This window comes from uncultured Maribacter sp. (assembly GCF_963975365.1).
Lineage (GTDB): Bacteria > Bacteroidota > Bacteroidia > Flavobacteriales > Flavobacteriaceae > Maribacter.
The window spans coordinates 115,343-211,061 of sequence record NZ_CAXBGF010000005.1 but is presented as its reverse complement, the minus strand read 5'-3'; the positions used below and the strand labels follow the sequence as shown (position 1 = coordinate 211,061).

The 95,719-nt window shown below is 33.4% G+C and carries 100 protein-coding genes and 2 pseudogenes (1 of these 102 only partly in view); 52 read left to right on the top strand and 50 right to left on the bottom strand.

Annotated features, from left to right (window positions below):
* Positions 1-155: 155 nt before the first annotated feature.
* From raiA to AACZ49_RS08555, 10 genes are all read right to left on the bottom strand, one after another.
* On the bottom strand, positions 156-458 hold the full coding sequence (raiA, locus tag AACZ49_RS08600; RefSeq protein ID WP_091627327.1) for a ribosome-associated translation inhibitor RaiA: 303 nt from the start codon (positions 456-458) through the stop codon (positions 156-158).
* 41 nt (positions 459-499) lie between these two features.
* Positions 500-1,393: a tyrosine-type recombinase/integrase gene (locus AACZ49_RS08595; RefSeq protein WP_339653477.1), complete on the bottom strand. Its 894-nt coding sequence runs from the start codon at positions 1,391-1,393 to the stop codon at positions 500-502.
* Positions 1,394-1,485: 92 nt separating this feature from the next.
* Complete coding sequence (gene rpsU, locus AACZ49_RS08590; protein WP_027067859.1) at positions 1,486-1,680, bottom strand: 30S ribosomal protein S21; 195 nt, start codon at positions 1,678-1,680, stop codon at positions 1,486-1,488.
* A gap of 100 nt (positions 1,681-1,780) precedes the next feature.
* On the bottom strand, positions 1,781-2,950 hold the full coding sequence (locus AACZ49_RS08585; RefSeq protein ID WP_339653471.1) for an acyl-CoA dehydrogenase family protein: 1,170 nt from the start codon (positions 2,948-2,950) through the stop codon (positions 1,781-1,783).
* Positions 2,951-2,960: 10 nt separating this feature from the next.
* Positions 2,961-3,839, bottom strand: a complete 879-nt coding sequence (locus AACZ49_RS08580; protein WP_339653466.1) for a helix-hairpin-helix domain-containing protein — start codon at positions 3,837-3,839, stop codon at positions 2,961-2,963.
* A 10-nt stretch (positions 3,840-3,849) separates the two neighbouring features.
* Positions 3,850-5,460: an alanine/glycine:cation symporter family protein gene (locus AACZ49_RS08575; protein WP_339653464.1), complete on the bottom strand. Its 1,611-nt coding sequence runs from the start codon at positions 5,458-5,460 to the stop codon at positions 3,850-3,852.
* 89 nt (positions 5,461-5,549) lie between these two features.
* Complete coding sequence (locus AACZ49_RS08570; RefSeq protein WP_339653462.1) at positions 5,550-6,557, bottom strand: potassium channel protein; 1,008 nt, start codon at positions 6,555-6,557, stop codon at positions 5,550-5,552.
* 3 nt (positions 6,558-6,560) lie between these two features.
* On the bottom strand, positions 6,561-6,788 hold the full coding sequence (locus AACZ49_RS08565; protein ID WP_339653460.1) for a PspC domain-containing protein: 228 nt from the start codon (positions 6,786-6,788) through the stop codon (positions 6,561-6,563).
* 11 nt (positions 6,789-6,799) lie between these two features.
* Positions 6,800-8,077 (bottom strand): DUF2851 family protein, encoded by a 1,278-nt coding sequence (locus AACZ49_RS08560; protein ID WP_339653457.1) that lies wholly within the window; start codon positions 8,075-8,077, stop codon positions 6,800-6,802.
* Between the two features lie 57 nt (positions 8,078-8,134).
* Entirely contained in the window at positions 8,135-8,443 is a 309-nt protein-coding gene (locus tag AACZ49_RS08555; protein WP_339653454.1) for a rhodanese-like domain-containing protein, read from the bottom strand.
* A gap of 140 nt (positions 8,444-8,583) precedes the next feature.
* Between AACZ49_RS08555 and AACZ49_RS08550 the strand changes: the two genes are divergently transcribed.
* The 12 genes from AACZ49_RS08550 (at position 8,584) to AACZ49_RS08495 (ending at position 18,981) form a co-directional block, all read left to right on the top strand.
* On the top strand, positions 8,584-9,030 hold the full coding sequence (locus AACZ49_RS08550) for a MarR family transcriptional regulator (protein WP_339653451.1): 447 nt from the start codon (positions 8,584-8,586) through the stop codon (positions 9,028-9,030).
* Positions 9,031-9,036: 6 nt separating this feature from the next.
* Entirely contained in the window at positions 9,037-9,669 is a 633-nt protein-coding gene (locus AACZ49_RS08545) for an NAD(P)H-dependent oxidoreductase (RefSeq protein WP_339653448.1), read from the top strand.
* A 29-nt stretch (positions 9,670-9,698) separates the two neighbouring features.
* A complete protein-coding gene (locus tag AACZ49_RS08540) occupies positions 9,699-10,280 on the top strand; it encodes a YceI family protein (RefSeq protein ID WP_339653445.1) in 582 nt (193 codons plus the stop codon).
* A gap of 265 nt (positions 10,281-10,545) precedes the next feature.
* A complete protein-coding gene (locus tag AACZ49_RS08535) occupies positions 10,546-11,943 on the top strand; it encodes an anthranilate synthase component I family protein (protein WP_339653442.1) in 1,398 nt (465 codons plus the stop codon).
* 1 nt (position 11,944) lies between these two features.
* Positions 11,945-12,508: an aminodeoxychorismate/anthranilate synthase component II gene (locus AACZ49_RS08530; protein WP_339653439.1), complete on the top strand. Its 564-nt coding sequence runs from the start codon at positions 11,945-11,947 to the stop codon at positions 12,506-12,508.
* A gap of 34 nt (positions 12,509-12,542) precedes the next feature.
* Positions 12,543-13,538: an anthranilate phosphoribosyltransferase gene (gene trpD, locus AACZ49_RS08525; protein WP_339653436.1), complete on the top strand. Its 996-nt coding sequence runs from the start codon at positions 12,543-12,545 to the stop codon at positions 13,536-13,538.
* A 31-nt stretch (positions 13,539-13,569) separates the two neighbouring features.
* Complete coding sequence (gene trpC, locus AACZ49_RS08520) at positions 13,570-14,355, top strand: indole-3-glycerol phosphate synthase TrpC (protein WP_339653510.1); 786 nt, start codon at positions 13,570-13,572, stop codon at positions 14,353-14,355.
* Positions 14,356-14,375: 20 nt separating this feature from the next.
* A complete protein-coding gene (locus tag AACZ49_RS08515; RefSeq protein ID WP_339653434.1) occupies positions 14,376-14,981 on the top strand; it encodes a phosphoribosylanthranilate isomerase in 606 nt (201 codons plus the stop codon).
* A complete protein-coding gene (trpB, locus tag AACZ49_RS08510; RefSeq protein WP_339653431.1) occupies positions 14,978-16,162 on the top strand; it encodes a tryptophan synthase subunit beta in 1,185 nt (394 codons plus the stop codon). Before AACZ49_RS08515 ends, trpB begins: the two co-directional genes overlap by 4 nt.
* A 7-nt stretch (positions 16,163-16,169) precedes the next feature.
* Positions 16,170-16,934: a tryptophan synthase subunit alpha gene (gene trpA / locus AACZ49_RS08505; protein ID WP_339653429.1), complete on the top strand. Its 765-nt coding sequence runs from the start codon at positions 16,170-16,172 to the stop codon at positions 16,932-16,934.
* Position 16,935: 1 nt separating this feature from the next.
* Complete coding sequence (locus tag AACZ49_RS08500; protein ID WP_339653427.1) at positions 16,936-17,172, top strand: hypothetical protein; 237 nt, start codon at positions 16,936-16,938, stop codon at positions 17,170-17,172.
* Positions 17,173-17,487: 315 nt separating this feature from the next.
* A complete protein-coding gene (locus AACZ49_RS08495) occupies positions 17,488-18,981 on the top strand; it encodes a M20/M25/M40 family metallo-hydrolase (RefSeq protein ID WP_339653424.1) in 1,494 nt (497 codons plus the stop codon).
* A gap of 31 nt (positions 18,982-19,012) precedes the next feature.
* Here AACZ49_RS08495 and AACZ49_RS08490 read toward each other — a convergent pair whose 3' ends face one another.
* The 7 genes from AACZ49_RS08490 to AACZ49_RS08460 all read right to left on the bottom strand — a co-directional run bounded on the left by AACZ49_RS08490 (position 19,013) and on the right by AACZ49_RS08460 (position 26,349).
* Positions 19,013-19,669: a TonB-dependent receptor plug domain-containing protein gene (locus AACZ49_RS08490; protein WP_339653422.1), complete on the bottom strand. Its 657-nt coding sequence runs from the start codon at positions 19,667-19,669 to the stop codon at positions 19,013-19,015.
* A gap of 67 nt (positions 19,670-19,736) precedes the next feature.
* Positions 19,737-22,283: a phosphoenolpyruvate carboxylase gene (locus AACZ49_RS08485; protein WP_339653420.1), complete on the bottom strand. Its 2,547-nt coding sequence runs from the start codon at positions 22,281-22,283 to the stop codon at positions 19,737-19,739.
* Between the two features lie 295 nt (positions 22,284-22,578).
* Entirely contained in the window at positions 22,579-23,247 is a 669-nt protein-coding gene (locus tag AACZ49_RS08480; RefSeq protein WP_339653417.1) for a uracil-DNA glycosylase family protein, read from the bottom strand.
* Positions 23,248-23,461: 214 nt separating this feature from the next.
* Positions 23,462-23,827, bottom strand: a complete 366-nt coding sequence (locus AACZ49_RS08475) for a hypothetical protein (RefSeq protein WP_339653414.1) — start codon at positions 23,825-23,827, stop codon at positions 23,462-23,464.
* A gap of 47 nt (positions 23,828-23,874) precedes the next feature.
* Complete coding sequence (gene yaaA / locus AACZ49_RS08470; RefSeq protein WP_339653411.1) at positions 23,875-24,636, bottom strand: peroxide stress protein YaaA; 762 nt, start codon at positions 24,634-24,636, stop codon at positions 23,875-23,877.
* A 93-nt stretch (positions 24,637-24,729) separates the two neighbouring features.
* Positions 24,730-25,758, bottom strand: coding sequence for an RluA family pseudouridine synthase (locus AACZ49_RS08465; protein ID WP_339653408.1), 1,029 nt, complete (start codon positions 25,756-25,758; stop codon positions 24,730-24,732).
* Entirely contained in the window at positions 25,759-26,349 is a 591-nt protein-coding gene (locus tag AACZ49_RS08460) for a PASTA domain-containing protein (RefSeq protein ID WP_339653405.1), read from the bottom strand.
* 173 nt (positions 26,350-26,522) lie between these two features.
* On the opposite strand from AACZ49_RS08460, the gene AACZ49_RS08455 reads away from it, so the two are divergent.
* From AACZ49_RS08455 to AACZ49_RS08425, 7 genes are all read left to right on the top strand, one after another.
* Positions 26,523-27,497, top strand: coding sequence for a D-alanine--D-alanine ligase (locus tag AACZ49_RS08455; RefSeq protein ID WP_339653403.1), 975 nt, complete (start codon positions 26,523-26,525; stop codon positions 27,495-27,497).
* A gap of 31 nt (positions 27,498-27,528) precedes the next feature.
* On the top strand, positions 27,529-27,981 hold the full coding sequence (gene coaD / locus AACZ49_RS08450; protein WP_339653400.1) for a pantetheine-phosphate adenylyltransferase: 453 nt from the start codon (positions 27,529-27,531) through the stop codon (positions 27,979-27,981).
* 98 nt (positions 27,982-28,079) lie between these two features.
* A complete protein-coding gene (locus AACZ49_RS08445; RefSeq protein ID WP_339653398.1) occupies positions 28,080-28,718 on the top strand; it encodes a PAS domain-containing protein in 639 nt (212 codons plus the stop codon).
* Positions 28,719-29,115: 397 nt separating this feature from the next.
* Positions 29,116-29,322 carry a hypothetical protein gene (locus AACZ49_RS08440; protein ID WP_339653395.1) on the top strand — a complete coding sequence of 69 codons (207 nt, stop codon included), beginning with the start codon at positions 29,116-29,118 and terminating at the stop codon, positions 29,320-29,322.
* Positions 29,323-29,873: 551 nt separating this feature from the next.
* A complete protein-coding gene (locus tag AACZ49_RS08435; protein ID WP_339653393.1) occupies positions 29,874-31,727 on the top strand; it encodes a PAS domain-containing protein in 1,854 nt (617 codons plus the stop codon).
* Positions 31,714-32,118: a response regulator gene (locus tag AACZ49_RS08430; RefSeq protein WP_339653392.1), complete on the top strand. Its 405-nt coding sequence runs from the start codon at positions 31,714-31,716 to the stop codon at positions 32,116-32,118. The genes AACZ49_RS08435 and AACZ49_RS08430 overlap by 14 nt, the downstream gene beginning before the upstream one ends.
* Positions 32,119-32,185: 67 nt before the next feature.
* Positions 32,186-33,934, top strand: coding sequence for a M14 family metallopeptidase (locus tag AACZ49_RS08425; protein WP_339653391.1), 1,749 nt, complete (start codon positions 32,186-32,188; stop codon positions 33,932-33,934).
* On the opposite strand, the gene AACZ49_RS08420 is transcribed toward AACZ49_RS08425, so the two are convergent.
* Positions 33,931-34,521, bottom strand: a complete 591-nt coding sequence (locus AACZ49_RS08420; protein ID WP_339653388.1) for an NUDIX domain-containing protein — start codon at positions 34,519-34,521, stop codon at positions 33,931-33,933. The genes AACZ49_RS08425 and AACZ49_RS08420 overlap by 4 nt on opposite strands.
* A gap of 7 nt (positions 34,522-34,528) precedes the next feature.
* Between AACZ49_RS08420 and pyrE the strand changes: the two genes are divergently transcribed.
* Both pyrE and AACZ49_RS08410 read left to right on the top strand, forming a co-directional pair.
* Entirely contained in the window at positions 34,529-35,173 is a 645-nt protein-coding gene (pyrE, locus tag AACZ49_RS08415; RefSeq protein WP_339653385.1) for an orotate phosphoribosyltransferase, read from the top strand.
* A gap of 2 nt (positions 35,174-35,175) precedes the next feature.
* Positions 35,176-35,568: an SRPBCC family protein gene (locus tag AACZ49_RS08410; protein ID WP_339653507.1), complete on the top strand. Its 393-nt coding sequence runs from the start codon at positions 35,176-35,178 to the stop codon at positions 35,566-35,568.
* On the opposite strand, the gene AACZ49_RS08405 is transcribed toward AACZ49_RS08410, so the two are convergent.
* Positions 35,565-36,296, bottom strand: coding sequence for a biotin--[acetyl-CoA-carboxylase] ligase (locus AACZ49_RS08405; protein ID WP_339653382.1), 732 nt, complete (start codon positions 36,294-36,296; stop codon positions 35,565-35,567). The two genes, AACZ49_RS08410 and AACZ49_RS08405, sit on opposite strands and share 4 nt — an antisense overlap.
* Positions 36,297-36,389: 93 nt before the next feature.
* On the opposite strand from AACZ49_RS08405, the gene rsfS reads away from it, so the two are divergent.
* Genes rsfS through AACZ49_RS08375 form a run of 6 tightly spaced genes read left to right on the top strand, consistent with a single transcriptional unit; the run spans position 36,390 to position 41,152 of the window.
* On the top strand, positions 36,390-36,767 hold the full coding sequence (gene rsfS, locus AACZ49_RS08400) for a ribosome silencing factor (RefSeq protein WP_339653379.1): 378 nt from the start codon (positions 36,390-36,392) through the stop codon (positions 36,765-36,767).
* A 9-nt stretch (positions 36,768-36,776) separates the two neighbouring features.
* Positions 36,777-38,783 carry an ATP-dependent zinc metalloprotease FtsH gene (gene ftsH, locus AACZ49_RS08395; RefSeq protein WP_339653377.1) on the top strand — a complete coding sequence of 669 codons (2,007 nt, stop codon included), beginning with the start codon at positions 36,777-36,779 and terminating at the stop codon, positions 38,781-38,783.
* A 41-nt stretch (positions 38,784-38,824) separates the two neighbouring features.
* Positions 38,825-39,436, top strand: a complete 612-nt coding sequence (locus AACZ49_RS08390) for an LUD domain-containing protein (RefSeq protein WP_339653374.1) — start codon at positions 38,825-38,827, stop codon at positions 39,434-39,436.
* Position 39,437: 1 nt separating this feature from the next.
* Positions 39,438-40,241 (top strand): phosphatidate cytidylyltransferase, encoded by an 804-nt coding sequence (locus tag AACZ49_RS08385; protein ID WP_339653371.1) that lies wholly within the window; start codon positions 39,438-39,440, stop codon positions 40,239-40,241.
* Positions 40,231-40,914 (top strand): phosphatidylserine decarboxylase family protein, encoded by a 684-nt coding sequence (locus AACZ49_RS08380; RefSeq protein ID WP_339653368.1) that lies wholly within the window; start codon positions 40,231-40,233, stop codon positions 40,912-40,914. The genes AACZ49_RS08385 and AACZ49_RS08380 overlap by 11 nt, the downstream gene beginning before the upstream one ends.
* Complete coding sequence (locus AACZ49_RS08375; protein ID WP_339653365.1) at positions 40,889-41,152, top strand: acyl-CoA-binding protein; 264 nt, start codon at positions 40,889-40,891, stop codon at positions 41,150-41,152. The genes AACZ49_RS08380 and AACZ49_RS08375 overlap by 26 nt, the downstream gene beginning before the upstream one ends.
* A gap of 19 nt (positions 41,153-41,171) precedes the next feature.
* Here AACZ49_RS08375 and AACZ49_RS08370 read toward each other — a convergent pair whose 3' ends face one another.
* Positions 41,172-41,867 (bottom strand): response regulator transcription factor, encoded by a 696-nt coding sequence (locus AACZ49_RS08370; protein ID WP_339653362.1) that lies wholly within the window; start codon positions 41,865-41,867, stop codon positions 41,172-41,174.
* Complete coding sequence (locus AACZ49_RS08365) at positions 41,860-43,131, bottom strand: HAMP domain-containing sensor histidine kinase (RefSeq protein WP_339653361.1); 1,272 nt, start codon at positions 43,129-43,131, stop codon at positions 41,860-41,862. Before AACZ49_RS08365 ends, AACZ49_RS08370 begins: the two co-directional genes overlap by 8 nt.
* 390 nt (positions 43,132-43,521) lie before the next feature.
* Here AACZ49_RS08365 and AACZ49_RS08360 point away from each other — a divergent pair, with 390 nt between their 5' ends.
* The gene (locus AACZ49_RS08360; RefSeq protein WP_339653360.1) at positions 43,522-44,502 is read left to right on the top strand and encodes a hypothetical protein; all 981 of its coding nucleotides are present in this window, start codon (positions 43,522-43,524) and stop codon (positions 44,500-44,502) included.
* Positions 44,503-44,511: 9 nt separating this feature from the next.
* A complete protein-coding gene (locus AACZ49_RS08355; RefSeq protein ID WP_339653358.1) occupies positions 44,512-44,964 on the top strand; it encodes a doxx family protein in 453 nt (150 codons plus the stop codon).
* A 34-nt stretch (positions 44,965-44,998) separates the two neighbouring features.
* Here AACZ49_RS08355 and AACZ49_RS08350 read toward each other — a convergent pair whose 3' ends face one another.
* From AACZ49_RS08350 to AACZ49_RS08335, 4 genes and pseudogenes are all read right to left on the bottom strand, one after another.
* Positions 44,999-45,763 (bottom strand): creatininase family protein, encoded by a 765-nt coding sequence (locus AACZ49_RS08350; protein ID WP_339653356.1) that lies wholly within the window; start codon positions 45,761-45,763, stop codon positions 44,999-45,001.
* A 203-nt stretch (positions 45,764-45,966) separates the two neighbouring features.
* Positions 45,967-46,103, bottom strand: a pseudogene (locus AACZ49_RS08345) (lmo0937 family membrane protein).
* Between the two features lie 164 nt (positions 46,104-46,267).
* The gene (locus AACZ49_RS08340; RefSeq protein ID WP_339653354.1) at positions 46,268-47,152 is read right to left on the bottom strand and encodes a dienelactone hydrolase family protein; all 885 of its coding nucleotides are present in this window, start codon (positions 47,150-47,152) and stop codon (positions 46,268-46,270) included.
* Positions 47,153-47,280: 128 nt separating this feature from the next.
* The gene (locus AACZ49_RS08335) at positions 47,281-49,911 is read right to left on the bottom strand and encodes a valine--tRNA ligase (RefSeq protein ID WP_339653352.1); all 2,631 of its coding nucleotides are present in this window, start codon (positions 49,909-49,911) and stop codon (positions 47,281-47,283) included.
* Positions 49,912-50,107: 196 nt separating this feature from the next.
* Between AACZ49_RS08335 and AACZ49_RS08330 the strand changes: the two genes are divergently transcribed.
* Entirely contained in the window at positions 50,108-50,494 is a 387-nt protein-coding gene (locus AACZ49_RS08330) for a DUF1573 domain-containing protein (protein WP_339653350.1), read from the top strand.
* 59 nt (positions 50,495-50,553) lie between these two features.
* Here AACZ49_RS08330 and AACZ49_RS08325 read toward each other — a convergent pair whose 3' ends face one another.
* Positions 50,554-51,885, bottom strand: a complete 1,332-nt coding sequence (locus AACZ49_RS08325; RefSeq protein ID WP_339653348.1) for an aspartyl protease family protein — start codon at positions 51,883-51,885, stop codon at positions 50,554-50,556.
* A gap of 147 nt (positions 51,886-52,032) precedes the next feature.
* On the opposite strand from AACZ49_RS08325, the gene AACZ49_RS08320 reads away from it, so the two are divergent.
* The 9 genes from AACZ49_RS08320 to AACZ49_RS08280 all read left to right on the top strand — a co-directional run bounded on the left by AACZ49_RS08320 (position 52,033) and on the right by AACZ49_RS08280 (position 60,956).
* Positions 52,033-53,223 (top strand): pyridoxal phosphate-dependent aminotransferase, encoded by a 1,191-nt coding sequence (locus tag AACZ49_RS08320; protein WP_339653347.1) that lies wholly within the window; start codon positions 52,033-52,035, stop codon positions 53,221-53,223.
* Positions 53,223-54,239: a UDP-N-acetylmuramate dehydrogenase gene (gene murB, locus AACZ49_RS08315; RefSeq protein WP_339653345.1), complete on the top strand. Its 1,017-nt coding sequence runs from the start codon at positions 53,223-53,225 to the stop codon at positions 54,237-54,239. The genes AACZ49_RS08320 and murB overlap by 1 nt, the downstream gene beginning before the upstream one ends.
* Positions 54,240-54,444: 205 nt before the next feature.
* On the top strand, positions 54,445-55,008 hold the full coding sequence (locus AACZ49_RS08310) for a sigma-70 family RNA polymerase sigma factor (protein WP_339653342.1): 564 nt from the start codon (positions 54,445-54,447) through the stop codon (positions 55,006-55,008).
* On the top strand, positions 55,005-55,763 hold the full coding sequence (locus tag AACZ49_RS08305; protein ID WP_339653339.1) for an anti-sigma factor: 759 nt from the start codon (positions 55,005-55,007) through the stop codon (positions 55,761-55,763). The genes AACZ49_RS08310 and AACZ49_RS08305 overlap by 4 nt, the downstream gene beginning before the upstream one ends.
* Before the next feature lie 72 nt (positions 55,764-55,835).
* Complete coding sequence (locus AACZ49_RS08300; protein WP_339653336.1) at positions 55,836-56,039, top strand: membrane or secreted protein; 204 nt, start codon at positions 55,836-55,838, stop codon at positions 56,037-56,039.
* 44 nt (positions 56,040-56,083) lie between these two features.
* The gene (locus tag AACZ49_RS08295) at positions 56,084-56,641 is read left to right on the top strand and encodes a sigma-70 family RNA polymerase sigma factor (protein ID WP_339653333.1); all 558 of its coding nucleotides are present in this window, start codon (positions 56,084-56,086) and stop codon (positions 56,639-56,641) included.
* Positions 56,642-56,750: 109 nt separating this feature from the next.
* Positions 56,751-57,626: a lipoyl synthase gene (gene lipA, locus AACZ49_RS08290; protein ID WP_339653331.1), complete on the top strand. Its 876-nt coding sequence runs from the start codon at positions 56,751-56,753 to the stop codon at positions 57,624-57,626.
* Between the two features lie 103 nt (positions 57,627-57,729).
* Positions 57,730-58,740: a type I glyceraldehyde-3-phosphate dehydrogenase gene (gene gap / locus AACZ49_RS08285; protein ID WP_339653330.1), complete on the top strand. Its 1,011-nt coding sequence runs from the start codon at positions 57,730-57,732 to the stop codon at positions 58,738-58,740.
* The gene (locus AACZ49_RS08280) at positions 58,737-60,956 is read left to right on the top strand and encodes an ATP-binding protein (protein ID WP_339653328.1); all 2,220 of its coding nucleotides are present in this window, start codon (positions 58,737-58,739) and stop codon (positions 60,954-60,956) included. Before gap ends, AACZ49_RS08280 begins: the two co-directional genes overlap by 4 nt.
* Here the strand turns inward: AACZ49_RS08280 and lpxK are convergent.
* Positions 60,937-61,938 (bottom strand): tetraacyldisaccharide 4'-kinase, encoded by a 1,002-nt coding sequence (gene lpxK / locus AACZ49_RS08275; protein WP_339653326.1) that lies wholly within the window; start codon positions 61,936-61,938, stop codon positions 60,937-60,939. The two genes, AACZ49_RS08280 and lpxK, sit on opposite strands and share 20 nt — an antisense overlap.
* A gap of 50 nt (positions 61,939-61,988) precedes the next feature.
* Between lpxK and AACZ49_RS08270 the strand changes: the two genes are divergently transcribed.
* Positions 61,989-63,083, top strand: a complete 1,095-nt coding sequence (locus tag AACZ49_RS08270) for a Nif3-like dinuclear metal center hexameric protein (RefSeq protein ID WP_339653504.1) — start codon at positions 61,989-61,991, stop codon at positions 63,081-63,083.
* Position 63,084: 1 nt separating this feature from the next.
* The gene (locus AACZ49_RS08265) at positions 63,085-63,864 is read left to right on the top strand and encodes a C4-type zinc ribbon domain-containing protein (RefSeq protein WP_339653324.1); all 780 of its coding nucleotides are present in this window, start codon (positions 63,085-63,087) and stop codon (positions 63,862-63,864) included.
* 468 nt (positions 63,865-64,332) lie between these two features.
* On the opposite strand, the gene AACZ49_RS08260 is transcribed toward AACZ49_RS08265, so the two are convergent.
* From AACZ49_RS08260 to AACZ49_RS08240, 5 genes are all read right to left on the bottom strand, one after another.
* Positions 64,333-65,676: an NAD(P)/FAD-dependent oxidoreductase gene (locus AACZ49_RS08260; protein ID WP_339653322.1), complete on the bottom strand. Its 1,344-nt coding sequence runs from the start codon at positions 65,674-65,676 to the stop codon at positions 64,333-64,335.
* A gap of 630 nt (positions 65,677-66,306) precedes the next feature.
* Positions 66,307-66,855: an ATP-dependent Clp protease proteolytic subunit gene (locus AACZ49_RS08255; protein WP_339653319.1), complete on the bottom strand. Its 549-nt coding sequence runs from the start codon at positions 66,853-66,855 to the stop codon at positions 66,307-66,309.
* Positions 66,856-66,973: 118 nt separating this feature from the next.
* Positions 66,974-67,807 (bottom strand): mechanosensitive ion channel domain-containing protein, encoded by an 834-nt coding sequence (locus AACZ49_RS08250; protein WP_339653316.1) that lies wholly within the window; start codon positions 67,805-67,807, stop codon positions 66,974-66,976.
* A 20-nt stretch (positions 67,808-67,827) separates the two neighbouring features.
* Complete coding sequence (locus AACZ49_RS08245) at positions 67,828-68,007, bottom strand: hypothetical protein (RefSeq protein ID WP_339653313.1); 180 nt, start codon at positions 68,005-68,007, stop codon at positions 67,828-67,830.
* On the bottom strand, positions 68,007-68,633 hold the full coding sequence (locus tag AACZ49_RS08240) for a sigma-70 family RNA polymerase sigma factor (protein WP_339653310.1): 627 nt from the start codon (positions 68,631-68,633) through the stop codon (positions 68,007-68,009). Before AACZ49_RS08240 ends, AACZ49_RS08245 begins: the two co-directional genes overlap by 1 nt.
* Before the next feature lie 78 nt (positions 68,634-68,711).
* Between AACZ49_RS08240 and AACZ49_RS08235 the strand changes: the two genes are divergently transcribed.
* On the top strand, positions 68,712-69,392 hold the full coding sequence (locus tag AACZ49_RS08235; protein ID WP_339653308.1) for a hypothetical protein: 681 nt from the start codon (positions 68,712-68,714) through the stop codon (positions 69,390-69,392).
* Between the two features lie 43 nt (positions 69,393-69,435).
* A complete protein-coding gene (locus AACZ49_RS08230; protein WP_339653305.1) occupies positions 69,436-70,602 on the top strand; it encodes a hypothetical protein in 1,167 nt (388 codons plus the stop codon).
* A gap of 16 nt (positions 70,603-70,618) precedes the next feature.
* Here the strand turns inward: AACZ49_RS08230 and AACZ49_RS08225 are convergent, their stop codons facing one another.
* The 3 genes from AACZ49_RS08225 to AACZ49_RS08215 all read right to left on the bottom strand — a co-directional run bounded on the left by AACZ49_RS08225 (position 70,619) and on the right by AACZ49_RS08215 (position 73,610).
* Positions 70,619-71,767, bottom strand: coding sequence for an MFS transporter (locus AACZ49_RS08225; RefSeq protein ID WP_339653304.1), 1,149 nt, complete (start codon positions 71,765-71,767; stop codon positions 70,619-70,621).
* Positions 71,768-71,802: 35 nt separating this feature from the next.
* Entirely contained in the window at positions 71,803-73,071 is a 1,269-nt protein-coding gene (gene kynU / locus AACZ49_RS08220; protein ID WP_339653303.1) for a kynureninase, read from the bottom strand.
* A gap of 62 nt (positions 73,072-73,133) precedes the next feature.
* Positions 73,134-73,610: a GNAT family N-acetyltransferase gene (locus tag AACZ49_RS08215; protein ID WP_339653302.1), complete on the bottom strand. Its 477-nt coding sequence runs from the start codon at positions 73,608-73,610 to the stop codon at positions 73,134-73,136.
* 60 nt (positions 73,611-73,670) lie between these two features.
* Here AACZ49_RS08215 and AACZ49_RS08210 point away from each other — a divergent pair, with 60 nt between their 5' ends.
* Positions 73,671-74,312, top strand: a complete 642-nt coding sequence (locus tag AACZ49_RS08210) for an O-methyltransferase (protein WP_339653301.1) — start codon at positions 73,671-73,673, stop codon at positions 74,310-74,312.
* Here AACZ49_RS08210 and AACZ49_RS08205 read toward each other — a convergent pair.
* The 6 genes from AACZ49_RS08205 to AACZ49_RS08180 form a co-directional block, all read right to left on the bottom strand.
* Positions 74,275-74,850 (bottom strand): phosphatase PAP2 family protein, encoded by a 576-nt coding sequence (locus AACZ49_RS08205; RefSeq protein WP_339653299.1) that lies wholly within the window; start codon positions 74,848-74,850, stop codon positions 74,275-74,277. The two genes, AACZ49_RS08210 and AACZ49_RS08205, sit on opposite strands and share 38 nt — an antisense overlap.
* A gap of 6 nt (positions 74,851-74,856) precedes the next feature.
* Positions 74,857-75,186: a twin-arginine translocase TatA/TatE family subunit gene (locus AACZ49_RS08200; protein ID WP_339653501.1), complete on the bottom strand. Its 330-nt coding sequence runs from the start codon at positions 75,184-75,186 to the stop codon at positions 74,857-74,859.
* A gap of 92 nt (positions 75,187-75,278) precedes the next feature.
* Complete coding sequence (locus tag AACZ49_RS08195) at positions 75,279-77,549, bottom strand: M1 family metallopeptidase (RefSeq protein ID WP_339653298.1); 2,271 nt, start codon at positions 77,547-77,549, stop codon at positions 75,279-75,281.
* 57 nt (positions 77,550-77,606) lie between these two features.
* Positions 77,607-78,113, bottom strand: a complete 507-nt coding sequence (locus tag AACZ49_RS08190; RefSeq protein WP_339653297.1) for a DUF6702 family protein — start codon at positions 78,111-78,113, stop codon at positions 77,607-77,609.
* Positions 78,114-78,162: 49 nt separating this feature from the next.
* Positions 78,163-78,936 (bottom strand): hypothetical protein, encoded by a 774-nt coding sequence (locus tag AACZ49_RS08185; protein WP_339653296.1) that lies wholly within the window; start codon positions 78,934-78,936, stop codon positions 78,163-78,165.
* Entirely contained in the window at positions 78,926-79,669 is a 744-nt protein-coding gene (locus tag AACZ49_RS08180; protein WP_339653295.1) for a hypothetical protein, read from the bottom strand. Before AACZ49_RS08180 ends, AACZ49_RS08185 begins: the two co-directional genes overlap by 11 nt.
* 293 nt (positions 79,670-79,962) lie before the next feature.
* Between AACZ49_RS08180 and AACZ49_RS08175 the strand changes: the two genes are divergently transcribed.
* The 5 genes and pseudogenes from AACZ49_RS08175 to AACZ49_RS08155 all read left to right on the top strand — a co-directional run bounded on the left by AACZ49_RS08175 (position 79,963) and on the right by AACZ49_RS08155 (position 85,418).
* Entirely contained in the window at positions 79,963-82,497 is a 2,535-nt protein-coding gene (locus tag AACZ49_RS08175; RefSeq protein ID WP_339653294.1) for a hypothetical protein, read from the top strand.
* Positions 82,497-83,660: a gliding motility-associated C-terminal domain-containing protein gene (locus AACZ49_RS08170; RefSeq protein ID WP_339653293.1), complete on the top strand. Its 1,164-nt coding sequence runs from the start codon at positions 82,497-82,499 to the stop codon at positions 83,658-83,660. Before AACZ49_RS08175 ends, AACZ49_RS08170 begins: the two co-directional genes overlap by 1 nt.
* Before the next feature lie 86 nt (positions 83,661-83,746).
* On the top strand, positions 83,747-84,484 hold the full coding sequence (locus AACZ49_RS08165) for a M15 family metallopeptidase (protein WP_339653292.1): 738 nt from the start codon (positions 83,747-83,749) through the stop codon (positions 84,482-84,484).
* A 34-nt stretch (positions 84,485-84,518) separates the two neighbouring features.
* Positions 84,519-85,142, top strand: a pseudogene (locus tag AACZ49_RS08160) (M48 family metalloprotease).
* A 108-nt stretch (positions 85,143-85,250) separates the two neighbouring features.
* Positions 85,251-85,418 (top strand): DUF6747 family protein, encoded by a 168-nt coding sequence (locus AACZ49_RS08155; RefSeq protein WP_339653290.1) that lies wholly within the window; start codon positions 85,251-85,253, stop codon positions 85,416-85,418.
* A 248-nt stretch (positions 85,419-85,666) separates the two neighbouring features.
* Here AACZ49_RS08155 and AACZ49_RS08150 read toward each other — a convergent pair whose 3' ends face one another.
* The gene (locus AACZ49_RS08150; RefSeq protein WP_339653498.1) at positions 85,667-85,864 is read right to left on the bottom strand and encodes an ankyrin repeat domain-containing protein; all 198 of its coding nucleotides are present in this window, start codon (positions 85,862-85,864) and stop codon (positions 85,667-85,669) included.
* A gap of 372 nt (positions 85,865-86,236) precedes the next feature.
* Here AACZ49_RS08150 and gpmI point away from each other — a divergent pair, with 372 nt between their 5' ends.
* The 3 genes from gpmI to AACZ49_RS08135 are packed head-to-tail and all read left to right on the top strand — an operon-like array spanning position 86,237 to position 89,379.
* Positions 86,237-87,754, top strand: coding sequence for a 2,3-bisphosphoglycerate-independent phosphoglycerate mutase (gene gpmI, locus AACZ49_RS08145; RefSeq protein WP_339653288.1), 1,518 nt, complete (start codon positions 86,237-86,239; stop codon positions 87,752-87,754).
* 32 nt (positions 87,755-87,786) lie between these two features.
* Complete coding sequence (gene map, locus AACZ49_RS08140) at positions 87,787-88,605, top strand: type I methionyl aminopeptidase (protein WP_339653286.1); 819 nt, start codon at positions 87,787-87,789, stop codon at positions 88,603-88,605.
* A gap of 9 nt (positions 88,606-88,614) precedes the next feature.
* The gene (locus AACZ49_RS08135) at positions 88,615-89,379 is read left to right on the top strand and encodes a methyltransferase domain-containing protein (RefSeq protein WP_339653284.1); all 765 of its coding nucleotides are present in this window, start codon (positions 88,615-88,617) and stop codon (positions 89,377-89,379) included.
* On the opposite strand, the gene AACZ49_RS08130 is transcribed toward AACZ49_RS08135, so the two are convergent.
* The 8 genes from AACZ49_RS08130 to AACZ49_RS08095 form a co-directional block, all read right to left on the bottom strand.
* Positions 89,380-90,393: an FAD:protein FMN transferase gene (locus AACZ49_RS08130; protein WP_339653282.1), complete on the bottom strand. Its 1,014-nt coding sequence runs from the start codon at positions 90,391-90,393 to the stop codon at positions 89,380-89,382.
* Positions 90,390-90,752 carry a Na(+)-translocating NADH-quinone reductase subunit F gene (locus tag AACZ49_RS08125; RefSeq protein ID WP_339653280.1) on the bottom strand — a complete coding sequence of 121 codons (363 nt, stop codon included), beginning with the start codon at positions 90,750-90,752 and terminating at the stop codon, positions 90,390-90,392. Before AACZ49_RS08125 ends, AACZ49_RS08130 begins: the two co-directional genes overlap by 4 nt.
* 71 nt (positions 90,753-90,823) lie before the next feature.
* Positions 90,824-92,131, bottom strand: a complete 1,308-nt coding sequence (gene nqrF, locus AACZ49_RS08120) for an NADH:ubiquinone reductase (Na(+)-transporting) subunit F (RefSeq protein ID WP_339653279.1) — start codon at positions 92,129-92,131, stop codon at positions 90,824-90,826.
* A 2-nt stretch (positions 92,132-92,133) separates the two neighbouring features.
* Positions 92,134-92,898, bottom strand: a complete 765-nt coding sequence (gene nqrE / locus AACZ49_RS08115) for an NADH:ubiquinone reductase (Na(+)-transporting) subunit E (protein WP_339653278.1) — start codon at positions 92,896-92,898, stop codon at positions 92,134-92,136.
* Positions 92,899-92,919: 21 nt separating this feature from the next.
* A complete protein-coding gene (locus AACZ49_RS08110; protein WP_339653277.1) occupies positions 92,920-93,567 on the bottom strand; it encodes an NADH:ubiquinone reductase (Na(+)-transporting) subunit D in 648 nt (215 codons plus the stop codon).
* A gap of 1 nt (position 93,568) precedes the next feature.
* Positions 93,569-94,321, bottom strand: coding sequence for a Na(+)-translocating NADH-quinone reductase subunit C (locus AACZ49_RS08105; RefSeq protein ID WP_339653276.1), 753 nt, complete (start codon positions 94,319-94,321; stop codon positions 93,569-93,571).
* Between the two features lie 2 nt (positions 94,322-94,323).
* A complete protein-coding gene (locus tag AACZ49_RS08100; protein ID WP_339653275.1) occupies positions 94,324-95,607 on the bottom strand; it encodes an NADH:ubiquinone reductase (Na(+)-transporting) subunit B in 1,284 nt (427 codons plus the stop codon).
* Between the two features lie 3 nt (positions 95,608-95,610).
* Positions 95,611-95,719 carry the 3' end of a Na(+)-translocating NADH-quinone reductase subunit A gene (locus AACZ49_RS08095; RefSeq protein WP_339653274.1) on the bottom strand. It continues 1,244 nt past the right edge of the window, so the window shows 109 of its 1,353 coding nt (coding positions 1,245-1,353); its start codon lies off the right edge, out of view; its stop codon occupies positions 95,611-95,613.

The following is a 95,719-nucleotide window of genomic DNA, read 5'->3' as shown; positions in this document are numbered from 1 at the left end:
CCACGACCTGCTGATTACAAATCAGCTGCTCTAGCCAGCTGAGCTACATCGGCTTATTTCACGACTTTTCTGTCATAAAAAAGCCCGCTATTTCTAACGGACTGCAAATGTATAGTATTTTTTGTTTATTCAAAACAAATTTTTAAAAATTTTTATCACGCTTGTACTCTTAATTTCTCCTTTTGTTTTATCAGCCTTCTTTCCAGCGAATTACACGCTGAATCCACTGCCTCTTCAAATGACTTGCACTGTTTTTTAACAATAAATTTATCTTTAGGCACATTAATTTTTATCTCAACTATCTTATTCGCCTTAGAACTAGTGTTTTCAACTTTCATATAAACATCAGAGCTAATCACCTTAGAATAAAAGGTTTCAATTTTATCAAGTCTGTTTTGCAGAAAATTAATCAATTCACTATCTGCATTAAAATTTACCGATTGCGTATTTACTTTCATAGTCAGAAAATTAATGGCTATTGGAATTAGCCTGATTATACTTATAATTTACCCCCCCTTGGATGAGCTTTAAAATGAACCTTTTTCAATTCAGCAATACTATTGTGCGTATAAACTTGCGTTGAAGCCAAACTTGAATGTCCTAATAATTCCTTTACAGCATTTAAATCAGCTCCCTTATTCAAGAGATGCGTAGCAAAGGTGTGCCTAAGAATATGCGGGCTTGTTTTCACCTTTGTGGAAACTACTCTAAAATACTTGTTTATTAATCTATAAACAAGAGTTTCATACATTTTATTTCCCGATTGCGTGAGGAATATATAGTTAGCATCTTTAATTTCATTAAGCGCCAATCGTTTTAAAAAATAAGACTCAAACATGCTCTTTGTTTCCGACAACATTGGAATAAATCGTTCTTTATTTCGCTTACCCAATACTTTGATGGTCTTGTTTTCCAAATCTACGTCAGACATCCTTAGTTCCAACAGCTCCGCCCTACGCATACCTGTTGCATACAATACATGGATCAACAACTCATCCCTTACACCTTCAAAATCATTAGTATACTCTATAATCGAAAGCACATTCTGCATTTCTAATTCTGAAAACGGTATCTCGATTTTTTTTGATGTTTTTAAGGCTCTATGTTTTACGAGTGGATTTAATTCTAAAACCTCTATTTTTTGAAGAAACTTAAAATAAGACTTTAGTGAGGAAATTTTCCTGTTAATTGATCGATTGTTTATTTCCCTTTCAGACAAATCAACAATCCAAAAACGAATTAAACTATAATCTACTTTATCTATATCAGCAATATCATACTGCAAATTACAAAAATGACTGAATTCAATAATATCATTTTCATATGCCTTTACTGTATGCTTAGAATAGTTTTTCTCTAAAGATAGATACGAAATGAATTGTGACAATAGCATATTCTAAAGGTATCAAAAGTTTTATATGACTTAAGATTAAAGCAAAAAAAATCCCGCTAATTGCGGGATTTTTTTTGCTTTATTATAAAAGACTAAATTTCTTCTTGATCTCTAAGACCTTGAATGTATTCTGCTTTTTGTATTTGCGCTCTTCGAACAACTGACGGCTTATTAAACTGTTGACGCTTACGTAACTGTCTCATTGTACCTGTCTTATCGAACTTACGTTTGAAACGCTTTAAAGCTCTATCGATGTTTTCTCCTTCTTTTACTGGTATTATTAACATGGGCTAAACCTCCTCTCTTTATGATTAAGGGTGCAAATATAACAACTATATTCATTTAGGCAACCAATAATCGAATTTTTAAAAACTAATTTTATCTATATTAAACCTTAGCTGGCCTATATTCTTTTTTATCGATAACCATCTTGGCTATTATCTCCCTAAGAATCTCAGAGGTTCCACCTCCTATTGGACCTAAACGACTATCCCTAAAATTGCGAGCCATCGGGTAATCTTCTATATAACCATAACCTCCCAAGAATTGCAAACATTCGTAGGCAACCTCATCTGCCATTTTCGTAGATTTTAATTTAGAAATTGTAGCCTCCTTTACAACATACTGCCCTTTATCTAAGCGATATGCTACAGAATAATTATATTCTTTACACATATCTATATCTGCATACAGATCGGCAACCCTATGCCTTAAAGCTTGAAATTGATCAATTGATTTTCCAAAAGCCTCTCTTTCTGACATATATTTTAAAGCGTACTCTAACACATGCTCTGATCTAGCATGCGCGTTTACACCCATTATCAATCGCTCTAAAGAGAAATGCTCCATAATATATGAAAAACCCTTATGCTCTTCTCCCATTAGGTTTTCAATAGGAATTTTCACATTATCAAAAGCTAATTCTGCAGTATCGGAAGCTCTCCATCCCAATTTATTCAATTTACTTGCAGTAACCCCATCACTTTGTCTGTCAACTACAAAAATACTAATTCCCTTATTCCCTAATTCTGGTGCAGTCTTAGCAGCTACAATCATGTAATCAGCGTAAACACCATTTGTAATAAAAGTCTTAGAACCGTTTAAAATATAAAAATCACCTTCTCTAACAGCTGTTGTGCGCATTGCAGCTACATCACTACCCCCAAAAGGTTCTGAAACGCAAAGGCAGCCTATTTTATCACCATCTACACTTGGTCGTAAATATTTTTCTTTGATAAAAGAATCTGCCTCTTTATTAAGATGGGTCATCGCTAAATATGTATGCGCCCAAATTGCAGCTGCAAAGCCCCCAGAATTAACTTTCTGAAGTTCCTCCAATAAAATTACAGTATAAAATAGATCAAGACCTAAGCCTCCATCTTCTTCTGGCGTAGCTAAACCGAAATAACCCATATCACCGAATTTCTTCCAGATGAACCTTTCAATAGTACCTTTCTCCTCCCATTTTTCTATATGGGGAACTACTTCTTTTTGTAAAAAATCTTTCAGGCTTTCCCGAAATAGTTGATGTTCTTCAGTGAAGTACATACTTTGCATAGCATTTTTTTTAGAGCGACAAATATAAATCAATTCTCTCAATTCGTTCGGGAGGAAAACCTTCAATACTTAACAATTCGTTCAAAGAATTGATACCGCCATTGAGATTTCGATAATTTACAATACGTTCAGCCACCTCCTGTTTAATATATATCAATCTTGACAATTCATAAGCTGTTGCAGTATTAATATTAATCTTGACAATATTAGGCTTACTAATTACCTTAAATTGTTTTAATATACGCCTAGCCACTTCTTCTTCTAAATAATAAACTTCAAATAACTGGTCGTCAACCAAAAATCCTCCCAATCTATTTCTGAATTTTATAATTCTTGCCGACAGTTTTTCACCTACTCCATTAATAATCTGTAACTCCCCGGCAGTGGTTGTATTTAAATCTTTCCAAACTAAGTTCTTAGACGTAGTATCAACATTTTTCGCACCACTCAATTTAATTGGTTTGGATTTATGATTTGAAGACCATTCTGGAAATTTGAAATAAGGCGAAATAATTTTCAGTAATGAATCTGAAACTTTTGTGACCTTTTGAAATTCTTCAGCTGAATTCACGAATTTATTCGTCTTTCTAAAATTGTGTAATTTATCAATCTCATCAGTTGACATACCTAATGTATATCCTTTAAAGTCTGAAATAAAGTTTGGATTAAAAGGATACATTTGAACTGTATCATTCTCCAATGCAACATTTTTAAGTGAATCAATTCTAACCTGAAAATCACTATCAATATTTAAGGGTAACTTCTCGTTTATTTGATAAGAATCATACACAAAATAGCCTACTTGAATAATGATTAGGAAAAGTATTAAAAAGAAAATCCCACTTCGTTCTTGTTTATTTAACTTGAAGTGGGATTTTAAATTTTTCAAAGCCAAGCTTTTAATATATCTTTTTGATTGCGGTTAAATATCTTTCTAAACTTTTCTTCACTTTTGGGAATAGTATAAGCAAACCGATCATGTTTGGAAAAACCAACGCTAAAATCATTGCATCGGAAAACTTAATTACCGCATCTAAAGTTGCCGCAGCACCAATTACTACAAAGATCAAGAACAATACTTTGTAAATAATATCCGCAACCTTACCTCTACCAAATAAATATTTCCATGATTGAAGTCCGTAATAAGACCAAGAAATCATCGTTGAAAAAGCAAATAATATAATTGCTATCGTAAGTACATATCTAAAGCCTGGTATTACAGAATCATATGCCATTGAAGTTAAATCAACACCACCAACATAAGCTCCGGTATCATTCAATAAAACAGTACTTCCAATTCCATTTCCATAATCAAATGCACCAGCATCCATATTGAAGAATATAATTACCAAGGCCGTCATAGTACATATTACCACGGTATCGATAAACGGCTCTAATAATGCAACAATACCCTCACTCGCAGGATATCTTGTTTTAACAGCAGAATGTGCTATTGCAGCAGAACCAGCACCAGCCTCATTTGAAAACGCAGCTCTTTGAAAACCAACAATAATAACACCAACAATACCACCTATAGCAGCATCTGGCGTAAAGGCACCAGAGAATATCATACCGAAGGCATCACCAATATATTTAATGTTCGCAAAAATAATCACCAAAGAAGCCAAAACATATATACCGGCCATAAACGGTACAATTTTTTCAGTAACACTTGCTATCTTTTTAATTCCTCCAATAATAACAATCCCCACTAATAGAGCAAGGATTACACCAATGATGACACCCGTAGCACCACCTTCTAGATTTAACATGGATGTCAACTGTACCGCTGCTTGATTTGATTGAAATGCATTTCCACCACCAAAAGATGCTCCCACACAAAGTACTGCGAAAACTACAGCAAGAATTTTGCCCAATACTTTCATGTTGCTTTCACTCAGTCCTTTAGATAAGTAAAACATTGGACCACCATAAACAGTTCCGTCCGGTCCAACATCTCTATACTTAACTCCTAAAGTACATTCCACAAATTTTGTCGACATTCCTATTAGACCACATACAACCATCCAAAATGTAGCTCCAGGGCCACCTAGTGCAATAGCTACAGCAACACCTGCTATATTACCAAGACCTACTGTACCAGATACAGCAGTTGCCAAAGCCTGAAAATGACTCACCTCACCTTCTTCACTCTCATCACGAATGGTGTCTGGAATATCCCCGTCTTCCGTCATGTGCAATTCAACTTTTTCAAGACCATATTTTTCTATTTCCTCATATTTCCCTCGAACAACATTAATCGCCAATGGAAATTTGGTAATGCCAGGAAACTTAAAATAAATGGTAAAAAAGGTTGCACCAACAATCAGCAGAATTAAAACTATTGGTATATTATAACCAGCAATGGGTATAGATGTCAATACCGTAGCTTCCCACCAAGTTGCAAATGGCATAAAAGCATCATTCACTTTTTCATCCAAACCTTTTTCTTGTGCAAAGGTAAATGTTGGCAGTAAAAATGATAAAAAGGTTAGAAGTTTATACTTCATAATTTTCAGATTTATTTTGGATTAGTTAGTTAATCTAGCAATATCTTAAAAATAATGGATGCAGTCAAATTTAAATGCTATAAAGATTTTTATTCTATATGGAACATTTTGTTAAGTTTTTTAATTTGTTCAGGCCTACCTAATACAATTACCTTACTCTTTGGCTGCAATTGCAAATCTGCTTCGGGATTGATAGTATACTTGCCATCCGGTGATATGTATCCTATTATTGTACATCCGGTTTTTCTTCTTAAATCTAAATCCCGTAATGAATTACATTCTATTTGATTCGAAAAATCTTCAATTGCCACCTCCTCTAAATTGGTAGTATTTTCACCTTCCATTGAAAGCTTATCCATAAATGTGATAAGGTCTGGCATGACCACCAAGGATGCCATATGGTCTCCCCCTATTTTATCTGGCATAATCACTTTATCGGCTCCTGCCAAGAATAGCTTCTTTTGAGAATTTACTAAAGATGCCCTACTTATAATGAATAGATCCTTTTTTAGTTGCCTTGCCGATAAAACAACAAAAAGGTTTGCAGCATCATCGGGCAATGTAGCAATTAAATATTGAGCTCTGTCAATACCTGCTTCTAGAAGAACATCATCATCATTTGCATCCCCCTCAATAAATAAAACATCCTCACTATAACGCTCAATTATCTCTTTATCTTTTTCAATAACAACAAATGGTTTATTATATGCTTTTAATTTTTCAGCTGCTTGCATACCATTTCTTCCAAATCCACAAACGACAACATGCTGATTCAAATTTTCTATGATATTCTTCATTTTTTTCTTTTTTAATAATTGTAATGAGTTTCTACCAATTAAATATTCCGTGATTACAGAGAGAGCAAAACCAAAAATAAAGACACTGGTAATAATAAGCATTATTGTAAATATCTTGCCTTCAGGCCCCATTGGCCGTACCTCCGAAAAACCAACTGTAGTTACTGTAATTATGGTCATGTAAAATGCATCTACCCAAGAATAGTCTGCAATAAATCGATACCCGAGCACACCAAACGCCAAAACCATAAGCATTAAGGCTAGTGCCAAATAAATTTTAGACCGAAATAATTGTATCATAGATTACAAATCAAAAACTGAATTTCGTTTGGTATAAATTAAGTCTTTGATTTTAAGCCAAAAAGCCAAAAAAAGATAGAGCGCAAAACCAAAACCCACTGTAACAAAAGTTAGATAAATAAAAGATGTTCGAACCACTCGTGCTCTTATTCCTAAACGCTCAGCAATTCTACCACATACCTCAAAACCTCTTTTTTGAAAGTATAACAATAATTTATAGAATACATTCATTGGGCATAAAATTAGACTTTTATGTTCATTAAAGATGCACCTATAGCACATTCTAAGCATTTGTCTTTAACACAATATTTATTATATAATTGAATATATGATTGTGACGCTTTCGCGTCTTTAATAGGGACATGTAATTTTCTGAAATTATCGACTATGTTATTATCTTCCTTTTTAATGGACATCATCTTTTTAAGCAACAACTCATTATTTTCTTTTCCTTGATACCTTTGATAACAAAACTTTAAAGGAATAATGGTATTTATCATAAGCAAATCTAAAAATGAATTCGAAATCTTCTTAAAACTCTTTTTCGATGTTTTCCCAAAGTTATAGTGAGTCTCCCAATATCCACTAGTCCCTGAATTGAATATTTTAGAAATGTTTGGATGATCTTGTTCAATTATCATGTGAAAAAGATTACTATTATTAGAATATATAGTGCTCAATTGCGCTAACCTAATTGTAGGGAAATTAGATGGTCTAAGTCTAAAAAATTCTGGAGTTTCATATAGCTGGTTAAGTTGGTATTTATGTTTTAAATAGGAAAACTCCTTTTTCAATGACTTATAATACATATCTACCTCTTTGTCATCATCCAGTAATCTTGCTTGACCCAATAACAAACTCTCAAGTTCCAATGGCTTTTCATGAAGCTTTCTAATTATTGAAAAATCAATTGTTTTCCCCAATTCAACAAATACGTCTTTATTAATTTTAGACCCAAAGGTTTTCAATAGCATTAAGAACAAAACCTGCTCCCAATCATTATTAGTAGTCTCAAGTAATTGATTTATGAATACAGATTTTTCCTCTAATCGTTCTATAAATAACCGGTCTAACCAATTATTTCTCAAAAAATCGTCTACATCATTAAATTCCTTTTCGCAATTAATAAATTTATAATTACTTGAATCAAAAAGAGATTGATAAGTTTCTATTAGCTCTAAAGAAATATATTTTTTTAACGATAGTGTTGGTATTTGCGCACCATCTTTTCTAAATACCGAAACATCATTATCCCAAACTACATGTAGTACAACATTGTCGTAATTACTATCTTGTTGATGATTATGCGCATACCAATCTGAAGATTTTACATGTATCTCTATGTTACCAGCCCATAATTGGCCATTCAATTCAACCTTAGCATTAAAAAAATCTGGACCACTTAAATAATTGTGGACACCTGTTGATTTTACAATAATACTTTCACCTGAATTGGTTTCAAGTTTATCAATAGGGTACTTTCTATACAGCCACACAAAATGAAGTAAATCTTCCCGCATTCTATAAAAGTAAAAAACCCGCCATAAAGCGGGTGTGATTTTTTAAAGAAATTAAAACTAAGCGGTTTCTCCCTCCCAATTCATAAATCCTCCTTGAAGGTTAAAAGCATTATCAATGCCCAAACTTTTCATAATAGCACATGCTTGTCCGCTTCTATTTCCTGACCTACAATAAACATAATAGTTTTTTGACTTGTCTAATTTTTCAAGCTCTTCAATGAATTCTTGTCCTTTATAAATATCTAAATTGATAGAATTTGGAATTTTACCTTCTTCTATTTCTTCCTCTGTTCTTACATCGAGAATTACTGCATTGGAATCGTTCTCCAATTGCTCTTCCCACTCTTGTTGTGATAAATCTGCCATAGTATACATATTAAAATGTAAAAATAATCGATTTTTCCGTAAATAGACAGTCAGTGTATCTTTAACAAAAAATTAATGTATAAGCATTGTTATGAAACAAATTAAATATATACATTTGTATATACAAATATTGTATATACATGAATGTTGAAGGTATTATTAAAACCAATATTAAGATACCGCTCCATAAGCGGACCATTATTCATTTGTCTTTGGTAATGAACAAAATTGACGAAGAAGTTTCAACATGTTTAAAACCTTTTGACATATCAATTCAACAATATAATGTATTAAGTATTTTAAGAGGCCAAAAAGGAAACCCTGCAAATTTATCGACCATTAACGAGCGTATGGTTTCTAAAATGAGCAATACCACTAGATTGGTTGACAAGTTGATTTTGAAAGGATTTGTAAGCCGAAGAATCTGTAAACAAAACAGGAGAAAAGTAGAAATACTCATAACAGAATCAGGATTAAATATTCTAAAAGACATTGATGGAATACTTTTTGAAACAGAAAAGAAAATACTTGGAAATTTTAATGAAACCGAATTACACGAATTAAATACTCTATTAAATAAATTTTAAGCATAAATGAAAAACGTTCTAGACAAATTAAATTGGCGTTACGCCACAAAAGTGTTTGATAGTTCTAAAAAAGTAAACCAAGAAGATTTTAATATTTTATTGGAAGCAGCAAGATTGAGCGCATCATCATACGGTTTGCAACCATACCATTTCTTCATTATAGAAGATAATGAAGTAAGATCTAAATTAAGAAAGGCTTCTTGGAATCAATCTCAAATAACCGATGCTTCACACCTATTGATTCTTGCTAATAAGCCAACTTTTGATAACAGTTTAGTAGACAATTATATCGATAATATAATTGAAACTCGTGGTGTAACAAAAAAAGATGTTGAAGGTTACTCACAGATGATGAAGGGCGCCCTTTTGGGTCTTCCAGACGCGCAAAAAAAATCATGGACCTCCGATCAAACATACATTGTGTTGGGAAATTTAATGACAATTGCAGCTGAAATGGAGATTGACACTTGCCCAATAGAAGGTTTCGATAAAGAACAATACAATGAAATATTAGGTCTTAATGACAAAAACCTTAATGCAACGGTTGTTTTAGCCATAGGCTACAGATCGAATGATGACAAAACCCAAAATTACCCAAAGGTTAGATATTCTAGAGAACAAATAATTACGCACATATAAATAATCTCTTTAACATTAAAATTAAAAACATGAAAAAAACAATATTAAGTATCGCATTAGTAGCAGTTTTCGGTTTAACAGCAACCGCCTCTACGCCTAATGAAGGTGAAAAGAAACAAGTAAAGGTTAGCGAAAGTTCCGTTACTTGGAAAGGCTATAAAGTTACTGGGGAGCATAATGGTTCAATTAATTTGAAATCTGGTTTCCTAGAAATGAAAGGCAAGAAATTAATAGGTGGTGAATTCGTTGTAGATATGACATCTCTAACTTGTAACGATTTAGCAGCCGGTCAAGGAAAAGAAAAATTAGAAGGTCATTTGAAATCTGCAGATTTCTTTGGTGTAGATGCTAATCCATCTTCTAAATTAGTCTTTACTTCAGTAAAAGCGATGAACGATAATTCATATACTGTAACTGGTGATTTAACTATCAAAGGAATTACAAAACCTGTAACCCTTGTAGTTTCTATGTTTGAAAACAAGGCCACTGCGACTATTAAAGTAAATAGAACTAATTATGATATAAAGTATGGTTCTGGAAGCTTCTTCGATGACTTAGGAGACAAAGCCATTTATGATGACTTTGATTTAGTTGTTGACTTAGCACTATAAGAATTTTACTTTTAGGTGGTACCTATGAGATTTTGAAACAATTTTAAATCCCTTTGATATATTTCAAAGGGATTTCTATTTTTGAGGAGTGAAAGTTTGCAAGTTTAAAATTCCTTTATATATTTGATGCTCAATGAAAAATTTAATTGTAAATACTTGGTGGTGGAATAACTTACGAACAACATCGTGAGCAAAGCATCATTGTAGTATAACTATATAAAGGCTTGTCATCACGACAAGCCTTCCTTATTTTATAAAAGTACCTATGGCCTATCAATTTAAAACATATCACAAAAAAATTCTTGCCGATACATTAACTCCGGTAAGTGTTTATTTGAAAATTAGAGACCGTTTTCCAAATAGCATTTTATTGGAGAGTAGTGACTATCACGCAAATGATAATAGTTTTTCCTATATCTGTTGTAACCCAATAGCTTCTATAAAAATTGAAAACGAAAAGGTTACCAAAAATTTTCCAGATGGAAAGACCGAAGAATTTTCAATTGATAAAGGAACAAATGTTGTAGAAATCATTGATGCTTTTAGTAAAGCATTCATTGCAGATGAAAATGATTTTAAATTCATTAACAACGGTCTTTTTGGGTACATGGCATATGATGCAGTTCGTTATTTCGAAAATGTTAACTTAACTGTGAAAGACGACTCAATTCATATACCGGATATCTATTATGCGGTGTATCAAAATATTATTGCTATCAATCATTTTAAGAATGAAGCCTATCTTTTTGCACATTGTTATGAGGCAGACAATAATATTCCAGAATTAGAACAACTCTTGAACATACGAAATTTTGCCACTTATAATTTCAAGATCTATGGCGAAAGAGAATCTAATTTAGAGGACGAAGAATTTAGACAACATGTTGATTTGGCCAAAAAGCATTGTCAACGTGGCGATGTTTTTCAATTGGTCTTGAGCCGAAGATTCTCACAAAGGTTTAAAGGTGATGAATTCAATGTATACAGGGCCTTACGCTCCGTAAACCCTTCCCCTTATTTATTTTATTTTGATTACGGAGATTTTAAAATATTTGGAAGTTCACCAGAAGCACAATTAATTGTCAGTGATGGAAAAGCAGAAATACACCCTATTGCAGGTACTTTCAAAAGAACCGGTAATGACGAGCAAGATGCTGAACTAGCTAAAGAATTAAAAGCTGACGACAAAGAAAACAGTGAACATGTAATGTTAGTCGATTTGGCACGGAACGATTTAAGCCGAAATGGCAATATTGTACAAGTTGAGAATTATAGAGAGGTTCAATTTTTCTCGCACGTCATACATTTGGTTTCTAAAGTTACTGGAATGAAAAAGAGTGATATCGCTACAATGAAAGTAGTAGCAGATACCTTTCCAGCTGGCACTTTAAGTGGCGCTCCGAAACACATGGCCATGCAACTTATTGAAAAATATGAAAAAACAAGTCGTGGATATTATGGCGGTGCCATTGGGTTTATGGACTTTACCGGCAACTTCAACCATGCTATTATGATTAGAACGTTTTTAAGTAAAAACCATGAACTTCATTACCAGGCAGGGGCGGGTATTGTAGCTGCTTCTAACCCAGAAAGTGAATTACAAGAAACCTATAATAAATTGGGTGCTTTGACCAAGGCATTACAAATAGCGGAGGATATTTAAAATGAAGAAAATATTAGTCATAGATAATTACGACAGTTTTACATACAACCTTGTTCATTATTTAGAAGAATTAGATTGTGCGGTTATTGTAAAACGAAACGACCAACTTACTTTAGAAGAAGTAGATGCTTTTGATAAAATAGTTCTATCCCCAGGACCTGGCATACCAGATGAAGCTGGTTTACTTAAGGAAATTATTGCAACCTATGCACCCACCAAAAGTATTTTTGGTGTTTGTCTTGGTCAACAGGCCATTGCCGAAGTTTTTGGCGGTTCACTTATCAACTTAAAAGAAGTATATCACGGTATTGCAACCAAAATTAAAATTACTGTAGAAGATTCAATTTTTAAAGGTATACCAAGTGAAATTGAAGTGGGCCGATATCATTCTTGGGTGGTTAATCCTGAACTTCCTGAGGTTCTAGAAGTAACATCTGTGGATAAAAATGGCCAAATTATGTCGTTACGCCATAAAACATACGATGTTCGTGGGGTACAGTTTCACCCAGAGTCGGTATTAACACCACATGGTAAAAAGATGTTAGAGAATTGGGTGAAGAATTAGTTTACAACGCTACCAATTTTAAATTATCAAGAAAATGAAAGAAACACTAAATAAACTTATAAATCACGAAATACTTTCCAAAGAAGATGCAAAATGTATTTTGGTCAACATTGCGAAAGGTGATTATAACACTAGTCAAATAGCTGCCTTTTTAACGGTGTACATGATGCGAAGCATTACCATTGAAGAATTAGAAGGGTTTAGAGATGCGTTGTTAGATTTATGTTTGGCCGTAGATTTATCAGCCTATAACCCTATCGACCTGTGTGGTACTGGTGGTGATGGTAAAGACACATTCAACATATCAACCTTGGCTTCTTTTGTAACGGCAGGTGCCGGAGTAAAAGTAACCAAACACGGTAATTATGGAGTTTCATCGAAGTGTGGCAGTAGTAATGTCATGGAATTTCTTGGTATCAAATTTAGTAATGAAGCCGATTTCCTAAAAAAATGTATAGATAAGGCAGGCATATGTGTATTGCATGCACCATTATTTCATCCAGCAATGAAAAACGTGGCACCTATTCGAAAAGACTTAGGGGTGAAGACATTCTTTAATATGTTAGGTCCTATGGTAAATCCGGCATTTCCTCAAAATCAAATGGTAGGTGTGTTTAATTTAGAATTGGCTCGTATGTATGGATATCTTTATCAGAAGACCGATAAAAACTTCGCGGTTTTACATGCATTAGATGGATACGACGAAATCTCATTGACCGGAAATACAAAAACCATTTCAAATACTACGGAGAGCATGTTAAAACCTTCGGATTTTGGTGTGAATACTATAAAACAATCGGATATTGTTGGCGGGGATTCCATAGAGGAGTCCGCTCAAATATTCTTAAATGTTTTGCAAGGGAAAGGAACAGAGCCACAAAACAACGTAGTTTGTGCCAACGCCGGTATTGCCATTGCAACAGTAGAAGGTTTAACTCCAATTCAAGGTTTTGAAAGAGCCAAAGATTCTTTGTTAAGTGGAAAAGGTTTGACAGCATTGAAAAAAATACAGGAATTAAGCAGGAATTAAAAAAGCTTGGTTCATAATGAAAATATCAAACATGGATATACTTTCAAAAATAGTTACAGATAAACGTAAAGAGGTCGAATTAAAAAAATCGATAGTTCCGATATCACAATATGAGGCATCGGTTTTGTTTGAAAGAAAAACCATGTCCTTGTCAAGTTCATTGAAGCAGAGTGATACAGGTATAATTTCTGAATTTAAACGAAGATCCCCATCCAAAGCAAGTATTAACCAAAATGCGAATGTTGGCCAGGTAGCAAAGGGGTATGAAAAAGCCGGTGTTTGCGGAATGAGCGTACTTACAGATATTAAATATTTTGGTGGTTCTATTGAAGACTTAATTTTAGCAAGAGCGTCGGTTCAACTACCGTTACTTCGTAAAGAATTTATTATCAATGAGTATCAAATATTAGAAGCGAAGGCATATGGCGCAGATGTTATTTTATTAATTGCCGCTATTCTAACCAAACAGGAAATCAAAACCTTTTCTGAACTTGCTAAAAGTTTAGGCCTAGATGTGCTGCTAGAAGTACATAATGAAAAAGAACTTCATAAATCTATAATGCCAAGTTTAGACATGCTAGGTGTAAACAATAGAAACCTCAAAACCTTTGAGGTATGTTTACATACAAGTAAGTCTCTATCAACATTGATACCCGATGATTTTGTAAAAGTAACTGAAAGTGGTATAAGCTCTATTGAGGCTATCAAAGAATTAAAAGATTATGGTTATGAAGGGTTTCTTATTGGTGAAAATTTTATGAAGACCGATAATCCTGGAGAAAGTGCTATTGAATTCATTAAAAATATGAAGAAGTAATGAGACTCAAAATTTGTGGAATGAAACTGAATACGGCCGAAGTTGCGCAATTGCGACCAGACTATTTAGGCTTTATTTTTTGGAAACATTCTTCTAGATTTTTTGAGGGAGAAATTCCCAAATTCCCAAATTCAATTAGTAAAATAGGTGTATTTGTCGATGCCGAATTTGAATACATCAAAAAGACAGTTAAAAAATATCAATTACATGGATTGCAGTTGCATGGGCATGAAAGTCCAGAATATTGTGCCGAAATTTCTTCTGAATTAAAAAAAACGAATCAGAAAGTAGAAATCATTAAGGTCTTTTCCATAAAGGAGGAATTTGATTTTGATATACTAACTTCTTATGAGAAAGTATGTGATTATTATCTTTTTGATACCAAAGGTAAATTACCTGGTGGCAACGGTTATACTTTCAACTGGTCTGTTTTAAAAAATTATCCTTCAACCAAACCTTATTTTTTAAGCGGAGGTATTGGGTTGAATAACCTTGACAAAATAAACGAATTCAAAAAATTACCTGAAGCCAAATATTGCTGCGCAATTGATGTGAATAGCAAATTTGAACTACAACCTGGTTTGAAAAATATTGAAGAATTACAAAAATTTAAAGAAGCGCTATGAATTATCATGCTGACGAAAAAGGATATTATGGGGAGTTTGGTGGTGCCTATATTCCAGAAATGCTGTATCCCAATGTTGAGGAACTGCGTCAAAATTATTTAACGATAATGTATGAGGATTCTTTTCAAGAAGAATTCAATCAACTGTTAAAAGATTATGTTGGCAGACCATCACCGTTATATTTTGCTAAACGTCTTTCTGAAAAGTACGGTTGCAAAATTTATTTAAAAAGGGAAGACCTTAACCACACAGGTGCACATAAAGTAAACAATACAATTGGTCAGATTCTTATGGCTCAAAAACTGGGTAAAACCAGAATTATTGCAGAAACAGGTGCAGGCCAACATGGCGTGGCAACTGCTACGGTATGTGCTTTAATGGGTATGGAATGTATTGTGTATATGGGTGAAATTGACATTGCCCGTCAAGCACCAAATGTAGCGCGTATGAAAATGTTAGGCGCTGAAGTAAGACCTGCAAAATCTGGAAGCAGAACATTAAAAGATGCTACGAATGAAGCCATTAGAGATTGGATCAATAATCCGGTTGACACACATTACATCATAGGTTCTGCTATTGGTCCTCACCCCTATCCAGATATGGTAACTCGTTTTCAATCTGTTATTTCAGAAGAAATAAAATGGCAATTGAAGGAGAAAGAAGGACGTGAAAATCCTGACTATGTAGTAGCATGTATAGGTGGCGGCAGTAATGCCGCAGGTGCTTATTACCATTTTTTACATGAACCTGAAGTAGGAATTATTGCTGTTGAAGCTGCAGGTAAAGGTGTAAATTCTGGAGAAAGTGCCGCAACCTCTGCTTTAGGTAAAGTTGGAATTATTCATGGATGTAAAACCATGCTAATGCAAACTGCCGATGGTCAAATTACTGAACCATATTCTATTTCTGCGGGATTGGATTACCCAGGCGTTGGCCCGATGCATTCGCACTTATTTAAATCTGGTCGTGCAGAATTTTATTCGGCTACAGATGATGAAGCTATGGCCGCAGGTCTAGAACTTTCTCAATTAGAAGGCATTATTCCTGCTATTGAAACCGGACACGCTTTTGCAATTTTTGAGCATAAAAAATTTAAGAAAGACGACATTGTCGTTATCAGTCTTTCTGGTCGTGGCGATAAAGATTTAAATACCTATATAGATTATTTTAAGTTAGCATAACCTTATTATGAGCAATAGAATAACAACAAAATTACAAGAGGACAAAAAGCTTCTTTCTATATATTTTACCGCTGGTTACCCTTCATTGAACGACACTGTTCAAATCATTCAAGATTTGGAAAAGAACAGGGTCGATATGGTTGAAATTGGCTTACCATTTAGTGACCCATTGGCTGATGGACCCACTATACAAGAAAGTTCAACTAAGGCTTTGAAAAATGGAATGACTACCGAACTACTTTTTGACCAACTGAAAGACATTAGAAAAACAGTTTCAATTCCCTTGATTATCATGGGATATTTTAACCCTATGCTACAATACGGTGTTGAGGCATTCTGCAAAAAATGTCAAGAAATCGGTATTGACGGTCTTATTTTACCCGACCTTCCTCTAGATATTTATCAAGAAGATTACCAAGCAATTTTTAGAAAATACGGACTCATAAATGTATTTTTAATTACTCCACAAACTAGTGACGAACGTATTCATCAAATTGATGAGGCATCTGATGGATTCATCTATATGGTAAGCTCTGCAAGTGTAACGGGTTCTAAATCTGGTTTTGGTCAAGAGCAAGAGCACTATTTTGAACGCATTGCTTCAATGGATTTAAAAAACCCACAAATTGTAGGTTTTGGCATTAAAGATGCAGAAACATTTCAACAAGCTACCAAAACAACTAAAGGTGCTATTATCGGTTCTGCTTTTATTAAGTATTTGACTTCTAACGGAAGTACAAAAACAGCTGATTTTATTAATCAAATACGTTAATATGAAAGAATTTGTAGATAACTGGAAACTTATATTGCTTTTATGCTTAACTCTAGGAATGGCACCTTTTTTTCCTGAGCCCCATATTTATGGAAAGTTTAAATGGATTCTTGGAGGTGCTAAAGGAATGCTATTAATGGATTGGTTCGATGTTGTGCTGCATGGGTTTCCGTTTGTACTTTTAATAAGATTAATTGTGATTAAATTTTTCAAAACCAATAGTACTGCACAGAATTAATTCCTTTGATATTGCCATTTCATTTTTTAATCTATTTACTCATTCTTTTAAAGTTTATAATTCAACTTAAAGGAAATTGTTAGATAAATTACACAAATGATTGTCCAACATGGACAACCATTTGTGTTTATACTGCTGCTTAACAAATCATAACACAATGATCTTGTTTTAATAACATCTTTTATAATCAAGTACCACAGGGAAACTTAAAAAAATAACAATTACATTTGAAATCTTAACATAAGTAGTAGTACATTTCGAACTGATTTCCCTACATTTTCCTTACTTTTAAAGAATTCATCTACTAGATAATTCATGAAAAAATCACTTGCCTTCTTATTATTCTTATCACTTTGTTTTAGTTATTCTCAAGATTCTGTTTTAACCAAATCTAAGGTAGCAAATGCTATTACCGAATTGAGAGATTTTGTTGCGATACCCAATGATGCATTGAATGCAGATGATATCGATTCAAATCTTTTTTGGCTTAGAAAAAAGTTTACCGAACGAGGATTCAATAGCTCTATTTTAGATACTGAAGGTCTTCCCCTATTCTTTGCAGCTCTACCTATGGATGACAGCAAGCCAACTATTTTATTCTATATGCATTTGGACGGACAATCTGTTGATCCTTCAAAATGGGACCAGCCTGATCCATACAAAGTAGTTTTAAAATCTAAAATTGAAGATGGCTGGAAAACGGAATCATTTTCTGATTTATCTGATGATATTAATTATGATTGGCGCCTTTTTGGAAGATCAACTTCAGATGACAAAGGCCCTATCGTTATGTTCTTAAATGCAATCGACATTCTAAGAAAAGAAAATGTAGACATCCCATATAATGTAAAAGTAATTTTAGATAGTGAAGAGGAAAAAAGTAGCGCCCCACTACCAAAAGCAGTACGCACTTATAAAGATTTACTTAAAGCAGATTTCTTAATTATAAATGATGGACCTGTACATGTTTCAGGAAAACCAACTATCGTTTATGGCTGTAGAGGTATAACTACACTTTCATTGACTACTTATGGCCCTTTTAAACCTCAGCATAGTGGTCATTATGGTAATTATGCACCGAACCCAGGGTTTCAATTAGCTCAATTATTAGCGTCCATGAAAGATAGTGAAGGCAAGGTACTTATTAAGGGCTATTATGACGGAATTTCTTTAGATGAGGAAACTCTTGATATATTGAGGAGTGTACCCGATAATGCGGAAGAAATCAATTCTAATTTAGCCATTTCCACCCCAGAAAAAGTGGGCAGTTTTTATCAAGAAGCACTACAATACCCTTCTTTGAATATAAGAGGATTAGGTTCTGCTTGGATCGGTGATCAAGCTAGAACAATTGTGCCTGCAACCGCAACAGCTGAGTTAGATTTAAGATTAGTACCAGAATCTGATGGTAACCGCCTTAAAACATTGGTAAAAGAGCATATTAAAAAACAAGGGTATCATGTAATGAATACTTTACCTACTAAAGAAGAACGTTTAAAGTATGACCATATCGTTACTGTTCAAGAAGGTTCTGTAACCGATGCCTTTAGAACAGATTTGAATAATCCATATGGCAATACGATAGTAAAAATAATGGAAAATAAATTTGGTGAAAAACCCGTTCAAATAAGAATTATGGGGGGTACTGTGCCAATTTCCCCGTTTATTAATGAATTAAAAATACCTGCATTCATTGTGCCTATGGTAAACCCGGACAATAATCAACATAGTCCGAACGAGAACTTAAAAATCGGCCAAATTGCTTATGGTATTCAACTGTTCTATGCCTTGTTAAGTAGAACTAATTAATTTTATGTAACTCAAAAAAAATATAAAATGGTTAATGCTTCATTTTAATTTCTATAACCCCATTGGCACCTCGAACCCCATAAATGGAGGCATCTTGATCACGAATGACCCTAATCGAGGCTACATCTCTAGGGAAGATATACTCTATAGATCCTACAACAGCCCCATCTACTATAATTAAAGGATCTTGACCTGCATAGTCGGAATTTATTGCATTACCACGCAATCGTATCGTACTCCCTACAACAGTAGCACCGGGCACTTCATTCGCAATTAATTGATATATATTCAAATACTCACTATAGTCATTAGGCTTTTTACCTGTTTTGATTATATTGTTATTAAAACCCAATTCTTTCAGTTTCTCTTCAGAGAAATTTGACTGAATCTTAGAAAATACTAATAAGACCGTAGTATTTCCTTGAAATGGTATAGTTTCGATACCATAATTCTGTGAATATGCAGAAATATATTTAGTATTAGAACGTAGCCCAATTTCAAACCTACCCTTTTTATCCGTAGTCGTTTTTGTCTTCACAGAATCAAGATAGATTATTGCCTTCTTTATTGGCTCCTGTTGTGAATTTAGAACTGTTCCGGTTAGCCATGTTATTTTATCATCAGCATCTTGAGAACAAATTTGAAAGGAAAAACACAAAAACAAGAAAACAATTACAAAACTTTTCATATTCAATATTTTAAGTAAACGTTATTAATTTCCTGTTCGGGCATCCTCTCAAACCAGAATAAGAATATTAAGCAGAATTCCTACTAGCATTAATATTACCATATAATGAGCGAGTAACTATTTTCTCATACAATTCTTTAAATTCTGTAACTTCGCCAATTTTTTGAAGTGCATATTGTTGTATTACCAATAATGGTAACACTATATTCTCTCTTATTTTGATAGACTCTCTAGAAATCGCTTCTTTTTCCATCAAAATTTTCATTCCAGATAATTTCAATAACATATCTTTTGAAAGTATATACTCCGCATGTAAAATTTCCCAAAATGCCCCATACTCCTCATTCTCTTTCATATAGCTAGTCAATTCAAAATAGCATTTTGAAAGGCTCATCATACTATTCATCATTAGAGCTTGAAAGAATGGCACCTCTTCATAAAGTTTTTGTGCTTCCTCGAATCTACCATCATCTTCCAATGTTTTTAAAGCGGTACCTATACCATAATAGCCAGGTACATTTTGTTTTAATTGACTCCATGACCCTACGAAAGAAATAGCTCGTAAATCAGACAACTCTAATTTAGCCTTATTGCCACGCTTACCCGGTCTACTGCCGATATTTGCTTTGGTATAGTACTTTAGCGTACTCATATTCTCTAAATAAGGCATAAACTTATCATGATGTTTTAGTTCATCATACTTCTTAAAGCTTAATTCAGATAGCTCTTCCACTAACTTTCTATCAGATTCAGAAATTGAAATTTCCTTCCCCAAAATAGTATTCGACAATCCTGCAGTTAATAATTGCTCGCTATTATATATAAATTGCTCCTTTGTGCCATATGTACTTGTAATGGTCTGTCCTTGAATAGTGAGTTGAATTTCATTATTTGCAACTTCTTTAGTCTGTGCCGCATAAAAACGATGTGTTTTACCACCACCTCTCGCCGGTGGACCTCCCCTACCATCAAAGAAAATAGCTGCAATATTATTTTCATCACATACCTTAGAAAGTTCTTCTTTTGTTTTTAAAATAGACCAATTCGCTTTTAAATAACCACCATCTTTAGTACCATCTGAGAAACCTAGCATTATAGTTTGCTTATTGTTTCTGTTTTGAACATGCGACCTATACTCAGGCAAGTTAAACATAAAACGCATGGTTGCCTGTGCGCTGTCCATACCTTTCATTGTTTCAAATAATGGAACAATATCGAATGTTATTTTTTTATCTGCCCATCCACACCATCTAAAAAGAGCATATACAAACAAAATAGAGAACACGTCTTCAGAATTACTGATGATATATCTATTACAACCTTCCTCACCATTCTTTTCTTGAATAGTCTGCAACTGAAAGATATTCTTTATAGTATCTTTTACGATTTCCTCATCATAATCCCAAGGGTCTAATTGAAAATTTTCATGCAGTAAAATATCAATTAGGCGTTCTTCGGATAGTTCACTAAGATCTTCCTTAATAAATTCTTTCTTTTTAAGAACCTCTACCATAACCTTGGTATGCATACTGTGATCTTGACGAATATCTATAGTTGCAAAATGAACTTTAAAAATTTTCACTTTATCAATAAAACGCTCTAAATCTTTTAAATAGAGGCTTTGATATTTTTCTATCAAAATTCTTCTAATTTCCTCAAGAGGAATTATCAAATCTTCATATCCAATATCTTTTAAACTATCGAACATTGCGATATATAAATTGGAGCGTAATTTCTGTAATGGCTCTTGTACATCTTTAAAAGTAAGTTTGTGCAAAAGACTCTTTAGCTCATTGTAATAACATTTCATTAATGTTAAACGAAGCTCGTTCATTACATCTCTCGTTATATCTGCTGTTACAAAAGGATTTCCATCACGGTCACCACCTGGCCAAAAACCTAATTTTACAATATCATGATTCTCAAATTGTTTTGACCCCACACTACCCTTTATATTGGCATACATATCGCCAATTGCATCGTAATACACATTTCTTAATGTATAAATGATGTTTTTCGCTTCATCTAAAGGTGTAGGTTTCTTAGCATTAATTAATGAGGTAAGTCCTAATTGCTGTAAGCCAACATCTATCTCATCAATTTTATCTTCAAGAATCAAAGTTCTTAGATTGGTGATAATATCCAGCACAGCTGGAGTGTAGAATTGTGTTGGGTGAGCCGTAAGTACAATTCTAGCGCTAAAAGTGCTTAGCTTATCCCAGATTGTATCCCAAGAATTATTCTTTTCAACCAATTGAAAGTAATCTTTCAATGATAACGAACTAGAATGTTTATGTAATTTCGGGAATGCAGCATCTTCAACACTATCATAAAGTACCACTTGGCGCTCTACATATTGTATAATGCGAAACATAAAATCTATTTGGTCCTTTTCTGATTCTATCTCCACAAAATTCTCGAAAAAATTCTCTAGAATTTCTTTTGGATTAAGACCATTACTTAAACCTTTTTCTGATTGATTAAGTAATAATGGAATCAACATACCTACATTCTCAATGTTCTTGTACGGTAGATTAAGGAATAGACTGTTATAGACATTAAATTTATTTTGGACAGACTTTTTAAATTCTGCCAACCTTTCTTGTTGTTGCATATTTCAAAAACTTTTGGCCATACCATTATGGCAAACTTGATAAATTTCGAATATAAATATCGCTATTCCAAGAGAATCTAGAGAATCATTTCACCGAAATATCATTTTACTGGAAGGATACCACAAAATTGTATGTATTGACAACAAATATTCTAAAAAAACAGACAAAGCTATCTACATTTACAGCGTAATCAAGCAAATAAAATTTTCATTTTCATATAGTGTTCTCGTAAAAGAGTCTTGTTCTAAAAGCAGGACTCTTTTTAGTTTTAAGAAGTTTTAAATCCACAAAAAATCAGAAGTAATCTTTATACTGAAGCACTCTAAAATCTAAAGTATTGAACGAAGCATTTTCATGTTTCATTCTCTTATAACTGTCCAAACTACCGACTGCTCTATTAGCAGCGCCCGAAGGAGCGATTAATGACACCGTTTTAATTGTCACTTTGGTAACTGGATGTATAAATTTATGTATTCGAGGAATTGAATCTGAAATTCTCAATAAAGACGCACTATTCTCTTTTAAATGCCTTCTAAAAAAGTATTCAGGTCCATTTTTACTATTACCACCTGTAAAAAGAAGTGTTTTCACTTTAGGATACTTTTCTAAATAATCAAGTACATTTCGTAAAGTGATATTCTGCAAACCGATATCTGATGCATCAATTTTCTCACGATCAGCAGATGCTACAATATCACAAACACCTATTTTTCTTTGCTTTAAAAATGATTTACGTTGTTCAATGGCTTCTTGTGAAGTTTCAAACTTTAAGTTCAAGTCAAATATTCTATCTAGAATTGGCCATAGTTGACCATCTCTACTACCGTAGCAAAAATTAACATCACCTTCTTTTAAAATACCCGTTGTAAATCGTGGGGGCGGTAAGGTACCTACAATAAGTTTCTCAGTATTCTCATCAATAAAAGGTTCATAAGGATGACTATGAAGAAACACTTTTTGCATTATAAGTTTATTCTCTTGAGTTCTTTTTACAGAAAATTCATTTCTAAATTACTAACATTAAGTGAAAGCAGAGAATACGAATTATGGGCAAAGGAGACAAAAAATAAAAAAAGGGAAAAATATCAAACAATTATTAAGGCGCAAGAGGACTTCGAAAAATTAAAAAAAGACCAACGATTGAGGAAAAAATAAAAGTGGATAAAAAGAAATAATCTTATTCGTCAATTCTAAAGTTCATACCTACTTGATTTTCTTCATCCAAGGTAATTTCATAAGTATAAAAACCTATAGGCAAAGAATCAGTAGAGACTACGACAGGAAAATAATTATAACTAGTAGAATCTGTTAATATGGTTAGCGTGGTAGTTGTATATGCCTTTTCATATTCGATATATTCAGAGAATTTACCCGCTTCGATATTTTGATATACCGTGCCATTTTTAGCTATCCGAACTTCAGTAAAAAACAAACTTGTACTGTTCTGAACACGAATATTTACCATGCTCACATTATCATCCCTATCGGTACAAGATAAGAATATACCGATGCAAAAAAAAGAAAGTAATAATACCCGTTTCATATGCGCTATTTAAGTATTGCTAATAACGCAGAACTGTAGATAATATTTTATCTAATAAATACAGGTTCATTTTGCTTTATTGTATGCGCTTGACTGAATTCGTAACCATCTAAATTGAAACATTTAATATCCTCTAAGGTATTCGCGCTAGAATCCAATATATAACGTACCATGGAGCCTCTTGCCTTTTTAGCAAAAAAACTGATGATTTTTAATTTATCATTCTTCCAGTCTTTAAATATGGGCGTAATAATTTTTGCTTTTATGTCCTTTGGCTTCAAAGCACTGTAATATTCATTACTTGCCAAATTAACAAGCAACTCGTCTTCTTCCATTTCATTATTTAAATATTCGGTAAGTCTATTACCCCAATACTCGTACAAATTCTTCTTTCTGCCGACTTTTAATGACGTTCCCATTTCTAAGCGATAAGGCTGCATTAAATCTAGTGGTCGTAAGATACCATATTGACCAGATAGAATTCGAAGTGTTTTTTGCAATTGCTCTATTTTATCTTCAGCTAATGTATACACGTCTAATCCTTGATATACATCACCATTAAAAGCAAATATGGCCTGTCTAGCATTTTCAGGAGTAAACGGCGTTTCAAAATCTTGATTACGTTGCCAATTCAACTGTGCCAAATTATCTGAGACAGACATTAGTTCAGCTAATGCTCTTGGTTTTTTCTTTGCCAAAATCTTGTTCAGCTTCTCCGCATCCTCTATAAACTTTGGCAATGTATATTCAGTAGTTGGAAGTTCACTTTCGTAATTCAATGATTTAGCCGGTGAAATAACAATTTTCATAGTGCAATATTTAAGTAGACCCAAAAATAAAAAGGAATTGTAGGAAGACCTACAAAAGATAAAAAAGAGTTTAAATAACGTTATCGAAGAATCTTATTCTGTACTACTCTTACTGTAATTACGCCATTTCTCTATTGCATTTGTCATATCATCTGGCACCACTGAATCAAAGCTCATGTGCTCACCTGAAACAGGATGAACAAAGCCTAAAGTCTTAGCATGCAATGCCTGTCTTGGTAATAATTTAAAAGTATTATCTACAAATTGCTTATACTTCGTAAATGTTGTTCCCTTTAAAATCTTGTCACCACCATATCGTTCGTCATTAAACAATGTGTGACCAATATATTTCATGTGAACACGAATTTGATGTGTTCTACCTGTTTCTAATTTACAGGAAACTAAGGTAACATAACCTAATCGTTCAAGTACCTTAAAATGGGTAACCGCTTCTTTACCTTCTTCACCTTCTGGAAAAACATGCATTTGTAATCGATTCTTAGGGTTTCTACCTACATGACCAACTACAGTACCTTCATCTTCCTCAATATTACCCCAAACCAAAGCGATATATTCACGTTCAGACGTCTTGTCAAAAAATTGCTTTGCCAAATGGGTCATTGCTGCCTCAGTCTTAGCTACTACCAATAACCCAGAAGTATCCTTATCTATTCGATGAACCAAACCAGGTCTTTCGTTACTATTTGCAGGTAAATTATCTGAATGAAAAATAAGTGCATTTATTAGGGTACCAGAATAATTACCATGGCCTGGATGAACTACCATGCCAGCTGGCTTATTGACAACCATTAACACATCGTCTTCATAAACAATATCTAATGGAATATCTTCAGGAACAAGCAAAAACTCATGTGGTGGGTGCTCAAATAACACCTTTACCTCATCCCCTGCTTTTACCTTATAATTCGATTTCACAATCTCATCATTAACCCAAACATGACCATCTTTAGCAGATTGTTGTATTTTGTTTCTAGTAGCATTTTCAATGAAATTCATTAAAAATTTATCTACTCTTAAGGGTACTTGCCCTTTAGAAGCTACAAAGCGGTAATGTTCAAAAAGTTCACCATCTTCATTCTCTGGTTGCTCTATATTTTCCATTTATTGTTCTGAGTCAGCTTTTATGATGGCGCGTTCAGTTATTGCACCATTACCACAAATCAATTCTATTTTTGATGTTTTTGGAAGTTTATCGCCTGGTTTTATATACTTTCCTTTAAATTTTAATTGATAAACCATGTCCTTTCCTAATTCGTCTATATAGGTTACACGATCCACATCTAAACCTACTGCTTTCAACATTGAAGAAGCATTACGCTTTGTTACTTGAATTATTTTTGGCACAGTCACCTTTTTATATCCTGAAGGATTAACCGTTAAATATATTTTTCTATTTGTCTTTACTTTAGTTCCAGCTTCAGGGTCTTGAGTTATAATAGAAAATCTTGGGTAATCTGGATTATAATTTGCAGAATCTAATACTTCATATCTAAGTCCGGCCTCTTCAATAGATTTTCGCATATCCATCACCGACTTTTTAGAAAAGTCTGGTACTACAACAAATTCTCCATGATTAGTAGTGCTGTTAAGATATCTTAACACAAGAAAAACCGTTATAACCAATACCAACAAGGCAAGACCTAATTGAATTAAAAATGTCTTACTTTTTAAAAAATTGAAAAAATTCCTCATACTTATTAATTGACCCGACAAATATAGTAAATGCCCTCGTACCATTTAGCTAGTTCAGTTTATAGTTACTTCAATACTAAAATCAATAATGTTTATATTAATGCACTTAGTTTTCTTTTATATTTTCTTTCAATACTTCATCTTTGCTCTAACTTTCTTTATAGATCATACCAATGAAAAAAAATATTGCAATTATAATGGGCGGTTATTCTAGTGAATATAAAATTTCACTTAATAGTGGTAACGTTGTCTATAATTATTTGAATAAAGACAAATTCAACCTTTTTAGGATTCATATTTTCAAAAACAAATGGGTTTACGTAGATGATTCTGAAAAGGAGACTATGATTGATCGCAATGATTTCTCTATATTCTTGAACGGAACATCTATAAAATTTGATTGTGTATTTAATGCTATACATGGTTCACCTGGTGAAGACGGACTCATGCAAGCTTATTTTGAATTATTAGGCATTAAGCATACCTCTTGTAACTTTTATCAAGCCGCGCTGACTTTCAACAAAAGAGATGTATTAAGTGTTCTTAAACCCTACGGCATAAAATCGGCACCTTCTTATTATTTGAATTTGGGTGATGAAATTAATGAGACAGATATAATTAATACCGTAAAACTACCTTGTTTTGTTAAGGCAAATAAATCTGGTAGTAGTTATGGTATTACCAAAGTGTATAAAAAAGAAGACTTAAAAAGTGCCATAGAAACCGCTTACAAAGAAGATGATGAAATAATTATAGAAGGTTTTCTTGAAGGTACCGAAGTTTCTGTAGGAGTTCTAAAATTGGAAGGCAAAACCACTGTTTTCCCTGTTACAGAAATTGTCACTGAAAATGATTTCTTCGATTACGAGGCTAAATACGAAGGCAAGTCACAAGAAATTACACCTGCCAGAATTAATAAAGTTCAGCTAGAAAAAGTAACGGCTGTAGCTAAAAAAATATATGATGTACTTAAGATGGCTGGTTTTTCTAGAAGTGAATTCATATTCATTGACAACGAACCATACTTATTAGAAATAAATACAACACCAGGTTTAACTACAGCTAGCATATTGCCGCAACAAGCCAAAGCAGCTGGTATTGAATTAGGTATGTTATTCGAACACGCTATTACAGAGGCATTATCTTAAAATACTTATATTTAAAAAGTAAAAACTTTCTATGAGACGCGCAATTTTCCCCGGATCTTTCGACCCTTTAACATTAGGCCATCATGATATTATTATGAGAGGTATAACTTTATTTGACGAAATAATTATTGCTATAGGAAAGAATGCCGACAAGAAATATATGTTCAGTTTAGAAAAACGTATGCAATTTATTGAAGAGGCATTTAAAGATGTACCTTCAATTAAGGTAAAAACATACCAAGGTTTAACGGTTGATTTTTGTAAGAAAGAAGAGGCTAATTTTATTTTGAGAGGTTTAAGAAATCCCGCGGATTTTGAATTTGAGAAGGCAATTGCACATACGAACAGAAAATTATCTGAGATAGAAACCGTATTTCTATTGACTTCTTCGGGCAAATCATACATTAGCTCATCTATTGTTAGAGATGTGATTCGCAACAATGGGGACTACACTGGCTTAGTCCCAGATTCTGTAAGAAAATAGATTTTCTAAGTAATTTCAAACTTATAAGTGCTTCACCTAGCTGGCAAGCAAATTTTCAATTAAATCTAGACCAAATTGAAGGCGAAGACTTTATTGAATTGTTTTCCAAACTAGCTCAAAATCTACAGACACAATTAAAATATAGCTTAGATGGCTTAAGAGATATTAAATTTAAGTACAAAGCGAAAAATTGTAATTATACCACTACTGATTCTATTTGGCACCTTAACCCTTGGAAAGATGGTTATGGTAACATAATAGGTGTAGTCATTAAAGTAGAAGATATCTCAAAAACGCAAGAGTTAGAATTAGACCTAAATAGGACTAAATTAATTCTTAATCAAAAAAGCGCTGTTGCTAAAATTGGTAGTTGGGATTACGATGTTCAGAGCAAATCATTACATTGGACACCAGTTGTCAATAAAATATATGGTGTATCGGCAGACTATAAGCCAACTTTAGATACTGCTTATGGTTTTTATTTAGAAGGAAAATTCAGAACAACTATTAAAAAAGTTATAGCTGATGCCATACATTCAGGTAAACCTTGGAATGAAAAACTTCAATTAAAACAATTGGACGGAACAATCATTTGGGTGAATTCAATAGGTAGACCTAAGTATTGCGACGCAAAATGCACAAGAGTAATTGGCACATTACAAATTATAACAGACACCATTGAGCAAAAAACTACGCAATCAAATTTACGGTCTAACGAATATCCCTTATTCGAATAGGTGCCTTTTGGTTTAGCAATCATAGATTTAGTTACAGGTAATATAATAGATGTTAATCAAAAAAAATTGAAGCTTACTTGTTTTGAAAAAGAAAATTTCGTTGGTCAAAATTTTAAAAATTTTATTGACGCTCATTTTAAAAATAAAACAAATATCTTAAAAGTTCAACTTTCATAAAAAGTTGTATTTAAGCCATTTAAATTCAATTTTTTAAATCATAAAAAGCATAATTTAAATTTAAAAGTAACCGGAAAAATGGTTAAAACAATTTCTGGTCGTAAAAATATTCTTTGTTCTATTGAAAATATTACTTCTCAAACCAAACTCGAGAAAAACTTAAAAAATACCATTGTCTCTTCTAGGAAAAAAAAATGAGCAATCATTAAATTTTACTCATATGGTCTCTCTTAATTTAAAGACCCATGCAACCAATTTTACATTATTACTTAATTTTCTATATAAAGAATCAGGTAAAATTCAACGTAGTAAGTTAATGACAATGCTATTCAACCCTTCTGACAATCTCTCTGAAACAATTAAAGGACTTCGTGAAATAGTTGAAGTAAAATCGAATATAAACGAAGAAAAAAGTTGCTTTCTTTAAATGAAAATTTATTTCTTGTAGAACAAAATATAACTGGTGTATTAAAAGAAACGAATGGTAAAATAATCAATGAAATTTCAGACTCCATTCAGGTAAAAGCCTTATCTGCATATTCACAAAGTATTCTAACAAACTGCATAACGAATTCTATAAAATATTGAAGTACTTATAAAAATCCAATAACTATACTTAGTGCCGAGGAAGATAATTATTATTCTATTTTGAACATTGAAGATAATGGTATGGGCATAGATTTAGAAAAATCTAGAACTAAAATTTTCAGTCTTTACAACACTTTTCATTATCATAAAAAAGCAAAGGGAAATGGTCTTTACATTTAAAAAACCAAATTGAAGCAATGAATGGTAAAATCACAGTAGTAAGTTCTCCTAATCTAGGTAGCACACATTTAAAATTTATTTTAATTAAAAATAGTAAAACCCAACGAATAGGTAGATTATATCAAGTTATACAACGATAATTAACCTATTCACAACAATTATAATATTAACCTACACTTTACTCTTATTTTAGTAAGAAATTACATCGGTATGCTAAAAGTCCCCCAAACATCAAATACCTCGTATATCATTAGTCAATTGCCTACACCTACGGCATTTATTGACACTGATTACAATATTGTTTTTACATCTAATAAATGGAAGAGCATATTCAATCCTGATAACGAGGGTTATAAATCAAAAAAATTATTCCAAGTTTTCCCACATCTAAGTCCTAAGTGGAAAATGGTATTACAAAATTGTTTTGAAGGAAACCCTCAACCTATGGGAATTCATAAAACAAATAATATTAATGAAGAAGAATTATGGTTCGAGTGGTCAAATGCACCTTGGTATGATTCTGATGAAAATATCATTGGCGCCATTATTCAATTAAATGACATAACCGATTCTATCCACAACGAACTAGAATTAAAAAAGAAAGAATTACAGCTACAGCAACAAGCAGAGATTACCAAAATTGGTCGATGGGAATATAATTTTAAAGACAATAATCTTACATGGTGTACAACTACAAAAGCCATACATGAAGTTCCTCCTCATTTTATTCCTAACATTGAAAACGCACTTTTCTATTACAAAGAAGGTCATAGTAGAAACGCTATCTCCATGGCTCTTTTTGAGGCTCAAAATAATGGTAAGGCGTGGAGTAACTTAAAACTACAAATCATAACAGCAAATGGTAACGAAAAATGGATTATGGCTAGTGGCAAACCAGTTTACAATAAAGGGGAATTGGTTGGCTTAGTGGGTACATATCAAGATATACATGATCAAGTTGAAGCAGACATTAAATCTTTGGATAACGAAAAATTATTAAGAACATTAATCGATAACTTACCTGTCAACGTTTATATTAAGGATACTGAATCTAAAAAAATTTTAGTTAATAAAGCTGAATGTGAGTTTTTAGGAGTTGATAATCCTGAAGATATTTTAGGGAAAAGTGATTTTGAACTATATCCTGAAGAATCAGCAATTAAGTCGCGTGAAGAAGATTTGAGGGTAATGAGCACATTAAAACCCATAATCGGTAAAGAAACTAACAAAATAAAATTAGATGGCAAGGAAACGTCATTTCTTAGCTCAAAAATTCCGTTACTCAATAATAAAGGAATTGCTTATGGTCTTGTTGGTATTAGCCTAGATATTTCTAAATTAAAACAGAAAGAATCTGAGCTAAGAAATATCATTAATATAGTATCAATTCAAAATAAGAAACTTCTAAATTTTGCCCACATTGTTTCACATAACCTACGGTCTCATTCGGCTAATTTCTCAATGCTGCTAAACTTTTTAGAAAGTGAACAAGATGAGGTGGAAAAGGCTACTATAATTGGAATGCTTGGTGAAGCTTCAAATAATCTTATGGAAACACTGGACAATCTAAATGATGTTATTTCAATTAACACACATACCAACATAAAGAAACAAAAAATTAACCTGCACGACAAAGTGTTAAATGTAAATCAAAATCTAATTTCCTATCTTTTAAATAATAACGCAACAATAAAAAATAACATTCCTTCAAATTTTAATATAAAGGCTGTACCGGCTTATTTAGATAGTATTTTAACTAATTTCATAACAAATTCGGTCAGGTATAGAGATCCAAATAGAAAACCAATTATTACTTTAAGCGCAGATAAAAAGAACAACTACTCTATTTTAACAATTTCAGATAATGGTTTAGGTATAAATCTTGAAAAGCATGGTAAAAAATTATTTGGTATGTATAAAACCTTTCACGAGCATAAAGACGCTAAAGGAATTGGGCTTTACATTACCAAAAACCAAATTGATGCCATGAACGGTAAAGTGGAAGTTACTAGTGAAGTAGGAAAAGGAACAGAATTTAAAATATTCTTTAATGACAAAGATTAGTGATATCACTATAATTGACGATGACGCAATAACAGTTTATGGTTTACGTAAATTAATTTCTTACACTGCAGATTGTGACTCCATAATATCGTATAGTAATGGTTTATTAGCATACGATGGAATAAAGAAAAAGTTAGAACAAAAAGAGCCAATTCCTAAGATCATCTTTTTAGATATTAATATGCCTATTATGGATGGCTGGGAATTTTTGGAAGCTTTTATAAAACTTCCTATTTCGGACAAAATAAGAATCAACATTGTTACATCTTCAATAGATCCTTTTGACAAACAGCAATGGGATTTTTATAAAAATAAAAGTCATCATTTAATCACATTCAATAAAAAGCCAATTAATAGGAATAAAATAGCAGAAATCACCAAAATTGCATAAGCAATAAAGTATTGATTATTTTAGCTGAATTAATTTAAGACTTACCTCTTAAAATACATGTTCGGTAATGAGAATAGTACAAATGTTACTGCTGTTGGTTCTTTTTATTTCTTGCGAGAAAAAAATAGAACTTACCAAAGCTGATTTTCCTACACCATTCGAAATTTCGAATATGACTGAAACTGCCACCTATGATCAGGTGATTGAATTCTACCTTGAGTTATCCAAAGAATTTTCAAGCATAAATTTGCAAACCATTGGTACAACTGATAGTGGTAAACCTTTACATTTAGTAACCTTTAGTGCAGAAAGCGATTTTGATTTTAAAAAGTTAGGCGAAGACCATACTTTAATCCTTATAAACAATGGCATACACCCTGGTGAGAGTGACGGTATAGACGCCACAATGTTATTGTTTCGAGACTTAGCAACAAGAAAAATTAAAACACCCACGCATACTATAATTTCTACCATACCAATTTATAATATTGGTGGGTCATTAAATCGAAACAGTACTACTAGGGCAAACCAGAATGGCCCAAAAGAATATGGATTTAGAGGTAATGCCAAAAATTATGATCTCAATAGAGATTTTATTAAAACAGATACAAGAAACGCTGAAACGTTCGCTCAAATTTACCATCTTGTTAATCCAGATGTTTTTATTGATAATCACGTAAGCAACGGTGCAGATTATCAATATACACTGACCCACCTATTTACACAACACAATAAGCTAGGTGGAAAATTAGGAGAATATGTTCATGACAGGTTAATGCCACAGCTAAAAGATTCACTTTTAAAATCTGACTGGGAAATTACACCCTATGTAAATGTCTTCAATAAGCCTCCAGAATTAGGGTTTCAACAATTTATGGACCATCCAAGATACTCTAGTGGTTATACCACTTTGTGGAATACTCTAGGCATGATGGTAGAAACCCATATGTTAAAGCCATATGATAAACGTGTAGAAGGAACTTATGAATTGATGCTTAAAATGATTTCCATTACCGAAAAAGATGGGAACGAAATCAGGTCTCTACGAGATAATTCAATAAACTCATTTAAGGCAGATGATTATTATCCAATAACATGGCAACTAGACACAACTGAAGTATCTAAATTTATTTTTAAAGGATACAAAGCAGATACCATCATAAGTAAAGTAACCGGGTTACCAAGATTGAAATTCAATCGTGATATACCAATTGACAGTGAAGTAGCATATCAAGATTATTTTAAAGCATCTGATTCGGTGAAAATCCCAAAAGCTTATGTTTTTGGAAAACAGTGGCAGAATGTTATTAAGAGATTAGATCTGAACCACATAAATTATTCAACACTCAAAAATGACACTGTCATTAAAGTCGAAGCATACAGAATAGCTGATTATGAAACAGTTTCTACACCTTACGAAGGTCATTACCTACATTACAATACTACACTAAGTTCAATTGAAACCAGTGTAAGTTTTCATAATGGGGACATCGTTTTACCTACTAATCAACCAGGAGTTAGATATATTTTAGAAACCTTAGAGCCAGTTGGTGTAGATTCATTTTTTAATTGGAATTTCTTCGATACTATTCTACAGCAAAAAGAAGGTTTTTCTCCTTATGTATTTGAAGACACTGCACTTTTAATGCTAGAAAACGATTCTGTTTTAAAAAATAAATTTTTAAGTAAAAAGAAACTGGACTCGAATTTCAATGCTAACTGGTATCTTCAGTTAGATTGGTTGTTTAAACAAAGTAATCTCTATGAGAAAGCCCATTTACAATATCCTATTTATAGGATTATAAATTCAAATTAATCGCCTTCAAACAATATTTTAATATTCGCGTATGAATTTAAAAGTGCCTTTTGAATTTTAACAGGACCTTTCCATTTTACTTTTACGATTCCTTCCTTTTTTTCAGGCTTTAATTTGCCTGTATAATCGGTCTTCATCGCGTACCAATGTACTTGTTTAAGTGTAATTATTCCGTTATTTTTAAAAATATGGTATGTGGTACGCAAAAAGTTTTCAATTTTTAGTCCTTTCACACCGGTTTCTTCCTCCACTTCTCTTATCGCGCAATCTTCGATCGATTCGCCTTTATCCAGTTTCCCTTTTGGCAAGTCCCATTTATCATTTCTATATATAAATAGTACTTCACCTACATCATTTGTAACTACTCCACCGGCGGCAACTACCAAAGGAATTTCTTTAGTGAACTTCTTTAAAATTTCCTCATGATTTGGGTGGTAGATGTATGCAGATTCTAGCTTTCCTTTCTTCAAAGACTTTATTGCCTCTTGTATAGAATCCTGATTTAGCAAAAAATACTCTCCATTTACCGTTTCGGAGAGTTTATTTGTTAAAATCAAAGGCAATTCATTAACAAAAACTTTATACATTTGCGTCATGGTTTTAGACAAAAACACAGCTAAAAAAACAGCAGAGCTTCTGCTGCAAATTAATGCAATAAAATTGAAACCGGAAAATCCTTTTACTTGGGCTTCTGGATGGAAATCTCCAATTTATTGCGATAATAGAATTTTGCTATCGTATCCTATCATCAGAAACTATATTCGTGATGAAATGGCAAAGCAAGTTGAGCAATTATATGGTAGACCAGATTGTATCGTTGGCGTAGCTACAGGGGCAATTGGTATTGGTGCATTAGTAGCGGATAAATTAAACCTTCCTTTTGTTTATGTGAGACCAGAACCAAAATCCCATGGTAGGCAAAATCAAATTGAAGGCCACTTAGAAGCAAATCAGACGGTAGTTGTCATCGAAGACTTAATTAGTACAGGTAAAAGTAGCTTGAACGCGGTAGACGCTTTACGGGCCATTGATGCCAATGTAAAAGGTATGCTGGCTATTTTCACTTATGGTTTTGAAACCGCCAAGAATAATTTTCAAGACAAAAACACCGAACTACATACTTTAAGTAGTTACGAATATCTTATAGAACAAGCTTCAGACACTGGATATGTGAAAGATGATCAGTTAAAAGCGTTAATGGAATGGAGGAAAGATCCTTCACATTGGACAAACAAATAATTATGTTTTTAGAAACACCAAAAGCTCAAGTATCAAAAAGTAAAGAATATACTTTTAACTTTTTAAACGAATTATCAAACTTTAGACAATTAATGCCTGAAAACATTAGCAAGTTCGAAGTTTTAAATGAAAATAGATTTCTGTTCGCTTTAAAGGGAATGCCAGAAATAGTCTTAGAGAAAAAAGAGCAAACACCATATAACAAACTCATTTTAGGTGCTGCAAGTGAAAAACTGCCATTTACTTTGACTGCTGATATTATTGAATTAGAAAATGGTAAAAGTGAAGTGGTCTTAAGTTTTTCAGGTGAATTCAATGCGATGATGGCAATGATGATAAAAACACCGATAACTAATTTTATAAATACTCTTTCAACTAATTTAGAGAAAATTTAATACTGAATTTGAATTTCTTTCAATCCAAATTCTTGAAGGCTTCCGTTTTCTAATTTTAATTTAAGCTTACCGTTAGTTGTTACTCCTTCTATTACACCTGCAATAATTTCATCCTTATTAATTATAAAATTACTCTTCACTCCTATCTTATATAATTGAGAGTGGTATCGTTTGTACAATTCATTTTCAAAAGTTAAAATAGGCCTATTTAATTCTTGATGTAAGTTCGTAATGATAGCATAAAAAACTGAATCAAGATTAAAACTATGCCCCATTATCGTCTTTAAAGAAGAGGCATTTGGAGCGTTTTTAAATTTAGATTGATTTACATTTAACCCAAACCCAATTATACTTCGCTTTATTTTTGAACCAGAAATAATATTTTCAATTAAAATACCTCCTATTTTAAAATTACCTGACAGAATGTCGTTAGGCCATTTCACCTTCAAATCCGGTATATTAAATTGATTTAAACTATTCAAAATACTTAAAGAAACACAAACATTCATTAGATACAAACGGTCTACAGGAATACTGATTTTGTTTTTCAACATACTGACTACTAGATTTTTGCCACTTTCAGATTCCCATTTAGAATTTAATTGACCTCTGCCCGAAGTTTGATTTTTAGTGGTAATTATCGTGAAATCTTGCACTTCTTTTTTTGCCGACAATTCTTTCAAATAGGTATTAGTAGACTCCGTGGCATCAAGTTTGATTATTTGCATTTACAGTACTTATCGTGAATCTTTAATGTATTGTTAAAAACTAGACATAAAAGAACAAAAAAATAATAACTTTGTAAAAACTAAAATTTTTGAATGCAGGAAAGTAAAGCTAGCGTAGATGAGTTAATTGCATTAATTATACAGGGAGTTGACGAAGTTAAAGGGCACAATATAAATCTATTAGATTTAAGAGAAATTGAGAATACCGTTTGTGATTACTTCATTGTTTGTAACGGAACCTCTAACACGCATGTAAATGCAATCGTAGGATCAATCCAAAAAACCGTAAGCAAAGCGATTCAAGACAAGCCTTGGCACGTAGAAGGAGAGGACAATGCTGAATGGGTATTAATGGACTACGTAAATGTAGTGGTTCATGTATTTCAAAAACAAATTCGAGAATTCTACGACATAGAAGGCCTATGGGGTGATGCGAAGTTCACAACCATAGAGAGCAGCGTTAATAATTAAAAAATTAAAATGGCAAAAGAAAACAAAACAAGTCCGAATAAACCAAAGTTCAGTTCTTGGTGGATTTATGGATTAGTAGCAGTATTACTTATAGGATTTCAATTATTCAATAGCGATGATTTAGCAAGTACCAATAAAACTACTACTTCAGAACTTCAACAATATTTAAGAAATGGTGATGTCAAAAAGATTTTGATCATCACAAACACCAATCAGGCAAAAGTTTTTTTGACCGATGAGGCTATTTCCAAAGAAGTACATAAAGATGTTAATGAGAAATCTTTTCTGCCAACATCTGATAATGTACCTCAGTATACCTTGGACTATGGTGATCTTCAAATTTTTCAAAACGAGATAACCGAAATAAAAAAGGAAAACAATCTACCTACCATTATTGAATTTGGGAAGGAATCTACAGCCATTTTAGATTTCCTACTTTCTCTGCTACCTTTTGTATTGATAATTGGTATTTGGATATACTTAATGCGAAGAATGTCTGGTGGCGGCGGTGGCGGCGCAGGTGGTCAAATTTTCAACATCGGAAAATCTAAAGCTAAATTATTCGATGAGAAGACAGATACAAGAACATCATTTAAAGATGTTGCTGGTTTAGAAGGTGCAAAAGAAGAAGTTGAAGAAATTGTAGACTTCTTAAGAAACCCAGATAAATATACATCCTTAGGGGGTAAAATTCCTAAAGGTGCTTTATTAGTAGGACCTCCAGGAACGGGTAAAACGCTTTTAGCTAAAGCTGTTGCCGGTGAAGCAAAAGTTCCTTTCTTTTCACTTTCGGGTTCAGATTTCGTAGAAATGTTTGTAGGTGTTGGTGCATCTAGAGTAAGAGACTTATTTAAACAAGCCAAAGACAAATCTCCAGCTATCATCTTCATTGATGAGATTGATGCCATTGGTAGAGCTAGAGGAAAAAATAATTTCACGGGTTCAAATGATGAACGTGAAAATACACTTAACCAATTATTGACAGAAATGGACGGTTTCGGAACCAATACAAATGTTATTGTATTGGCAGCTACCAACCGTGCAGATGTATTGGATAAAGCTTTAATGCGTGCAGGTAGATTTGATAGACAGATTTATGTTGATTTACCAGACATTCGTGAACGTAAAGAAATTTTTGAAGTTCATTTAAGACCTATCAAAACAGCAGAAACACTTGATTTAGATTTCTTGGCAAGACAGACTCCTGGTTTCTCTGGTGCAGATATTGCTAACGTTTGTAACGAAGCCGCTTTAATTGCAGCACGTAAAGAAAAGAAAGCTGTTACAAAGCAAGATTTCTTAGATGCCGTTGACAGAATCGTTGGTGGTCTTGAAAAGAAAAACAAAATAATTACTCCAGGAGAAAAAGAAACTATTGCTTATCATGAAGCAGGTCACGCAACCACTAGTTGGATGTTAGAACATGCTGCCCCATTAGTAAAAGTAACTATTGTGCCTAGAGGACAATCGTTAGGTGCTGCTTGGTATTTACCAGAAGAGCGCTTAATTGTACGCCCTGAACAAATGCTGGACGAAATGTGTGCAACAATGGGTGGTAGAGCTGCCGAGAAAGTTATTTTCAATAAAATATCTACCGGTGCTTTAAGTGATTTAGAGAAAGTTACTAAACAAGCAAGAGCAATGGTAACTATCTATGGTCTTAATGATGAAATAGGAAACATCACCTATTACGATTCTGCAGGACAAGATTCTTATGGTTTTTCAAAGCCTTATAGTGAAGATACCGCTCGAAAAATAGATGCCGAAATATCTAAAATTATAGAAGAGCAATATCAAAGAGCTATCAAAGTTCTTACAGACAATAAAGACAAATTAACGACCTTGGCCGAAAGATTATTAGAAAAAGAAGTTATCTTTAAAGAAGATTTAGAAAAAATATTTGGAGTGAGAAATTTCGAAAAAGATATTCTAGCTCTAGAAAATAAAAAAAATCTTGAGAAGCTAAAAGAATCGGATTCTAAAACAGAAGATCAAGAAATTACTGATAATAAATAATATTACAGTATTTTAGATTAGCAATTGTTATAAAAACATAAATGGGTCTTTTAGATATTTTATTTGGTGGTGGCAAGAAAAAAGTTTCGAAAGAAACTGCGGAAACGCGAGGTGACCATATGCCGGATTTAAATATTCCTGTTGATGAAAAATTTACGATTCACTTCAAACAAAACGGAGGAAAGTTTATTTACTGTACCTCAGATTTAGAAATATCCAGGGCATTACAGAATATAATAGATGAGAATAATTGGCAAAGCGAACCTTTTTACGTTTTAAATAAAAGACTTGCAGAAAAATTTGCAAAAGAGCCTATTTCCTATACGGATAAAGCAAAACAGAGTGAGGTGTTCTTTACTACATGTGAACATCTCATTGCCCAAAACGGTAGTATTCTAGTTTGCTCTAATCAATTGCATGAGAAAAAAGTAAATGAGCTTCCAAGTAATCTTGTAGTTTTTGCCACCACTAGTCAATTAGTTGAATCAATTGGTGAAGGCTTAAAGACTATTAAGAAGAAATACGGTCAAAAAATTCCTGGCAATATAACTACTCTAAAACACTTTAAAGCTACCGCAGAAAACTCAGACGATTTTCTAACATATGGTAGTAGCACTAAAAATCTTTATCTTTTACTTCTGGAAGATTTATAGTATGAAAGAAATTTTAAGAAGGTCATTAACAGGGGCTGTCTATATTATTTTATTATTATCAGCAGTTTTCCTTAGTTCAGATGCTTTCGACTTCTTATTCATGACTTTTGGCTTAGCCTGTTTGTATGAGTATAAAAAATTAGTAAGTTTAAGAGGATATTACATTTTCGCTGCATATTTGGCACTTTGGTGGACATTTATTTATTTGGTAAAAAATCAGCAATTAGTAAACATATTAATGATAATCACCATTATTATTGATGTTTACCTACTTATTAATCTATTTACTAAAAAGCCTATAAAATTAACTAAGCTAAAGAAATTTGTAATTGGCCTTTTTTATATAGGTGGTGGTTGTATATTTCTAACCATGATACCTTATAAGAACGATGCATTTGCAAAACTTCTTATTATGGGAATATTTATTTTAATATGGGTAAATGACTCCTTTGCATACTTGGTAGGTAAAAGTATAGGTAGAACTAAATTATTTCCATCAGTTTCTCCCAAAAAAACCATTGAAGGAACCGTTGGCGGTTTTATATTTGCACTTGGAGCGGCCTATTTAATTGCTACGCAAGAAGAATTAATAAGTCCCATACAATGGATGATACTGGCAACCGTAATCGTTATTGCAGGTAGCTTAGGTGATTTAATAGAATCAAAATTTAAAAGAGCAGCAGGTGTTAAAGATAGCGGAGCTATCTTGCCAGGACATGGCGGTATGCTAGACCGTTTAGATAGCTTAATATTTGCAGCGCCATTCGCATATTTAACTTTAAATATATTTAGTTATGTTTCATAGAGAAGGACAAAAAATTATCTTGTTTTCTTTTTGTTTAGTAGGGATCAGCGTAATCTTAGCTCATTTCTTTATTGACATATCGTGGTTAAAATTAACGATTCAACTTATTGCTTTAGTTGTAATGATAACAATTCTTCAGTTTTTCAGAAACCCTAAAAGGATAGCTGTAAAGAATTTCAATGAAATTCTCTCACCTGTAGATGGTAAGGTGGTTGTAATTGAAGAAGTTTTTGAAAAAGAATTTTTTAACGATAAAAGAAAACAAGTATCCATTTTTATGTCACCGGTAAACGTACATGTTACTAGATACCCAGCTAGCGGTAGTATTACTTTTTCAAAATATCATCCTGGTAAATTTTTAGTTGCTTGGCACCCAAAGTCTAGCGAGGAAAATGAAAGAACGACTGTAGTTATAAAGACCCCTAAATTTGGCGAAATATTATATCGACAAATTGCTGGTGCAATGGCTAGACGAATTGTCAATTATGCCGAGAAAGGTGAAAGTGTACAACAGGGCGACGATGCAGGTTTCATTAAATTTGGTTCTAGGGTTGACTTATTCTTACCTTTAGATTGTCAGATTAACGTAAAACTGAACCAAAAAGTAAAAGGTGCCGAAACATGTATAGCCACTTTTGTTGATCCAAATGAAAAGGAAGAAATCACATATTAAATTTGATGAAGCTGTTGATTATGTAAATAATTATACTACACCTATACCTGCAGATGTACTTCTTAAACTATACGCATATTTCAAAATTGCAAATGCTAATTTTGACAATCCTGGTAGTAAAACTCCTCTAATTAATGCTTTTAAGGCAAATGCACTGTTCCAAGCCAAGAATATGAACAAAAAACAAGCAATGAAATCATATATTGATTTGGTTGAAAAAGAATTGAAGAAAAATTAACTGTTATTTACCCTAGTATTTACAATCTTAAAATAAAGCCTTTACCGTGTATATTATCAATACTGATATTAGCATCTTTTTCTAAATATTTTCGAAGGTGTGTAATAAATACATTCAAACTTTTCTTATTAAAGTAATCATTGGCGCCCCATAATTTGATTAAAATATCCTTATGACTGCACAAATTATTTTTATTTATAACTAAATAATAAAGTAATTCGCTTTCTTTTGTGGTTAAGTGATATTCTTCATCTCCATGTGACAATTCTTGGTTCAATGAATTAAACTTATATTGACCAAGCCTAAAATCATATACCTTTTCCTCAATTCTATTTTCACTTTTTATTCTAGCCAATAAATTTTCTATCCTTATTACCAATTCTTCTTCATCAATAGGTTTTTTAAGGTAATCTACAGCACCTAAATAAAAACCTTTAAGTACATCAACTTTTAAAGACCTAGCTGTTAAAAACAAAAATGGCAAATCAGGAAATCTCTCTTTCATCTGTTCTGCAAGTGAAAAACCATCCATGTCTGGCATAGTAATATCCAATATGGCTAAATCATACTTGATGGTCTCCAAATTTTTTAAGGCACTTGTTCCATTGATAAACCAACTAATTTCAAAATTCTTCATAGAAAGATATTCTGAAAGTAAATACCCAAGTTCCGAACTATCTTCTACTAAAATGATTTTATGTTTATCCTTACTCATTGCACAAAGGTAATATTAAAGATATTTTGGTTCCTTTTCCTTTTTCACTTTCCATTATAACTTTGCCTTTATGCTTTTCAATAACTTTTTTAACATAGCTCAATCCAAGTCCATACCCCTTAACGCTTTGAACCTCTTTATCATTTACTCTATAATATTTTAAAAATATTTTTTTCTTATCTTCTTCAGACACCCCTATACCATTGTCCGTAATTTCAATAAAAAATTGATTGTTCAAACTATAGCCTTTTAATTTTATAATAGGCTGAACCGAATATTTCTTGGCGTTATCTAATATATTGTTAATTGAATTTTCAAGATGAAATACCTCTGCATTTAACATAATCCCCCCTTGTTGTAAATCATAAGAAAATTTGACCTCTTCTATCTCCATCAATTTTGAAAACTCTTCGCATAATTTCAACAAATAAGGCCTAAAATCAATTTTATCAAGCTTTAAAACATTGTTACTAGACTCAAGATTACCCAGTTCTAAAACCTTATCGATATGCACAGTTAAACGTTTAACTTGTTGCCGAATCATACCCAATATCGGTTTTTGCTCATTTAAAGCAGATTCTTCCAGAATTTTAGTTGCCAGTCCTATTGAAAATACCGGTGTTTTTAACTCGTGCGTTAGATTATTTATAAATTCATTGGTTGTTGTAATAACATTTCTTTGCCAGTAATATGTTTTAAGAACCCAAATTATAGCAATGCAAATACCTAAAATAAAGAGAATACTTGGCAATGTGAGCCCGTTCAATTTTGATAAAAAAAAGTTGTTTAGATTTTTAAATTTTAATTCTAAAATGACTTTCTTTTCTAATTCTTTAGGCAAGTAACCAATTAATTCAATAGGATACGATTCGATTTTATCGTTTACCTCGAATCTTTTAGGGGATTGGAGATAAAAAGACGAATCTTTAGAGTGTAAGGTATAAGTGAAATCGGTTTCAATTCCATTATTAACAAGCTTTTCTATGATATAGTCATTTAGAAAATATCGAGAAGCATCCTGTACGCTATCAATACTACTTGTAAAGTAAGTTGTATCTTCCTTTACTGCGCTTCGTATTAAAAAAGTCAATTGATTTGCTGCCTCTAGTCCTTGGGCGATATCATTACTTACTTTCCCCAATTTTGTATTAAACTGAAGTTTAGCCAAGTTCAAACCTATTCTAAGATATTGATATTGAATAACCGCCAAACCAATGAGAGATACAATAAATATGGCTATATATATGTTCCTTTTCTTCAACATGTTCCTTAAAGAAACTTAATTAGATTGGTAAATTTAGCAAACTTAATCTTTCATTAAGTCAATTAACTTTTCATTAATCTTTTTTACAAAATGATTAATCTCAAATCAAGTCTATACTAATAACTTGGTCGGGAGTTTTAAACTTAAATTTTAGTGATTTCAAGTATTTAAAACTATTGGTCATCTCCAGTAACTAAGAGTTGGCCAATATTTTATTAAAATACCAAACCAAAACCATTATGATAAACAAACTACCTATATTTTTTTTTATTATCCTTTCAACCTCTTATTTAAAAGCTTAAGGCTGCGTAAGCTATCCGCCATTTTTCATCTTGTGTAGGAAATAGCCTTGAAAATAACCTTTTAAACAAAGAAGATATACAGTTTGGAATGAATTACAGATATTTTAGAGGGACAGAAGAGGAACCCGACCGTATCACAAGCAATACGGAAGTTATTAATTATTCGGATAGTACAGACTTCTTTTTAACATATGGAATTAATGAGAGAGAATATACCAGCATCACCTTACCTACCATATTTAATTCAAGATCATCATTATATGAGCTTGGTAGAGAAGAACGAAATACAACCTTTTCTAGGGGCTTGGGAGACATACGCCTTGGGGTAGGTTTTTGGTTATTTGATCTTGAGAAACATAAAAATGGAAACTTAGCTGTTGGCCTAGGTTTCAAATTACCAACCGAAAACTATAATGCTTCTGATATATTTTACAATGTTGGCCCCAATGACGAGCCACAAACTAGACCTGTAGACCAATCAATACAACCTGGCGATCGTGACTTTGGATTTAAAGCAGATTTTCAATTATATCAAAAAATAGTGAATGGCCTATTTGGTCATGCAAGCGGATTTTATTTATTGAACCCACGTGAGACAAATGGAATAAGAACTTTTAGGGAAACATTGAGTCCTTTACTTGAAAATGAAGCTATAATGGCTGTTCCTAATCAATACTCAATAAGAACTGGAATAAGTTACAATAACTCACCATCCATTTCAAGCTCAATAGGAACTCGTTTTTATTGTGTGCCAGTTAGAGATTTAACTAGTGGCAATAATGGCTTTAGAAAGCCAGGCAGTGTCTTATCTAAAGATCCGGGAATAGGTTTAAACAAAAACAATTTCTCATTTAACTTAAATATCCCGTTTGCTATCAGAAGGGAACGTCTTCAAAGTATAACAGACATTCAAACAGAACAATCTACTGGAACGCCAAGACATATTGATACGGCTTTCACAGATTATGCTATCAACTTCGGAGTAACTTATCGCATCATCAATAATAAAGTGAAAATTTCTCCTGAGTTTTTAGACGAATTTAAAAAGCAACATTTCTATACATTTTAAAATTAATTTATGGAGTACAAAGAAAAATTTAAAGGCAAAATCATTAGCACCTCAATCGGAATAGTCTATTTTATTTTTGGTGTATTAAAATTTTTTCCCGATTTCAGCCCTGCTGAAGAATTGGCAACAACCACCATTCAAATTCTAACATTGGGTATTTTACCTTCACATATGGGTTTTATAATTTTAGCCATATTTGAAACTTTTATAGGAATATCACTATTGCTAAATTGGAAAAATAAAATGATTATATATTTTGCCTTTGCTCATATTACTTTGACTTTTACACCACTATTTCTAATGCCAGAGCAAATTTTTGGTGAAAATGAATTCACTATAACATTATTAAGTCAGTATATTTTTAAAAACATTATCATATTAGGAGCACTATATACCTTAAAAATAGATGTAGACCTAAATCAAAAAAAGTTAACAATAAGAAAAAAATCTTATTCAGCCTAGTCGGCGAAAAAATGAAAATCTAGCTAGTATAAAACTATTCGTATAAGTCATTCAAATCTGCATCACAAATAGCACAAAAAAGCTCCGTCATCTTCTCACAGACATCATTAAAGAAACGCTCACCTTTTTCCTTAGTTGAAAATTCTGGGTTACCTATACCAGTATCTTTGCTTACTTTTGACCATTGTCGTTCTGCCCAAACCCAACCTTCGTTGAATCCTTTTATTTTAAATTTCTTTTCTTCACCCTTTCCCCACTTATCCTTAGACAAAACCAGATCAGGTCGTAAGTAAAGCATCAAGCTGGTTTCCATTTCATCTGCATGATCACCTTTCTCCTTAAAATACTTAGATTTATCTAGCATTTGCGGGAAAAAACAAAAGCTTATGAACATATCTGGATACATTAAACCCAATTCCCTAACTAATGGTTTAAAATTATTACCACCATGACCATTATATATTAAAAGCTTATGAATCCCCTGTCTGTTCAATACCGTTACAATATCTTTTAGTATTGCTAATTGAGTAGATGGATTAAGATTCATATCTAGATAAATATCCTTTTGCCCTGTATTTACTCCATATGATATTGTTGGCAAAACGACTACCTTTTTACCCTTTTCCCAACTAAGACCTGCTGCAGATTCTACCATACTTTTTGCTTGATAATTATCTGTACCATAGGGCAAATGATAATTATGAGCCTCTGTAGCGCCCCAAGGCAATATGGCTAAGTCAAACTTTTCATCTTTTAGATGTTCCCAATTTGTTTCTTCAAGTATATAAGGTCTAATCATACTATTAAAGATAATATTAAAATTGTTTATTCATACTACAAACCATTCTAGAGCGTAGTTGAACCTCTTTAACATTTAATAAAACACATCGCCTTTCTATTGCTAAAATTTAACTCGCCTAAAGATTTCAATCATTTTCAAGCACAAAAAAACCCTTGAAATTTTCAAGGGTTTATATCTATCCTACTCTAAAAATTCGATATCTAGAATACCTTTTTACCTGAAATTATATTGTAAAGAATAACTATAACTGCAATTACCAATAAGATATGTACTAAACTACCCGTCGCTAGACCAGGATATATACCTAACATACCAAGAACCATATAATTATACAAATAAACGCTACTAACCATTATAGACTTCTCATAATGTATTTTTAGATTGTTTATATAAAATTAATAGTATCATTTTACTACGTTTAACTCAATTCAAAGTAATAATAACTCAAAATCTGTAGTAAGCGAATAATACAAACTTCAAAATAAACTCATTATCAGTATTTTACACTAATTTCTCTTTGAAAAAATCTATTGTCCGAGACCAAGCCAACTCAGCTGCTTCTTTGTCATATCTAGGTGTAGAAGTATTATGAAAACCATGATTCACCTCTGGATAAAAAAATACTTGATACTCTTTATCATTTTCTTTGAGTGCATTTTCATATGCTGGCCAACCAGCGTTTACACGTTCGTCCAAACCTGCATACTGTAACATTAAAGGTGCATTTATATTTATTATATCTTCTGTAGGCTGACCTCCATAAAATGGAACAGCCGCTGATAAATCCGGAACTTTAACCGCCATCATGTTAGAAATCCATCCACCAAAACAAAAACCTACTACCCCAATTTTACCATTACAATCCTTATTAGCTTTTAAATATTCAAAGGCAGCAATAAAATCTTCTAACATTTTGTCTCTATCTCGAGTACTCTGCATTTTCCGTCCCTCATCATCATTACCCGGATAACCGCCTAACGGACTCAAAGCATCGGGAGCAATAGTTATAAAACCTTCTAAGGCAGCCCTTCTAGCAGTATCTTCTATATACGGATTGAGACCCCTATTCTCATGTACTACAACAATTCCCGGCAACTTTACCTTTGCCGATTTTGGTTTGGATAATAATGCCTTTATTTCACCACCCCCTTTAGGCGAATTATAATTAATAAATCTTGAATCTAAATCCGGATTATTTTTGTCGACCAAAAAGGTATCTTGATAGTTAGGCATCAAGAAACTCATAAGAGATGCAACTGTAATGCCCCCTACTGCATAAACGGATAGCTTCTGCATAAAATCTCGTCTTTGAATTCTATTATGTGCATATGCATCATAGAGGTCAAATACTTCCTGTTTAATATCTTCTTTATTTAATGACTTCATATTATAATAGTTTTGTTCTAACTTAAAGATACAAAAACTACCGAATTTTAAGCACTCATTCAATCATGAAAAAGCCTCATTCCCAATTAAATAGGTAATGAGGCTTTTAAAATTATAAATTACAAACATTATTCTAAACTAGCCAAACTCTTTTCCAAGGTTTCTATCTTAGCTTCTGCGTCTGCCAATTTTTGACGCTCTATACCAATAACTTTCTCTGGGGCATTATTTACAAAACGCTCGTTTGAAAGTTTTTTCTGTACCGACATTAAAAAACCTTTCGTATACTTAAGTTCTTCCTTAATTTTTAAAATTTCAGCTTCAATATCAATAGCACCATCCATAGGCACAAAGTATTCATTACTCTTTACCCTAAATGTCAATGCCCCTTCTAATTGTGCTTTCAAATAGGATATTTCAGATACATTTGTAAGCTTGGATATTATAACGTCCCAATCTTTACTTACTCCCTCAGGATTTAATACTGAAAGCTTTAAAGCCTCCTTCATTGGAATATTCTTGTTCTTTCTAATTGTTCTTACTCCTGCAATAACTTCAGCAGCAACATCGAACTGCGCTATTAAGTTCTCATCTATTTTCCCTACTATTGGCCATTTAGCAATAACCAATGCCTCGCTAGTGTTTCTCTCAGATATATGTTGCCATACCTCTTCTGTTAAGAAAGGCATAAAAGGATGTAACAATTTCAAATTTTGTTCAAACAAATAAATTACCTTATCAAATGATGTTTTATCAATTGGCTGTTGGTAGGCCGGTTTAATAATTTCAAGAAGCCATGAACTATAATCATCCCAAACCAATTTATAAATCGCCATTAAAGCATCGGATATCCGGAATTTGCTAAAATGATCTTCAATTTCGAATAAGGTCTTGTTCAATTTGGACTCGTACCATTCCAATCCTAATTTAGATGCTTCTGGTTGAGGAATATCTGCTACTTCCCATCCTTTTAATAATCTAAATCCATTCCATATTTTATTAGCGAAATTCTTGCCCTGTTGACATAGGTCTTCATCGAACATTAAATCATTACCTGCAGCAGAGCTTAACAATAAACCTACTCGAACACCGTCTGCTCCATAATCTTCTATAAGTTTTAGGGCATCTGGTGAATTTCCAAGAGATTTCGACATCTTTCTTCGTTGCTTGTCCCTTACAAGGCCAGTGAAATAAACATTTTCAAAAGGTCGTTCACCTCTAAATTCATACCCAGCAACAATCATTCTAGCAACCCAGAAAAATAAAATATCCGGACCAGTAACTAAATCATTTGTTGGATAGTAATAGTTTATTTCTTCATTATCTGGATCTAAAATTCCACCGAAAACACTTATAGGCCATAGCCATGAAGAAAACCAAGTATCCAATACATCGGCATCTTGCCTCAGGTCAACTTTTTGTAAATTTTTATTTTTAGCTTTTATTCTTGCTAATTCCAATGCATCTTCAATATTCGCAGCTACAACAAAATCATCTTGCCCATCACCAAAATAAAATGCAGGTATTTGCTGTCCCCACCATAATTGTCTAGAAATATTCCAATCGCGAACATTCTCCATCCAATGGCGGTACGTATTTTCAAATTTCTTTGGATACAATTTTACATCACCACTTTCCATTACAGCCTCTAAAGCAGGCTTGGCCAAATCTTCCATTTTCAGAAACCATTGGTCAGACAATTTAGGCTCTATTACTGCCTTGGTTCGTTCAGAAGTTCCAACTTTATTTATATGGGTCTCTGTTTTTACCAAGAAACCCTTTTCCTCCAACTCTTTTGATATTTCTTTTCTAACTACAAAACGGTCTTTACCTTCATAATGCATTCCAAAACTATTTAAGCTTGCATCATCATTAAAGATATCTATGGTATCCAAATTATGTTTCTCACCCAACGCTTTGTCATTTATGTCATGTGCAGGTGTCACCTTTAAACAACCTGTACCAAATTCCATATCTACATAATCATCTTCAATAATTGGAACTACCCTATTACAAATAGGTACAATAACCTTTTTACCTTTTAGATGTGTAAAACGTTCATCATTTGGGTTAATACAAATAGCTGTGTCACCCAAAATTGTTTCGGGTCTTGTTGTTGCAATGGTTACCTTTTCATTAGAACCTTCTATCTCATATGCCAAATAGTATAAAAGGCCCTGTCTTTCCTCATAAACAACTTCTTCATCGGATAATGTGGTCATTGCTTCTGGATCCCAATTCACCATTCTAAACCCACGGTAAATTAATCCTTTATTATATAGATCAATAAAGACTTTGATAACACTATCATAGCGTTCCTGATCCATTGTAAACGCCGTACGGTCCCAATCACAAGAACAACCCAATTTCTTCAACTGCTCTAGAATAATACCTCCGTACTGGTGTGTCCAATCCCAGGCATGTTCTAAAAATTCGTCACGGGTAAGATCATTTTTATTAATTCCTTGCTCTTTAAGCTTTGCCACAACTTTAGCTTCTGTAGCTATTGAAGCATGATCGGTACCGGGTACCCAACAGGCATTTTTGCCCAAAAGTCGTGCTCTTCTAATCAACACATCTTGTATTGTATTGTTTAACATATGGCCCATATGTAATATTCCGGTTACGTTTGGCGGTGGTATTACAATACTATATGACTCTCTTTCATCTGGCACGGAATGAAAATATCCGTTTTTCATCCAGTACTCATACCAATGACTTTCTGTGGATTGCGGATTATATTTTGAAGGAATTTCCATATTTGGAACAGTTTTTGAATAATAATAAAATAGGTTCATAAAAATTATAGCCGAATTGACAATCTAACGGTCATTTCAGCCATTTTTACCCAAAGATAAATACGAAACAAAAATAAGTAACGTTAGAGTATAACAAAAGGATTTTGAGGTTGATCTGAAAAGATTTAATTTTGAAGTCCACCCAAAATTAAAAATGATGAAAAAAATAGTACTTGTATTATTTATTGGTTTGCTTGGTTTTAGCTTAACAGCGCAAGATTCTGCAGCTAAAATAGAATTTAAATCAGAGACAGTTGATTATGGCGAAATTGCCAAAGGTTCAGATGGAATAAGGGTTTTTGAATTCACTAATACTGGAACAGCTCCACTTATCATAAGTAAAGTTAGTTCTAGTTGTGGTTGTACAATTCCTAAAAAACCAGAAGATCCAATTTTACCAGGAAAAACAGGTGAAATTCAAGTTAAGTATGACACTAATAGAGTTGGTCCTATTCGTAAGGCGATTACAGTAATATCTAATGCAGATACTCCTACTAAGGTTTTAAAAATCAAAGGAGAAGTTTTAGCTAATGGTTCCAAATAAAATTTATTTACAACATTTGAAAGCCCAACTTAAAAGTTGGGCTTTTTTATGCCTTATTTTTACTCAAATAGTGGTTTTAAAACAAAACTGAATAACAAATCACTATTAAATCGCTCTACCAAAACTTTAACTTTTTTGTCTTTATTATCATTTAGCATAGTCATGATTTCTTGCATCTTATAACGATGGATGGGTTGTCCATTAACGGCTAAAATAACATCACCTTCCTTCAAACCAGCTGAATGTGCTGGACTACCTTGGCGTATCCCTGAAACGATTATTTCTGGCACCACACTAAGTCTTGTTGCCACTTGAAGTACCATTTGTATATCACCATATGTTTTATGGTCGCTATACACTATTCCATTACGATCCGCAATTCTTTCAGATACATAGCGAATGCCAGCATGCTGCAAGTTTATTCCACTAATGTTGTATTGAAACATTTTATTGAAATTAGAATTCTTCTTCAATACCACTTTCCGGTTTGCATAATCAAAAACTAAATTAAATCGTTTCAAAACTTCGCCACCTAAACTTCCATTTCTACCCCCAAAATCCATTATCGAATTAAAAGTTTCCATATCAGGAAAAGCTGCCTTCGCATCCTTCAAAATAAAGTCTGAAATTTTCAAATGATGAATTTTAGTTCGTTTTCCATATATATCACCTGCGAGCCCTTTACCCAAAAAATCTTCATAGTATTTTAGTGGTATTTGCAAACGATCATCCTCAAATAACCACAAGGCATCACTACTACCCGTATCCATCAACAATCTAACAGGAACTTCTTCTGTACCCTTTACCAAAACACTGGCATTCAAATACGCCTTTTTTCGTATAACTGACATATCTAATACGCGAGACTTTTTAGATATCCTATGTTTATAGGTATCAGGATTATAAAATTTAATCGTCTTGTTCGTATAATTAATATCAACAACAAAATCACGAAATAGCTCATAGCCAATTATACCGTGTACAGGTACGCCCAAGTCTGGAGAAAAATTAATACCTGAATCCATTACCACATAAATATCTTGCGATACATTCTTAACACTGCCAAGCTTTACAAAATTACCTGAAGATTTTAGTGCATTTATAGGGTCACCTTCTCCTAGTCCATTTATCGTTATTTCGGTTACACTATTAAGTTGAATAGAATCTTGATCCGCTAAATTGAATAGAATTGGTGTGCCAACACCAGAATCCAGTACAAACGACAGCTCAGTACCGTTCACCTCAACTGGTATAATCATTAAATTATTGATGAGCTCAAACTTCACTTTATGAAATTTCTTACCAGAAGGCAATTGATACGATTGTGCTATTCCCGAAAAGGAAAAACATATTGTTAAAATAACTATAAGGACTTTTAACTTACGTAACATGATAGTTATGAATTAGTTATATTCTTAAAGTTACACATTTAACGATTACAAAAAATAATTTTAACACCATGTATTAAAATCAAATAAAACCTAATAATATTGTATGAACCATAATCATTTATCACTTTTGTGTAAAATAAATTGATTATGCCATCTGTTTCAAATAAAGGGCTATCTATGCCCGAATCACCTATACGTAAATTAGTTCCATTTGCAGAAAACGCAAAAAAGAAAGGGGTTAAGGTGATTCATCTTAACATAGGCCAACCAGACATTAAAACACCACAAAAAGCTTTAGATGCAGTTAGAAACAACGCTATAAACGTTTTAGAATATAGCCGCACAGAAGGTTCTGAAGAATTTAGAACCAAAATCGCTCAATACTACGTAAAAAATAATATTCCGGTAAGTGCTTCTGATATTATTGTAACTACTGGTGGATCCGAAGCTTTGGCTTTTGCAATGAATACTGTTGCCGATACAGAGGATGAAATTATTATTCCTGAACCTTTTTATGCCAATTATAATGGTTTCGCCACAGCATGCGGAGTTAAAGTTGTTCCGGTAGTTTCAAAGCTTGAAGACAACTTTGCCCTTCCCCCTATTGAGGAATTTGAGAAATTAATTACTGCGAGAACTAAAGCTATCTTAATATGCAACCCTGGTAACCCTACGGGTTATCTTTATAGTAAAGAAGAAATTCAAAAATTAGCAGCCTTAGTTAAAAAGCATAATATCTTTCTTATTGCTGACGAGGTTTATAGAGAATTCACTTACGATGATAAAGTACATACTTCTATATTAAAGGAAGATGGATTAGATGACCATGCAATTATTATCGATTCCGTTTCTAAAAGATACAGTATGTGCGGAGCTAGAATTGGCTATCTAGTTTCTAAAAACAAAGAATTTATAGCCACCGCTTTAAAGTTTGCACAAGCTAGACTTTCGCCACCTACCTATGCTCAAATAGCAAGCGAAGCTGCTTTAGATACCCCAGACAGCTATTTTGAAGAAGTGAAAACAGAATATGTTGCAAGAAGAAATATATTAATCTCAGAATTAGAAAAGATTGAAGGCATTAAAATAGCCAGACCACAAGGTGCATTCTATTGTATTGCAGAGTTACCTATTAAGGATGCAGATCATTTTGCTCAATGGTTATTAGAAGAATTTAGAGTTGACAACGAAACGGTTATGGTGGCGCCGGCAGCAGGGTTTTATGCAACAGAAGGCCTCGGCAAAAACCAAATTAGAATTGCTTATGTACTTGACCAAGACAGCTTGAAAAGAGCAGTAAAAATAATTGGAGAGGCCCTTAAAAGCTACAAAGGTTAATGATTATACATGAAAACTTTTCTTTAAAAAATCACAATACGTTTGGTATTGATACTACCGCAAAATATTTTGTGGAAATTAATTCATTAGAAGAATTAATAAGCATTATTGGTAATAATGATTATCCACGTAAAATAGTAATCGGCGGCGGTAGTAATATACTTCTCACCGATAACATAGATGCACTTTTTATTCATATAAATTTAAAAGGTAAAAGTATTGTATCCGAATCATCTGATAGGGCACTAGTAAAGATAATGGCTGGTGAGAAATGGCACGAAATGGTACTTTGGACAATTGAAAACAACTATGGAGGTTTAGAAAACATGTCTCTTATACCAGGCAATACTGGCACTGCACCCATACAGAACATAGGCGCTTATGGTGTGGAATTAAAAGATTGCTTTGTTAGCTGCGAAGCAATTCGAATTGAAGATTTACAACTAATTACACTTACTAAAGAGGAATGTAAATTTGGCTATAGAGATTCTTACTTTAAAAATGAAGGCAAAGATAAATATGTAATTACCTCGGTTACTTTTTCATTAACAAAAAATAACCATATAATTAATTCTGGTTATGGTGCCATCGAAGAGCAATTAGAACGCGACGCAATTAAAAACCCTACCATAAAAGATATTTCCAACGCGGTAATTGCCATAAGACAAAGTAAACTGCCCGACCCAAAAGTATTAGGAAATAGTGGTAGTTTTTTTAAAAATCCTATGGTCTCAAAAGAAATATTCAATGAGTTTATCAGCAAGTATCCTGAAGCCCCTTTTTATAAAATAACTGATTTAATTTACAAAATTCCTGCTGGTTGGTTAATTGAAAAATGTGGATTTAAAGGGAAAAGATTTGGTGATGCCGGTGTACACGAAAAACAGGCATTAGTACTAGTAAATTATAACAAGGCTACCGGAAAGGAAATTTTAGCACTTGCTTCAAAAATCATCGAAGAAGTCCAAAATAAATTTAATATTACCATTAGTCCCGAGGTTAATTTAATAAAATAACCCCTGTAAAATAAATTACAAGGGTTATTACCAAACCAAACCAACCAAAACAAAGTGGGCAGTTACCAGCCGACCACTTATTCAATATATATTTTTAGATAACGCATCATTAACAATCAATTTTATAATTTAGCGTTTAAGCATATACGGTTCAATCTTAGTAATTGGATGTCCATTTAAAAAAATATGTACATCTTTTTAAATTATGAGCACTCTATTAGAAAATCATATTGTGGAATTATTACAGGAGCGAAACGAAAAAGCGATTTCACTTCTGTATGACAATTATGCCAACACTTTATTAGGGGTCGCCAATAAAATTGTACGCGATCCAGAATTGGCTCAAGATGTAGTTCAAGAATCTTTTGTAAAAATTTGGAAAAAAGCTGACTCATATGACCCTAAAAAGGCAAAACTATTTACATGGCTTTTTAGAATAACTCGAAATACAGCAATAGACAAATTAAGAAGTGTCAACACAAAATCTGATAAGGAAATCCAAATAGATATTTCTAACGTATATACATTAGGCGTAGAAAGTACAAGACCAGAGTTAATGGATGTTAAAGAGCACCTTAGCAAAATTGAGAATAAATACCAGATTGTTCTAGAAGCTCTTTTCTTTCAAGGTATGACCCAACAAGAAGCAAGTGATGAGTTGGATATTCCTTTGGGAACCATTAAGTCTAGATTAAAAATAGGTTTGCGCGAATTAGGTAAAATATATGGTCCTGCTTTTATAGCTATTATGTTAAATATTGTATTATGAAAGACAAAATAAAAATTTTTCTAGATTCTGATTTATTAGAAAAATATCTTTTAGGAGCTACTACAGACTTAGAAGCTATGCAAGTTGAGCGATATATTGCTATGTATCCCGAAGTTCACGATACTTACAACGAATTACAAGACAACCTTGCAATTTTCGCAAAATTACATGCTATCGAAGCGCCACAAGGACTAAAGGATAAGATTAATTCAAGAATAAAAGCTGAGCGAAGTGGTAGAAAAAAATTCTTCAGGTATGCTATCGCGGCAAGTATTACCGCAATTATGTTTGCTGGAATATCAACTTTCTTCTGGAATCAAAATCAGAGCTTACTAGAAGAGAACAGTGTGGTAAGCAATAAAATAAAGTTGCTTGAAGAAAACATGAAAGAACAGTTGGAAGATGTACGAAATCAATTTATCGTACTTAACAATCCACAGACAAAAAAGTATAATGTAAAAGGAAATCAAAAAGCAAAGGACCTAAAAGCTGTTGCTTATATAAATCCTGTAAAGAAATTATCTTTTATTAATGTGAGCAAATTACCTCACATTCCAGAAAGTCAATGTTTTCAAATGTGGGCTGAGGTTAACGGTAAAATGATTAATCTAGGTATTATTGAAGAAGCAGGTGATCAACATAAATTAATGGCACTACCTTATGCCGAAAATGCTGTTGGTTATATTACCATTGAGCAGAAAGGTGGCAACCACCTACCAAGTGTAGAAAATATAGTAGCCAATATAGCATACTAATATTTCAAATATAAAGTATTCTCAAAGCCCCTATTTTGGGGCTTTATTTTTATCTTTGTCTAAAATTAGCTTATGAAACTATTATTTTTAACCATTGGTTTATTAGCATTGGCATTTGCTGGCATAGCAATTAAAATCTGGTCTAAAAAAGACGGAGAATTTTCTGGAACATGTGCAAGTCAGAGTCCATTTTTAAACCAAGACGGACAAGCATGTGGTATGTGCGGTAAATTACCAGCCGAGCAAGATTGCATAAAAGATACTATTTCTGAATAAGGTAAAGTAATTCTTATAAAACTTACCTAACCCAAAATCATTTTTTGAACAACGTAGACAATTTAGAAGAAACAATACGAAAAGCGAAAGAAGGCAACCAAATTGCTTTCAGTCGATTATTGGATATGTTTTGGAATGATGTTTATGGTTTTCAATTAAAACGTACAGAAAACGAAAATGACTCAGAGGATATTACTATACAAACATTCTCTAAAGCTTTTGATAAAATACATACTTACAATGACAGCTATGTTTTTAAAACGTGGCTAATAGCCATTTCTAAGAACATACACATAGACTTGGTTCGTAAGCGCAAAAAAAGCTTATTAGACTCTCGAAGCAGTGCCGACGAAATAACCAGTGCATTGGATGCAACACCTTCTATGGAAGATCAGTTGATTCAAGAACAAAATTTAGCCGATTTATTAAGAGACATTAAAAAACTAAAACCTCACTATCAAACTGTAATAAATCTTAGGTATTTCAATGAATTAAGCTATGCAGATATCGCAGCTAATTTAAACGAACCTATAAACAGCATCAAAGTGAAACTACTTAGGGCTAAAAAACTACTTTCCGAAATCATTAAAGCAAGGAAATAAACTTCAAATTAACCATCTTCTTTTTCATATTACAAAAGCCAATCGTTTCATAGGTAATTCTACTTTATCTACACTTTTTAAGTTTGTATATTTGTATTAAAATATTAGCATGTCTACAGTCCTAAATGAAAATGTTGTTCCACCTAAAGGAAAACCGAAATGGCTTAGGGTTAAATTACCCACAGGTAAAAAATACACACAACTAAGAGGCTTAGTTGACAAGTATGACCTTCATACAATTTGTACTAGCGGTAGTTGCCCAAATATGGGAGAATGCTGGGGAGAAGGAACCGCAACTTTTATGATATTAGGTAATGTTTGTACAAGGTCATGTGGTTTTTGTGGAGTAAAAACCGGTAGACCAGAAAATGTTGATTGGGCAGAACCAGAAAAAGTGGCACGTTCTATCAAAATAATGGGTATTAAACATGCTGTTGTTACTTCTGTAGATAGAGATGATCTAAAGGACATGGGCTCCATTATTTGGGCAGAAACCGTAAAGGCCATTCGTAGAATGAACCCAACCACTACTTTAGAAACTTTAATTCCAGATTTTCAAGGAATCGAAAAACATTTGGATAGAATAATAGATGTTGCCCCAGAAGTGGTTTCCCATAACATGGAAACAGTTAAAAGATTAACTAGAGAAGTACGTATACAAGCAAAATACGAACGTAGTCTTGAGGCCCTTAATTATTTAAAAAAGCAAGGTATTAACAGAACTAAATCTGGAATCATGTTAGGTCTTGGCGAACATGAAGACGAGGTAATTTCTACGTTGGCAGATTTAAGAAATGTAAATGTTGATGTAGTTACCATAGGCCAGTACCTTCAGCCTTCTAAAAAGCATCTACCAGTAAAGGAATTTATAACTCCAGAGCAATTTAAAAAATATGAGGACATTGGCCTAGACATGGGCTTCAGACATGTGGAAAGCGGTGCATTGGTAAGATCATCTTATAAAGCCCATAAACACATTCTTTAATTTGTACTACTGTCAACAAGAATTGTTTTTTTTATAATTCTTACTTGTAGTATTCGTTTACTTTTATAATCGTTCTATATATATTCACCACCAACGTTAACCAATGCAAAAAATAAATATTGGCATTAATGGTTTTGGAAGAATAGGAAGAACCCTATTCCGCCTTTTGCAGCAACAAGAACATTTAAATGTAGTTGCCATTAATGATTTAGCAGATACAAGAACACTTTCACATTTATTAAAATATGACAGTATACATGGCACATCTCCCCATATAATAGGGCATGACGAAAAACATATTATCGTTAATGGCAAGAAAGTCCTACTTTCTAACGAAACCCATCCTTCTAAAATAAACTGGTCTTCTACCAATGTTGACTTGGTTGTCGAATGCACGGGGAAGTTTAAAGACCGAGAAACGTTATCTTTTCATATCGCAAATGGTGCAAGAAAGGTAATTCTATCAGTGCCGCCTATGGAAGATGACATAAAAATGATTGTCTTCGGCATCAATGAAAATACTTTAAACACCAATGACGATATTGTATCAAACGCATCTTGCACTACGAATAATGCCGCACCTATGATTAAGGTAATAAATGACCTTTGTGGTATTGAACAAGCCTACATCACAACTATACACTCCTATACAACCGATCAAAGCCTGCATGACCAACCCCATCGAGATTTAAGAAGGGCTCGAGCAGCAGCTCAATCTATTGTACCAACTACAACTGGTGCCGCGAAAGCCTTGACAAGAATATTTCCTGAACTAGCAGATTCTATCGGTGGTTGTGGCATTAGGGTTCCAGTACCTAATGGATCTTTAACCGATATCACTTTAAATGTGAAAAGGACTACAACTATTGAGGAAATAAACGATACATTTGAAAAAGCGTCGAAAAATCAGTTTAAAAATATATTGTGCTTCACCGATGACCCAATAGTTTCTATAGATATAAACAATAGTTGTTACTCTTGTACGTTTGATTCTTTAATGACCTCTGTAATAGGAAAAATGGTGAAGATTATTGGTTGGTATGATAACGAAACCGGATATAGCAGCAGAATCATTGATTTGATTAATTACATGAACAGTAAAAATTATATTTGAAGCTATTATTCATAAATAGAGCAATTAATTTTTTTTTAGTCTCCATTTTTATTTTGGCGACTACCACACGTGTATTTTCACAAGATTCTGTTAGCTCTAATGACATTCAATCTTATTTCAACCAAGCGAGAAAATTCAAGAATCAAGATAAAATAGATTTAGCACTTGAAACTTTGAGTACAGCCGCAAATGAGGCTGAAAAAAAAGATGATATTAAAGCATTGATCGATAGTCTTCATGAGCTGGCTTTGCTTTACCTAAAAATTGACAAAGAGGGAGCTACAGAATTCTATTGGGATCGCGCCAGTGTTTCATTAAAAGACATCGCATACCCTTATGGAGATGCAATGCACAAATATATCGAAGCAATTCTCTTGCATCGAAGTAATCGAAATTTTCAGTCCTTGTTTATGCTGAACGAAGCAAAACAACTCAATAATGATAGAAATTTCTATAACAATCTATTGTTAACAGAGGCTAGAGTTTATATAAGTTTAGAAAAATATGATAGTGCTACAAAAAATCTCAACTCCCTAATTGTAAATACAGATGTTCATGAAAAAGAATATCTCACTGCTCAAGCATATTTAACACTTGCGGAATTAAATTTAAGAACTGACAATTTAGCTGAGTCAGCTAAAAATGGAGAAAATGCATTAGTCACAGCACAAACCAATGGCTTTTTAGAAGACATAAAAACAGCTAACGCGTTGTTAAGCAATGTTTATGAGAGATTAGGTTTGTATCAAAAATCTTTAGTCAATAGTCAAAACTTAATTCAGCTAAAAGACTCTATTTTTAACATAGAAAAAAATAAAATTGAAGCTAAAACTGCCGATAAAATAAAAGATGATTACAAGACAGAAGAAATAGCAAGGCAAGATAAGAAAATTGAGGAACTAACAGAATCGCAAAATAGATCTGAACTTACAGCAATTTTAGCCTCGGCTTTTTTAATTATTATCTCACTTCTAGCAGTTACGTTATATCGTAACAATCAAATCAAATTTAAAACGAACGATTTACTACAAACCAAGAATAAAGAATTACAAATAGCAAGAGATAGCGCAGTACAAGCTATGGAAGCAAAGTCAAACTTTCTTTCCACTGTTAGCCATGAGCTTAGAACTCCTTTATATGCCGTTACAGGCCTAACCCATCTTCTTTTAGAAGAGGAGCCACAAGAACATCAAAAAGAGCATTTAAAAGCATTAAAATTCTCTGGCGATTATTTATTAAACTTCATTAATGATATACTTCATATCAATAAAATTGATGCCAATAAATTAGAACCTCTTAATATGGAGTTTAACCTTAATAAGGTTATAAATGAGGTTATTAATTCATTGACTCAAAGTGCCAAAGCAAACAACACCAAACTGATTTTGGAGTATGATTCGGAAATACCTGGCCATTTATTAAGTGACCCATTAAAACTTTCTCAAATTTTCATGAACCTGATTGGCAATTCCATCAAGTTCACTAAAGATGGTGAAGTAAAAATTATTGCCAAACTACTCAATAAAGTTGATGACGATGTAACCATTTATTTTGAAGTAAGCGATAATGGAATTGGTATTTCAAAAGAAAAGCAGAAAAATATTTTTGAAGGATTTGAACAAGGTTCCATTCAAATAAACCGCGAATATGGAGGAACTGGTTTAGGACTAACTATTGTCAAAAGTCTTTTAGGATTGTTCAAAAGTAAAATAGAACTTGAAAGTTCACTAGGCGAAGGAAGTTCTTTCTTCTTTGAAATTAAAATGAAAAGTCTTGATGATATTCCAGAAGATTTTTCATTTGAAATTACTCCTCGCGATTACGATTTTAAAAATCTTCATCTATTAATTGTTGAGGATAATAAAATCAATCAAGTTATTACTAAAAAAATGCTATCTAAAAAGGAAATGACCAGTGACATTGCCAATAATGGTCATGAAGCCATTACTTTAGCTCAAGAAAATGTTTACGATGCCATTCTTATGGATATTCATATGCCAGGCATTAGTGGCGAAGAAGCTACTATTGAAATTAGAAAATTTAACCAAGACACACCTATTATCGCATTAACTGCAATTTCATTAGACGATAGTTTAGAGAGTTTTTATGCGGCAGGCTGTAATGATGTAGTTACCAAACCTTTTAACCCAGATGTGTTTTATCAAAAAATAGGGGAGAATATTTTTGATAAAAAACCTAAGAACCCGTTGTCATAAATTGTCTTAATTCTTCATCCAAAATTTCCTTGTCTTGTTTTATAAACTGGTGAGAAACTTCTATATAATGTAAATTGGAGAGTCTTGATTTCAACCGCACATAGTCCTTTTCAGTGGTAAGAATACATTCTTTCCCCTTAAATACAGTAATTTCTTGTTCGGTAAAAAAATGATGATCATTAAATTTCATATGATCAAATGCAATACCTTCTTCCAATAAAAAATTTTCTAATGGAACCGGATTTGCAATACCGGTTACTAAGGTTACTTTTTTATTTTTAAGCTCATCAAGGTTTACATTGGCCCCTTTTAAATCTTTATTATAGGATAAGAAGCTAAAGAGTACTTTTTGATGTTTCTTAGGATTAATTTTATCTATTATTTCTTTTTTTTCGGAAATTGATAAATCTTTAGGGCATTTGGTAACGACAATCGTATTTGCTCTTCTTGCCTCCTTTTTAGAATCTCTTAAATCGCCGGTCGGTATGTACCAATCATTCACATATATATTATGGTAGTCCGTTAATAGGATTGAGTAACCTGGCATTACTTTTCGATGTTGAAAAGCGTCATCCAATAAAATAACATCCAGATTAACTCTCAGTTCTAATTGCGCGATACCATTTCTTCTATTAGCATCTACAGCTACGGCTACTTTTGGGAATTTAGATTTCAATTGATACGGTTCATCCCCTAAATCTTCAACACTAGTTTTGTTGTTGGAAAGCAAAAAACCATTAGATTTTCTTTTATATCCCCTACTCAAAATCGCCAATTGGTAATCTTGGTGAAGCGACTTTATCAATAATTCTATCATGGGAGTTTTACCGGTTCCACCAACACTTAAATTACCCACACATATTGTTTTTGTGTTGAATGATTTTGAAGAAAAAATTCCTAAATCATAACATCGGTTTCTCAAAAACACTATTAAACCGTATACTAAAGAAATAGGGAAAAGAAGTTTTCGTAATACCTGCATCAGTACGAAATTATAATAATTTATCTTTGAATACATTATTTTTCAATAAAATGACTATAAACACGATAACGCAAATATTAGAGGACTTTGCTCCATTAGGCTATGCAGAAGATTTTGATAATGTAGGACTACTCGTAGGGGATTCATCTGCCAAATTAACTGGAGTTTTAGTCACCTTAGATACCCTTGAAAATGTTGTTGATGAAGCAATTGCTAAAAAATGCAACTTAATCGTCAGCTTCCATCCTATTATTTTTGGTGGACTAAAGAAAATAACGGGCAAGAATTATGTAGAACGTGTAGTTATAAAGGCTATTCAAAATAACATTGCCATTTATTCTATGCATACAGCGCTCGATAATGTAGCGCAAGGCGTCAACGGTAAAATTTGTGAGGTATTGGGTATCACTAACACCAAAATACTTATACCTCAAAAGGGTACCCTAAAGAAACTGACCACCTATGTACCTTTAGCAAATGTTGAAGAAGTAAAAGAAGCCCTTTTCAATGCTGGTGCCGGTGAAATAGGAAATTACTCGAACTGTAGTTTTTCAACTGAAGGCAAAGGAACATTTAAAGCAAATGATAAAGCCAACCCAGTAAAAGGTATAATTGGTGAAACTCATTTAGAGCCTGAGGTAATGTTAACTTGTATTTTTGGAAAGAACAATGAGCATACAATCATTAAAAATTTAATAATTGCTCACCCTTACGAAGAAGTGGCATACGACATTCAAACCTTAGATAATACCAACCCATATATTGGCATGGGTATGATTGGAGAATTAACAAAAGAGATTTCAGAAATTGAATTTTTAAATGATTTAAAGCAAAAAATGAAAACTTCGGTGGTTAGGCATTCTAAATTATTACAGAAGTCAATTAAAAAAATTGCTGTTTTAGGAGGCAGTGGTTCATTTGCAATTAGCGCTGCAAAAGCTGCTGGAGCAGACATTTTTATTACCGCAGACCTTAAATATCATCAATTTTATGAAGCTGAAAATCAAATGGTTTTGGCAGATATAGGACACTTTGAAACCGAGCAGTTTACAAAAAACCTTTTAGTTGATTATCTTACGAAAAAAATTCCTAATTTTGCAATCCATTTATCGGAAAGTATAACAAATCCCATCAATTATTTTTAATATGGCAAAAAAAGAAGATTCCTCTGTAGAAGCAAAGTTAAGAGCATTATATGATTTGCAATTAATTGATTCTAGAGTTGATGAAATAAGGAATGTTCGAGGTGAACTACCTTTGGAAGTAGAAGATTTGGAAGATGAAGTCCTTGGCCTTAAAACGAGAATGGACAAACTTAAAACTGATTTAGAAAATATAAATTTCGAAATCGGTGCTAAGAAAAACCTTATTGAGGAAGCAAAGACGCTAATAAAAAAATACGGCGAGCAACAAAAAAATGTTCGTAATAGTAGAGAATTCAATTCAATCAGTAAAGAATTGGAATTCCAAGAATTGGAAATTCAATTAGCTGATAAGAATATTAAAGAATTCAAAGCTCAAATCGAGCAAAAGAAAGCGGTTATTTCCGAAACGAAAGAACGTTTGGCTGAGCGCGATGCTCACTTAAAGCACAAAAAAAGTGAATTGAATGCTATTCTTGCTGAAACCGAGAAAGAAGAAAAAGCATTGTTAGAAGAATCAATCAAATTTCAAGATAAAATTGAAGAGCGTTTGGTTAAGGCTTATGCCCGTATTCGTAACAATGTTAAGAATGGTTTAGCAGTTGTACCAATTGAAAGAGGCGCTTCAGGTGGTTCATTCTTTACTATTCCACCTCAAGTACAGGTTGAAATTGCTTCAAGAAAAAAAATCATTACCGATGAGCATAGTGGTCGTATTTTAGTTGACCCTATATTAGCAGAGGAAGAAAGTGAAAAAATGCAAAAAATGTTTGCTAAATTATAGTAGCATTTTAGTAAAATGTAAAAAAGCCATCTTTAATTAGATGGCTTTTTTTATTTAAATTCATGCCAATGAAAGTCATTAAAATATTCTTATTACTTTTTTTTATCCACGGTTCGACTTTAACAGCTCAACAATTATTAGACTTTAAATGGAAAAAAGAATTCTGATTCTTTCCGATAGCCCTACTCACACTAATGACATAAAGAACGCTTTACAAACAATTAAAGACAGTACAAAAGAAATTGAACTAGGCACCTTATTATATTAATATATAAAGAGAATAACCTCTATAAGCTAGACGGTAAAAAAATACTCTTTAAAAATACAAATAAAACAATCAAGCATTTGAATGGATTTTTGTTAATCGGCAAAGATGGTGGTATAAAGTTAAAACAACCTTATCCAGTGCAACTGGAAGAAATTTTTAAGCTTATTGATAGTATGCCGATGTGTAGGGCTAAAATGAAATCAACCAATTAAATCTAACATCAATTTTTCTACTTCAGCACTATTCCATTTTTTCTCTATATCGGGCGTTTTCATTACTTGCTTCATAATGTTTTCTTGAGCATCTCCTACAGCTAAAGCTTCAGCATAAGGTCGCAGTGAAAAAGTAACCCTACTGTATGCAGGAATCCATTTATCAGGATGATTAGCCGAAAAATATTTTTCTATTTTCTTTTGAAGTAAAAAATTAGCGTCTGCCGTTTTAGTACTCATTTCCACAAAGTTTCGATAACTAAGTTCTGCTATAGCATCTGCATTCGGCTTACGCCTTTGTTGGTAAGTATTAAAAATCTTTTCCCAATCATCTCCAAATTCCTGTATAATCTCGTCTAACACAAAAATATCTTCAAAACCGGCATTCATACCTTGCCCGTAAAAAGGTACAACAGCATGCGCAGAATCACCAACAAGAGCCACTTTATTCCAATAGGTCCAAGGGTAGCATTTCATAGTTACCATTGCACTAGTTGGATTCTTAAAAAAATCTTCCGTTAAGTTCTCAATTTCATTCTTTACATTAGGAAAGTAAGTATTGAAAAACTGAATAGCATCTTTTTTCGTTTTAATACTATCAAATGAAAGATCACCCTCAAAAGGCATGAACAGGGTGCATGTAAAACTACCATCTAAATTAGGCATGGCTATGAACATGAATTTACCTCTTGGCCAAATATGAAAAGAATTCTTATCTAATTTATGAGTGCCGTCATTATTAGCAGGAATGGTCAATTCTTTATAGCCTACATCTATAAAGTCTTGTGAATAATCAAATCTACTTCTGCGTTGCATTTTATGACGAACCCTTGAAAATGCCCCGTCACAGCCAAAAATTAAATCAAATGGATATTCTTTCCATTCGCCTTTCTCTGTATCACCAGTATAAACTTTAGCCTCTGGTAAGTCAATATCCCAAACCTTTTCTTCAAAACGAAATTCCACACCATTTTTCTCAGCTAAATCAATCATTCGTTTATTTAGTACACCACGAGAAATGGACCATATTGCCTCCCCATCTTTACCATACTTTTGATAATACTCAGGTTTACCCACAACATGCATAGCGCGTTTATCTAACGGTATGGCAATTTTCTTTATTTCATCTTCAATACCAACAGCTCTTAGGGCATTCCACCCCCTATTGCTCATTGCAAGGTTTATCGATCTTCCTGAAAATTCAATATTACGAATGTCAGGTCTTCTATCAAAAACTGTGATTTGATGTCCGTACCTTTTCAAATATATAGCAAGTAAAGAACCTACCAATCCTGAGCCAATGATGGCTATGCTTTTTTTACTTTGGGTCATGCATTAAGCTTTACGCCAACATTAAGTGAGCGTTAAAAATAGCAAATTATGCCCTATTTCCACTATTTGACACTCAAACTAAAAAAATCAATCAACAATCTAACAATCAATATTATTTTAAATATTGATGTTTTGTCAAGCAAATTTATTACAACATAAGTTTAACGAAAACATGTTCAGTCAATTGCCTAGTCGATAAAGGATAAAATTCATTAATGGCCGAACAATATACTAACACCGCAATCTTTTAGCATTTAACCTAAAGTAGGTTGTTAGCATTCTGACTAAATTCAATTCTATCTTAGATTTTCGAGAATTACCGAGAATTATAGTAAACAAGGTTATTTTAGTTTATCAATAAATGCACAAGTAAAAAAGATTGTATGCACCTAGAGTTAGAGCTGAATAGAAGTACTGAGTTCCCAATACTTCAGATTAAAAAAGGAATAATAGCATCAAAGTAAACTAACTTGGGAAAAACACAAGAGTTATTCATAGAAAACAAATTTAATATTTCGAGACATGCCTCTGAGTTTTTAATCTCGATTATCGAGTAAATAACAATCGACCATAAAAAAAGTCCTTTACTAATTCCGTAAAGGACTTTTCAAATAAAATACTTTCAGAAATCTATTTCATTATTCCGTCAACTATACCATATTTTATTGACTCTTCTGCATTCATCCAGTAATCTCTATCAAAATCACTTAAGACTTTCTCAAAATCTTGCCCACAGTTGTCAGCCAATATATGCGCACTAAGTTCTTTAGTTTTAACAATTTCCCTTGCCTGAATCTCAATGTTTGATGCTTGACCTCTTGCACCTCCACTTGGTTGATGAATCATAACTTGAGCATGTGGCTGTATAAATCTTCTACCTTTTTTACCTACTGATAATAAAATAGAACCCATTGATGCTGCTAAACCAGTACAGATTGTAGAAACCGGGCTTTTTAAAGATTTTATGGTGTCATACATTGCAAAACCAGAAGTTACATAACCACCAGGACTATTAATATACAGTTGAATTTCTTTGCTATTCTGCATATCTAGATACAATAACCTATCAATTACATGTTTTGCAGAATCGTCATCAACCATACCCCATAGGAATACCTTTCTTTCCTCCAACATTTTCTCATCTATGGCTTCCTGAATTTTTCCTTTTTTAGCACTCATATTTTAAGTTTAATTATCTCTAACAAAATTAATGAATTAATTCATAAACAAATGTGGCATAAGACAACCTAATTACTATCCTTTTATATCATTCATAAATATAACCGAAATTTAGGCTTTACAATTGTTCTTCAACCTTAACGGTTTTCTCAACCACCTTTTTAATGGGTATTACAACTTTACCGTTTTTAGTTTTAAGAATCATTGAAATACTATCAATACCGATTACTGTACCTTCTAGTTTTCCTATTTTAACCTTATCACCTATTATGTAAATTTTTCTTGTATAAAATGTTCTTAATAAATCACCAACTACTTCTCTTGCCCCTAAACCTAAAGCCAATGAAATTGCCAATAAGAAAGCACCTAGTATCATGGTGAAATTATTTGTAATAATTTGAGTATCAACACCTGCTTGATTTAAAGCAGTGATACTCACAAAAATAATAATCAAATAAAATAAGGCGTTACCCAAAATTTTTCCACCACCCATGCCTATAGAATCAAAGACCTTGAAAATCATTTCTTTGATCATTTTGGCCAAAAACAGGCCTATCATAAAAATAATAAGTGCCGATAGTAAAATGGGCAGGTATCGTAATAGGTTTGCTATTTCTGTAGATATTATAGTTAAACCGATAATGTCAGATGCTACTATTATAAATACCAACCAAAGAAATACCTTAACAAAAGTGAGAATCACTTTTGGAAAATCTATTTTGATATCGGACTCACCAAAAAGCTTTGCATCATTAATTTTTTCTGAAAAACGATGTAATTGAATGGCCTTGAAAATTCGTTTTAAAACGAATGTGGTTATTTTAATAATAATCCATCCAAAAATTAGAACAACAAATGCACCAAATATTTCTGGCAAAACAGCCACAATATCTTTGAATATGACACTCAAAGATTCAAAGGTTAGGTCTTTCCACTTATCTACTGTTACCATGAATATAGTTTTAATTATAATTATTTCGTTTTCATCATGCCTTCAATAATCGAGGCAAAATTTCCGGTGAACAGATTGCTCAATTCCATGATCAATTTAGCTGCGGCTACATCATTCATAACTTTCTTACGTAGTTCAGGCGGAACATCTTTTAAATTCCCTTCTAAATTTTTAAATGGATTATTGTTCTGTTCTGTCATTACGGTATGGTTTTATACATTTCCACAACTTTAGCCTTTGCGCGCTTAAGCCTCATTTTTATGGCACTTGATTTAATCTCTAAAACATCTTCTAATTCTTTTATTGACGCTCCGTCTTGATATTTCAATAGCAAAAGCGTTTTATCTTCGGGAGTAATTAGCTCTAAAGCTTTTTTAAGTTTATCTACTTGCATTTGCAGCAATAGATTATCGGTCACTTCTACCAGTATTTCTTCTAGTGAATCAAATTTTACTGAATTATCATTAATTTTTCTTTCCTTATTTCTATTCACATAATTGACACAAAAATTATACGTGAAAGAATATAACCATGTAGAGAATTTCGATGTCCCTTTAAAAGAACCTAGTTTAACATAGAGCATCAAAAAAATATCTTGAGTAAGGTCTTCTGCTTCTTTATTCGATTTTGCAAAGCCTAAACATTTGTTATAGACTAATTTGGAATATCTATCGTAAAGCACCCCAAACAACAAAGCATCCTTGTTAGCAACAATTTGTTGTATCAATTCAGCATCGGTATATTTATCATGTATCGGATTAGAAGAAGAACTCTTACTGAACTCGCTTCCAATTATAATAAAACATAGCTTCTTAAGAAATGTCACTCTAGTGTTTTGTTTGCAAAAAATAAAAGTAGGTTAAAGATACTGTAATTGATATATTTGAATTAAAATGTGCTGAAAATGAAAAAATTAATTATCCTTTCTATAGTAGTATCTAGTATTATGATAAGTTGCAAAACCGACAACAAAAAGACGAAAGTTGAAGTTGTAGAAGATACGGAATTGACAGTACTAGAAAAAATTGCGAATGCAAATGGATATGAAAATTGGAAGGATGTCTCAAGTATAAAATTCACTTTTAATGTAGATCGTGATTCTTCGCATTTTGAACGTACTTGGTTATGGGAAACAGGTTCTAACGATGTTACTATGATGACACGGCAAGATACAATTACTTATAACAGAAAGGCTGTAGATAGTACTATGGTAGGCACAGATGGTGGTTTTGTAAATGACAAATTCTGGTTATTGGCACCTTATCAATTAATTTGGGACCAAAAAGGTTTTACTTACGAGCTTGCTGAAAATATAGAAGCACCTATTAGCAAAACCAAAATGCATAAATTGACGACCGTATATTCAAATGATGGCGGCTACACACCAGGTGATGCTTATGATTATTATTTTGGGGATGATTACATCATTAAAGAATGGGCATATCGAAAAGAAAATCAAGCAGAACCTAACATGGTTACAAGTTGGGAAGATTATAAAGAACTAAAAGGATTAAAAATAAGTATGATGCATAAAAGACCTGATGCAGATTTTTCTCTTTTCTTTACAGGTGTTGAAGTGAAGTAATGCGGTATAGTGTTTGATATTTTCAATTAACATCAAATACCCTATGAAACTTCAGTTTTTAATTATTTTCCTATTTTCTACCCTTCTTTATTCACAAAATAAATTAAGTGGAATTGTAGTGGATATTTCTGATAATTCTCCATTAGAATTTGTTGGCGTTTACAATAGTACCAACCACACAATGACCAATGCTGACGGTCGTTTTCAGTTCTCATCCTTAACCGACACTATTATTATTTACCGCCCCGGTTATGATAAAATAGTCACTACTTTTAATAAAACCAATGACACTATTTATCTTAATAAAAGTGTTTTAGAATTAAATGAAGTCACCGTTACCAATGAAAAAACATTGTGGCAAAAAGTAAAAGATTCCATTGATTCTAATTATCCTTTATATCCTTATAAGGAGAAATTCTTATTAAGAGGAGTTTTAAGGTATAATGGTGAAATTACCAGAATACAGGACCTACAAGGAAAACTGGAAAGAAGAACGCTACTGTATACTCAAGAAATTGAGCCAGACAAAAAAGACTTTAAAGTAGAACTGACCAATATGCGTAAAGTAGGTTTGGTACTTGATGAAAATGACATATATTTTATTTTCGATTCATTTTACGGTTTATTCATGAACTTGATACCTGTAAATGCCACCGGAGATGCTTTTGATTTGACCGAATCTACATTTGAGAATGGTGAGAAAATAAATCTGAATTTTCAAACCAAACCCGAAATTGCAAATGAGAAAGTAAGGGGATATTATATTATCAATACTAAAAACAACGCTATTGAGCAGTTTAAAATAGTTCTTGAATTTGAAAACAATCCATTTTCAGAAAATGAAGATAGCAGATACAGGACAATTTCTATTGATAAAGAAATATCACTTACAAAATCCAATAAAAATCAAAAATACTTTATAGCATCTTCCAAATATCATGCTATTGTTGAGCAAACAAACAAAAATAACTCCTTCACTTCTTACTACGACGTATCTTTCATATTGACCACTTCAGAAAACGAAGGAGATTTTAATGTAAAGAAAAACGTTAGCACATCTAAAGACCTTTTCAAAATAAATTACCCTTATGACCAAAGTAATTGGAATGCTCAAAACCAATTATTGCTAACAGAAGAAATGTTAGATTTTATTGAAAAAGTGCAAGACCCAAACAACGAGTTTAAAGTAAGAAGTAACATCAAGAATTAAAATTGACTCAAATTACCTATGTCTTTTTCCTTTTTAATAAAAGTGTAAATAATAAAATTAAAAAACCACAGGCAAGAAGTACAACAAAACTTCGGGTAAGACTATAATTCTCTGCTAAAAACCCTAAAATTGGTGGGGCACATAAAAACCCCGCATATCCAGAACCAGCTATAAATGCTATTCCCTTAGAGGATTCTACACCTTTTACATTACCACCTATTCTAAAAACTTCGGGCACCATTACTGAAAAACCAAGTCCATTTAAAGCAAAACCTATAATGCTCAAATAAATATCGGTAGTTAATACTAAAGCGTACCCTATAATTGCCAAAATAGCTCCTAAAGCTACAATTTTTATGGAGCCTATTTTTTCACTAATTCCATCACCTAAAAATCGCCCTAAGGTCATTGTAATTTGAAATCCTAAAAAGCCTAATCCCCATAAAGCTTCGGGAGCCAAGGCAATTTCCTTTAAATAAAGTCCGCTCCAATCTACAATTGCCCCTTCACTACCCATGGCAACAAACGATATTAGTCCTAATAATAAAAGTGGTTTTAGTAACCCAAAACTAAACGGTTCATTTTCTATTTCTTCGGCTATTTCAGAAATATACTTCCTCCTAAATATAAAATTAACTACCAGAACCAATAAAACAGCTATTGACATATGGAGTACAGGGTTCGAAAGAGGACCAATTAAAAAACTTCCCATACCTGCCAAAACACCACCTAAACTAAAAAAGCCATGGGAAGCAGCCATAAACTTAACCTTATCTTTTTTCTCTATTTCTGTTACTAAGGTATTCATAGAAATATCGGTGATACCATTCGATGCACCGAAGAGAAATAGAGCTGCCATTAAAACATAATAGTTTGGTGCCAACAAAGGTAACATAGCAGCTGCACAGCTCAACAAAACTCCATAAAACGTAGATTTACCAACTCCTATCCTATTAATTATTGAAGATGCAAACGGAAAAATAGTGAATACCCCTAATGCCAAAAAGAAAATAGCAATCCCTAATTGAGACTTACTAATATCTAAAGTGTCTTTTACAGTAGGTATGTAAATTGCCCAAGTACCAAAAAGTATATTGATACTCGCAAAAACCCACGAAGGTCCGAAGTATCTTGCATTACCTAATATTAATTTTAACGATTTCATCTAGAGTTGGTTGTTGGTTAAAAAATTAAATGAATTTAATATGCCAGTACTCCTGCTTTTAAAATTTGCCCGAAACGATACATATCTTCAAATGAAGAATAAAAAGGTACAGGTGCCAATCGTATAACATTTGGTTCGCGCCAATCGGTAATCACTCCATTTTCCATTAAATAATTGAACAACGATTTTCCTTGTCCGTGCAAAAAGACAGATAATTGACAACCTCTTTCCAATGGTGTAATAATTTCAAAAGTACTATCGACCTCTTTATCAATTTCATGTAGAATAAATTCTAAATAGGCGACAATTTTATTCCGCTTTTTGATTAAGGCCTCCATGCCTACTTCTTCGAACATTGTTAAAGATGCTAAATATGGTGCAACAGAAAGTATAGGAACATTGCTTATTTGCCAGGCATCGGCATTTTCCATCGGCTCGAATTCAGGTTTCATCAAAAATCGAGTTTCTTTTTTTGTTCCCCACCATCCTTCAAATCGTTGAATGTCCTTTTTATTCAGATGTCTTTTGTTCACAAAAATACCCGATGCGTTACCAGGTCCGCTATTCATATACTTATAACTACACCATGATGCAAAATCCGCATCCCAATCATGCAATTTCAACTCTACATTACCCACAGCATGTGCCAAATCCCAACCCACATTTGCCCCTACTGCTTTCCCAGCTTTGGTAATGGCTTCCATATTCATCACCTGCCCATTGTAATAATTTACACCACCTATTAAAACAAGTGCCAATTCTTCGCCCAGCTCTTTTATTTTTTCAAGAACATCCTCTGTTCTCCAATGATGTTCCCCTTCACGTTTTTTTAATTCAACTATTGTTTCATCAGAATTCAAACCGTGAAACCGCACTTGACTTTGAAACATATATTGATCACTAGGAAAAGCTTTTTCCTCACATAGAATTTTGAATCGAGTTTTTGTAGGTCTGTAAAAAGACACCATTAATAAGTGTAGGTTAACAGTTAAAGTATTCATTACTGAAACTTCTTCTGGCAATGCCCCTACAACTTTTGCTAAAGGTTCTGCTAAGCGCTCATGATAATCCCACCAAGGTTTTTCAGCATAAAAATGGCCTTCTACCGCCAGTTCTGCCCAATCTTCCATAACTTCATCAACAAAACTTTTTGTTCGTTTTGGCTGAAGCCCTAAAGAGTTACCTGTAAAATATATTACCTCTTTCCCATTGATTTTTGGGAATATAAATTCATCTCTATAGGTTCGTAAGTTATCTTGAGCATCTAATGATTGTGCAAACTCAAGTGTATTTTTAAATTCCATAACTAATTTTATATAAAAGTAATCATAAGCCTATTATTTAATAAACCCGAATCAATAATAGCTTACTCTAATTTGGTTCGAAATCGCATTTCTACCATATGTTTCTTGAACCCAACTTTTTCATAGGCACGTATAGCCGGCTCATTTTCATTATAAACATGTAACCTCATTTCTACTAAGCCTATAGAACTAACCCATTGCTGTAACCCACTTATAATTTTACCGTTTATTCCCCTACCCCTATATTCGGGGTCGGTATACATAAAACCTAAATAGGCAAAAGTTTCATGGTCTAAATAATGCCGTGCTGGCTTTTCTAAAGCATAACCCGTTGCTACTATCTTTTCTCCTTCACAAGCAACTAAAACCACAGCTCGTGAATTTGACATTAAAGCATGTAAATCATAATAGGTTATATCGTTATTTCTAATTGTAGGATCGAAAGGGCGCTCAGAGGCAATAACACCTTGTTCATGTTGTAAAAGCACCGGTAAATCTTCAATTACAGCTTTTCGAATACTAATTTCCTGGTTTATCATGTGTTAAATTTGATGTCATGAAATTAAGGCTTAAAACCCTATTTTTGCAAAAAGAAACGTATGCATTTTATATCGCCACTTTTAGAAAGCTATTTGGCAGATAATTCGCAAGAGGAACCTAAATTACTACAAGAACTTACTCGTGAAACTCATTTAAAAGTGATTCAACCGAGAATGCTTACCGGCCATTTTCAAGGCAGAGTTTTAAGTTTGTTGTCTAAAATTATTAATCCTACCTATATTCTTGAAATCGGCACGTACACTGGTTATTCAGCTTTATGCCTTGCTGAAGGATTACGAAAAGAAGGAGAATTACATACAATTGACGTAAATGCAGAATTAAAGCATATTCAAAGCACTTTTTTTAACCGTAGTGAGTACGGAAATCAAATTATTCAACACACAGGCAATGCTTTAGATATTATACCTGAGCTAGACATCACTTTCGACCTTGTATTTATTGATGCAGAAAAAAAACAGTACCATAAATATCTAGAAAAAATTTTACCTAAAACAAAGTCGGGCACAATCATACTCTCTGATAATGTCTTATGGTCTGGCAAAGTTGTAGAACCCTTAGACCCAAAAGACAATGCGACAAAAGTATTGTTAGATTACAATAAAAAACTAAGGGAACATCCACTTTTAGAGACTGTGTTATTACCTATTCGCGATGGTTTAACTTTAAGTAGGGTGAGATAAGTATGCCATATAATTTATAAAACAACCAAGCAGAAAATATTCCTGCCAAGGCACCAACAATTAAGTCTATAGGAAAATGTACCCCTACGTAAATTCTACTCATAGCAAATAAGATAGGCCAAATATAAAATAGGTATCTCCATTTAAAATGTTGCCTTAAAAACAGAACAACTAAGGTTATTATAGAAAAGGATGATGAGGCATGACCTGAAAAGAAACTAAAGCCAGACGGCCTCCTTAAAATACGGATTAAGGTATTTATTTCTTCATCATTATTTGGCCTCAAACGCGCAACCAGATTCTTGGTCAAATCCGTTAAGGTACCTACGAACAGAACCATGACCAAAAGGGTCAAAATCATGAATAAAGCTTCACGTTTTGTGAATTTTACAAAAAAAAGAGAAATAATAAGTACAAAAAAAGGAATCCAAGGCGGGAACTTGGTAACCGTAGACCAAAATAAATCATATTGCTCAATACCAAGACTGTTAAGATAAACAAAGGTCTCTCGGTCCCATTGTAAAATCTTATCGAGCATAATGACCTACTTTCTTTTTATACTGCCAGTTACGTCACTGATATTTTTGCCAACATCGCTAATCTGTTTCTTAACATCTTTAGCTAATCCAGAATCAATATCACGTTTCATGTCATCGATATCCTTCTTGATATCCTTTACAAAACTTGTGTCAATACCTTGCTTATCAGCACTCTTTTGAATTTCTTTTTTAATGTCTTCGGTTGCATCCTTCAATTGGCGCATACCCTTACCCAACCCCTTGGCAATACCAGGAATTTTGTCGGCACCAAAAACCATCACTACGACAAACATAATGAAGAAAATTTCTGCGCCACTAATAAATAACGAATACATAGCTATCATACTACAAATATAAACAAGTTTACTATCCAAATTAAAAAAGCCTCGTATAACTACGAGGCTTTTTATAGAATTATTTTTTAGTCCTATTTTCCTTTAATTTCCTCTTTCATTTTATCAAATTCGTTCTCCTGTTCCTTCTTTGGCCAACTATTGTTAGTGGTATCAATATCGGCAGTTTCCATTTTAGGATCAATAACAACATTTGTAAGTTCTGAAGAAGATGAAATAACCATCATTACTTCTTTAGAATTCTTTCTCCAAATCTCTGGTGGGTAGGTTATATTTTTAACCGAACCATCTGCATAGGTATATTCAACGATCAATGGCATTGGCAAACCACCTGGACTATTATATGTTATCTCATAGAAATATTTTGGCTCCTTAACCGTAGCTCGTTCTGCTTCGGTCATATTATCCATCATATACTCTTTTAAAGTTTTGGAAGTTTCAGAAGGATTTACTCCCTCTAAAGCAGGATCGTAGCTTTCACTGTCAGAAGAGACCAAAAATACTTTCGACATCAAATCACCGGTAACAGGTTTTTTTGCTACCTGATACTTTTTAATATTTTTCACCCCCATGTCAACAAAATCGGTGGTATAAAACCATCCTCTCCAATACCAATCTAAATCAACGGCAGAAGCATCTTCCATAGTTCTAAAAAAATCTTCTGGAGTTGGATGTTTAAACATCCAACGATGTGAATAGGTTTTAAATGCATGGTCAAATAATTCACGACCCATTACTGTTTCTCTTAAGATATTTAATGCAGTTGCCGGTTTTCCGTAAGCATTAGGTCCTAATTGAAAAACATTTTCAGGATTCGACATAATTGGTGATATCGTGCTTTGATCACCACTCATATAGGGTACAATCTTAGAAGGATCACCTCTTCTAGAAGGGTATTTATCATTTGGCGCTACAGCCTCAGGATATAATTCTCCGAATTCTTGCTCGGCCATATACTGCATAAAGGTATCTAAACCTTCATCCATCCATCCCCATTGACGTTCGTCTGAATTTACGATCATCGGGAAAAAATTATGTCCCACTTCATGAATAATTACACTGATCATTCCGAATTTTGTTCGGTCAGAATAGCTACCGTCTTCATTTGGCCTACCGTAGTTCCAACAAATCATTGGATATTCCATTCCCTGATTTTTAGCATGTACGGAAATTGCTTTTGGATAAGGATAATCGAATGTATGTGATGAATATGACTTAAGTGTATGAGCGACAGCCTTTGTAGAATACTCTTCCCATAACGGATTACCTTCTTTAGGATATAATGAAACCGCCATTATATCTCTATTGCCCATTTTTACTGCCTGCATATCCCAAATAAATTTTCGGGAAGTAGCAAAACCGAAATCACGAACATTTTCAGCTTTTAGCTTCCATGTTTTCGTTTTATCTGAAAAACCTTTCTCAGCCGCCTCTGCTTCTGCTTGGGTAACTATAATCACAGGCTTATCATATGATTTTTTTGCTTGCTCATAACGACTCATCATTTCTTTTGAGTACACGTCTTTTCTGTTTTGAAGCACACCGGTACCATCTAAAATATGATCTGCAGGTACCGTAATATTTACTTCATAGTTTCCGAATGGGAGTGCAAATTCTCCATTTCCCCAAAACTGATGATTCTGCCATCCTTCTACATCACTATAAACCGCCATTCTTGGAAAAAACTGAGCAATTACATAAGCTCTGTTTCCATCTTCCTTAAAATACTCATATCCAGATCTTGCTCTATTTATAGTATGATCAGGAATATTATAATTCCATTTTATATTAAAAGAATATTTCTCTCCACTTTTTAGCGGTGCAGGTAAATCTACACGCATCATGGTGAAATTAACAGTATACGGCAAAGCATTTCCAGAACCATCTTTTACATAATCTATATTAAATCCCCCATCAAAAGATTCTGTTATATACTTCTCAACAAAATCTGCCGTATCTTCTGATTCTTTTACTTTAGCTCCATTTTTCAATAAAGCTTTTGAATCTTTTGTCCTTATATTCTGATCTAACTGTAACCACAAGTATTCCAAATCATCTGGTGAGTTATTAGTATAAGTAACTGTTTCTTCTCCAAAAATTTTGGCGTTCTTATCATCTAAGCGAATGTCCATCACATAGTCGGCCTGTTGTTGGTAGTAATCTGGTCCTGGCGCACCAGATGCCGACCTATATGTATTAGGAGTGGCGAATTCTTCGTAGAGTTGTTTAAACTTACTTTGGTTGTAATGCCCTGGTTCTTTTTCTTTGGTTACTTCCTCTTGTGCAAAACCAACTGCTACAAAAAGAAATAATACAGAGGCAAATGCATACTTTATTCTTATCATTACTTAATTATTTAGTGTGGGAAATTTAAAGTTTTTAAAAAGATTTCTTAATATATGTTACAAATTTAACATTCCTTTAGTATGTGACTTTATAAGAACATGGCTTTTTTTCTTTCCATTAATTTTGAAATGAACAACATTTTGTTGATCATCGTATATATCTGTAAGTACTTCATTTTGAATACCGATTTGCTTTAAATTCTTTAGCGGAACATCGGTTACTTCTAAATAACATATTACCATATCTGTATCATACTTCTTACCAATAAAATTATATTTTACAGTTTCTCCATTCACTTCTACTAAAAATTTAGTGCGAATATATTTCTCGAAATACGCTCTATCGTCAGCTGACTCGTTATCGGTTCCTAACTTTGAAGATATACCGTAGCGTTCTTTTAATACAGCGTTCATATCATCAATAAAAATTCGAGTTATTATCTGAACCGATTGGTTCTTTTCAGAATAATCAACGTTAGTTACACTGATATAGAATTTATGTGCTCCCGTAAAAGCAAATAATGGCATTATTAGCAATAATAAAGCTGTTCTAAAAAATTTCATATGGTGTTATTTTAATACTGCTTTACAAAGCATATGCCAAAAACAGATGCTAATCTAAAGAATTATTTTTTCTGTAAATAGAACTTTTCTTAAGAAAATAGTCCCAAATTTTAATTTGGTCATGGGTATCAACTATTTCTTGAAATATAGCGTCTACTTCACAGAAATATAAAAAATCATCTATTTTATTTAGTGGTATACCTAAATCTTTTTGATACACGCTATCGTCGTAAAAATCGCGTACACGCTTTGTTCTATCGTACAGTTTATTTCTTTCTACCCGCTGTTTCAACATTTTAGTACGACCGGTAATAGCATTTATTAAAGGGTCAAAACTCATAACTGGATTGGCTGTTGCAGCGGTAAGCTCTCGTTCTGCCTTTGTAGGTATTTTTACGTAAGCATTTGGTAAGCCCAATGTAGATGCCGTAACTATTGGGTCTAATGCTAACGTAGCTAAATCTTTAATAAGGTCACCACTAAGGTTATAAGGTGTTACCGTAACCTCGTCTAACTCGGTCAAGGCCTCCTCTAAACCAATAGATACTAACTTGCTTTCTAAAATGGACGTTGATACAATTACCATCTTCTTTTTGTATTGAATTGCAGAAAATTCCAAAGTATCCAATACATGAACGGAAATGGTAAAAAACCCATTTACATCGGTTATGGTTGCCCTCTTTGTCGTTAAATTCAACACATGTGTTGCAGCTACATCACCATCAGCGCTATATACTCTACCTTCTAAATTTTTAGGTTCACCGATTTGAGCTACAACTGTAACACTGCATAATAATAGTAAAATTAGGAGACTACTCCTCATCTACTCCTTTCAGAAAGGATTTGCTGTTAGTAACCAAAGCATCAATGAGTTGAAACTCATTTTCTTTCTTAAGTAAAGATTGTATTGGCATTCTAGTATCGCAATATATCAAGAACTCATCTATTCTATCTTGAGGTATTGCTAGATCAACCACAAAAAATGAATCATCATATACTTGTCTTAGCACATCACTTACCTTTAATTTAGGACCGGTTTCTTCTGTTTCGTTCTGAGACTTGAAAATTGCCCTGAAAATATTAACAAAATTCAATCCATCTTGCATTCCTCTTTCCGATTGAGATAATGAAATGTTCTCTACTTCTGTACTTCGATCAATTTCGTATTCATATGTTTTAAACTCTTCATTCTTTAACTTTAAAAAACGCTCTTGTTGATCAGGAGTAATCACCACTTCATCTAACTCGGTCACTTTTTCCTTAACCTCAACGACTAAGCGATTATTTGCCAAAATTTCTTCGGTGATGGTAACCACTTTTATATTATAGTTAACAGCTGTAAATACTAACTGATCACCCACCTTTACATTAATTTTAAATTGACCTTGATCATTGGTAATAGTTGCTTTTTCAGATGTGAAGTTAATCACATTTTCATTAGGTACAGCAACATTCATATAGATAACAGAACCCATTAAGGGTCGTCTATCGTCATCTTGTGAAAAACTGGTTACTGTTGTAAGTAATACTATTAAAAAAAGTAATTTTTTGGTCATTATTTTATTTTAAGCAATGAACACCCTTTTATAAGGAATTCAGAATATAAAGTAAAGATATGTTAACATGATAAAAAAAAACCCGTCAATAAACTTTTGTTAATTTCTTACATCAACCTTTAAATTGAACAGGTACATGAATCACGTACTTATGAGCTAAAATTATATATACTTTCAACGAAGTTTAATGTACTTCAACCTATTAGCTTACTATTTCAACATATAAATAAATTTAGATAAGAAGATAATACTATTTTTGTTTTCCACCATTTTAAGGTTATAAAACGCTTAGTATGAAAGCTATAATTTTCTTTATTTTATTTACAATACTCACAATACCAACCGTATTTGGGCAAATAAAAATAGGTGATAATCCCCAAAATATAGACCCTGCATCGGTACTTGAATTAGAAAGCAGTTCAAAAGTATTGGTAATTACACGGGTCAGCACACAAGAAATGGAAGCTATAACTCCACAGAGAGGTGGTATAGTTTATAACACCGACTCCGAGTGTATTAATTATTATGATGGTACGCAATGGGTGAATCTTTGCGATGCAGTTAATTTCACCATTACCAACGACCCTATAATTAACAATAGAGCGACCATTGAAATTACCCAAACAGCAGGTGGTTATAATTTAGAGATTGCCAAAAACGGTATACTTGGTGATAATATAGTAGATGGTGGAATTGGACCAGACGATATTCAAGACAATTCCATTACCCAAGAAAAACTGGCTGCAGAATCTGTGGGTTCTAGTGAAATACGCCAAAATTCGGTAGGTACAGATGAGATACGAGATGGTAGTATTGCACCAACCGATATGGCTAACTTTATACCGGGCCAAGTATTAGTTACCGATGAAAATGGAATAGTTCAATGGGGAGATGCAGGCGACCTAACGGGTGCATTAGGTGACGAAATAACCATAACCGGAAATGGCACACCGGCCAATCCGTTGGAAATTACCGAAGGCATACAATTGAATATTTCAAATAATACGGCATTAATTACAGAACATATTATTGATGATCAAGATACCGATGACACCAATGAGCTCATTGATTTAACGTTCAACGAATTGACCAAAAAGTTGACCATTAGCCAATCGGCAACCCCCGGTGGTACATCTGTTGACCTATCCGTATTAAATAATTCAGGAACGGATGACCAAACCATTACTCAATTCAACTTAAATCCGACTACGAAAGTGCTTACCTTAACCCTCGAAAATGGAGGAACTAGAACGGTTCCTTTACAAAGTTTAAGTGAATCTAATACCGACAGCCAAACCTTAAGCATTACAAATGATATTTTAGAAATTTCAGGTGGAAATAGCATTCCCTTAACCGATTATATCAATACTGATTCACAACAACTTCGAATTAACGGTAATCAACTTAGTATTTCAGGTACGGGGGGCAATACTATCACTTTACCTGATATAGACCCTACCAATGAGTTGCAGAATATCGGCCAAGTTTTACTTGACGGTAATGATGGAGGGGGAAAAATAATTAAAAATATTGGTGATCCTGTAGATCCACAAGATGCAGTAACACTTTCTTACTTTAATACGAATAACATAGGAAATCAAAACGCATCACAAGTAGCATACGACCCTACAGCATCAGGACTTGCAGGGGCAACAGCACAAGCAGCCATCGATGAACTTGCTGGGAGTACATTGGTTAATACGGACAACCAAAATGCAGCACAAGTAGCATACGACAATACAGCCTCTGGACTTACGGCGATAACTACACAAGCAGCAATTGATGAAATAGTGGCTAACCCCGTAGTGGAAACAGATAACCAAAATCTAGAAAGCGCGATACTGACAGGTTCCGATCTGGCAATCAATATCGAGGACGGAAACAATGTAACAGCCGACCTTAGCGAACTCACCACCGATCTAGAACTTGCCGCCGCAATAACGGCATCAGAAAATGCGGATGATGATAAAAGCGATACGAACGAAATTCAGGCTATTACATCTACCGACGGATCGGTAACCATAACCAACACGGATAATGATTTCAACCTCTCCGTTACAAGTGGTCAAAATATCACAAATGCAAATCTAAATTTAAATGATGACAGAACGGTAGGGCTAGCTGGAAATGACTTATATTTCACTGGAGCTGGTCTTATTGGTATTGGAACAATTACACCCTCTAACAAACTACATGTTGCGGGTGCAATTAGAGCTGAAGGGATTAGAAATACTTTCGGAACTTTACCAAGCAGTGTTGCATATAGCTTTAATGATGATTCCAATACCGGTATGTATAGAGCTGGTCCGGACCAATTAGGACTTGTTACAACGGGTGTTGAGGCACTAAGAATTGATGCTGCTCAAAACGTTGGCATTGGCCCTACTTTCGAAGTGGATGGAACTACTATTGCAGCGAGACTTCACGTTGATGGAGATGTTTTGTTTGAAGGCAATGTAACAGTAACGGGGACTCATACGGGTATCCCAGACTATGTATTTCAAAAATATTTTACTGGTTTATCCGAATTAAAGGATAGCTATAATTTTAAGAATCTTGAAGAAATTGAACAATTTTTAATAAAGAACAACCATTTGCCTGGAATTAAATCAGCCAAACAAGTTAAAGAGGATGGTCTTTGGAGCCTAAGTGAATCAAACTTACAAAACCTCGAAAAAATAGAAGAACTCTTTCTTCACACCATTGAGCAAGAAAAGAAAATAAAGAAGCTAGAGTCATCCAATAAAAACATGGCTAGCGAAGTACAAGCACTTAAAGCCCAAATGGAGGAAATCAAGAACCTATTGTTAGAAAAGACGAAAGAATAATGAAAAAGCAAATTAATCTTCTTTTCATTCTTTTGGTAGTTTCGGCATCTGCCCAAACCGCCCTATACAACAATGGTAACTTACGTATTCATGAGGGTGGCAGTATTGGTTTTCACACCAACCTCATCAATGACTCCCCTTTAGACAACAACCTTGGTTTAGCAGGTTTTTATGGCACACAGTTATTAACTGTTTCTGGTACGTTGACCCCTCAATTCTATGATGTAGAAATTGCTATAGAAAATGATTTGCAATTAGCGTTAGGCATCGATAATAGCAACAATACCAATTTTATTTTAGGTAACATTCGTACGCCTCTTACCCAACCTTCTATTTTTTATACTTTTTTAGATAATTCGTTCTACACTGGTGAATATGATTTTTCTAAAATTGAAGGGTATGCAGCCATAACTAATCAGCAAGATTTTGCCTTTCCTATTGGGGACAGTCAATTTTTAAGACCATTAATCATTAACTCAGAAAGCACTAACCTATTCTCAAAAAGTGCCTATTTCCATGAAAATGCTGATAATCCCATTTCATTGTCAAATACCTTCGATACCACTGAAAAAGACTTTGATATTGAACTTGTTAACACTAGTGAGTTTTGGAGATTAGAAGGTACAATTCCATCTAATGTAACCCTTAGCTGGAACCAACGTAGTGCAATGGCAGGCCTAACCGAGGATACTACCACAATCATACCTGTTGGGTGGAGCAAAGCTTCTCAAAAATGGGTGAATTTAGTGGGTAGTTTACCCGTAGGCACCTTAAACGAAGGCTTTATAACCACAACTTCATTCATACCAGATGATTACGAAATTATAACGCTTGGGGTATCAAAAGCACCATATGAGCCATTATCATTAGAAGTGATTAACATTGATAATTTCTTTGTTTCCGTAAATGGTGATGGTGTAAATGATTATTTCTACGTTGCTGAATTAGAAGAATTCGAAAGCAATTTTGTTCAAATCTATGACCGCTATGGTTTAAAGGTTTTTGAAATGGCAAATTATAGAGATGAATTTAATGGATTTTCGAATCTTAACAACATTCCTTTCGGTGCCGAAAAAGGGCTACCCATAGGTGTATATTTCTACACCATAGATTTACCTGGAGAAGATTTGAGCTTTCAAGGATTTTTATATTTGGCTCGATAGTTAAAATTGATAAGTATAAAAATATTACAACGACCTTTTTAGCGTTAAATTAGATAGGTCATGCCTTAAAATCTTATTTTTAACTTATGAAGAGAAGAAATTTTATACAAAAAAGCAGCTCTGCAGCACTAGCGATTTCGTTTTTCCCTACCATTTTCAATATCCAAGAAGACTATGAATATTCTATTTCAGAGCTCATGGGAAAAGAGGATATTGAATTGTTTGGAAAAGAAATCAACCTTAGAAAAGAAGCTCACGATGCCTTCTTAGAAATGAAAAAGGCAGCATATAATGACGGTATAGATCTTAAGATTGTTTCTAGCTATAGAAATTATGAGCGCCAAAAAGCAATTTTCGAGCGTAAATTTTTAACTTATACTGAAGATGATGGAATGAACCCTCTTGATGCCATCGACAAAATTATAGAATATTCTACCATACCAGGAACAAGCAGGCATCATTGGGGAACAGATATTGATGTAATTGATGGGTATAGAAAAGTTGAAGGTGATGTTTTAGTACCACACAAATATGAAAATGAAGGGCCATTTGTTGATTTTAAAAAATGGATGGATGAAAATTCTGAAACCTACGGCTTTTATTTAGTATATACCGATGATTCAAAAAGAAGAGGATTTAAATATGAGCCTTGGCATTACAGCTATGCTCCAATTTCGATACCTATGTTAGAGCAATTTAGGAGTAAAAATATTGCTTCGCTCTTACTTCGTGAAGATTATTATGGCGCAGAGAATTTTACCATGGGGTTTTTAAGATCATACATTCAAAATAATATTTTAGATATAAACAGAAACCTACTATAAGCTTTTTATACCTTAAATAATTGTATTAGAACACATTACTACGAGAAGAGGAGGTTGGAAAATTAGAATTTTATTGGTTTGGCAATTGTAGCCTTTGCATTTATCTAAAAATGGAGTAATCCCGAAGAAAATCCATCTACTGGTCGCTCACAACATATCAACATGACTTCAGACCAAGAAATTGCTATTGGTTTGCAAAACGCTCCTGAATTGGCCCAACAATATGGCGGACTTTACCCTGACCAAAGGCTACAATAGTTTATAGCATCGGTTGATCATAAATTGGTGCAACATAGTATTGCAAGAGAAACACCGTATAAATATGATTTTCATTTACTTGCCGATAGTCAAACTTGGCAAACAGCTACAATGGGCGCAACAGTTGGTGCAGGAGACATGGTAAGTATTGTCGGAAGTATTGGTCAGAACACCTTGCTAAAAAAATGGTCGTGGTGATGAATTGGAAAGTGATGAACTTGGAGTTCTTTTTATAATTCAGTCCGGATATGACACTTATGAGATGATTAAGGTAATGGAAATATTAAAAGCTGCTGGTGGTCCAAATAAAACGCCAGAATTTCAAAGCACCCACCCAGATCCCGAGAGTATACTTGAGAAAATCAAAGTTAATCGAATTTTTTGGTCATTTAATCTATAGTACGCAATACGACAACTATAATTTTTTAACTTTGGGTAAGCCCCAAGCTTATTTCGCCATTTATTTATACCTTTTATAGCTATGATTTAATCATAGAAGAACACTATAATGGGAACAATTACACATTTTAGAAGTATATACGCGCAAGCGTTCGAAAATTGTAAACCTGAAATATTGGTTATTATTTTAAAGGGCTACTCTATATTCTGTGCCCTAATGATATTTTCGGCACTATATGCTTTTGTTTATAGAGCATTTAATGGATTTGATTTTTAACGTTTTTTACTCTTTTACCTGAACACTATTTGGAGTAGAATTTTGTAATTAAAAAAGTCTCATTGAAATTTTCAATGAGGCTTTTTAATAAATTTTAAAAAAATCTTAACGTAACACGAATACCATATTTCAATACTTTATTTTAATCTGTACGAAAGCCCTGATTGTTATTCAAAATATCGATTTTTGAATTTTCTCTAACTGCCTAATGCAGTTTCTATAACAAGTAAAGCTTCTTCGGCATTAGATCATTCAGCATATCGTTTAACTGAAAAGCCTTGATTACTTTTCATGGTTAAATCTGCCCCATTTTTTAACAATAAGAACAAAACTTCTACCTTATTATAACGAGCAGCAAACATTGTTGGGGTCATGCCTAAAGATTTTTGATTAACATCTTCACCTAAATCTATTAGTCGCTTTACAGTTGACAAATCTCCTTGTATAACAGCTTTACCAAAAGAGCTGATATCTACATTAATAATAAGTTCGTGGTTTAAAACACTAGATTAGATGGTTGAGTAATTTCATTGGCCATTAAATTCGACCCCATCGTTAGTGCAACGATGGATAATGCTAGAATTGATTTTTTCATGATGAGTGATTTAATTGATGAATACAATATTGTTTATAGTAAAAGACGCTATCCATTTAAATTTGCTTCATTCGTTAACAGTGTTATAACTAAACTTTAACAAACAAATACTACTCAAAACTGAAAATTTGTTGAGATATGTTATCATATAAAAAAAGGTAAGTAATCATATAGATTTACTAAGCAGAACATAGTATTTTTGATATCTAAAACCTTAGGAAAGATGAACAAAAAAGTAATCTTAATGATATTAGATGGTTGGGGGAAATCTCCTGACCCAGAAGTATCTGCAGTTGACAAAGCCAAAACACCTTTTATTGATAGCCTATACACAAAATACGCAAACTCGAATTTACTGACCGACGGCATGAACGTTGGTCTTCCTGAAGGGCAAATGGGGAATAGTGAAGTGGGACACATGAATTTAGGTGCCGGTAGAATTGTTTATCAAGATTTAGCCAAAATCAATAAAGCGGTTAAAGAGAATACGCTAAAGGACGAGCAAGTATTAAAAGATGCTTTTGAATATGCTAACAAGAATAACAAAAATGTTCATTTCTTAGGACTTCTTAGTGATGGTGGGGTACATAGTCATACAAATCATATTAAAGGACTTATTACTGCCGGAAAAGAGTCTGGTGTTCAAAACATGTTTGTTCATGCATTTACCGATGGTAGAGATGTCGACCCTAAAAGTGGTATGGGATTTTTAGAAGATCTAGTTCACTTCTGTGCTGATAAAAACACCAAATTAGCAACCGTTATTGGCAGATATTACGCAATGGATCGTGACAAACGATGGGAACGTGTAAAAGAAGCATATGACGTTATTGTAAATGCAGAGGGCGAAAAATCAACTGACATAGTAAAAACCATTCAGAAAAGTTATGACAACGATATTACCGATGAGTTTGTAAAACCCATTGTTATGACCAATACCGATGGAACACCTATTGCAATTGTTAAAGAGGAGGATGTCGTTATTTTCTTTAATTTCAGAACAGATCGTGGTAGAGAATTGACCCAGGTTTTGAGTCAGGTAGATATGCATGAGCAAAATATGCATAAATTAAACTTGTATTATGTGACTTTAACGAATTATGACGAGTCATATAAAAATGTACATGTAGTTTACAATAAAGATAATATCATTGAAACCTTAGGAGAAGTTTTATCAAAAGCAGGTAAAAAACAAATACGAATAGCTGAAACAGAAAAGTACCCTCACGTAACTTTCTTTTTCAATGGTGGTAGGGAAGTTCCTTTTGAAGGTGAATCTCGAATTTTATGTCCGTCACCAAAAGTGGCTACATATGATTTACAACCCGAAATGAGTGCTTTCGAAATTAGGGATAAAATTATTCCAGAAATCAAAAAAGGTGAAGTTGATTTTGTTTGTTTAAATTTCGCTAATCCTGATATGGTAGGCCATACAGGGGTTATGGAAGCTGCTATAAAAGCTTGCGAAACTGTTGACGAATGTGCTAAAGATGTTATTACCGCTGCAATAGAGAACAATTACTCGGTTATTGTAATTGCTGACCACGGTAATTGTGAAACTATGATAAATGAAGATGGAAGTCCTAATACAGCGCACACTACCAACCCAGTTCCGTTAATATTAGTGGATAAAGATATTCATCATATCAATGATGGTGTATTGGGTGATATTGCTCCTACAATTTTAAAAATGATGGGTGTGGAAAAATCTAAGTACATGACCCAAAATTCATTAGTATAAATAATCGGAAGAAACCGAAAGTAAAAATATCTATGATAAAAATTAAAACGGCTGAAGAGATTGAATTGATGAGAGAAAGTGCTCTCATTGTTTCTAAAACTTTAGGAATGATAGCAAGCGAAGTAAAACCAGGAGTGACAACGCTTCAATTAGATACCTTGGCTGAAACTTTTATTCGTGATCATGGTGCTGTACCCGGTTTTCTAGGTTTATACGATTTCCCCAATTCACTTTGCATGAGCCCTAATGCTCAGGTAGTGCATGGAATACCTAACAATACCCCATTAGAAGAAGGCGATATTATTTCGATTGACTGTGGTGCATTTAAAAATGATTTTTACGGCGACCATGCTTATACCTTTGAAGTTGGTGAGGTTTCACCAGAAGTTAAAAAACTTTTAGAGGTAACAAAAAAATCACTTTATGTAGGTATTCGTGAATTTAAAGTTGGCAACCGTGTTGGTGATGTTGGTTATGCCATACAAAAATTCACCGAAGACCATGGTTATGGTGTAGTTCGCGAGCTAGTAGGTCATGGTTTGGGTCGAAAAATGCATGAGGATCCAGAAATGCCTAATTATGGAAAACGTGGCCGTGGCAAAAAATTTGTTGAAGGTATGACCGTAGCTATTGAGCCTATGACCAATATGGGCACAAAAAGCATTAAGCAATTGAAGGATGGTTGGACTATACTTACCGCTGATGGTCAACCTAGTGCTCATTTCGAGCATAATATTGCCATTGTAAACGGTAAACCTGAATTGTTATCCACATTTAAATACATATATGACGCATTAGGAATTGTAAGTGATGAAGAAGCTGAATTCACCTCTTCCTCTATAAAAAGCTAGGTATAAAGCATGAAGAAAATTTTTAAATTTTTTCTTAATCTGGTACCTAGACCTATACTAATATCGCTTAGCTATGTAGTAAAACCTTTTTTTAAGATTTACTATAAAGGCAATACTTATGAAGACCCTATTGATGGTAACACGTTTCGTAGTTTTTTACCTTATGGCTATGAAAACCCTCGTGAGAATGTGCTATCGCCATCTACCCTATCTTTGGAAAGACATCGTTTACTTTGGCTATTTTTAAAAAAAGAAACCAATTTTTTCACCACACCACTTAAAGTATTACATTTTGCACCTGAGCAAGCCTTTTACAAGCGGTTTAGAAATTTAAAGAATTTGAACTATGTAACTACAGATTTAAATTCTCCTTTAGCTGATATAAAAGCTGATATATGCAATTTACCCTTTGAAGACAATACATTTGATGTAATATTATGTAATCATGTGCTAGAACACATACCTGATGATACAAAAGCAATATCAGAACTTTATCGTGTATTAAAATCAGGTGGATGGGGAATTTTCCAGATACCACAAGATTTAAAAAGGGAAAAAACTTTTGAAGATAATTCCATTACCGATAAAGTTGAGCGTGCTAAAATTTTTGGCCAGTACGACCATGTAAGGATTTATGGAAGAGATTACTTTAATAAATTACGTAAAATAGGCTTCAAGGTCAATGAAGTAGATTTCACTAAACAACTTACATCTGAAGAAATTAACAGATATCGATTATCATCAGGAGAAATTATACCAATAGTCAATAAATAATTATTCGATCACTACATCTTTAAAGCCTTTTGTCAAATATTCTTGAGCGTCACCATTTGCATCTAAGTAAACAATATATGCTTCCATATTTTTATTCTCATTAATCAATTTAAAAGCTTCATCTAAATCCATAGCCATAAAAGCAGTAGCATAAGCATCTGCTGTAGCGCAATCATCCGCCAAAATAGTAACTGCAAGCGTATTAGAAACTTGCGTGAATCCTGTTTTAGGATTTACAGTATGTACATATCTTTTTCCGGTACTTTCGTCAATTCTAAACTTTCTATAATTACCAGAAGACGCTAAAGCCCTATCATTCAAATGAATTAAAATTTTAGTAGTTCTTTCGGTCTGCATTTGTGGATCATCAATACCCACTACCCAAGACTTATCACTTATTATGTTTCTTCCTTTACCGACTAATTCACCTCCAACTTCAATTAAGTAATTCTTTACCCCTTTCGCATTGAGCATAACAGCAATTCTATCTATTGCATACCCTTTGGCTATGGCATTAAAATCTAAATAGATATTTCTATTTGTCTTAATTACCTGCTTTTCTGAATTGATACTTACCTTATCTAAACCTACGTAATTTAATAAACTATCTACCTTAAGACTATCTAATGTAATTTGTTGTTCTGGGCCAAAACCCCAAGCATTGACCAAAGTACCCACTGTAGGGTCAAAATAGCCGTTAGTATCTTCATATATAATCTTAGATAAATGAAATACATCTTCAAACATCTTGTCAACGACAACTGAGCTATCACCCTCGTTTATTCTTGAAATATCAGATTCAGGAATATAAGTAGATAATGAATGGTTGATAGCAGTAAAAACAGAATCAATATCTTTTTGAAAATCTGTTTCACTCGCAGTAATAGAAATGACATTATAAGAAGTTCCTAAAGCCGTACCTCTGTTTTCATTACGGTGTACAGTAGCATCGTTTTGAATGCAAGAATAAAACAACCCCAAAACCATACCTAAAACAAAAATTTCCTTCCTCATATCTCAACTAAACCATCATAATCAACAATATACTCTTCATCTAAATAAACAGGTAAATTATGGTCTGCCGCATTCACCAAACCAACACCTGCATAAAAAGTACTAGCATCAAATTTTAACGCATGCTCCTTCATTTTATTCAAATCTGATTTAAAAAACTCAAAATCTTTTGGATCACCGGGGTATTCAATCGCTTTTACAACCACAAATCGCATACTCTTATCTTTAGTGCAAACAAATTGAGGATTCTTACGCAATTCGCTATTCACTGCTAAAAACTCAAACCCAGAGTCTTCTAATTGCTTACCAACAATATTCATCGCTAAATTGTGAAGCTCTTGTTCTGTTAATACATGCATTTAAATAAATTTGATAAAAAAGCCGATACTTAAGGTATCGGCTATAATATTAGATATCAGATTTTTATATATTATCCACCGAAATCATCGAAACGTATATGCTCATCTGGGATACCAAAATCTTCACCCATTTTCTGCACAGCTTTATTCATTAACGGAGGACCACAAAAATAAAGTTCAATATCTTCTGGAGATTCATGATGAACTAAATAGTTATCAATTACACAGTTGTGTATGAACCCAACAAAACCATCACCTGGAGCATCTATACTCTCTTTTACTTTCCAGTTATCAACTTCCATTGGTTCAGACAAAGCCAAATAGAATTTAAAATTAGGAAACTCTTGTTCTAACTTGTAAAAATGGTCTAAGTAAAACAGTTCACGTTTAGAACGACCACCATACCAGTAACTTACTTTTCTATTCGTTTTTAATGTTTTGAATAAATGATATAAATGCGAACGCATAGGCGCCATACCTGCACCACCACCTACATACAACATCTCTGAATCAGACTCATTGATGAAGAATTCACCGTAAGGTCCTGAAATAACCACATCATCACCTTTCTTTAGGTTAAAAATATAAGATGAAGCAACACCAGGGTTTACATCCATCCAACCATTTTTAGCACGATCCCATGGCGGAGTAGCAATACGAACATTTAACATAATCTCTCTTCCCTCAGCAGGAAAAGAAGCCATAGAATATGCTCTTTCAACTGTTTCTGGATTCTTCATAACTAAAGGCCACAAATTAAACTTGTCCCATTCTGCTTGAAACTTATCTGGAGTTTCATGCTCTTCTGGGTGAGCCGTTATATCCATGTCCGCGAATTTCACCTCACATTGTGGAATTTCAATTTGAATATAACCACCAGCTTTGTAGTTCATATCTTCAGGAATTTCTACTACGAATTCCTTAATAAATGAAGCTACATTATAATTACGTACTACTTTACCTGGCCATTTCTTAATACCAAAAACCTCTTCTGGAATAGTGATTTCCATATCTTGTTTCACCTTAACCTGACAGGCTAAACGTGCACCATGATTTAGCTCTCTTTTGGAAAAATGAGGCGTTTCTGTTGGTAAAGCTTCACCTCCACCAGATAATACATGACATTCACATTGAATACATGTTCCACCACCTCCACAAGCAGATGGTAAGAATACTTTTTGATTACCCAAAGTAGACAATAAAGACCCACCTGAAGCTACTTCAATTTTCTTCTCTCCATTTATGGTAATGGTCACAGGACCCGATGGAGAAAGCTTTTGTTTGGTAAACAACAGCAATGCCACCAATACCATTAATAATATTAGAAATGCGACAACGGTTATTAGTATAGTTCCGCCAGTACTTGCAGCTAAAATCATATTTATTTTTTTACGTCGTTATAAGAAATATCCTTTTCGTCAATTTCAGTATTCTTTTCTACTACTTCTTCTTCCAATACAGGAACTACTACCTCAGGTTCTAAACTTTGGTTAACTTGCTCAGTGCTTTCTTCAGTTTCTTCACCACCACCTGTTAACATACCACCAAAACTTTGAAATCCAATACCCATTAAACCGGTAATAATAAATGTAATACCCAATCCTCTTAACGGTGCAGGCACATTACTATATCTGATTTTTTCACGAATCGCAGCAATAGCTAAAATTGCCAAGAACCAACCAATACCAGAGCTTATACCATAGTTAAATGCTAAACCTAATGTTTCAATTTCTCTAGCCTGCATGAACAATGAGCCTCCTAAAATAGCACAGTTAACCGCAATCAACGGTAAGAAAATACCTAATGAATTATATAACGAAGGTGAAAACTTCTCAACAACTATTTCTACCAATTGTACCATAGTTGCAATGGTTGCAATAAATAGGATAAAAGATAAAAAGCTAAGATTGTAATCGGCATATTCTGGACCTAACCATACTAAAGCACCATCTTGTAATAAATATTTATCCAACAACCAGTTCATTGGTACCGTTACTGCCAATACGAATATTACCGCCGCACCTAAACCTACCGCTGTAGCAACTTTTTTGGATACAGCCAAATAAGAACACATCCCCAAGAAAACGGCAAATACCATGTTATCGATAAAGATGGATTTAAAAAATAATTCTACATGTTCTAACATAATCTCTTATTATATATCTTTTTAATTCTCCTCTACCAATGCTGGATTTCTTGAGCGTTGCACCCAAATAATAATACCTACAACAATCAAAGCTGCTGGTGGAATTATCATAAATCCGTTATTTTCATATCCGGTTGCATATAATCCAGTTTTTGTAATTGGGTCTCCTAAAACCGGATAACCAAAAAGGGTACCTGACCCTAAAAGCTCTCTAAAAAAGCCTACGATAACCAAAATAACACCATAGCCTAAAGAGTTTCCAATACCGTCCAAAAAGGAACGCCAAGGTCCGTTTGCCAAGGCAAATGCCTCAAATCGACCCATGATTATGCAGTTGGTAATAATCAAACCAACAAATACGGCCAAGGTTTTACTCAATTCATAAGCATAGGCCTTAAGCACTTGATCCACTATAATTACCAAAGCAGCTACAACAATTAACTGAACAATAATTCTGATTTTTGAAGGGATAATATTCCTCATCAATGATATGACGACATTTCCAGCAGCTAAAACAAACATTACCGAAACAGCCATCACCACCGCGGCTTTCAATTCTGCTGTAATAGCTAATGCCGAGCATATACCTAATACTTGGATAGTAATAGGGTTATTATCCGCGAGCGGATCCGTAATTAGATTTGCATCTTTTTTTGAGAGTAGTGCCATATTACTTTGCTCTAATAGTTTCTAAATAAGGTTTATATATTTTAACGGTCTCCTTAATCATAGCGGTGACACCGTTACCTGTGATAGTAGCTCCTGCCAAGGCATCTACTTCATTATCATCTTTTGTGTTGTTTAATGGATCGTTGTTACCTTTGGCAACTGCTATACCCGCATATTGAGTTCCTTTTAATATAGATTCACCTTTAAAATCGTCCATAAAATAACGCATTTTAATATTCGCTCCTAAACCAGGTGTTTCCCCTTTATGATCAAAATATACACCCTGAACCGTCATGGAATCATCTAGAGCAATAAAACCCCAAATAGCATCCCAAAGACCTTTGCCATACATTGGTATGATATAAAACTTCTTTCCATCTTTTTCACCAATAAAAACAGGTAATTTATATTCCTCACCTTTTTTCATGTTTGCCAATTGCTTCTTCAAATCAATTAAGTAAGCCTCATCATTCTGGGTGATTTTGTCTCCTTGAATAACTAATTGCTCTTTAATATAACTTGAAAATTCACCCTCAACTACATCCGTAGGAATAAAATTCACACTACCAGCATCATCTCCATTTTCATTAACACCCATTGCATAAAGGATGTTCTGCTGCTTTTCAAAACGCTCATTCTCTTTAATGTTTGGTCGTAATGCCGATGCGAAAAACGCAAGTATCGACCCCACCACTACAACCATAACAGCAGCAAAAACTACTGTATAAACGTTACTATCTGTTTTAATTGCCATAATTAAACTGTTTCAGCTTTAAGTTCTTCTGCCTTACCATCTGAATCTTTAGGATAGATAGTGGCATTTTTTAATCTTTTCATTCTATTTTTAATGTTACCTCTAATAACATAATGATCAATAGTAGGTGCAAATACGTTCATTAATAAGATTGCCAAGAATACGCCTTCTGGATACGCAGGATTAAACACTCGTATCATTACGGAAATAAATCCTATAAAAAAACCATAGAACCATTTACCCTTGTTGGTCTGAGAACCTGTAACAGGATCTGTGGCCATATACACTATACCGAATGCTAGACCTCCAACGATTAAGTGCTTCCAAAAATCAAAACTCATTAAACCGTAGAACTTACTAGATTCTGCTACCCAGCCAAAATCGACAATTTGATTAAAAATTAATCCCATTACCAAAGAACCGATTACCGCACTCACCATAATTCTCCAACTGGCAATCTTGGTATAAATTAAAAACAAACCTCCTAAAAGAATTAAAAATGCTGAAGTCTCACCTACAGATCCCGGTATAAAACCAAAAAACATATCTGAAACTGAGTATGTAATTTCCCCTCCTTTATTCTGAGCTAAATATCCTAATATGGTTTCACCAGAAATTGCATCCACATTAGTTGCACCAGCTAATATTTCTTCAGAACGCTCACGCGCACCATACACCCAAACCTTATCTCCACTCATCCAAGTTGGGTAAGCGAAGAAAAGAAATGCTCTAATTGTTAATGCCGGATTAAGAATGTTCATTCCCGTTCCACCAAAAACTTCTTTACCTATTACAACACCGAACACTACGGCAACGGCCAACATCCAAAGTGGCGTATCAATAGGCACAATTAATGGAACCAACATACCAGTTACCAAATAACCCTCTTCCACTTCATGCCCTTTTATAACTGCAAAAATAAATTCTACAATTAGACCTACCGCATAAGAAACAACTACCAATGGAAGAACTTTTATAATACCGATCCAAAAATTATCCCAAGTAAGGAAATCGTTCAATACAGAGAAATCTGCCGGAAACCCGTTTATGGCAGAATAATGTTGGTAACCCGCATTGAACATAGAAAACAATAGCACTGGAATTAGCGCCATAATCACCGTATTCATGGTTCGTTTTAAATCATCTACAGCCTTTACATGTGTACCACCTGCATGGGTAGTTTCGTCTGGCGAAAACAAAAAAGTATGAAAAGCATTGAAAGCAGGTGCCATCTTTTTACCCTGATACTTTAGCTTAAGTTCGTGTAATTTACTTTTTAAACTCATTTCTTATCCTATTTCTTTTTGCAATAAATCTAACCCCTCACGAATAATCTTCTGGTGCGGTTGTTTGGAAATACAAATAAACTCCGTCAATGAAAAATCTTCTGGAGCCACC

Bases quoted from the DNA above. Each gene is read 5' to 3' on its own strand.
- raiA (WP_091627327.1), bottom strand. From the start codon at position 458: ATGAAAGTAAATACGCAATCGGTAAATTTTAATGCAGATAGTGAATTG.
- AACZ49_RS08595 (WP_339653477.1), bottom strand. From the start codon at position 1,393: ATGCTATTGTCACAATTCATTTCGTATCTATCTTTAGAGAAAAACTAT.
- rpsU (WP_027067859.1), bottom strand. From the start codon at position 1,680: ATGTTAATAATACCAGTAAAAGAAGGAGAAAACATCGATAGAGCTTTA.
- AACZ49_RS08585 (WP_339653471.1), bottom strand. From the start codon at position 2,950: ATGCAAAGTATGTACTTCACTGAAGAACATCAACTATTTCGGGAAAGC.
- AACZ49_RS08575 (WP_339653464.1), bottom strand. From the start codon at position 5,460: ATGAAGTATAAACTTCTAACCTTTTTATCATTTTTACTGCCAACATTT.
- AACZ49_RS08570 (WP_339653462.1), bottom strand. From the start codon at position 6,557: ATGATACAATTATTTCGGTCTAAAATTTATTTGGCACTAGCCTTAATG.
- AACZ49_RS08565 (WP_339653460.1), bottom strand. From the start codon at position 6,788: ATGAATGTATTCTATAAATTATTGTTATACTTTCAAAAAAGAGGTTTT.
- AACZ49_RS08560 (WP_339653457.1), bottom strand. From the start codon at position 8,077: ATGCGGGAAGATTTACTTCATTTTGTGTGGCTGTATAGAAAGTACCCT.
- AACZ49_RS08555 (WP_339653454.1), bottom strand. From the start codon at position 8,443: ATGGCAGATTTATCACAACAAGAGTGGGAAGAGCAATTGGAGAACGAT.
- AACZ49_RS08550 (WP_339653451.1), top strand. From the start codon at position 8,584: ATGAATGTTGAAGGTATTATTAAAACCAATATTAAGATACCGCTCCAT.
- AACZ49_RS08545 (WP_339653448.1), top strand. From the start codon at position 9,037: ATGAAAAACGTTCTAGACAAATTAAATTGGCGTTACGCCACAAAAGTG.
- AACZ49_RS08540 (WP_339653445.1), top strand. From the start codon at position 9,699: ATGAAAAAAACAATATTAAGTATCGCATTAGTAGCAGTTTTCGGTTTA.
- AACZ49_RS08535 (WP_339653442.1), top strand. From the start codon at position 10,546: ATGGCCTATCAATTTAAAACATATCACAAAAAAATTCTTGCCGATACA.
- AACZ49_RS08530 (WP_339653439.1), top strand. From the start codon at position 11,945: ATGAAGAAAATATTAGTCATAGATAATTACGACAGTTTTACATACAAC.
- trpD (WP_339653436.1), top strand. From the start codon at position 12,543: ATGAAAGAAACACTAAATAAACTTATAAATCACGAAATACTTTCCAAA.
- trpC (WP_339653510.1), top strand. From the start codon at position 13,570: ATGGATATACTTTCAAAAATAGTTACAGATAAACGTAAAGAGGTCGAA.
- AACZ49_RS08515 (WP_339653434.1), top strand. From the start codon at position 14,376: ATGAAACTGAATACGGCCGAAGTTGCGCAATTGCGACCAGACTATTTA.
- trpB (WP_339653431.1), top strand. From the start codon at position 14,978: ATGAATTATCATGCTGACGAAAAAGGATATTATGGGGAGTTTGGTGGT.
- trpA (WP_339653429.1), top strand. From the start codon at position 16,170: ATGAGCAATAGAATAACAACAAAATTACAAGAGGACAAAAAGCTTCTT.
- AACZ49_RS08500 (WP_339653427.1), top strand. From the start codon at position 16,936: ATGAAAGAATTTGTAGATAACTGGAAACTTATATTGCTTTTATGCTTA.
- AACZ49_RS08495 (WP_339653424.1), top strand. From the start codon at position 17,488: ATGAAAAAATCACTTGCCTTCTTATTATTCTTATCACTTTGTTTTAGT.
- AACZ49_RS08490 (WP_339653422.1), bottom strand. From the start codon at position 19,669: ATGAAAAGTTTTGTAATTGTTTTCTTGTTTTTGTGTTTTTCCTTTCAA.
- AACZ49_RS08485 (WP_339653420.1), bottom strand. From the start codon at position 22,283: ATGCAACAACAAGAAAGGTTGGCAGAATTTAAAAAGTCTGTCCAAAAT.
- AACZ49_RS08480 (WP_339653417.1), bottom strand. From the start codon at position 23,247: ATGCAAAAAGTGTTTCTTCATAGTCATCCTTATGAACCTTTTATTGAT.
- AACZ49_RS08475 (WP_339653414.1), bottom strand. From the start codon at position 23,827: ATGAAACGGGTATTATTACTTTCTTTTTTTTGCATCGGTATATTCTTA.
- yaaA (WP_339653411.1), bottom strand. From the start codon at position 24,636: ATGAAAATTGTTATTTCACCGGCTAAATCATTGAATTACGAAAGTGAA.
- AACZ49_RS08465 (WP_339653408.1), bottom strand. From the start codon at position 25,758: ATGGAAAATATAGAGCAACCAGAGAATGAAGATGGTGAACTTTTTGAA.
- AACZ49_RS08460 (WP_339653405.1), bottom strand. From the start codon at position 26,349: ATGAGGAATTTTTTCAATTTTTTAAAAAGTAAGACATTTTTAATTCAA.
- AACZ49_RS08455 (WP_339653403.1), top strand. From the start codon at position 26,523: ATGAAAAAAAATATTGCAATTATAATGGGCGGTTATTCTAGTGAATAT.
- coaD (WP_339653400.1), top strand. From the start codon at position 27,529: ATGAGACGCGCAATTTTCCCCGGATCTTTCGACCCTTTAACATTAGGC.
- AACZ49_RS08440 (WP_339653395.1), top strand. From the start codon at position 29,116: ATGGTCTCTCTTAATTTAAAGACCCATGCAACCAATTTTACATTATTA.
- AACZ49_RS08435 (WP_339653393.1), top strand. From the start codon at position 29,874: ATGCTAAAAGTCCCCCAAACATCAAATACCTCGTATATCATTAGTCAA.
- AACZ49_RS08430 (WP_339653392.1), top strand. From the start codon at position 31,714: ATGACAAAGATTAGTGATATCACTATAATTGACGATGACGCAATAACA.
- AACZ49_RS08425 (WP_339653391.1), top strand. From the start codon at position 32,186: ATGAGAATAGTACAAATGTTACTGCTGTTGGTTCTTTTTATTTCTTGC.
- AACZ49_RS08420 (WP_339653388.1), bottom strand. From the start codon at position 34,521: ATGTATAAAGTTTTTGTTAATGAATTGCCTTTGATTTTAACAAATAAA.
- pyrE (WP_339653385.1), top strand. From the start codon at position 34,529: ATGGTTTTAGACAAAAACACAGCTAAAAAAACAGCAGAGCTTCTGCTG.
- AACZ49_RS08410 (WP_339653507.1), top strand. From the start codon at position 35,176: ATGTTTTTAGAAACACCAAAAGCTCAAGTATCAAAAAGTAAAGAATAT.
- AACZ49_RS08405 (WP_339653382.1), bottom strand. From the start codon at position 36,296: ATGCAAATAATCAAACTTGATGCCACGGAGTCTACTAATACCTATTTG.
- rsfS (WP_339653379.1), top strand. From the start codon at position 36,390: ATGCAGGAAAGTAAAGCTAGCGTAGATGAGTTAATTGCATTAATTATA.
- ftsH (WP_339653377.1), top strand. From the start codon at position 36,777: ATGGCAAAAGAAAACAAAACAAGTCCGAATAAACCAAAGTTCAGTTCT.
- AACZ49_RS08390 (WP_339653374.1), top strand. From the start codon at position 38,825: ATGGGTCTTTTAGATATTTTATTTGGTGGTGGCAAGAAAAAAGTTTCG.
- AACZ49_RS08385 (WP_339653371.1), top strand. From the start codon at position 39,438: ATGAAAGAAATTTTAAGAAGGTCATTAACAGGGGCTGTCTATATTATT.
- AACZ49_RS08380 (WP_339653368.1), top strand. From the start codon at position 40,231: ATGTTTCATAGAGAAGGACAAAAAATTATCTTGTTTTCTTTTTGTTTA.
- AACZ49_RS08375 (WP_339653365.1), top strand. From the start codon at position 40,889: ATGAAAAGGAAGAAATCACATATTAAATTTGATGAAGCTGTTGATTAT.
- AACZ49_RS08370 (WP_339653362.1), bottom strand. From the start codon at position 41,867: ATGAGTAAGGATAAACATAAAATCATTTTAGTAGAAGATAGTTCGGAA.
- AACZ49_RS08365 (WP_339653361.1), bottom strand. From the start codon at position 43,131: ATGTTGAAGAAAAGGAACATATATATAGCCATATTTATTGTATCTCTC.
- AACZ49_RS08360 (WP_339653360.1), top strand. From the start codon at position 43,522: ATGAATTACAGATATTTTAGAGGGACAGAAGAGGAACCCGACCGTATC.
- AACZ49_RS08355 (WP_339653358.1), top strand. From the start codon at position 44,512: ATGGAGTACAAAGAAAAATTTAAAGGCAAAATCATTAGCACCTCAATC.
- AACZ49_RS08350 (WP_339653356.1), bottom strand. From the start codon at position 45,763: ATGATTAGACCTTATATACTTGAAGAAACAAATTGGGAACATCTAAAA.
- AACZ49_RS08340 (WP_339653354.1), bottom strand. From the start codon at position 47,152: ATGAAGTCATTAAATAAAGAAGATATTAAACAGGAAGTATTTGACCTC.
- AACZ49_RS08335 (WP_339653352.1), bottom strand. From the start codon at position 49,911: ATGGAAATTCCTTCAAAATATAATCCGCAATCCACAGAAAGTCATTGG.
- AACZ49_RS08330 (WP_339653350.1), top strand. From the start codon at position 50,108: ATGAAAAAAATAGTACTTGTATTATTTATTGGTTTGCTTGGTTTTAGC.
- AACZ49_RS08325 (WP_339653348.1), bottom strand. From the start codon at position 51,885: ATGTTACGTAAGTTAAAAGTCCTTATAGTTATTTTAACAATATGTTTT.
- AACZ49_RS08320 (WP_339653347.1), top strand. From the start codon at position 52,033: ATGCCATCTGTTTCAAATAAAGGGCTATCTATGCCCGAATCACCTATA.
- murB (WP_339653345.1), top strand. From the start codon at position 53,223: ATGATTATACATGAAAACTTTTCTTTAAAAAATCACAATACGTTTGGT.
- AACZ49_RS08310 (WP_339653342.1), top strand. From the start codon at position 54,445: ATGAGCACTCTATTAGAAAATCATATTGTGGAATTATTACAGGAGCGA.
- AACZ49_RS08305 (WP_339653339.1), top strand. From the start codon at position 55,005: ATGAAAGACAAAATAAAAATTTTTCTAGATTCTGATTTATTAGAAAAA.
- AACZ49_RS08300 (WP_339653336.1), top strand. From the start codon at position 55,836: ATGAAACTATTATTTTTAACCATTGGTTTATTAGCATTGGCATTTGCT.
- lipA (WP_339653331.1), top strand. From the start codon at position 56,751: ATGTCTACAGTCCTAAATGAAAATGTTGTTCCACCTAAAGGAAAACCG.
- gap (WP_339653330.1), top strand. From the start codon at position 57,730: ATGCAAAAAATAAATATTGGCATTAATGGTTTTGGAAGAATAGGAAGA.
- lpxK (WP_339653326.1), bottom strand. From the start codon at position 61,938: ATGCAGGTATTACGAAAACTTCTTTTCCCTATTTCTTTAGTATACGGT.
- AACZ49_RS08270 (WP_339653504.1), top strand. From the start codon at position 61,989: ATGACTATAAACACGATAACGCAAATATTAGAGGACTTTGCTCCATTA.
- AACZ49_RS08265 (WP_339653324.1), top strand. From the start codon at position 63,085: ATGGCAAAAAAAGAAGATTCCTCTGTAGAAGCAAAGTTAAGAGCATTA.
- AACZ49_RS08260 (WP_339653322.1), bottom strand. From the start codon at position 65,676: ATGACCCAAAGTAAAAAAAGCATAGCCATCATTGGCTCAGGATTGGTA.
- AACZ49_RS08255 (WP_339653319.1), bottom strand. From the start codon at position 66,855: ATGAGTGCTAAAAAAGGAAAAATTCAGGAAGCCATAGATGAGAAAATG.
- AACZ49_RS08250 (WP_339653316.1), bottom strand. From the start codon at position 67,807: ATGGTAACAGTAGATAAGTGGAAAGACCTAACCTTTGAATCTTTGAGT.
- AACZ49_RS08245 (WP_339653313.1), bottom strand. From the start codon at position 68,007: ATGACAGAACAGAACAATAATCCATTTAAAAATTTAGAAGGGAATTTA.
- AACZ49_RS08235 (WP_339653308.1), top strand. From the start codon at position 68,712: ATGAAAAAATTAATTATCCTTTCTATAGTAGTATCTAGTATTATGATA.
- AACZ49_RS08230 (WP_339653305.1), top strand. From the start codon at position 69,436: ATGAAACTTCAGTTTTTAATTATTTTCCTATTTTCTACCCTTCTTTAT.
- AACZ49_RS08225 (WP_339653304.1), bottom strand. From the start codon at position 71,767: ATGAAATCGTTAAAATTAATATTAGGTAATGCAAGATACTTCGGACCT.
- kynU (WP_339653303.1), bottom strand. From the start codon at position 73,071: ATGGAATTTAAAAATACACTTGAGTTTGCACAATCATTAGATGCTCAA.
- AACZ49_RS08215 (WP_339653302.1), bottom strand. From the start codon at position 73,610: ATGATAAACCAGGAAATTAGTATTCGAAAAGCTGTAATTGAAGATTTA.
- AACZ49_RS08210 (WP_339653301.1), top strand. From the start codon at position 73,671: ATGCATTTTATATCGCCACTTTTAGAAAGCTATTTGGCAGATAATTCG.
- AACZ49_RS08205 (WP_339653299.1), bottom strand. From the start codon at position 74,850: ATGCTCGATAAGATTTTACAATGGGACCGAGAGACCTTTGTTTATCTT.
- AACZ49_RS08200 (WP_339653501.1), bottom strand. From the start codon at position 75,186: ATGTATTCGTTATTTATTAGTGGCGCAGAAATTTTCTTCATTATGTTT.
- AACZ49_RS08195 (WP_339653298.1), bottom strand. From the start codon at position 77,549: ATGATAAGAATAAAGTATGCATTTGCCTCTGTATTATTTCTTTTTGTA.
- AACZ49_RS08190 (WP_339653297.1), bottom strand. From the start codon at position 78,113: ATGAAATTTTTTAGAACAGCTTTATTATTGCTAATAATGCCATTATTT.
- AACZ49_RS08185 (WP_339653296.1), bottom strand. From the start codon at position 78,936: ATGAGGAGTAGTCTCCTAATTTTACTATTATTATGCAGTGTTACAGTT.
- AACZ49_RS08180 (WP_339653295.1), bottom strand. From the start codon at position 79,669: ATGACCAAAAAATTACTTTTTTTAATAGTATTACTTACAACAGTAACC.
- AACZ49_RS08175 (WP_339653294.1), top strand. From the start codon at position 79,963: ATGAAAGCTATAATTTTCTTTATTTTATTTACAATACTCACAATACCA.
- AACZ49_RS08170 (WP_339653293.1), top strand. From the start codon at position 82,497: ATGAAAAAGCAAATTAATCTTCTTTTCATTCTTTTGGTAGTTTCGGCA.
- AACZ49_RS08165 (WP_339653292.1), top strand. From the start codon at position 83,747: ATGAAGAGAAGAAATTTTATACAAAAAAGCAGCTCTGCAGCACTAGCG.
- AACZ49_RS08155 (WP_339653290.1), top strand. From the start codon at position 85,251: ATGGGAACAATTACACATTTTAGAAGTATATACGCGCAAGCGTTCGAA.
- gpmI (WP_339653288.1), top strand. From the start codon at position 86,237: ATGAACAAAAAAGTAATCTTAATGATATTAGATGGTTGGGGGAAATCT.
- map (WP_339653286.1), top strand. From the start codon at position 87,787: ATGATAAAAATTAAAACGGCTGAAGAGATTGAATTGATGAGAGAAAGT.
- AACZ49_RS08135 (WP_339653284.1), top strand. From the start codon at position 88,615: ATGAAGAAAATTTTTAAATTTTTTCTTAATCTGGTACCTAGACCTATA.
- AACZ49_RS08130 (WP_339653282.1), bottom strand. From the start codon at position 90,393: ATGAGGAAGGAAATTTTTGTTTTAGGTATGGTTTTGGGGTTGTTTTAT.
- AACZ49_RS08125 (WP_339653280.1), bottom strand. From the start codon at position 90,752: ATGCATGTATTAACAGAACAAGAGCTTCACAATTTAGCGATGAATATT.
- nqrF (WP_339653279.1), bottom strand. From the start codon at position 92,131: ATGATTTTAGCTGCAAGTACTGGCGGAACTATACTAATAACCGTTGTC.
- nqrE (WP_339653278.1), bottom strand. From the start codon at position 92,898: ATGTTAGAACATGTAGAATTATTTTTTAAATCCATCTTTATCGATAAC.
- AACZ49_RS08110 (WP_339653277.1), bottom strand. From the start codon at position 93,567: ATGGCACTACTCTCAAAAAAAGATGCAAATCTAATTACGGATCCGCTC.
- AACZ49_RS08105 (WP_339653276.1), bottom strand. From the start codon at position 94,321: ATGGCAATTAAAACAGATAGTAACGTTTATACAGTAGTTTTTGCTGCT.
- AACZ49_RS08100 (WP_339653275.1), bottom strand. From the start codon at position 95,607: ATGAGTTTAAAAAGTAAATTACACGAACTTAAGCTAAAGTATCAGGGT.